The 113563-nt window shown below is 62.9% G+C and carries 111 protein-coding genes, 2 tRNA genes and 1 pseudogene (2 of these 114 running past the window's edge); 51 read left to right on the top strand and 63 right to left on the bottom strand.

Annotation, left to right across the window (positions count from 1 at the left end; all coding sequences use genetic code 11):
* The 8 genes from KY084_RS02395 to KY084_RS02430 form a co-directional block, all read right to left on the bottom strand.
* Positions 1-159, bottom strand: partial view of a UDP-N-acetylmuramoyl-tripeptide--D-alanyl-D-alanine ligase gene (locus KY084_RS02395; RefSeq protein WP_219236850.1) — the beginning only. It extends 1218 nt beyond the left edge of the window; 159 of the gene's 1377 nt are visible here — the first part of the coding sequence; the start codon lies at positions 157-159; the stop codon falls past the left edge of the window.
* A 66-nt stretch (positions 160-225) separates the two neighbouring features.
* Positions 226-1641, bottom strand: coding sequence for a UDP-N-acetylmuramoyl-L-alanyl-D-glutamate--2,6-diaminopimelate ligase (locus tag KY084_RS02400; RefSeq protein WP_219236851.1), 1416 nt, complete (start codon positions 1639-1641; stop codon positions 226-228).
* Positions 1638-3356, bottom strand: coding sequence for a peptidoglycan D,D-transpeptidase FtsI family protein (locus tag KY084_RS02405; protein ID WP_219236852.1), 1719 nt, complete (start codon positions 3354-3356; stop codon positions 1638-1640). The genes KY084_RS02400 and KY084_RS02405 overlap by 4 nt, the downstream gene beginning before the upstream one ends.
* Positions 3353-3955 (bottom strand): hypothetical protein, encoded by a 603-nt coding sequence (locus tag KY084_RS02410; RefSeq protein WP_246586814.1) that lies wholly within the window; start codon positions 3953-3955, stop codon positions 3353-3355. The genes KY084_RS02405 and KY084_RS02410 overlap by 4 nt, the downstream gene beginning before the upstream one ends.
* Complete coding sequence (gene rsmH / locus KY084_RS02415; RefSeq protein ID WP_219237078.1) at positions 3952-4896, bottom strand: 16S rRNA (cytosine(1402)-N(4))-methyltransferase RsmH; 945 nt, start codon at positions 4894-4896, stop codon at positions 3952-3954. The genes KY084_RS02410 and rsmH overlap by 4 nt, the downstream gene beginning before the upstream one ends.
* A gap of 5 nt (positions 4897-4901) precedes the next feature.
* Positions 4902-5408: a division/cell wall cluster transcriptional repressor MraZ gene (locus tag KY084_RS02420; protein ID WP_219236853.1), complete on the bottom strand. Its 507-nt coding sequence runs from the start codon at positions 5406-5408 to the stop codon at positions 4902-4904.
* 337 nt (positions 5409-5745) lie between these two features.
* Positions 5746-6090, bottom strand: a complete 345-nt coding sequence (locus KY084_RS02425) for a hypothetical protein (protein WP_219236854.1) — start codon at positions 6088-6090, stop codon at positions 5746-5748.
* A 58-nt stretch (positions 6091-6148) separates the two neighbouring features.
* Positions 6149-7141 (bottom strand): cysteine synthase A, encoded by a 993-nt coding sequence (locus tag KY084_RS02430; RefSeq protein ID WP_219237080.1) that lies wholly within the window; start codon positions 7139-7141, stop codon positions 6149-6151.
* Positions 7142-7544: 403 nt separating this feature from the next.
* Here KY084_RS02430 and KY084_RS02435 point away from each other — a divergent pair, with 403 nt between their 5' ends.
* Positions 7545-8447: an OmpA family protein gene (locus tag KY084_RS02435; protein WP_219236855.1), complete on the top strand. Its 903-nt coding sequence runs from the start codon at positions 7545-7547 to the stop codon at positions 8445-8447.
* 57 nt (positions 8448-8504) lie between these two features.
* On the opposite strand, the gene KY084_RS02440 is transcribed toward KY084_RS02435, so the two are convergent.
* Genes KY084_RS02440 through KY084_RS02455 form a run of 4 tightly spaced genes read right to left on the bottom strand, consistent with a single transcriptional unit; the run spans position 8505 to position 15926 of the window.
* Entirely contained in the window at positions 8505-10346 is a 1842-nt protein-coding gene (locus tag KY084_RS02440) for an acetyl-CoA hydrolase/transferase C-terminal domain-containing protein (RefSeq protein ID WP_219236856.1), read from the bottom strand.
* Positions 10346-12421 (bottom strand): 3-hydroxyacyl-CoA dehydrogenase NAD-binding domain-containing protein, encoded by a 2076-nt coding sequence (locus KY084_RS02445; protein WP_219236857.1) that lies wholly within the window; start codon positions 12419-12421, stop codon positions 10346-10348. Before KY084_RS02445 ends, KY084_RS02440 begins: the two co-directional genes overlap by 1 nt.
* Complete coding sequence (locus KY084_RS02450) at positions 12421-13683, bottom strand: acetyl-CoA C-acetyltransferase (protein WP_343227936.1); 1263 nt, start codon at positions 13681-13683, stop codon at positions 12421-12423. The genes KY084_RS02445 and KY084_RS02450 overlap by 1 nt, the downstream gene beginning before the upstream one ends.
* On the bottom strand, positions 13680-15926 hold the full coding sequence (locus KY084_RS02455; protein ID WP_219236858.1) for an acyl-CoA dehydrogenase: 2247 nt from the start codon (positions 15924-15926) through the stop codon (positions 13680-13682). Before KY084_RS02455 ends, KY084_RS02450 begins: the two co-directional genes overlap by 4 nt.
* 161 nt (positions 15927-16087) lie before the next feature.
* Between KY084_RS02455 and KY084_RS02460 the strand changes: the two genes are divergently transcribed.
* The 3 genes from KY084_RS02460 to aat all read left to right on the top strand — a co-directional run bounded on the left by KY084_RS02460 (position 16088) and on the right by aat (position 18904).
* Positions 16088-17416, top strand: a complete 1329-nt coding sequence (locus KY084_RS02460; RefSeq protein ID WP_246586815.1) for a Y-family DNA polymerase — start codon at positions 16088-16090, stop codon at positions 17414-17416.
* Positions 17417-17523: 107 nt separating this feature from the next.
* On the top strand, positions 17524-17904 hold the full coding sequence (locus KY084_RS02465; protein ID WP_246586816.1) for a hypothetical protein: 381 nt from the start codon (positions 17524-17526) through the stop codon (positions 17902-17904).
* A gap of 265 nt (positions 17905-18169) precedes the next feature.
* Complete coding sequence (gene aat / locus KY084_RS02470; RefSeq protein WP_219236860.1) at positions 18170-18904, top strand: leucyl/phenylalanyl-tRNA--protein transferase; 735 nt, start codon at positions 18170-18172, stop codon at positions 18902-18904.
* Between the two features lie 35 nt (positions 18905-18939).
* On the opposite strand, the pseudogene KY084_RS02475 reads toward aat, so the two are convergent.
* Both KY084_RS02475 and KY084_RS02480 read right to left on the bottom strand, forming a co-directional pair.
* Positions 18940-19173 (bottom strand): annotated as a pseudogene (locus tag KY084_RS02475) (DUF2155 domain-containing protein); the annotation flags it as partial.
* Positions 19174-19400: 227 nt separating this feature from the next.
* Positions 19401-19793 carry an NADH:ubiquinone oxidoreductase subunit NDUFA12 gene (locus tag KY084_RS02480; RefSeq protein WP_219236861.1) on the bottom strand — a complete coding sequence of 131 codons (393 nt, stop codon included), beginning with the start codon at positions 19791-19793 and terminating at the stop codon, positions 19401-19403.
* Between the two features lie 185 nt (positions 19794-19978).
* Between KY084_RS02480 and KY084_RS02485 the strand changes: the two genes are divergently transcribed.
* On the top strand, positions 19979-20947 hold the full coding sequence (locus KY084_RS02485) for an alpha/beta hydrolase (RefSeq protein ID WP_219236862.1): 969 nt from the start codon (positions 19979-19981) through the stop codon (positions 20945-20947).
* A gap of 24 nt (positions 20948-20971) precedes the next feature.
* On the opposite strand, the gene KY084_RS02490 is transcribed toward KY084_RS02485, so the two are convergent.
* From KY084_RS02490 to KY084_RS02500, 3 genes are read right to left on the bottom strand one after another with little or no spacing between them, the layout of a single operon-like run.
* Positions 20972-21487: a DUF192 domain-containing protein gene (locus KY084_RS02490; protein WP_219236863.1), complete on the bottom strand. Its 516-nt coding sequence runs from the start codon at positions 21485-21487 to the stop codon at positions 20972-20974.
* Between the two features lie 4 nt (positions 21488-21491).
* On the bottom strand, positions 21492-22061 hold the full coding sequence (locus KY084_RS02495; RefSeq protein ID WP_219236864.1) for a cold-shock protein: 570 nt from the start codon (positions 22059-22061) through the stop codon (positions 21492-21494).
* A 59-nt stretch (positions 22062-22120) separates the two neighbouring features.
* Positions 22121-22675, bottom strand: a complete 555-nt coding sequence (locus KY084_RS02500; RefSeq protein ID WP_425516712.1) for a regulatory protein RecX — start codon at positions 22673-22675, stop codon at positions 22121-22123.
* Positions 22676-22775: 100 nt separating this feature from the next.
* Here KY084_RS02500 and KY084_RS02505 point away from each other — a divergent pair, with 100 nt between their 5' ends.
* The 5 genes from KY084_RS02505 (at position 22776) to nusG (ending at position 28133) form a co-directional block, all read left to right on the top strand.
* Complete coding sequence (locus KY084_RS02505; RefSeq protein ID WP_425516713.1) at positions 22776-24548, top strand: fatty acyl-AMP ligase; 1773 nt, start codon at positions 22776-22778, stop codon at positions 24546-24548.
* A gap of 76 nt (positions 24549-24624) precedes the next feature.
* On the top strand, positions 24625-26982 hold the full coding sequence (locus tag KY084_RS02510; RefSeq protein ID WP_219236865.1) for a putative bifunctional diguanylate cyclase/phosphodiesterase: 2358 nt from the start codon (positions 24625-24627) through the stop codon (positions 26980-26982).
* A gap of 57 nt (positions 26983-27039) precedes the next feature.
* Positions 27040-27115, top strand: a tRNA-Trp gene (locus KY084_RS02515).
* A gap of 273 nt (positions 27116-27388) precedes the next feature.
* Positions 27389-27589 (top strand): preprotein translocase subunit SecE, encoded by a 201-nt coding sequence (secE, locus tag KY084_RS02520; RefSeq protein ID WP_219236866.1) that lies wholly within the window; start codon positions 27389-27391, stop codon positions 27587-27589.
* Positions 27590-27596: 7 nt separating this feature from the next.
* Positions 27597-28133 (top strand): transcription termination/antitermination protein NusG, encoded by a 537-nt coding sequence (gene nusG, locus KY084_RS02525; RefSeq protein ID WP_219236867.1) that lies wholly within the window; start codon positions 27597-27599, stop codon positions 28131-28133.
* 248 nt (positions 28134-28381) lie between these two features.
* On the opposite strand, the gene KY084_RS02530 is transcribed toward nusG, so the two are convergent.
* From KY084_RS02530 to KY084_RS02545, 4 genes are all read right to left on the bottom strand, one after another.
* Positions 28382-29911: a SulP family inorganic anion transporter gene (locus KY084_RS02530; RefSeq protein WP_219236868.1), complete on the bottom strand. Its 1530-nt coding sequence runs from the start codon at positions 29909-29911 to the stop codon at positions 28382-28384.
* A gap of 2 nt (positions 29912-29913) precedes the next feature.
* Positions 29914-30591 (bottom strand): carbonic anhydrase, encoded by a 678-nt coding sequence (locus KY084_RS02535; protein WP_219236869.1) that lies wholly within the window; start codon positions 30589-30591, stop codon positions 29914-29916.
* A 76-nt stretch (positions 30592-30667) separates the two neighbouring features.
* Positions 30668-32044 carry an ATP-binding protein gene (locus KY084_RS02540; RefSeq protein WP_219236870.1) on the bottom strand — a complete coding sequence of 459 codons (1377 nt, stop codon included), beginning with the start codon at positions 32042-32044 and terminating at the stop codon, positions 30668-30670.
* Positions 32041-32742 carry a response regulator gene (locus tag KY084_RS02545; protein WP_219236871.1) on the bottom strand — a complete coding sequence of 234 codons (702 nt, stop codon included), beginning with the start codon at positions 32740-32742 and terminating at the stop codon, positions 32041-32043. The genes KY084_RS02540 and KY084_RS02545 overlap by 4 nt, the downstream gene beginning before the upstream one ends.
* 282 nt (positions 32743-33024) lie before the next feature.
* Here KY084_RS02545 and rplK point away from each other — a divergent pair, with 282 nt between their 5' ends.
* Both rplK and rplA read left to right on the top strand, forming a co-directional pair.
* On the top strand, positions 33025-33456 hold the full coding sequence (gene rplK, locus KY084_RS02550) for a 50S ribosomal protein L11 (protein WP_219236872.1): 432 nt from the start codon (positions 33025-33027) through the stop codon (positions 33454-33456).
* A gap of 4 nt (positions 33457-33460) precedes the next feature.
* Positions 33461-34159 carry a 50S ribosomal protein L1 gene (gene rplA / locus KY084_RS02555; RefSeq protein ID WP_219236873.1) on the top strand — a complete coding sequence of 233 codons (699 nt, stop codon included), beginning with the start codon at positions 33461-33463 and terminating at the stop codon, positions 34157-34159.
* Between the two features lie 69 nt (positions 34160-34228).
* On the opposite strand, the gene KY084_RS16555 is transcribed toward rplA, so the two are convergent.
* Both KY084_RS16555 and KY084_RS02565 read right to left on the bottom strand, forming a co-directional pair.
* Complete coding sequence (locus KY084_RS16555) at positions 34229-34549, bottom strand: Hpt domain-containing protein (RefSeq protein ID WP_219236874.1); 321 nt, start codon at positions 34547-34549, stop codon at positions 34229-34231.
* Between the two features lie 109 nt (positions 34550-34658).
* Positions 34659-35054, bottom strand: a complete 396-nt coding sequence (locus tag KY084_RS02565; RefSeq protein WP_219236875.1) for a response regulator transcription factor — start codon at positions 35052-35054, stop codon at positions 34659-34661.
* A 189-nt stretch (positions 35055-35243) separates the two neighbouring features.
* Here KY084_RS02565 and KY084_RS02570 point away from each other — a divergent pair, with 189 nt between their 5' ends.
* Both KY084_RS02570 and KY084_RS02575 read left to right on the top strand, forming a co-directional pair.
* Complete coding sequence (locus KY084_RS02570; protein ID WP_219236876.1) at positions 35244-35699, top strand: response regulator transcription factor; 456 nt, start codon at positions 35244-35246, stop codon at positions 35697-35699.
* Positions 35700-35734: 35 nt separating this feature from the next.
* Positions 35735-37546: a diguanylate cyclase gene (locus KY084_RS02575; protein WP_219236877.1), complete on the top strand. Its 1812-nt coding sequence runs from the start codon at positions 35735-35737 to the stop codon at positions 37544-37546.
* A gap of 23 nt (positions 37547-37569) precedes the next feature.
* On the opposite strand, the gene KY084_RS02580 is transcribed toward KY084_RS02575, so the two are convergent.
* Positions 37570-38118 carry a L,D-transpeptidase family protein gene (locus tag KY084_RS02580; RefSeq protein WP_246586817.1) on the bottom strand — a complete coding sequence of 183 codons (549 nt, stop codon included), beginning with the start codon at positions 38116-38118 and terminating at the stop codon, positions 37570-37572.
* A gap of 463 nt (positions 38119-38581) precedes the next feature.
* Here KY084_RS02580 and rplJ point away from each other — a divergent pair, with 463 nt between their 5' ends.
* Together rplJ and rplL are read left to right on the top strand one after the other, a co-directional pair.
* Entirely contained in the window at positions 38582-39097 is a 516-nt protein-coding gene (gene rplJ / locus KY084_RS02585; RefSeq protein WP_219236879.1) for a 50S ribosomal protein L10, read from the top strand.
* A gap of 53 nt (positions 39098-39150) precedes the next feature.
* Positions 39151-39528 carry a 50S ribosomal protein L7/L12 gene (gene rplL / locus KY084_RS02590; RefSeq protein ID WP_133495025.1) on the top strand — a complete coding sequence of 126 codons (378 nt, stop codon included), beginning with the start codon at positions 39151-39153 and terminating at the stop codon, positions 39526-39528.
* 233 nt (positions 39529-39761) lie between these two features.
* On the opposite strand, the gene KY084_RS02595 is transcribed toward rplL, so the two are convergent.
* The 3 genes from KY084_RS02595 to KY084_RS02605 all read right to left on the bottom strand — a co-directional run bounded on the left by KY084_RS02595 (position 39762) and on the right by KY084_RS02605 (position 43041).
* Positions 39762-40388 (bottom strand): hypothetical protein, encoded by a 627-nt coding sequence (locus KY084_RS02595; protein WP_219236880.1) that lies wholly within the window; start codon positions 40386-40388, stop codon positions 39762-39764.
* Positions 40389-40507: 119 nt separating this feature from the next.
* Positions 40508-42130, bottom strand: coding sequence for an amidohydrolase (locus tag KY084_RS02600; RefSeq protein ID WP_219237085.1), 1623 nt, complete (start codon positions 42128-42130; stop codon positions 40508-40510).
* A 44-nt stretch (positions 42131-42174) separates the two neighbouring features.
* The gene (locus KY084_RS02605) at positions 42175-43041 is read right to left on the bottom strand and encodes an NAD(P)-dependent oxidoreductase (RefSeq protein ID WP_219236881.1); all 867 of its coding nucleotides are present in this window, start codon (positions 43039-43041) and stop codon (positions 42175-42177) included.
* Positions 43042-43269: 228 nt separating this feature from the next.
* On the opposite strand from KY084_RS02605, the gene KY084_RS02610 reads away from it, so the two are divergent.
* Both KY084_RS02610 and KY084_RS02615 read left to right on the top strand, forming a co-directional pair.
* The gene (locus KY084_RS02610) at positions 43270-44514 is read left to right on the top strand and encodes a threonine ammonia-lyase (protein ID WP_219236882.1); all 1245 of its coding nucleotides are present in this window, start codon (positions 43270-43272) and stop codon (positions 44512-44514) included.
* 224 nt (positions 44515-44738) lie between these two features.
* Entirely contained in the window at positions 44739-45521 is a 783-nt protein-coding gene (locus tag KY084_RS02615) for an arginyltransferase (RefSeq protein WP_219236883.1), read from the top strand.
* A 40-nt stretch (positions 45522-45561) separates the two neighbouring features.
* Here the strand turns inward: KY084_RS02615 and KY084_RS02620 are convergent, their stop codons facing one another.
* From KY084_RS02620 to KY084_RS02655, 8 genes are all read right to left on the bottom strand, one after another.
* Positions 45562-46371, bottom strand: coding sequence for a transglutaminase family protein (locus KY084_RS02620; RefSeq protein WP_219236884.1), 810 nt, complete (start codon positions 46369-46371; stop codon positions 45562-45564).
* Positions 46371-47306, bottom strand: coding sequence for an alpha-E domain-containing protein (locus KY084_RS02625; protein WP_219237086.1), 936 nt, complete (start codon positions 47304-47306; stop codon positions 46371-46373). The genes KY084_RS02620 and KY084_RS02625 overlap by 1 nt, the downstream gene beginning before the upstream one ends.
* Before the next feature lie 13 nt (positions 47307-47319).
* Positions 47320-48822 carry a circularly permuted type 2 ATP-grasp protein gene (locus tag KY084_RS02630; RefSeq protein WP_219236885.1) on the bottom strand — a complete coding sequence of 501 codons (1503 nt, stop codon included), beginning with the start codon at positions 48820-48822 and terminating at the stop codon, positions 47320-47322.
* An 83-nt stretch (positions 48823-48905) separates the two neighbouring features.
* Positions 48906-49523, bottom strand: coding sequence for a redoxin domain-containing protein (locus tag KY084_RS02635; RefSeq protein ID WP_219236886.1), 618 nt, complete (start codon positions 49521-49523; stop codon positions 48906-48908).
* A 15-nt stretch (positions 49524-49538) separates the two neighbouring features.
* Entirely contained in the window at positions 49539-51590 is a 2052-nt protein-coding gene (locus KY084_RS02640; protein WP_219236887.1) for a protein-disulfide reductase DsbD family protein, read from the bottom strand.
* Positions 51591-51823: 233 nt separating this feature from the next.
* Positions 51824-52699, bottom strand: coding sequence for a mechanosensitive ion channel family protein (locus tag KY084_RS02645; RefSeq protein WP_219236888.1), 876 nt, complete (start codon positions 52697-52699; stop codon positions 51824-51826).
* Between the two features lie 78 nt (positions 52700-52777).
* Entirely contained in the window at positions 52778-53731 is a 954-nt protein-coding gene (locus KY084_RS02650) for a right-handed parallel beta-helix repeat-containing protein (RefSeq protein WP_219236889.1), read from the bottom strand.
* Between the two features lie 66 nt (positions 53732-53797).
* Entirely contained in the window at positions 53798-55060 is a 1263-nt protein-coding gene (locus KY084_RS02655; RefSeq protein WP_246586818.1) for an alpha-hydroxy acid oxidase, read from the bottom strand.
* Positions 55061-55215: 155 nt separating this feature from the next.
* Here KY084_RS02655 and KY084_RS02660 point away from each other — a divergent pair, with 155 nt between their 5' ends.
* The 4 genes from KY084_RS02660 (at position 55216) to KY084_RS02675 (ending at position 61353) form a co-directional block, all read left to right on the top strand.
* Positions 55216-57468, top strand: coding sequence for a glycosyltransferase family 4 protein (locus KY084_RS02660; protein WP_219237087.1), 2253 nt, complete (start codon positions 55216-55218; stop codon positions 57466-57468).
* Positions 57469-57540: 72 nt separating this feature from the next.
* Positions 57541-58827, top strand: coding sequence for a glycoside hydrolase family 130 protein (locus KY084_RS02665; RefSeq protein WP_219236891.1), 1287 nt, complete (start codon positions 57541-57543; stop codon positions 58825-58827).
* Between the two features lie 170 nt (positions 58828-58997).
* Complete coding sequence (locus KY084_RS02670) at positions 58998-60527, top strand: FAD-dependent oxidoreductase (protein WP_219236892.1); 1530 nt, start codon at positions 58998-59000, stop codon at positions 60525-60527.
* A gap of 22 nt (positions 60528-60549) precedes the next feature.
* Entirely contained in the window at positions 60550-61353 is an 804-nt protein-coding gene (locus KY084_RS02675) for an SDR family NAD(P)-dependent oxidoreductase (protein ID WP_219236893.1), read from the top strand.
* A 154-nt stretch (positions 61354-61507) separates the two neighbouring features.
* Here the strand turns inward: KY084_RS02675 and KY084_RS02680 are convergent.
* Positions 61508-61582 (bottom strand) — tRNA-Val (locus tag KY084_RS02680).
* A 65-nt stretch (positions 61583-61647) separates the two neighbouring features.
* Positions 61648-62028 (bottom strand): cell cycle two-component system response regulator CpdR, encoded by a 381-nt coding sequence (cpdR, locus tag KY084_RS02685; protein ID WP_281421876.1) that lies wholly within the window; start codon positions 62026-62028, stop codon positions 61648-61650.
* 99 nt (positions 62029-62127) lie between these two features.
* Between cpdR and KY084_RS02690 the strand changes: the two genes are divergently transcribed.
* Entirely contained in the window at positions 62128-62979 is an 852-nt protein-coding gene (locus KY084_RS02690; RefSeq protein WP_343227937.1) for an N-formylglutamate amidohydrolase, read from the top strand.
* A 146-nt stretch (positions 62980-63125) separates the two neighbouring features.
* On the opposite strand, the gene KY084_RS02695 is transcribed toward KY084_RS02690, so the two are convergent.
* From KY084_RS02695 to KY084_RS02705, 3 genes are read right to left on the bottom strand one after another with little or no spacing between them, the layout of a single operon-like run.
* A complete protein-coding gene (locus KY084_RS02695; protein WP_219236895.1) occupies positions 63126-63689 on the bottom strand; it encodes a cytochrome b in 564 nt (187 codons plus the stop codon).
* 5 nt (positions 63690-63694) lie between these two features.
* On the bottom strand, positions 63695-64471 hold the full coding sequence (locus KY084_RS02700; protein ID WP_219236896.1) for a SapC family protein: 777 nt from the start codon (positions 64469-64471) through the stop codon (positions 63695-63697).
* 32 nt (positions 64472-64503) lie between these two features.
* Positions 64504-65955, bottom strand: coding sequence for an FAD-binding oxidoreductase (locus tag KY084_RS02705; protein WP_219236897.1), 1452 nt, complete (start codon positions 65953-65955; stop codon positions 64504-64506).
* Positions 65956-66031: 76 nt separating this feature from the next.
* On the opposite strand from KY084_RS02705, the gene KY084_RS02710 reads away from it, so the two are divergent.
* The 3 genes from KY084_RS02710 (at position 66032) to KY084_RS02720 (ending at position 68188) form a co-directional block, all read left to right on the top strand.
* Entirely contained in the window at positions 66032-66478 is a 447-nt protein-coding gene (locus tag KY084_RS02710; protein ID WP_246586819.1) for a hypothetical protein, read from the top strand.
* Between the two features lie 90 nt (positions 66479-66568).
* Positions 66569-67978, top strand: a complete 1410-nt coding sequence (locus tag KY084_RS02715) for a DEAD/DEAH box helicase (RefSeq protein ID WP_219236898.1) — start codon at positions 66569-66571, stop codon at positions 67976-67978.
* 6 nt (positions 67979-67984) lie between these two features.
* Positions 67985-68188: a DUF1289 domain-containing protein gene (locus tag KY084_RS02720; protein ID WP_219236899.1), complete on the top strand. Its 204-nt coding sequence runs from the start codon at positions 67985-67987 to the stop codon at positions 68186-68188.
* Positions 68189-68194: 6 nt separating this feature from the next.
* Here the strand turns inward: KY084_RS02720 and KY084_RS02725 are convergent, their stop codons facing one another.
* Together KY084_RS02725 and KY084_RS02730 are read right to left on the bottom strand one after the other, a co-directional pair.
* Positions 68195-68827: a glutathione S-transferase family protein gene (locus KY084_RS02725; RefSeq protein WP_219236900.1), complete on the bottom strand. Its 633-nt coding sequence runs from the start codon at positions 68825-68827 to the stop codon at positions 68195-68197.
* A 93-nt stretch (positions 68828-68920) separates the two neighbouring features.
* A complete protein-coding gene (locus tag KY084_RS02730; protein WP_425516714.1) occupies positions 68921-69772 on the bottom strand; it encodes a helix-turn-helix transcriptional regulator in 852 nt (283 codons plus the stop codon).
* 81 nt (positions 69773-69853) lie between these two features.
* Here KY084_RS02730 and KY084_RS02735 point away from each other — a divergent pair, with 81 nt between their 5' ends.
* On the top strand, positions 69854-70756 hold the full coding sequence (locus tag KY084_RS02735) for an SDR family oxidoreductase (RefSeq protein WP_219236902.1): 903 nt from the start codon (positions 69854-69856) through the stop codon (positions 70754-70756).
* 228 nt (positions 70757-70984) lie between these two features.
* Here KY084_RS02735 and KY084_RS02740 read toward each other — a convergent pair whose 3' ends face one another.
* The 4 genes from KY084_RS02740 to KY084_RS02755 form a co-directional block, all read right to left on the bottom strand.
* Positions 70985-71674 (bottom strand): DUF1013 domain-containing protein, encoded by a 690-nt coding sequence (locus KY084_RS02740; RefSeq protein ID WP_343227938.1) that lies wholly within the window; start codon positions 71672-71674, stop codon positions 70985-70987.
* A 105-nt stretch (positions 71675-71779) separates the two neighbouring features.
* Positions 71780-72802 (bottom strand): glycosyltransferase family 4 protein, encoded by a 1023-nt coding sequence (locus KY084_RS02745; protein WP_219236903.1) that lies wholly within the window; start codon positions 72800-72802, stop codon positions 71780-71782.
* A gap of 4 nt (positions 72803-72806) precedes the next feature.
* Complete coding sequence (locus tag KY084_RS02750; RefSeq protein WP_219236904.1) at positions 72807-73682, bottom strand: UDP-2,3-diacylglucosamine diphosphatase; 876 nt, start codon at positions 73680-73682, stop codon at positions 72807-72809.
* 133 nt (positions 73683-73815) lie between these two features.
* The gene (locus KY084_RS02755; protein WP_246586821.1) at positions 73816-74823 is read right to left on the bottom strand and encodes an NAD(P)H-quinone oxidoreductase; all 1008 of its coding nucleotides are present in this window, start codon (positions 74821-74823) and stop codon (positions 73816-73818) included.
* An 83-nt stretch (positions 74824-74906) separates the two neighbouring features.
* On the opposite strand from KY084_RS02755, the gene KY084_RS02760 reads away from it, so the two are divergent.
* The 6 genes from KY084_RS02760 to KY084_RS02785 all read left to right on the top strand — a co-directional run bounded on the left by KY084_RS02760 (position 74907) and on the right by KY084_RS02785 (position 82639).
* Complete coding sequence (locus tag KY084_RS02760; protein ID WP_219236905.1) at positions 74907-75104, top strand: DUF1192 domain-containing protein; 198 nt, start codon at positions 74907-74909, stop codon at positions 75102-75104.
* Between the two features lie 182 nt (positions 75105-75286).
* Positions 75287-77605 (top strand): ATP-dependent Clp protease ATP-binding subunit ClpA, encoded by a 2319-nt coding sequence (clpA, locus tag KY084_RS02765; protein ID WP_219236906.1) that lies wholly within the window; start codon positions 75287-75289, stop codon positions 77603-77605.
* A gap of 251 nt (positions 77606-77856) precedes the next feature.
* Positions 77857-79566: a sensor domain-containing diguanylate cyclase gene (locus KY084_RS02770; protein WP_246586822.1), complete on the top strand. Its 1710-nt coding sequence runs from the start codon at positions 77857-77859 to the stop codon at positions 79564-79566.
* Positions 79567-79626: 60 nt separating this feature from the next.
* Positions 79627-79830 carry a hypothetical protein gene (locus KY084_RS02775; RefSeq protein WP_219236907.1) on the top strand — a complete coding sequence of 68 codons (204 nt, stop codon included), beginning with the start codon at positions 79627-79629 and terminating at the stop codon, positions 79828-79830.
* Positions 79831-79868: 38 nt separating this feature from the next.
* A complete protein-coding gene (locus KY084_RS02780) occupies positions 79869-81572 on the top strand; it encodes a long-chain-fatty-acid--CoA ligase (protein ID WP_219236908.1) in 1704 nt (567 codons plus the stop codon).
* Between the two features lie 47 nt (positions 81573-81619).
* A complete protein-coding gene (locus tag KY084_RS02785) occupies positions 81620-82639 on the top strand; it encodes a serine hydrolase domain-containing protein (protein WP_219236909.1) in 1020 nt (339 codons plus the stop codon).
* Positions 82640-82643: 4 nt separating this feature from the next.
* Here the strand turns inward: KY084_RS02785 and KY084_RS02790 are convergent, their stop codons facing one another.
* The gene (locus KY084_RS02790) at positions 82644-84104 is read right to left on the bottom strand and encodes an MFS transporter (RefSeq protein ID WP_219236910.1); all 1461 of its coding nucleotides are present in this window, start codon (positions 84102-84104) and stop codon (positions 82644-82646) included.
* Positions 84101-85465: an NAD-dependent succinate-semialdehyde dehydrogenase gene (locus tag KY084_RS02795; protein WP_219236911.1), complete on the bottom strand. Its 1365-nt coding sequence runs from the start codon at positions 85463-85465 to the stop codon at positions 84101-84103. Before KY084_RS02795 ends, KY084_RS02790 begins: the two co-directional genes overlap by 4 nt.
* Positions 85466-85554: 89 nt before the next feature.
* Here KY084_RS02795 and KY084_RS02800 point away from each other — a divergent pair, with 89 nt between their 5' ends.
* From KY084_RS02800 to KY084_RS02840, 9 genes are all read left to right on the top strand, one after another.
* Positions 85555-85800 (top strand): exodeoxyribonuclease VII small subunit, encoded by a 246-nt coding sequence (locus KY084_RS02800; RefSeq protein WP_219236912.1) that lies wholly within the window; start codon positions 85555-85557, stop codon positions 85798-85800.
* A complete protein-coding gene (locus KY084_RS02805; RefSeq protein ID WP_219236913.1) occupies positions 85754-86704 on the top strand; it encodes a polyprenyl synthetase family protein in 951 nt (316 codons plus the stop codon). The genes KY084_RS02800 and KY084_RS02805 overlap by 47 nt, the downstream gene beginning before the upstream one ends.
* Positions 86705-86737: 33 nt before the next feature.
* The gene (gene coaD / locus KY084_RS02810; protein ID WP_219236914.1) at positions 86738-87244 is read left to right on the top strand and encodes a pantetheine-phosphate adenylyltransferase; all 507 of its coding nucleotides are present in this window, start codon (positions 86738-86740) and stop codon (positions 87242-87244) included.
* 89 nt (positions 87245-87333) lie between these two features.
* A complete protein-coding gene (locus KY084_RS02815) occupies positions 87334-88011 on the top strand; it encodes a peptidylprolyl isomerase (RefSeq protein WP_219236915.1) in 678 nt (225 codons plus the stop codon).
* A gap of 10 nt (positions 88012-88021) precedes the next feature.
* Positions 88022-89047 (top strand): tRNA preQ1(34) S-adenosylmethionine ribosyltransferase-isomerase QueA, encoded by a 1026-nt coding sequence (gene queA / locus KY084_RS02820; protein ID WP_219236916.1) that lies wholly within the window; start codon positions 88022-88024, stop codon positions 89045-89047.
* A gap of 97 nt (positions 89048-89144) precedes the next feature.
* Positions 89145-89384, top strand: a complete 240-nt coding sequence (locus KY084_RS02825; RefSeq protein WP_219236917.1) for a hypothetical protein — start codon at positions 89145-89147, stop codon at positions 89382-89384.
* A gap of 41 nt (positions 89385-89425) precedes the next feature.
* On the top strand, positions 89426-90397 hold the full coding sequence (locus KY084_RS02830; protein ID WP_219236918.1) for a cation diffusion facilitator family transporter: 972 nt from the start codon (positions 89426-89428) through the stop codon (positions 90395-90397).
* Positions 90398-90470: 73 nt separating this feature from the next.
* Positions 90471-91571 (top strand): redox-regulated ATPase YchF, encoded by a 1101-nt coding sequence (gene ychF / locus KY084_RS02835; protein WP_219236919.1) that lies wholly within the window; start codon positions 90471-90473, stop codon positions 91569-91571.
* Positions 91572-91641: 70 nt separating this feature from the next.
* A complete protein-coding gene (locus KY084_RS02840) occupies positions 91642-92088 on the top strand; it encodes a MaoC family dehydratase (RefSeq protein ID WP_219236920.1) in 447 nt (148 codons plus the stop codon).
* On the opposite strand, the gene KY084_RS02845 is transcribed toward KY084_RS02840, so the two are convergent.
* The 5 genes from KY084_RS02845 to petA all read right to left on the bottom strand — a co-directional run bounded on the left by KY084_RS02845 (position 92085) and on the right by petA (position 96136).
* Positions 92085-92687: a hypothetical protein gene (locus KY084_RS02845; RefSeq protein WP_219236921.1), complete on the bottom strand. Its 603-nt coding sequence runs from the start codon at positions 92685-92687 to the stop codon at positions 92085-92087. The genes KY084_RS02840 and KY084_RS02845 overlap by 4 nt on opposite strands.
* A gap of 113 nt (positions 92688-92800) precedes the next feature.
* Positions 92801-93349, bottom strand: coding sequence for an adenine phosphoribosyltransferase (locus tag KY084_RS02850; protein ID WP_246586823.1), 549 nt, complete (start codon positions 93347-93349; stop codon positions 92801-92803).
* Complete coding sequence (locus tag KY084_RS02855) at positions 93346-94218, bottom strand: cytochrome c1 (protein WP_246586824.1); 873 nt, start codon at positions 94216-94218, stop codon at positions 93346-93348. Before KY084_RS02855 ends, KY084_RS02850 begins: the two co-directional genes overlap by 4 nt.
* A gap of 17 nt (positions 94219-94235) precedes the next feature.
* Complete coding sequence (locus KY084_RS02860) at positions 94236-95540, bottom strand: cytochrome b (protein ID WP_219236922.1); 1305 nt, start codon at positions 95538-95540, stop codon at positions 94236-94238.
* Positions 95541-95551: 11 nt separating this feature from the next.
* The gene (petA, locus tag KY084_RS02865; RefSeq protein WP_219236923.1) at positions 95552-96136 is read right to left on the bottom strand and encodes a ubiquinol-cytochrome c reductase iron-sulfur subunit; all 585 of its coding nucleotides are present in this window, start codon (positions 96134-96136) and stop codon (positions 95552-95554) included.
* A gap of 178 nt (positions 96137-96314) precedes the next feature.
* Between petA and KY084_RS02870 the strand changes: the two genes are divergently transcribed.
* Genes KY084_RS02870 through KY084_RS02880 form a run of 3 tightly spaced genes read left to right on the top strand, consistent with a single transcriptional unit; the run spans position 96315 to position 98212 of the window.
* Positions 96315-96767, top strand: coding sequence for a tRNA (cytidine(34)-2'-O)-methyltransferase (locus tag KY084_RS02870; protein ID WP_219236924.1), 453 nt, complete (start codon positions 96315-96317; stop codon positions 96765-96767).
* A gap of 2 nt (positions 96768-96769) precedes the next feature.
* On the top strand, positions 96770-97606 hold the full coding sequence (gene hemF / locus KY084_RS02875; RefSeq protein ID WP_219237095.1) for an oxygen-dependent coproporphyrinogen oxidase: 837 nt from the start codon (positions 96770-96772) through the stop codon (positions 97604-97606).
* Positions 97607-97612: 6 nt separating this feature from the next.
* On the top strand, positions 97613-98212 hold the full coding sequence (locus KY084_RS02880) for a GNAT family N-acetyltransferase (protein ID WP_219236925.1): 600 nt from the start codon (positions 97613-97615) through the stop codon (positions 98210-98212).
* On the opposite strand, the gene KY084_RS02885 is transcribed toward KY084_RS02880, so the two are convergent.
* Both KY084_RS02885 and KY084_RS02890 read right to left on the bottom strand, forming a co-directional pair.
* Positions 98176-98907 (bottom strand): hypothetical protein, encoded by a 732-nt coding sequence (locus KY084_RS02885; protein ID WP_219236926.1) that lies wholly within the window; start codon positions 98905-98907, stop codon positions 98176-98178. The genes KY084_RS02880 and KY084_RS02885 overlap by 37 nt on opposite strands.
* On the bottom strand, positions 98904-99740 hold the full coding sequence (locus tag KY084_RS02890) for a hypothetical protein (RefSeq protein WP_219236927.1): 837 nt from the start codon (positions 99738-99740) through the stop codon (positions 98904-98906). The genes KY084_RS02885 and KY084_RS02890 overlap by 4 nt, the downstream gene beginning before the upstream one ends.
* Positions 99741-99795: 55 nt before the next feature.
* Here KY084_RS02890 and lipB point away from each other — a divergent pair, with 55 nt between their 5' ends.
* The 3 genes from lipB to KY084_RS02905 all read left to right on the top strand — a co-directional run bounded on the left by lipB (position 99796) and on the right by KY084_RS02905 (position 101683).
* Entirely contained in the window at positions 99796-100497 is a 702-nt protein-coding gene (gene lipB / locus KY084_RS02895; RefSeq protein ID WP_219236928.1) for a lipoyl(octanoyl) transferase LipB, read from the top strand.
* 84 nt (positions 100498-100581) lie between these two features.
* Positions 100582-100830 (top strand): hypothetical protein, encoded by a 249-nt coding sequence (locus KY084_RS02900; RefSeq protein WP_219236929.1) that lies wholly within the window; start codon positions 100582-100584, stop codon positions 100828-100830.
* A 163-nt stretch (positions 100831-100993) separates the two neighbouring features.
* Positions 100994-101683 carry a hypothetical protein gene (locus KY084_RS02905; protein WP_343227940.1) on the top strand — a complete coding sequence of 230 codons (690 nt, stop codon included), beginning with the start codon at positions 100994-100996 and terminating at the stop codon, positions 101681-101683.
* Here the strand turns inward: KY084_RS02905 and queE are convergent.
* The 7 genes from queE to KY084_RS02940 form a co-directional block, all read right to left on the bottom strand.
* Positions 101675-102310, bottom strand: coding sequence for a 7-carboxy-7-deazaguanine synthase (queE, locus tag KY084_RS02910; RefSeq protein WP_219236930.1), 636 nt, complete (start codon positions 102308-102310; stop codon positions 101675-101677). The two genes, KY084_RS02905 and queE, sit on opposite strands and share 9 nt — an antisense overlap.
* Entirely contained in the window at positions 102307-102996 is a 690-nt protein-coding gene (gene queC / locus KY084_RS02915) for a 7-cyano-7-deazaguanine synthase QueC (protein WP_219236931.1), read from the bottom strand. Before queC ends, queE begins: the two co-directional genes overlap by 4 nt.
* Positions 102997-103074: 78 nt before the next feature.
* Positions 103075-103485 carry a hypothetical protein gene (locus tag KY084_RS02920; RefSeq protein ID WP_219236932.1) on the bottom strand — a complete coding sequence of 137 codons (411 nt, stop codon included), beginning with the start codon at positions 103483-103485 and terminating at the stop codon, positions 103075-103077.
* Between the two features lie 67 nt (positions 103486-103552).
* Entirely contained in the window at positions 103553-104482 is a 930-nt protein-coding gene (hslO, locus tag KY084_RS02925) for an Hsp33 family molecular chaperone HslO (RefSeq protein WP_219236933.1), read from the bottom strand.
* 123 nt (positions 104483-104605) lie between these two features.
* Positions 104606-105544, bottom strand: coding sequence for an ornithine carbamoyltransferase (argF, locus tag KY084_RS02930; protein ID WP_219236934.1), 939 nt, complete (start codon positions 105542-105544; stop codon positions 104606-104608).
* Positions 105545-105679: 135 nt separating this feature from the next.
* Positions 105680-106870: an aspartate aminotransferase family protein gene (locus tag KY084_RS02935; protein WP_219236935.1), complete on the bottom strand. Its 1191-nt coding sequence runs from the start codon at positions 106868-106870 to the stop codon at positions 105680-105682.
* A 145-nt stretch (positions 106871-107015) separates the two neighbouring features.
* On the bottom strand, positions 107016-107849 hold the full coding sequence (locus KY084_RS02940) for an ABC transporter permease (protein ID WP_219236936.1): 834 nt from the start codon (positions 107847-107849) through the stop codon (positions 107016-107018).
* A gap of 71 nt (positions 107850-107920) precedes the next feature.
* Here KY084_RS02940 and KY084_RS02945 point away from each other — a divergent pair, with 71 nt between their 5' ends.
* Complete coding sequence (locus tag KY084_RS02945; protein ID WP_219236937.1) at positions 107921-108610, top strand: GcrA family cell cycle regulator; 690 nt, start codon at positions 107921-107923, stop codon at positions 108608-108610.
* A 93-nt stretch (positions 108611-108703) separates the two neighbouring features.
* Here the strand turns inward: KY084_RS02945 and KY084_RS02950 are convergent, their stop codons facing one another.
* Positions 108704-109087, bottom strand: coding sequence for a hypothetical protein (locus KY084_RS02950; RefSeq protein WP_219236938.1), 384 nt, complete (start codon positions 109085-109087; stop codon positions 108704-108706).
* 102 nt (positions 109088-109189) lie between these two features.
* Here KY084_RS02950 and parE point away from each other — a divergent pair, with 102 nt between their 5' ends.
* Positions 109190-111169, top strand: a complete 1980-nt coding sequence (gene parE / locus KY084_RS02955) for a DNA topoisomerase IV subunit B (RefSeq protein ID WP_219236939.1) — start codon at positions 109190-109192, stop codon at positions 111167-111169.
* A 595-nt stretch (positions 111170-111764) separates the two neighbouring features.
* Positions 111765-113563: the 5' end (the start) of a DNA-directed RNA polymerase subunit beta gene (gene rpoB, locus KY084_RS02960; RefSeq protein WP_219236940.1), read on the top strand. 2353 nt of this gene lie beyond the right edge of the window; only the first 1799 of its 4152 coding nucleotides appear in the window; the start codon lies at positions 111765-111767; the stop codon falls past the right edge of the window.

The following is a 113563-nucleotide window of genomic DNA, read 5'->3' on the forward strand; positions in this document are numbered from 1 at the left end:
GCGATGCCCGTCGGTCATTTCGCCCGACAGCGCGACGAACAGATCGCCCGGCCCAATCTCCCGACTGTCGAACGCGACGCCGGAGGCCGTGAAGTCGGCGGAAGCGGTGCCGTTCGTGGCGGAAGCGATTTCGGCGGCGGTCCAGAGCGGTTCAGCCATCACCACGCTCCCGCTGCATAAGACAGCATATTCCCGCTCCCGAACCGCTCAGCTTGCAGCGCGCGTTCACGACGCCACCTCGCGCGCGACGGTGACATCGTCGAACGGCAGCACCATGTCGCCGACAATCTGTCCCTGCTCATGCCCCTTGCCCGCGATCAGTACGATGTCCTGCGCCTCCGCTTCGGCGATGGCGGCGGCGATCGCGTCCCGCCGCCCTTCGACCTCACTTGCCCCGCGTGCACCTTTCAGGATCATCCGCCGGATTTCCGCCGGGTTCTCGCCGCGCGGATTGTCGTCGGTGACGATGATGCTGTCGGCATGTTGCGCCGCGACCTGCCCCATCGGCTCGCGCTTGCCGGTATCGCGGTCGCCGCCCGCGCCGAACACCACGATCAACCGTCCCGCCGCGTGCGGTTTCAGCGCCAGCATCGCGGCTTCCAGCGCGTCGGCGGTATGGGCATAGTCGATATAGACCGGCGCGCCCTGTTTCGTGATGACCGCGCGTTCCAGCCGCCCGCGAACCGGCTGAAGCCGCGCCAGATTGGCAAGCGTCGTCGCAACATCGCCACCGGTCGCAATCACCAATCCCGCCGCGATCAGCGCGTTCGCCGCCTGATACGCCCCGATCAGCGGCAGGGTGACGCGATGTTCGCGCCCCTCCGCCTCGATCACCAACCCCTGGCCGAGCAGGGTAGGATCGCGCGATACCAGACGCAGCGTATCGCCGTGCGTGCCGACGCTGACCAGCCGGTTGCCGCGCGCGCGCGCCAGATCGATCACCCGGTCCGACTGCGGATCATCGACCCAAACCACCGCCGTCCCTTCGGGCGAAAGCACTTCGGAAAACAGGCGCAGCTTGGCGGTGAAATACGCGGCCATGTCGCCGTGATAGTCGAGATGGTCGCGGCCCAGATTGGTAAACGCCGCCGCGCGAACCGGCACGCCTTCGGTGCGGTATTGCGATAGGCCGTGGCTCGACGCCTCGAACGCCAGATGGGTGACGCCCTCGCGCGCCAGTCCGGCGACGTTCGACAGGAAAGTGACGACGTCCGGCGTGGTCAGACCAGTGCGTGCATTGTCGCTGTCGGTGTTGACGCCCAGCGTGCCGATCGATGCGGCATGGTCGCCCGCCATGCGCCATAGCTGGCGCGTCATTTCCACCGTCGACGTCTTCCCGTTGGTTCCCGTCACCGCGACATTGGTTGCCGGAAAGGGCGCGAAGAATTGCGCGGCGAGGTTCGCGAAGCGTTCGCGCGGACGCTTGTCGGCGATATGCGCCGCACCCTCCACCCGCGCGCCAGGCCGCGCGACCACCGCGATCGCGCCGCTCGCCACCGCAGCGTCGATGAAATCCTCCCCGTTCACGCGCGCGCCTTCAAACGCGCCGAAGACGGTGCCGGGCGCGACCTTGCGATGGTCGATCGCGAACCCGGTAACGGTTTCGGCCTCGCCGCCGCCGGTAATAATTCCCAGTTTCATTGCGCGGCAGCCACCTCCTTCTCGCCCGGCGGATGCCACAGCAGCGGCGTGATGTCGGATACATCGATGTCGCGATGCTCGTCGGGCCGCACGCCCAGGATCGGCCCGGCGCGCTGGATGACGTTTTTCACCACCGGCGCGGCGGTCCATGCCGCGGTCGTGAAGCCATAGGTCTCCTTCGTCCCCACCGGCGAATCGAGCGTCGCGATCACCACATAGCGCGGATTGTCCATCGGGAAGGCGGCGGCGAAAGTGGACACGTTCTTGTGCCGCGAATAGCCGCCTCCGCGAGACACTTCGGCCGTCCCCGTCTTACCGCCGACGCGATATCCCGGCGCGGCGCCCTTGCGTCCCGTCCCGTCGAGCACCACCAGTCGCAAAAGCTGGCACAAGCGCGCGCTGGTCGCCGCCGAAAACACGCGCTTGCCCGGAACCTGACGCCCCGGCGCGACCTTCATCAGCGTTGCATGGCGAAGGATGCCGCCATTGACCAGCGCGGCATAGGCGGTGGCAAGGTGCAGCGGCGTCACCGCGATGCCATGGCCATAAGCGGTGGTCATCGTGGTCGTGCGCCCCCAATATCCTGGCCATAGCGGCGACATCTTTTCCTTGATCTCGACATGGCTTGGCTCGTCGAAATCCAGCTTGTGGAACAGATCCTTCATCATCTGTTGGCCCATCAGGTCGGCGATCCGCGCGGTCGCGATATTGGATGAATAGATCAGCGTTTCGGGGATGTTCAGCCAGCGTTCCTGTTCATCGCCCGGATCGTCATGGATGGTGAAGCGGCCGACCTTCAGCGGCTTGGTCGCATCGAACCGGCGCGCCATCGACGTCACCGTGCCGCTGTCGATCGCCTGCGCCATCGCCAGCGGCTTGAACGTCGACCCCAGCTCATACCGCGCCTGAGTCACATTGTTGTGCAATTCGTCCTGGGTCGCATGACGGATATTGTTAGGATTGAACGTCGGCAACGACGCCATGGCGAGCAGCTCACCGGTGCGCACGTCCATCACGATGCCGGCCGCGCCCTTTGCCTGAAACGTAGCCATTGCCTGGCTCAGTTCGCTTTCCATCGCCGCTTGCACGCGAATGTCGATCGACATCTGCACCGGCTTCGCGCGCTCGGCCGGATCGGTCAGTCGGCTGTCCAGTTCGCGCTCGATCCCGCGCATGCCGTGCCCGTCGAACCCGACAAAGCCAAGCGCATGCGCAGCAAGCGTGGTTTGCGGGTACAGGCGTTCGGGTTCGCGGGCGAACGCGATGCCCGGTTCGCCCAGCGCGTTCACCTTCTCCACCGTTTCGGGCAGCGCGCGCCGTTCCAGATAAGTGAAGGCAACATCCATGTTCAGCTTGCGCCAGTAATAGGCCGCATCATGTTCGGGCAGCGCGGTGGCCAGGCTTTGCGCCAGTTCGCGCTTGTCGCCGATAACCTTGCGCGGATGGACGCCGATCGACCAGCCGTCGATGGTGCGCGCAAGCGGTGCGCCGTTACGATCGACAATGTCCCCGCGCGACGGCACGAAGCCGCTACGCACCGCCCCCGCCGTTTCGGGCGTGGTGGAAAGCGCAAGCTGACCCAGCCGCGCGATGATCAAGGCCCCGCCCGCCAGGAACAGCAGCATCAGGATCATCAGACGCAGATGCGCGGCGGCCACCAGCGGCTGACGGCCGCCGGTGGCGCGATCACCGGGCTGGGCGACGACGACGATCAACGGGGCCGGGCCTCCGCTTTCGCGCCGCGCATCAGTTCGCCCAGCGTCGAATCGCTGAGCAGCCGTTCATCGAGCATCGCGACGGTACGCGCCTTGCTGTCGGACAGCGAAGCGGTGGCGACCGGCGCTGCGCGGGTCGGCGTCGTGATGCGCTGCGGCGTTTCGCGCGGCGCTTCCCCGGCCTCTGGCGCTTTCACCTCAAGCGCCGATTGCGGCGCTGCATCGGGCGTGCCGGGGCCGTCGGTCAGCACCGGCGCGTGCGGCACCACCAGCGAGGCATAGGCGACCGGCGCATCGGGCTGCCCGCCGTCCAGTTCGGCGACACCCTGCGCACCCGAATCGAGAAACTGATCGGGACGCGGCGCGGACAGTGCGAGAAGGTCGCCGTTCCAGCGTTCGAGCTGCGCCATGTTCGCGCGAGTCTTTATCTCGGTATCCAGGTCGCGAATGTCCTTGTGCGCGTCGACGATCGCGCGTTCGACGGATTCGACGCGGGCGCGTTCCGCCGCCACCTGCGAGGTCACCAGATAGCATCCCGGCGCGACGATCGCGACGCACAGAAACCATCCGAATCCCTTGAATCCAAAGGCAGCCATCATTCTCCTCCACTGGTCCATGGCGCGGCCGCGGTACGGCGCGCCACGCGCAACGTCGCCGAACGCGCGCGCGGATTGCGTGCCAGTTCGGCCTCGCCGGGGCGCACCGCGCGCGCCGGCGTTTCAAAAGTCGGATCGGCGGCCCGTTCGACCACCGGCATGTGCCGCGACCCGCCCGGCGTTGCGCCGCTGCGTTCGCGGAAGAACCGCTTCACCAGGCGGTCCTCCAGGCTGTGGAACGTCACCACCGCCAGCCGTCCGCCCGGTTTCAGCACCCGTTCCGCCGCGGCCAGCCCGTCGACCAGCTCGTCGAGTTCGCGGTTCAGGTGGATACGAATGGCCTGAAAGGTGCGCGTCGCCGGATCCTTCTTCTCGTGCGGGCGGTGATTTAACGCTTTCCTAACCACGTTCGCGAGTTCGGTAGTCCCCTTAAGGGGTCTTGCAGTAACGATGGCCTTCGCCACGCGGCGCGAACGCGGCTCCTCGCCATAGCGATACAGCACGTCGGCGATTTCCTCTTCACCCGCGGTGTTGACGAAATCCTCCGCGCTCTCGCCCGACCGGCTCATCCGCATGTCGAGCGGCCCGTCCGCCTGGAACGAAAAGCCGCGCTCCGCCTGATCGAGCTGCATCGAGGACACGCCGATATCCATCGTCACGCCATCGACGGGAAGTGCGCCCAGCCGGGAAAGCTCCGCTTCCATCGCGGAAAAGGGCGCTTCGACAAGGCGCAACCGCCCGTCATTCGCGGCGACGAGGGACTGGCCGCCCCCGATCGCGTCCGGATCGCGATCAAAGGCGACCACCTCGGCTCCCCGCTCGAGGATCGCTTCGGTGTATCCGCCCGCGCCGAAGGTCGCATCGACATGCCGCTCGCCCGGGTGAATGGCGAGCGCCGCGACGACTTCGTCCAGCAGCACGGGTATATGCGGGGCGGCGCGCATCTCGCTCACAGCGCAATCCCCTTCTGGTCAAGCAGATAGCGGCACAGCTTCACCATCATCGGCAGCGCATGATCATAGGAAAGCAGCGTCGCCGGGTCCCAGATTTCGATTTCCTCGCCCGCGCCATAGAACAGGGCATATTTGCCGATATTGGCGTGAAAGCGCGGAAAACCGCCGAGGATGAAGCGGCCCGAACTGTCATACTGGACGTAATCGCCGCCGCCGGCCATCGCGCGAATCTTGTTGTCGGCATCGACGGCACGCTCTTCGGGAAGCTGGGCGGCAAGCTGCTGCGCCTGGCGGATTCGCTGTTCACCGCGCACCTGATCATAGGCGAGCAGGCAGGGGGCACGTTCATGCGCGCTGATCAGGAATTGACGCGCACCCTTCGAACCGGGTTCGGCCGGGCAGTTCATCTCCAGGGTTCCGCGCAGGCTGGACGGCATGGCGACACGACCCTTGTCGTCCACCTGCTGCAAGCCATTGCCGAAATATACACCCCGTTCTGCCACGCCTCATCCTTTTGCGGCGTACGCGATCCCCATTCCGCCAACGACCCCCGCCGCCGACGAACCGCCTTGGTCCGAAAATGGGAATCCACCCTGTCCGCGCATTGTTAACCCAATGGCGTGGGGAGAGCAATGGGTCAGCCGGGGATTTTCGGGTAATCAGCCCCACTTTAGCGGGTGTTCATGGTATGTTCAAGGGCGAAGCCGGGGATACCTGGCGGAATCACGCACATGCCCACGTCTCGCCGTGGGGCGGCGAAACGTGCGAACAAATGACAAAAAAAGAGGAAAGAGGGACCGCGCCCGCCTGCAAACAGCATTAGGACGGAGGGAAATACGCTCAATGAACCTTTGAGCTGTCTTTCTGCTTTTCAGCGGCGATCTGCGCGGCGATCTTGTTCGCGCTCGATTCGACGGTGGTCGCGCTGGGCGCGACGCCAAGTTCGGCAAGCGGCTCGTCAGGCTGCTTTTCCACGACCGGATCGACAGTATTTTCGGGCACCGTCAGGTTGCTCAGCGCATCGGCCTGCGCTGCCGTCAGCGCCGGTCCCGCCGCCTCGTTATTGGCGGAGGCAAAGATCATGCTGCCGACACCGATCATGGCGAGCACGACCGCCAGCCCCGTCACCCCGACACGGACGCGCTGCATCGCTTGCGCGGAATCATGCTCAATTCGCTTCATCACCGTGTCGCCAATCTACGAAGCGCGTACGCGCTTGTCACGCGGGCAAACGCTGGCCGCGCTACCCGCCCGCCAGCGAATCGGGCACGGGCAGCCCCTTCATGCGCAGCCATTCGCGGTTATACAGCGTGGAGAGATACCGAAATCCGGTGTCGCAAAGGATCGTCGCGACGCGGCTTCCCGGCCCCAATTCCCTGGCCAGACGGACAGCGCCGGCGACGTTGATACCCGATGACAGTCCCAGGCACAGCCCTTCTTCGTCAAGCAGGCGGCGGACCCATTCCAGCCCCTCCTCGTCCGAAATGCGATACTGGGTATCGACCGGCGCACCTTCCAGATTGGCGGTGATCCGGCCCTGCCCGATGCCTTCGGCAACCGAGCTTCCTTCCGACTTCAATTCGCCATGCGCGTAATATTCGTACAGCGCCGCACCGTGCGGATCGGACAGCGCGATTTTGATGCGCTCATCCTTTTCCTTCAGGCCCAGCCCAACCCCGGCCAGCGTTCCGCCGGTTCCCACCGCGCAGGTAAAGCCGTCGATCCGACCATCCATCTGATCCCAGATTTCACTCGCGGTGCCGGCGATGTGCGCGCGGCGATTGGCGACATTGTCGAACTGGTTGGCCCAGATCGCGTTTTCGGTCTCCTCGGCGATTCTGCGGCTGGTGTGCACGAAATGCCCCGGATTCGAATAGGGCGCGGCCGGCACCAGCACCAGCTCGGCGCCCAGCGCGCGAAGCGTGTCCATCTTCTCGCGGCTCTGCGTCTCAGGCATGACGATGATCGTCCTGTACCCCTTGGCATTGGCGACCAGCGCAAGCCCGATGCCGGTATTGCCCGCCGTCCCCTCAACGATCGTGCCGCCAGGCTTAATAAGCCCCTTTTGCTCGGCATCCTCGACAATGAACAGCGCCGCGCGGTCCTTCACCGACGCGCCCGGATTGGCGAATTCGCACTTCGCCCAGATTTCGCCGCCACTCTCCGCGCTCGGCCCGTTCAGGCGCACGAGCGGAGTATTGCCGATCAGGGCGAGGCTGTTGCTGGTCACATGCATGGAGGACAGATAGGGTGCGGCCCCCGCCCGCGGCAAGCAATCGCTTTTGCAGCCACGCGAAGAAAGGCTACGCTCCGACCGGCCTTCCCCCTGCCGACCATGCTGATACCGGCCGCCGATACCGGGCGAAGGGCGCGAAATTGGCCGCCCTTCGAATCCCGTCCCCTGTCATCGATGGCCGAATTGCAGGCGCGCCGAAAGCGGGCGCGATAACCACGTCGGCCCGTTCCTGCGATGCAATCAGCATCGGTTCGCCCCGCGATCCGCTCAAATCAGCCGGACAACCATCGCGGGAAACGGGATGTTCATGCCCGCGAAAGGTGGAAAATGCCGGATCGCGGCAGCCGAGCGAAACGATGCGATCCCGCAGGCCCGGCAGATCAATTTTTAAAGGAGTCGCGCAATGAGTGTCATTTCCAAACACCCAACAGCTCTCTTGGCGCTTGCCATGCTTGCCGCCCCGGCAGCACCCGGCTTCGCCCAGGAACTGCCGCAGCCCCCCGAAACCGATAGTCCCATGACCGTATATGGCGAGCATCCTCCCGAAGCGGTCGAGATGACCGAAGGACCCGAGATAGAGGGCATCATTTCCGCGCGTAACGGCGACACAATACAGGTCACAACCGCCAAGGGCACCAACGCGACCATCGCCATCCAGGACGACACCCAGATCAGGGCCAGGGGCGGTTTTCTGGGTCTTGGCCGCAGCACGGTTGCCGCTAATGCGCTGCTCAACGGCCTGCCTGTCAGCGTCGAGACGCTGCAATCGGGCAATACCCTGGTGGCGAGCAAGATCGCCCTGAAGAGCAAGGATCTCAAGACCGCGTCGATGATCCGCAACGGCACGGAACAGCGTTTCGGCGAACAGGGCGCGGCCATCGCCCAGAATACTGCGGATACGAAAGCGCTACGCGGCCATGTCGGCGATATCGACCAGTATAATGTCAAAAGCACGACGAACGTGAATTTCGATACCGGCAAGGCTACTCTGTCCGCCGAGGCGAAGGACGCCCTGTGCGCCACCGCCACCAATGCCGAGGCAATGGACAATGCCTTGCTGCTGGTCGTGGGCTATACCGATTCGACGGGCAGTCAGGAATTCAACCAGCGGCTTAGCGAAAAGCGGGCCGGCAAGGTCGTCAACTATCTTCAGCAGGCCTGCGGTTGGAAACCCTATCGCATGCTGACCCCCACCGGGATGTCCGAAGCGGACCCGGCAGCGAGCAATGATACCGCCTCTGGCAAGGCGCAGAACCGCCGTGTCGCGGTGAATATCCTGGTGAGCAAGGGCATCGACGAATTGTAAGGTGCGCGGGGTGGGGTTTCCCACCCCGGTTTCTCGGCATGTACGCGGCGCGCTGGCTTACGCGCCGGCGAGTTTCCACGCGCCAAGCATCAGGCGGCGATAGAACAAATCCTTCGGCCCGTGCCCCGGCGCCATGCGCTCCAGCGCCGCCCGCTCGTCGTCATCGGGAAGCCGGGTCATCCCTGCAAACAATACCCGCGACAGCGCCTTTTTCGATGATCCGCACTGTTTCAGGTACAGCAGCGCGGTCATCGCCTTTGCCTCCGCGCGGGTAAAGTCGCTGCCGAAGGGAAATTGCGGGAAGAAACCCTCGGCGCGCGGCCCCGCCAGAATCTCCTCCAGAAAGCCGGGATGATTGCGCCTGACATCCATATCGGTATCGGCGACCTTCCCCGCCGCGCCCGCTTCTTTCAGCAGGTCGCCCGCGAAGCGTTCGTCCGCGATCGCGGCCATTCGCCGGATGCATGTCGCATCGCTCACGCCTTTCAGGCGCGCGACGCCATATTCGCTGATGACGATGTCGCGCATATGGCGGGGGATGGTGGTGCGGCCAAGCCGCCAGACGATGTTCGATTGCGCCTCGCCATCATGCGTGCGCGTCGCCTTGATCATCAGGATCGCGTTCGCATCGCGCAGCGCCAGCGCCTGTTCGACGAAATCATGCTGGCCGCCCACCCCGCTGATCACCCGGCCATCGTCCAGGGTATCGGACTGCGCCGCGCCAAGCAGGTCGACCATCATCGCATTGTTGATCAGCCGCGCATCGACCCGGTCGCGCCGTTTGGCCTCCTCCGCGCCGTACAAGGTGTTGGTGAACGACACGCCGGTCATGTCGAAATCGCGGCGTGTTTCCTCCGGCATCGCCTTTAGCCGGTCATAGAAATCGCGGCTGCCGACGAAGAACGCGCCGTGCAGCACATGGCCGCTTGCCGAACGGCGTTTCAGGATACCCGCATCGTACAGGTCCAGAAAGCCGTCGACGAACATCTCGCTCGCGCCGTACAGCCCGGCCTCGAACGGCTCGACCTCGCGCGGTTCGTCGGTCAGCCGCGCGATAAGATCGCGAAACAGCGCGTTGTGCCTGTGCCTCAGGATCAGCGCATAGGTGACGGCATCGCCCAGCGATCCGATGCCGATCTGGATCGTGCCGCCGTCCTTCACCAGGCTGGCCGCGTGCAGCCCCGCGACATATTCGGCAGCAGAAACCGGTCGGCGCGGCGCCGAAAAGATTGGAAATTCGCAAGCCGGATCGTCAAGGATCGCATCGAAATGCCCGGCATCGATTTCGGCGCTTCCCGGCATGAACGGTAGATCGCGATTGACCTGCCCGACCATCAGGAACGGCTGCCCGCGCGCGCGAAGTGCCTCCAGTTCGGGCAGGATGTCGAGCGTGACATCGGTGTTGGACGAAAGGCTGTAGCGCGGTTGCGGCCCGCTTTCGTCCACCGCGATCAGTTGCGCAAGCAGATTGATCGGGCGCGACAGCAACGCATCGGGCGCGGCCGCCGAATAATTGACGCTGATATACGCCTGCTGCATCGCCGCATTGCCCATCCACGCACCCGAATTGAAGAAGAATTCGGACACATGGACATTGTTGGGCAGGCCGTCGCCGCGCAGCGCGCGGGCATAGTCGAGGTCGACATAGCCCGCGAAATGCCGCTCGGCGAACGGCTCCATCAGCCGCGCTTCAAGCTCGGCCGAGGGTTGTGGGCGTTCCAGCGTCAGTGCGGTAAGGATTTCCAGTTGCAGCGCCGGATCGTGCCGCGCGCGCTGATACAGTGCGTTGGCGATATGTGTCGCCTTGCCGATCCCTAAGGGCAGACCGGCCCGGACATCACGCCCGAGCCGTTCCAATATCCATCCCGCCAATATATCGGCGTCGGCGAAGCGCTCCATCAGCCTTCGGCTTTCCTCCACCAGGCGCTCGGTTCGAACCGCTCGCCATGGCGTTCGGCGAGGCTGCTCAACGTCATACGCACATCGGTATAACCGCGATCGCGCGCATAGTGCATCGGCCCGCCACGGAACGGCGCAAAGCCAGTGCCAAAGATCATCGCCGCATCGGCGCTGTCGGCATCCTCGACCACGCCCGAATCAAGGCAGCGCGCGATCGCATCGAGCATCGGCAGCACCATCCGGTCCTGCATGGCTGCGGTCGGCGGCTGCTTCACCTTCGCCTTTTTGGGTTTGCCGTCCGAGTCATAGTCGTACAGCCCCTTGCCGGTCTTGCGGCCAAGTTCGCCCGCCGCGACCTTGTCGCGCAGCCATTGCGGAATTTCGGGCATCGGCCGGTCGAGGTCGCGTGCCAGCGATTCGGCAACCGCAAGGCAGATGTCGAGCCCCACCTGATCGGCAAGTTCGGCAGGCCCCATCGGCATGCCGAAATCTTCGGCCGCGGCGTCGATCCGCTCCTTCTGCTCGCCCTCGTCGATCATCAGCAGCGCTTCGCCCAGATACGGCATCAGCGCACGATTGACGAGGAAGCCCGGCGACGCCTTTACGGGCAGCGGCTGGCGCGAAATATCGCCGACGAATTTCAGCGCGGTTTCATAGGCCGCATCGCCCGACTTCGCCTGTTTCACCACCTCGACAAGTTCGAGCCGCGAGACGGGGTTGAAGAAGTGAATCCCGACGAACCGTTCGGGCTTTTTCAGCCCCCTTGCGAGTTCGTTCAGGTCGAGGCTGGACGTATTGGTGGCAAGCACCGCGTCCGGCTTCATCTTCGCTTCCAGCCCTTCGTAAATCTTGTGTTTCAGCGCCACCTTTTCGGGTGCCGCTTCCAGCACCAGATCGGCGCTCACCACGCCGTCGCCCTTCGGATCGGGAATGAAACGATCCTGCGCGGCCAGCAAATCCGGCCCGTCCAGCTTCCGTTTGAAAAGCTTGTTCGCCGATTTCACCGCTTTGCCCAGCGCCTCGGTAAAGGGATCGGAAATCGTTACCGTCATCCCCTGCAATGCGGCCCAGGCACCGATTTCCGCTCCCATCGTGCCAGCGCCAACGACATGGAGATGCTTGACGCCCGACTTGCCCTTGCCATTCGCCTTCAACCGTTCGCGAAGAAAGAATACGCGGATCAGGTTCTGCGTCGTCTGCGTCGGCAGCAGGTTGGCAAAGCTTTCGCGCTCCGCCTCCAGCATGTCGGAAAGCGATCCGCCATGATCTTCCCACAGGTCGATCAGCGCATAGGGGCTGTCATAATGGTCGCTCGGCGCCTGTTTCTCGGTCTCGGCACGCATTTGCCGCGCGATCGCGACGCGCGCGGGATACAGGTTCGTCGCACCCGCCATCGCGCCCGGCGTCTTGCGCTCGACCTTGCCCGACAGCACCGCATCAACCGCGTTCGCCACATCACGTTCGGGTACGACCAGATCGACGATGCCCAGCCGCTTTGCCTTTTTCGCCTTCTGCGTACGGCCGGTCAGCATCATCTTCATCGCTTCGACCGGCGCGATTCTGTGGGTCAGCCGCGCTGTGCCGCCCAAGCCGGGATGCAAGCCCACCAGCACTTCGGGAAAGCCGAAGCTGGCATCGTCGCGCGCGACGATGAAATCACACGCCAGCGCAAGTTCCAACCCGCCGCCCACGCAAATGCCGTGCGCGACGCATACCGTCGGCACGTCGAGCGCTGCGACCCGATCGACCACCGCATTTGCCTCATCGACCTTTGCCTTGATCTCGGCATTGCCTTTCAACCCTTTGAACTGGTTGAGATCGGCACCGGCGGCGAAACCCGATTGCTTGGCCGAACGGAAGATCACCGCTTCCCAATCGCCCGCCTCCACCTCGTCAAGCAGCGCGTCGAGCTCGCGAAACACCGGCTCGTTGAACGTGTTCACCGCGACGGCGGCGCGATCGAGTACCAGCCACAGTCGCTTGCCGTCCTCATGCTTGATCCAATGAATGCCGCGCGTGCCGGTGGTGCCGGTCAGCGGCGCGGGGCTCAAAAATTTCTTTGCACTCTTCGTCATTACAGCGCCTCCACCAGCATCGCTCCGCCCTGACCACCGCCGACGCATTCGGTGGCGATCCCCTTTTTGCCGCCGGTGCGGCGCATGGCGTTGATAAGGTGAAGTACGATCCGCGTACCACTGGTCCCAACAGGATGGCCAAGGCTGATCGCCCCGCCGTCAACGTTCAGCCTGTCGCGGGCGATCATACCCGCCTTGCCTTCCAGCCCAAGAACCTCGCGGCAGAAATCGGCATCGTCCCACGCGGCGAGGCATCCCAGCACCTGCGCGGCGAACGCCTCGTTCAATTCCCAGGTGTCGATATCGGACAGGTTCAGCCCCGCGCGATCCATCAGCGGCTGCGACGACAATACTGGCCCCAGCCCCATGATCTCAGGCGCAAGCGCGGCCCATTCGCTGTCGACGATCTTGGCGATCGGCTCCAGCCCATGTTCCTTCACCGCGTCTTCGGACGCGAGGATCATCCAGCACGCGCCATCGGTGATCTGACTCGAATTGCCCGCGGTTACATCGCCATAGCGTTCGAAAACCGGTTTCAGCTTGGCGAGCGATTCAATGCTGCTGTCGGGACGGACGCCATCGTCATGGTCATACACCGTGCCATCGGGCGCGAACATCAGTTCCACCTCGCCGTCCAGCCAACCCTCTTCCTGCGCTTTGGCAAGCCGGTGGTGGCTTTCCATCGCATAATTATCCATCTGCCAGCGGCTGATGCCGAAACGATGCGCCACGATTTCGGCCGTCTGCCCCATCATCAACCCGGAGACCGGATCGGTCAGCCCCTGCTTCAACCCGATTTCGGGGTTGAGATAGGCAGGGCTGAATGCCCGCAGCGCGGCAAGCTGCTGCCCCGTGGTTTTTGCCGACTGGAACTTGCCAAGCCATCCCGCCGCCTTGTCCGACAGGATCAGCGGCGCGCGGCTCAGCGCCTCGGTCCCGCCGGCCAGCACCAGGTTCATGTCGCCATGCGCGATGTTGCGGAACGCATCGTCGAGCGACTGCATCCCGGAACCGCAATTGCGATGCACCGTCCATGCGGGCATTTCGTCGCCGCATCCCATGCGCAGCGCCGCAACGCGCGCGACGTTCATTTCGCCCGCAATCTGGTTCGCGCACCCCAGGATCACCTGGTCGAATGCGGTTGCGGCAAATTTCTGACGCATCAGCAGCGGTCGGCCGCATTGCACGGCAAGGTCCGCGGGGCTGAACGGTCCGGGCTTGCCGCGCGCCTTGATGAACGGCGTGCGGCTGCCGTCGATCACATAGACCGGACGAGCTTCAGATCGGGCTGTTCGGGTGATGGTCCCTGCTCCTTCTTCTTGGCGAGCCCGGTAAGCTCGCTCGGATCGAAATCATCGGTGGCGACCACGGTTGCCACCGCTTCGCGCGCTTCGGCAACCGCCGCGCGCTCGGCATCGTTCAATGCGCCTTCACCCTGTTTGCGCAACCGGTCGCGCAGCGGCTGGGTGCGTTCGACCAGTTCCATCGCGCGCTCAAGCTGCGCGACCGGCTGGTCTTCGGGGCCGATATGCACGCCGCACGCGATCCGGTCACGCTGCGGCCCGGTTTTCAGGATCGCATCGGCACAGGCAAAAATGGTGTCGTCACTGGCTCCGCGCGGGTGACTGCGGAACGGCAGGCTGACGAGGCGCATAACCTTATCAAGCATTGGCATCGGGAAGTTGACGAAGATTGCGTCGAACCGTTCCTCGATCCGGGCAAAGCCGGTGGCGCAATTCCATTCGACCAGCGGCAGGTCCTCTTCCAGACAGCCCTCATCCTCCCAGCGTTTCAGCACCGCGCTCAACAGGTACAGTTCGGACAATATGTCGCCATAGCGCGCGGAAATCGATTCCTTGCGCTTCAAGGCACCACCCAGCGAGATCAGCGCGAAGTCCGCCGTCGCGGCTAGCGAGGCGGCATAGCGCGACATCTGTTTGTAATATCCCTTCAGCGGACCTGCGCCTTTGGGTGCGCTGGCCGATGCACCGCCCGACCATGCGGCGGCAAGCGAGCTGCCGGTGTTTTTGAAGATATGCCCGGCATGTTTCCAAACCGTGTCATCGAACCGGGCGAGCGCGGTTTCCCCCTCGCCGCCCAGCGCTTCCATCTCGTCGAGCAGATAGGGATGATCGCGCGTCGCGCCCTGACCAAAGATAATCAGGCTGCGCGTGACGATATTCGCACCTTCGACCGTGATCCCCACCGGCACCGAGCGATAGACATTGCCGAGATAATTCAGCGGCCCGTCGATGATCGCCTTGCCACCATGCACGTCCATTGCATCGTTGACCGCCTCGCGCATCCGATCAGTCGCATGATATTTCATGATCGCCGAAACGATCGCCGGATGATGCCCCTGATCGATCCCGGCGCAGGTGAAGCGGCGCGCGGCCTCCAACTGATAGGCAAGCCCCGCGATACGGCCCAGCCGCTCCTTCACGCCCTCGAACTTGCCGACCGGAATCCCGAACTGTTCGCGGATGCGCGCATAGGCACCGGTGGTGCGCGCGGCGAGTACTGCCGCCGCCGTCGATTGGGTGGGCAGCGAAATGCCGCGTCCGGCGGCAAGCGCCGCCATCAGCATCTTCCACCCCTGTCCGATCTGTTCCTTGCCGCCGATGATCGCGTCGAGCGGAACGAACACGTCCTTGCCGTGCACGGGACCGTTCTGGAACGCCTGAAAACACGGCAGATGGCGGCGACCATGCACCACCCCGTCGGTGTCGGTCGGAACCAGCGCGACCGTGATGCCCAGCTCTTCCGTACCGCCAAGCAAGTGGTCGGGGTCCGACAGCTTGAATGCCAGCCCCAATACCGTGGCGACGGGAGCAAGCGTGATATAGCGTTTTGAGAAGGTGATGCGCATTCCAAGCACCTCCTCCCCATCGATCATGCGTTTGCACACAACGCCGTGATCGACCATCGAAGAGGCATCCGATCCCGCCTCGTCACTGGTCAGTGCGAAGCATGGAATGTCGCGGCCATCGGCAAGCCGCGGCAACCAGTGGTCGCGCTGTTCCTGCGTTCCGAATTGCAGCAGTAATTCACCCGGCCCCAGTGAATTGGGCACCATCACCGTTACCGCGCCGGCGACCGAGCGCGTGGCGATCCGCTTGACCACCTCGCTATGCGCATAAGCGCCGAATCCCAGCCCGCCATATTGTTTCGGGATGATCATCCCGAAGAATTTTTCACGCTTGAAAAAATCCCAGATTTCGGGCGGCAGGTCCATGTCCTGTGCCGCAATCCGCCATTCGTTAAGCCGGTCGCACACCTCGGCGACCGGGCCGTCAAGAAAAGTCTGCTCCTCGTCCGACAGCGTGGCGGGCTTCATATCCCGCATCGCCTGCCAGTCGGGCGATCCGGAAAATAGCTCCGCATCCCACCAGGTGTCGCCGGCCTCCATCGCCTCGCGTTCCGTAGCGGAAAGCGATGGCAACGCCTGTTTCGCCATATGAAATATCGGCTTGGACAGCAGGTTAAGGCGGATTTTGTCGAACATGATAATCGTCCCTGGCTGAAGCGAAAACGCCGGTTTTTCGCCCCTGTTCCTTCATCAAAATGGCTCGGCCCGGCGGTTGGTTCCCGCGCTGTCCTACGCTTATTTGTTCTTCTATTGTTCTGTTTGCGGCGAATCACGCTACGGCATCGGGGTGTGCAACTTTGTTTCACGATCTGCGGGAAAAGTGTGAAGTTAAGGACGGCCCGGCGCTGCCGCCACGGCCGCTGCGCTGGCTGTTTCTCGATCTCAACAGCTATTTCGCCAGCGTCGAACAGCAATTGCAGCCCGACCTTCGTGGTCGCCCGGTCATCGTCGCGCCGGTCGACAGCGACACCACCGTCGCCATCGCCGCCAGTGTGGAGGCGAAGCGATACGGGATCACCACCGGCACGCCGGTATGGGAAGCGAAACGCAAATGCGCCGACCTTTGCATCACTCCGGCGCGCCACGAACGCTATGTCGAATTTCATGAAGCGATTATCGCCGAAATCTGGAACCACATTCCGGTGACGAAGGTCTGTTCGATCGACGAAGTCGCCTGCCGCCTGCTCGCCAATGAAAACGATGTCGAAACCGTCCTCGCGCTCGCCCGGCGGATCAAGGCGGGGATTCGCGCACGGGTCGGCGACTGCCTGACCAGTTCGGTCGGCATCGCGCCCAACCGGCTGCTCGCGAAACTCGCCAGCGACCTGCAAAAGCCCGATGGGCTGGTCGTCTTCACCGCCGACATGCTGCCGCATGCGCTGTTCGACCTCAAATTGCGCGACATTGCCGGGATCGGCGCGAAGATGGAGCGGCGGCTTGCGTCGCGCGGCGTACTCGACATCCGCCAGCTTTGCGATCGCCGCCCGCGCGATGCGGGCACCGCCTGGGGCGGCACCAACGGCGACCGGCTATGGTATCTGCTCCACGGCGTCGATCTGCCCGAAAAGCCGACGCAAAGCCGGTCGATTGGGCATAGCCACGTGCTTTCGCCGCAAAAACGTGGGTTCGCGCCCACCCGGCTGACCGCGCGCCGTCTGGCGCTGAAGGCCGCAAGCAGGTTGCGGCGCAAGGGGCATCGCTGCCGCCTCGTCGTGCTCCACGCCAAATTCGAGCGCGACAAAAGCCGCTGGCACGCAAGCTGTAAGGTCGCATCGACGCAAGACAGCTTTCCCATCCTTGCCGCGCTCGACCGGCTGCTCGTCCAGTTGCAGGCTGCGGGGAATGCCGCGGGCGGCGGGTTTCAGGTGCGCATGATCGGTGTGACGCTGTGCGAAATCGAACCGGTCGCAGGCGAACAGGGATCGCTTTTCGCAGCGCTGGACCCCGACGATCCGCTTGCGCGCGAAACCCGCACCCTCGCGCTCAGCCGCGCCATGGACCGGATCAACGAACGGTTCGGGCGAAACGCGGTATCGCTGGGTCCGATGGGCGGCGGAAGGATCGATCGCGTGGGAACCAAGATCGCTTTCGGGCGGATTCCCGAGTTGCAGGAATTCCATGAATAACCGCTTCGTATGCTAGCCTCTGTCCGATTGCGGTGCAGCATGTGGCGCGCCAAGGTTAACAGGGCGTCTTGACGTTAGCGTTCGCATACGCAAAGCATCGCATCGCTATGATGAATCGCATCCTCCCCCTCGCCGCCGCGGTGATCGCGCTTCCGCTCGCCGCCTGCAACCACAAGACCGAAGAGGTCGACAACACCGCCCCCGACCCGATGGCGTCGCAACTGGCCAACGCGCCGACGGCCGAACTTCCGCCCTCGATCGAAGCGACCAAGACCTTCCGCTGCACACAGGACAACAGCCTAGTCTATGTCGACTTCTTCAACGGCGGCAAGCAGGTCAATCTGCGTACCGAAGAAGACGGAACCCCCACCACGCTGACATCCGAAACCGAAGGCGGCCCCTGGACCAAGGGCGACACCAAGATTTCGGGCGATCAGGACAAGATCGAATATACTGCGGACGGTAAGACGCTCAGCTGCCACGTCTGATTGCGTGGGGCCGGTACTTTCACCGGCCGCAACCTTGCCAACCGAGAAAAAGGCCGGCGAGCCCCGTCGGCCTTTTTCTTGTCCGCACCTCTTGCGCCACCACATCTCCCGCGCCAGCTTCGGTTCCGTTTGCGAATAAGGGAGATGACGTGGCCACGACTTTCGCCGACTGCCGAACAAGGGGTACCTGGGGCAGCGGGCCGCAACCGGCAAATGACGCCGCGCCCGATCGAGGCGAGCGACCGGATCGGGTTACGCGCGCGAGATGAGCCCGCCCCTCCCCCGCCTCGACCCGCAACTCGTGCTGCGCGCCTATGCCATGGGCGTCTTCCCGATGGCCGACCATCGCGATGCGGCCAATGTCTATTGGGTCGAACCGAAGCTGCGCGGGATCATGCCGCTTGAGGGGTTTCATCTTTCGCGCTCGCTGCGAAAGACGATCAATTCGGACCGGTTTCGCGTCACCGCCGATACTGCCTTTGCTGATATCATCGCACTATGCGCCGAATCGGCCGATGACCGGCCGGACACCTGGATCAACCCTTCGATCGAACGGGTCTTCGGGGAATTGCACGATGCGGGCCTTGCCCATTCGGTGGAATGCTGGCTCGATGGCGAACTGGTCGGCGGGCTGTATGGACTGGCGCTGGGCAGGGCGTTTTTCGGCGAAAGCATGGTCAGCCGCGCGCGCGATGCATCGAAGGTCGCGATGGCATGGCTTGTCGCACGACTGAAGGTCGGCGGCTTCACCCTGCTCGATTGTCAGTTCCAGACCGATCATCTCGCATCGCTCGGCGCGATCGAGATACCACGCGACGATTATGTCGCGTTGCTCTCGGCCGCGGTCGGCGACGGCGTGGTTTCGGGTTCCGGTGCGGACGGCGCATCGTCAGGTGCTGATTTCGGCGCGCTCGACCGGCTCCTTGACGACGAATCGGACGAAATCGTCTCACCGCCTTCGGGAAAGCGCATTTCGCAGCTTTTGGGCCATACGTCGTAAATCGGGTCCTGCACCGCATTCAGCGCTGGACGTTCCTTGTACAGCCATCCCGAAAAAACCCGCTTCCAATGCTGGTCGCTGCCCTGCCGGTCGACCTGAACGAAAGCGCCTGTATATTCCTCCGGCTCCCACGGCGCGGTCCGCTCGCACGCCCGCAAGCGAACCACGAGGCCGCCCAGACGCGCAGCCTCGCCGGGCTTCAGCTTTATGTCGCGCGTCTGGCCGTTGCGCTTGTTCAACACGCCGAGCACCGCCACCCGCTGCTTCATCGGCGTCGCGCCCTTGTTGGGATCGTTCAGGCTGTCGACCTGCACAGTGACGATATCCGTATTGCCGCTGCCCCTGTCGAGCGCGGCAAGATCGTCCGCCTGCGGCGCTGCTTCGGTCGTTTCAGCCTGGCGGGCCGGACCGTACAGCCGAACCGCCTGCCAGACGCCGATGCCGATCAGCACGGCGGCAAGCAGACCGCCGCCCCAGATCAACAGCGAACGGCGGTTCACGCCTCCGGATTCCACGCCTCGTAATCGCCGGTGGCGCGCACCCGCTCACCGCCGGCATCCAGTGCGCCGGGCGGGCGATAGGCAAGCGCCGTGCCGGTAAGATTGGGCACCGCCGGCTTTTCCCAGCCGCGCAAGGGGGGCAGCGCCCGGTCGGGCACGTCATCGATCTGATGATGCAGCCAGCTGAACCATTCGGGCGGAACCCGGCTGGCGTCGTTGGAACCCTTGTAAATGACCCAACGGCGCGGGCGGCCATGCATGTCCTTCCCACCTTCGAAATAAAGGTTGCCGAGATCGTCCTCGCCCATGCGGGATTTTCCCGACAGTCCGAGACGCGTGCCGAAGGTGGCGCCGTCCCACCAGGTGAAGATCGTTTGCAGGATGCCCATGGCCTGCGCGATTACCGTGACAGCGGCGGCTGGGCAACTCTCCTTTGCGGCTTGCGACGATGTTTTCCCTCGCACACCGCGAATCGCCGTCGTTTTTCGCGCAAGGCCGCGTTGTCGCGGGATCGCTGTTGCAGGCGCCGCCCATCGCGAATAAAGATGATATCATATTTTCTGGGAGTCGAACGATGAAGGCGATTCGAACCGCCGCGCTTTGCATGGCGGCGCTGGCAACCAGCGGCACGGCAGCCAGAGCGGCCGCCATCAGCGAGGAACTGCACGCTACGGGACCTGAGGGACCGCTTGCCGGGACGGCGCTGATCGCCGGGTCGAAAGCGCCGGTGGTACTCATCATCCCCGGTTCGGGGCCGACGGATCGCGACGGCGACAATCCGATGGGAGTGAAGGCGGCCAGCCTGAAGCTGCTCGCCCAGGGACTGGCGGCAAACGGAATTTCGAGCGTTCGCATCGACAAGCGCGGCATGTTCGGAAGCAAGGGCGCGGTTGCGGATCCCGATGCGGTTACGATCGGCGCCTATGCCGACGATGTCGAAAGCTGGATCGGGGTGATTCGCGAACGCACTGGCGCGCCATGTATATGGGTGGCGGGGCACAGCGAGGGCGGGCTGGTCGCGCTTGCCGCCGGACAGCGCGACGCAGCGATCTGCGGACTGATACTGATCGACGCGCCGGGACGGCCGTTGGGGAAGATCATGCGCGAACAGCTGCGATCGAACGCTGCCGCTGCGCCGCTGCTGCCCGACGCGATGAAGGTTATCGATTCGCTGGAGGCCGGACAAAAGATCGACGTTTCGGGCATGCATCCCGGCGTCGCGCAAATCTTTCATCCCGGCGTGCAGAACTTTCTGATCGACCTGTTTGCACAGCGCCCGGCGAAACTGGCGCATGCATATGACGGACCGTTGATGATCGTGTGGGGGTCGCACGATATCCAGGTGACGAAGCCGGATTACGACGCGCTTGCCGCAGCCGCGCCCAATGCCACCACGCTGGTAGTGCCGGATATGAACCATGCGCTGAAAACGGTGAAAAGCGACGATCGCGCGGCGAATATTGCTGCCTATGGCGATCCCGACCTGCCGCTGGCGGACGGACTGGTTACCGCGATAGCCGCCTTTATCATAAAGGACCGCTAATCCCTATGCGTCTATCGCTGGGGATCAGCCGTCTGCTCCGGCCCCCGCGTCCCAGTTGATCGCATCGCCTTCCTCGATACCCAGTTCGGCGGTGCGGCCACCGCGCAGTTCGAGAACCGCGCTCACCGGCTCGCCCGACGAAACCGGCGTCTGACTGAACGGAACGGTGTTGTCGGCGATGCGCGCGATCGTGTGGTCGGGGCGAATGAAGATGATGTCGAGCGGCGACGGCGTATTCTTCATCCAGAAGCTCGCTTCGCGCGGGCCACCACCGCTTGCCGGATAGGGGGTGAAAAGCATGCCGCCATTTTCCGGAATGTCGGTGCGGAACATCAGGCCATGTTCCTGCTCGGCCGGGGTAGAGGCGATATCGACATCGAATTTGTGAACGCCGCTGCCGCTGTGGATGGTGACATGCGTGCTTTGCGTGGCCGTAGTCTCGCCGCCGCCGGCAGACGATCCGTTGCCGTCGCCGGTGCATCCGCCCAGCGCGAGCAGCGCCGCGCCCGTCGTGACAAATAAAGACCCGGCAATACGCATTACTTCAATCCACTTTTTCGACGACCACCGCGAGCGGGCCTTTTTCGCCATCCACCACGCGTGCGCGAAGCGGCTGGTCAGGCTCGACCTCGTCTATTTCGGCGCGGCGCAGCGTTTCCATATGGACGAATATATCGCGGCTGTCTTCGTACCGCACCAGGAAACCATATCCCTTCAGCCGATTGAACCATTTCACGAAGACCGTTTCGAACGGCCCTGCCGACGCGATCAGTTCCAGCCGGTCGCCCCTGTCCTCGCCCGAACGCTGACGCACCGGCTCCACGGCATCGCTCAGGTCGATGCTGACGATTTCGCTCGCCTGAAACCCGCGCTTGCGCTGCACCGCAACGCATTCGACCCGCGTCCCTTCGGGAAGACTGCGCCTGCCATGATCCTGAAGCACCGAAAAATGCACAAGAATATCGCCGATATCCGGATCGTCGCAGACAACGAATCCAAATCCCCGGGTCACGTCGAACCACTTTACTACACCGCGGCGAAGCACTCCGTCTTCCCGCATATCCTGCGCATCGTCCATATCGATGTTCGACGCACGCGATGATTCAGCACGCATGTTTCAAACTCCCCCTGCAACAGGATTATCACAGCATTACGCGAGGCGGCAACTGGCTGTTACATCATCTGTTCGTGCAGGAATTGCGTATCTTCTCCCGGCTCCATCCCGACGATTGCGCGCGCGATTGCGAAATCATGGCCTGCGCGAACCATTGCGCTGATTTGCTTTTCGCGAAGCGCACGGTCGGGCTGCGACCGGGCGAACGGACCGATTCGCTTTCGCTTTGCGAAGGCCAGCGCGGTTTCGACCCGCCGTTCGCCGATTTCCGGGGCGAGCGCGTCGGCATCGTCTTCCTCTATCCCCGCATGGCGCAGCGCCTGTGCCACCCGTCGCGCGCCCAGCCCCCGCCGCGCCATGGCGGCGGCGCGCATCTCACCGAATGCGCGATCGTCGACATAGCCAAGTTCAGCGAAACGCTCGACTAGCGCATCGATATCGGGCATGGCCCCCGCGCTTCCCCGCTCACGCAGCTTGCGCGCCAGATAGGCGGCCAGTCTGGCGCGGGTGGTGGCGTATCGTTCCACATAACGCAGGGCCAGCCGTTCAAGTGCGGCGGGGTCAAGCGGGGGCGGCGGATCGGAGCGGCGGCGCATACGCCATGATTGTGCCACACTGCCAACCGATTTTGAATGTTACTGCGTAGCAGTGCGACCGTCCCGCATAGCAGGCGGAGCATTGCAACATCGCGACGAGGGGCATGAGATTATTGTTATGACCGGTGAGATTGCAGAACTGAATACCATGCGGCAGGCGGCCGCGCAGGGTTTGCAGCCGACACCGACGGCGGATGCGATGCCGCGCCGGTTCGCGGATTTCGCGACGCTGGGCGAGGCGCTTGATTACGCGGCAAGCGGAAATCGCGGGCTGAATTTTCACGATGCGCGCGGCAATCTGGCGCGCGCCTATCCGTTTCGCGAGCTGCGCGAGGATGCGCTTGCACAAGCCTATCGCCTGATCGATGCGGGCGTGAAACCGGGCGAGCGGATTGCGCTGATCGCCGAAACCGGGCCTGAATTCGCCAGTCTGTTCTTCGGCGTCGTATATGCGGGGGCATGGCCGGTGCCGCTGCCGCTGCCCACTTCGTTCGGCGGAGCGCAATCCTATATCGATCAACTTCGCGTTCAGCTCGGCAGCTGCGACCCCAAAATGCTGATCTATCCCGCCGAACTGGCGGCAATGGCGGGCGAAGCAGCGTCGTTATGCGACGTCACTGGAACCGACTGGGACGAATTCGGCGCGCGTAAAGCGCCGCGCTGCGACCTTCCCCAGGCCAAGACCGATGACACCGCCTATCTGCAATATTCCAGCGGATCGACGCGCTTTCCCCATGGTGTCGCGATCACCCATGGCGCGCTGCTCAACAACCTTGCCGCGCACAGCCATGGGATGAAACTTCAGCCAGAGGATCGCTGCGTTTCCTGGCTGCCCTGGTATCATGATATGGGACTGGTCGGATGCTTCCTGTCGCCGATCGCCAATCAGGTTTCGACCGATTATCTGAAGACTGAGGATTTCGCGCGGCGGCCGCTCGCCTGGCTCGATCTGATCAGCCGCAATTCGGGCACCACCCTCTCCTATTCGCCGACCTTCGGCTACGATATCTGCGCGCGGCGAATGTCGAGCCAGACCAAGGCGTCCGAACGGTTCGATCTGTCGCGCTGGCGCGTGGCGGGCAACGGCGCCGACATGATCCGTCCCGACGTCATGCAGAATTTCGTCGACGCCTTTGCCGATGCAGGGTTTCAGGCCTCGGCCTTTCTGCCCAGCTATGGACTGGCCGAAGCCACGCTGGCAGTATCGATCATGCCGCCGGGCGAAGGCATTCAGGTGGAACTGGTCGAGGAAACCCAGCTTTCGGGGCAATCGGGCGAGGCCAACCGGCCGCAGCGGTTCCGCGCGATCGTCAATTGCGGCAAACCGGTGCGCGACATGACCGTCGAAATCCGTGAGGAGGATGGCACCCCGCTTCCCGAAAAGGCGATCGGCAAGGTCTGGTGCAAGGGTCCCAGCCTGATGACCGGCTATTTTCGCGATCCCGAATCGACCGCCGCCTGCATGGCCGATGGCTGGCTGGACACCGGCGACATGGGATATATGTCCGAAGGCTATGTCTATATCGTGGGCCGTGCCAAGGACATGATCATCGTCAACGGTCGCAACCACTGGCCGCAGGATATCGAATGGGCGGTCGAACAGCTTCCGGGGTTCAAGGCGGGCGATATCGCCGCTTTCGCGATCACCACCCCCGGCGGCGAGGAAACCCCCGCCGTGCTGGTTCAGTGCCGCACATCGGATGAAAGCGAACGGCTTCGCCTGCGCGGCGAGATCAGCGAACGGGTGCGTTCGGTCACCGGCATGAACTGCGTCATCGAACTGATCCCCCCACGCACCTTGCCGCGCACCAGTTCGGGCAAATTAAGCCGTGCGAAAGCGCGCAACCTGTACCTCGCCGGTGAGATCAAGCCGTATGACGTGGCGGCGTGACCCGGACGGAGAAGTTTTTGATCGAAAACGGCGCGCCCTAACCAGTCGCTAACTTCCGGGTCGCTATTGCGAACGGGTGAGTAAACAAGAAACATCCCAGTTCGCCGATGCCAGGATCGACGCGCGGGCGTTGCTTGGCCTGTACGACCCCGCCGATTCGGCCGATTGGGGACAGATACGCGCCGCCCAGTTGAACGCCGCGAGCCATCTTGCGCTGTTTTCGCTCGCCACCAATCTGGTCGGCGCAGCGATATTGACATTGATCTTCGCGCCGCTGCTGCCGCTATGGGAGCGTGCTGCGTGGGCCGTGCTGGTGGTGCTGGTTTCGACCACGGTGACCATCCGGCGATTGTCGGTGCGTCAGCACACGTCGTTCACCGCCACGCTGCGCAAGGTTCGCGACACGGTGATCGACGGGATGGCGCTCGCCGCGATCTGGTCGATACCGCCGCTGGTTTTCGCGCCGCATGCCGATGAAGGCGCGGCGCTGGGGCTGTGGCTGATCCTTTCGCTGCTGATGGCGGCGTCCGCCTTCGCCATGGCGGCGCTCCCGCTGGCCACGATCCTTTTCCTGACCATTATCGGCGTGGCGATGGCGATCGCGCTGTTCACCATGACCTCAGCCGTACTTTCCGCCATCGCGCTGGTCTTCACCGTCGTGCTGGTCGTTTCATGTTTCGAACGCGGCAAGGCGCTGGTGGTGATGCGCGCGAACGAGATCGCGCTGAGCGAACGCGACGAAACGGTCAGCCTTTTGCTGTGCGAGTTCGAAGAGGCGCAGTCCGACTGGCTGTGGGAAATCGATACGCAGCGCCGCGTCGTTCGCGCCAGTCCGCGCTTCGCGACGTCGCTGGGCCTCGATCCCGTGACGATCAACGGCCGGCCGTTGCTGGAGGTGCTGGCCGGTCCAACATGGGAAGCGGGCAATTTCTCCGCCGGGCTGCGGCAACTGGCCGAAAAGCTGAAACGACGTGAGAGTTTCCGCGAATTGCTGCTACCGGTTCATGTTGAGGGCGAAGAGCGCTGGTGGGAAATCACCGCCAGTCCGCGCCAGGACGAAGCGGGGCATTTTCTGGGCTTTCGCGGGGTAGCCTCCGACGTGACCGAACGCCGCCGTTCGGCCGACAAGATCAACCGCATGGCCCGCTATGACACGCTGACCGGGCTTCCCAACCGCCTGTTGATCAACGAAACGCTGGCCAAGGCGATGGCGGAAGCGGCCAAGTGGAACAGCCGCTGCGCCTTCATGATGATCGATCTCGACCGGTTCAAGGCCGTGAACGACACGCTTGGCCATCCGGTCGGCGACCGGTTGCTGAGCCGCGTGTCCGAGCGACTGAGCCAGTTGATGAGCGATAATGAGATGATCGGCCGGCTGGGCGGTGACGAATTCGCCGTGGTCGTGCGCGACGCCACCGATTCGGTGCGCGTCGAAGCGCTTGCGCTGGCGATCATCGAAACATTGTCGCGGCCATATGAAGTCGATCAGCACACGCTGTATATCGGCGCCAGCGTCGGCGTGGCGATCGGCCCGCGCGACGGCCGCACCGCCGAAATGCTGATCCGGTCGGCCGATCTCGCGCTGTACCGGTCAAAGGACGATGGCGGGGGCGCCGCGCATTCCTATGACCCACAGCTTCATGTGCAGGCGGAGGAGCGCCGCGTGCTGGAGATCGCGCTGCGCAGCGCGCTGGAAAACAACCAGTTGCACCTCAACTATCAGCCGGTGGTAAGCGCACAGAATGGCGGACTTGCGGGGTTCGAGGCGCTGTTGCGCTGGAACCATCCCGAATTCGGCAATATCTCTCCGGCGAAGTTCATTCCGCTGGCGGAGGATGCTCGGCTGATCGCCCCGATCGGCGAATGGGTGCTGCGCACCGCCTGTCACGAAGCCGCGAAATGGGACAGTGGCGCACGGGTCGCCGTCAATGTGTCGACCGAACAGCTTCACAGCCCCAATTTCGTCGAACTGGTCACGCAAACGCTTGCGCAGAGCGGCTTGCCCGCTGAGCGACTGGAACTGGAAGTTACTGAGAGCGTGTTTCTGCGCGAAGGAACCGGCGCGGTGAAGATGCTCGAAAGACTGCTTGCGCTGGGCATCAAACTGAGCCTGGACGATTTCGGCACCGGCTATTCGTCGCTCGGCTATCTTTCGCGCACCCGCTTTTCGACGATCAAGATCGATCGCAGCTTCGTTCAGGGCGCGTCGCAGGGCAAGCGGGAGGCAGTGGCGATCATTCGCGCCGTGGTCGCGCTGGCCGACAGCCTGGGCATGTCGACCACCGCCGAAGGCGTGGAGACCGAGGAAGAATATCACATGGTCTATCGCCTCGGCTGCACCAAGGTTCAGGGCTATTATTTCGGTCGCCCGCTGCCAGTCGAGGAAACCCGCGAGCTCGTCGCAAGGGCAAGCGCGGCAAGCGCAGCCGCCTGACATGTCGCCTGCCCCCTTGCGGGGGGCGCTGCTTGCGGCTACAGGCCGCAGCCGCACAGGAGTGTAGCTCAGTTGGTAGAGCATCGGTCTCCAAAACCGAGGGCCGGGGGTTCGAGTCCCTCCACTCCTGCCAGCATCGCCGATCGACAGCGTATGGCGACGCTTTTCCCAAAAAACACATCAGCGCGCTTTTTTAGGCCGGATCGACGGCCGTTTCGCGCCATGACCGTCGCTGATAGTCGCCCTTCCCCGGTCCCCCTTGCCCTTGCCCCGCCGACTCGCTAGATGCCGGGACCAATCCGACAGCGTGGATGCCCCCGCACCGGTCTCTTTTGAAAAGAGCCGGGCGGCGGACCTGTGTCCCGCGGCGCGGATTGATGGTTGAACAGTCAGCGAGTGAAGCGAAGTGGCGAAGACGTCCCCGGTCGAATTCATGCGGCAGGTTCGCGCGGAAACCGCGAAAGTGGTCTGGCCGACGCGGCGCGAAACGATCATGACCGCCGTGATGGTGGTTATCATGACCACGCTGCTCGGCCTTTTTTTCCTGGGCGTCGATTCGGTCTTCGACCAGATCGTTTCCCTCCTCCTCTCCCTGGCACAGAAGTAAGAGACACATGGCGCGCTGGTACATCATTCACGCCTATTCGGGTTTTGAGAACAAGGTCCGCGAGGCGATCATGGCGGAAGCCGAGCGACTGGGTCTTGAGGCCGGTGTCGAACAGGTCGAGGTGCCGACCGAAACGGTGACCGAGGTTCGTCGCGGCAAGAAGGTGCAGTCGGAGCGGAAATTCTTCCCCGGCTATGTCCTCGCCAAGCTGAACATGAACGACGATGTCTATCACCTGGTGAAGAACACGCCGAAGGTGACCGGATTTCTGGGTTCGAGCGGCAAGCCCCAGCCGATCACAGAAGCGGAGGCTGCCCGCATCCTCAACACCAAGGAGGAAGCGGCGAGCGCGCCCAAGCAGCAGGTCAAGGTCGATTACGAAATCGGCGACAGCGTCAAGGTGCTGGAAGGACCATTTGCCAGCTTCAACGGTGTTGTCGAGGAACTCGATTTCGACAAAGCGAAGGTCAAGGTGTCGGTTTCGATCTTCGGCCGCGCCACGCCGGTCGAACTCGATTTCGAACAGGTCGAACGCAGCAAGTAATCGGGTGGCGGGCCGCCGGTCCGCTCCCCTCCTCTCCCCTTTCCCGACGCATATCCGTATCGGGCGCTTGCGCACGGTGATGGAATAGTGCGTCGTCGATTCATGATAGGTACGCGGACTGATCACTAAGGCCGCACCCACCGGGCACAAAAAATGCCCGGTGAGGCGGGGGGAACCTCACCAGGCAGGAGCGAACCGGGTGCAGACGGGAAGCATGTGCTTTCCGCCCGCCCGCGATCCGCAGGGACCTATGTCATCGCGGAAGCCAGCCTGCGGTGATGCGGCGTGTCATCATGCTCAACCTCCACATCGACACCGCGATCGCGACGGCGCTTGACGGCATCCGCCATCAATTCGCTGACCGTGTGATCGGCGAAGCGCAGCCGGGTGAAATCCAGCCGCAAACGACCGTGATTGGGCAGGCGATCGATCAGCGCGGCAACCTTGCGGATAGCGACCGCGGTCGCCTTCCCTTCGAGCACCACTTCATGATCGTCTTCGCCATACCGCTGCTCCTCGACCGAGAGGCGCATGCCGCGCACCTGCGGCAGCAATTCAAGCGCGGTCAGCGCCAGACCGACGACCACGCCGGTCAACAGGTCGGTGGTCACCACCAGCACGAAGGTCACGGCCCAGATCAGCGCGGGGAACGGGCCATAGCGCGCGAACAGGCCCTGCACGTCCTTCACCTTGATCAGCTTCGCGCCGACCACCACCAGCACGCCCGCCAGCGATGCGGTGGGCACCAGCGACAGGACGAAGGGCAGCAGCGATACGAAGCCCAGGATCCAGAAACCGTGCATGATCGTGGAGGCGCGGGTCATTGCTCCTGCCTGCACATTGGCCGAACTGCGTACGATAACCCCCGTCATCGGCAACGCGCCGACCAGCCCGCAAAGGAAGTTGCCGACACCTTGCGCACTCAGTTCCTTGTCGAATTTCGACTGGACGCGATCCTGCATCTTGTCGACCGCCGCCGCCGACAGCAGTGTTTCGGCACTGGCAATGAAGGCAAAGGCGAGCGCAAGCCCGATCATCGCCGGGTCAGCGAGCAGCGACAGGCTCTGCGCCGTGGGGAACGAAATTTCGGCAGCCAGGTTGGAAGGCAGCGAAATCCGCTGGATCGACAGGCTCCCCGCCACCGCCACCAGCGTTCCCGCGACCACGCCGATCAGCGCGCCGGGCAACAGGCGAAGCGACCCCGGCTTGAACCGGTCCCAGGCCAGCGTCGCAGCGATGGTGACCAGCCCGACGATCAGCGCCTGAAGGCCGCTTCCGCCGAGATCGAGAAAGGCATCGGGGATAGCGACCAGATTGGCGATGCCGTCGCTGCGCGGCCTGTCGTCGACCAGCACGTGGATTTGCTGCAACAGGATCACCGCGCCGATACCGGCCAGCATGCCGTGCACCACCGCGGGCGAGACCCCACGGAAATAACGACCCAGCTTCAAAAGCCCGCCCGCGAACTGGATAATGCCGGCAAGCAGCACCACCGGTCCCAGCGCGGCAAGGCCGTGCCGCTGCACCAGATCGAACACCAGCACGGCAAGCCCGGCCGCCGGACCACTGACCTGTAGCGGTGCACCGGCAAAACTGCCCACGACGATACCGCCGATGATGCCGGTTACCAGACCCAGCGCGGGCGGCACGCCCGAAGCGATGGCGATGCCCAGGCACAGCGGCATCGCGACAAGGAAAACGACGAACGAAGCGGCGAAATCGCGCCCGAACGTGCCGGACAGGAAGCCGCCGCCGGCGGTTTTGGTGAAACCGGCCATGATCAGGCAGCCTCCGCCGAGCGCATAATGCGACGCGATGCAGGCACCGCGACCGGAAGCGGCCTGTCGCCCGAAACGGCGTGGAACACGCCGTCGGGACCGACCGCGCGCACTTCGCCCGATTCGATATCGAAGAACCAGCCATGCAGGCTCAGCTTGCCCTGCGCCATTCGCGCGGCGACCGAGGGATGGTTCTGAAGGTGCAGCAACTGGATCGAAACATTTTCGAGCACCAGCGCCTCAACCTGTTGGTCCTGCGGCAAATGACCGCAACAACTCTTCACCACTTCGAATGCGGGTTCGGAATGGGCGAGCCAGCTTTTGACGTTGGGCATGGTCTCCAGCGCTTCGGGCGCGAAGAAAGCCTTCATCGCGCCGCAATCCGAATGGCCGCACACCACGATGTCGCTGACTGCCAGCGCGACGACGGCATATTCGACCGCCGAAGATACGCCTCCATTCTTCATGGCGAAGGGCGGAACGATATTTCCCGCATTGCGGCAAACGAACAGTTCGCCGGGCGCCGACTGGGTGATGAGTTCGGGCACCACGCGCGAATCGGCGCAGCTGATCATCAACGTTCTGGGACGCTGCCCGTCCTGCGCCAATTTGCGGAAAAGCTCCTTTTGATCAGGAAAAACATTGCTTTGAAAGCGGGAGACGCCGCCGATGATATCCATAAGGTTGCTCCGTCGCTGTTTCCCCCTTGCCGGGGTGGCGGTGAAGCAAATGACGGCGGCGCATTGCCGCAATGCATCAAAAACGTATCAAAATATTTCCGGATTCTTTTTCGCAGCGTTGATCGGGACCGGCGATCGGCAGGTGCAGCACAACCAGCAGGCCGGGTTCCGCGTCTTCCAGACTCAGCGCACCATCATGGACGGTTGCCGCGCGCTGCGCGACGGCAAGCCCAAGCCCGAAACCGCGCGTGTTGCGCGCCCGCGCCTCATCGACACGATAAAATGGGCGCACCACCTTTTCCCGCAACCCGGTGGGGATACCGGGGCCGTGGTCGCGCACCATGATGTGCACCATCGCATCGTCGGCGGTCAGCCGGACCTCGGCATCGCCGCCATATTTCAACGCATTGTCGATCAGGTTCATTACCGCACGGCGAAGCAGCACCGGCCGCACTATGGCTTCCAGCGCATCGGGCGCATCGATCGCGATCGGCGCATCAGCGCGGCGCATACTGGTAACGAGCGAACGCAGCAGCGCGGCGATGTCGGTGGGTTGGGCCGGATCGGGCTCGCTGCCGTCACCGCCCGCCAGATAATCGAGCAGGGTATCGAGCATCGCCCCCATCTCCGCGACATCGTCCGCCATTGCTTCCCGGTCGCCGGGATGTTCGCGCCCGCCCAGCCGAAGCCGCATGCGCGCCAGCGGGGTGCGCAGATCATGGCTGACCGCAAGCAGCGAACGCGTCCGGCTTTCGACCAGTTCGGCGATGCGGTCCTGCATTTCGTTGAACGCCCGCGCCAGACGGCGAAGCTCCTGCGGTCCATGGGTTTCTACGGTCACACGGCGGTGCGAATGGCCGATGCGATCCGCCGCCTCGCTTAACGCGCGCAGCGGAGCAGCGAGCGTGCGAACGACATAGGTGGCGACAATCAGCACCGCGCCGACCAGGAACAGCAGCGAAAACAGCCAGTCCCATGATGGCGTCCACCCGGTCACCGCCTCACGCGAGCGGAACTGGATCCAGCGCCCGCTTTGCGTGCGCAGCGCGCCGACCAGCCGTTTCGGCTGCGCAGAACCGGGACCGGAAACCGCGATACGCAGGTCGCGGCCGCGAAGCGACGGTTCCCATTCGGTAACCGCATCGGCAGCGGCCCGGCTCAGCGCCCCGGCCCCGCGCACCGGTGGCGGCGCATCGGCGATGGCGAACGAAACATGGCGGGTCGACAGGCTGGGCGCGACTTCCCACCAGTGCGCCTGCGGGGTGCGCGACAGGACCCGCTCGGCCACCACCAACTGCTCCGCGACGCGATGCGCTTCGCTGGAACGCAGCAACACGCGTTCGGCCTGACTCACCAGAATGAAGGTGCCGAGCAGTTCGACCACGATCGCGCCAAGCAGTACCAGCGTGACCCGGCCGATCAGTCCGCGCGGCCACAGACCCAACCCGCTCACCGCCGCTCGACCGCCGGTACGAACATATACCCCGCGCCGCGGACCGTGCGGATCAGTTCCTCGCCCGCCCCGTGCGCGCCCAGCTTCGAGCGCAACCGGCTGACCAACACGTCGACGCTGCGGTCCGACGAGCCGGAAAACCGCTCGCGCGACTGTTCCAGCAGGAAGTCCCGGCTGACCACCCGCTGGGCCGTATTGGTCAGCGTCAGCAACAGATCATATTCGGCGCCCGAAAGCGGCACCATCGCGCCGTCGGCGGCGAACACCTCCCGCCGGTCAAGATCGATCCGCCAGTCGGCGAAATGCAACGAACGCGCGGGTTGCGCCGGCATCATCTGGTTATTCGCCCGGCGAAGCACGGCGCGCACCCGCGCCACCAACTCGTCCGGGCCAAAGGGTTTCGACAGATAATCGTCAGCGCCCAGTTCCAGCCCGACAATGCGATCGGTTTCCTGTCCGCGCGCGCTGACGATGATGATCGGCACGCTGCTTCGCGCACGAAGCCAGCGGCAGATGTCGAGGCCATTGGTGCCGGGCAACATGATATCGAGCACCACCAGCTGGAACGCGCCTTCTTCGTACAGCGCCTGCATTTCGGCCGCGGTGCCCACCCCGACCGCTTCGAACCCGTGGTCGCGCAATGTGCGGGCGATCAGCAGGCGGAGCGGAGAATCGTCTTCGACGATGAGAATCTTCATGCTGTCAGCGTGTTACCGGATATGAAGGAAGGGCGGATCGTCATTTGTGTTCTCGCGCCGCCACATGCAACGCCGGGGAAACAATTTGCAACATTGCACCGCCGCAGGGCGCGCCTGCCACATTGCCTTTCGTTGCCCGCTGCGCTATGGGCACGCGCTTTCCGACGAACATCGCCTGGAAAAACCATGCGGGAGGCCCCTTGCGGGCCGCACGTACCGCTAAACTTGAACCGGACGTACCGGCCGCATGGCCGGGTGCGTTCAGCAACAGAGTGAGGACATATGGCCAAGAAAATTACCGGCTATATCAAGCTGCAGGTGCCCGCCGGCGCCGCCAACCCGTCGCCCCCGATCGGCCCTGCACTGGGTCAGCGCGGCGTGAACATCATGGAATTCTGCAAGGCTTTCAATGCCGCCACCGGCGACATGGAAAAGAACATGCCGATTCCCACCATCATTACCGTCTATGCGGATCGCAGCTTCACTTTCGTGACGAAGACGCCGCCGGCGACCTTCCTCATCAAGAAGGCGGCGAATATCAAGTCGGGTTCCAAGGAACCGGGCAAGAGCACGATCGGCAAGATCCAGCGTTCGAAGCTGGCCGAGATCGCCGAGACGAAGATGAAGGATCTGAACGCCAACGATATCGAAGCGGCGACGAAGATCATCGAAGGCTCCGCCCGCGCGATGGGCCTCGAAGTGGTGGAGGGCTGAACCCATGGCGAAGCTGACCAAGAAGCAGAAAGCGCTTGCCGACGCCGTCGACGCGAACAAGCTGTACGACGTTGCCGAAGCGATCGACCTGATCAAGAAGAACGCCAATGCGAAGTTCGACGAGACGATCGAAGTCGCGATGAACCTGGGCGTCGATCCGCGTCACGCCGACCAGATGGTCCGCGGCGTGGTGAGCCTGCCCAAGGGCACCGGCAAGACCGTTCGCGTCGGCGTGTTCGCCAAGGGCGCGAAGGCGGATGAGGCAAGGGAAGCAGGCGCGGACGTCGTCGGCGCCGAAGACCTGATGGAACAGATTCAGGGCGGCACGATCGATTTCGACCGCTGCATCGCGACCCCGGACATGATGGGCGTTGTCGGCCGTCTGGGTAAGGTTCTGGGTCCCAAGGGCCTGATGCCGAACCCGAAGCTGGGCACCGTCACCATGGACGTGAAGAAGGCGGTAGAGGACGCCAAGGGCGGCCAGATCGAATATCGCGTCGAAAAGGCGGGCATCATTCATTCGGGCATCGGCAAGGCGAGCTTCCCGGCCGAAGACCTGCGCGCGAATTTCGATGCGCTGGTCGACGCCATCGTGAAGGCGAAGCCGTCGGGCGCGAAGGGCAAATATGTCCGCAAGATCGCGCTTTCCAGCTCGATGGGTCCGGGCGTGAAGGTCGACACCGCCGACGTCGCCGGCGCCTGATCCTGCACCCCTGAATGTAAAAAGGGCCGGGAGCGATTCCGGCCCTTTTTCACGTCACCAGATTACGTTTTAGCCGATATTGTCCAGCGTGCGGGCAAGCTGGTCCTGAAAATCGTGCAGCAGCGCCGCCAGCGTTACAGGCGTGGCCGGGTCGTCGCCACCCTCTCCTGTCAAACGCAGCGCTTCTTCCACGGCGCGCGCGGTATCGCCCAGGCGGCTTTCCCCGAACAGCGCCGCCGAGCCCGCAAGTTTGTGCATGTCCTCGCCCAGTTGTTCGGCAAGCGCGGGCGGCAATTCCGGCAATTGCGCGAGCATGGCTTCGGCGCTTTCGCCGCACGCTTCGCACCGCGTCCGGAATTTGGGAAGCAACGGCGCGAGTGCGGCGTTCACGCGGTTCGCGCCTTCGCGTCGCACAGCCTTTCCATGCCGGATGCAAGCGCGTGGACGCTGGCCCGGCATGATGCGCCGCGACGGACAACGCGCACGAACGCGTTGTGCATCATGCGCGCCGGTCGCGCGGATCGTTCTGGAAGCTTTCGATGAGATTTTCGGCGCGAAAGACGATCTCATCCGGATCGAACGGCTTGGTCGCATATTCGTCGGCGCCCGCATACATCGCGGCGGAAATATCGGTATCGCCGCGCCGCGCGGTTAGCATCAGTACCGGAATATTCCACAAATCGTCGGATTTGCGCATTTGCTGAACGACCTGAACCCCTGACATCCCCGGCATATTGCAATCGAGGATGACCAGATCGGGTCGCTTCGCATTGATTACCGCCAGCGCGTCCGTCCCGTTGTCGAGGACCCCGACCGCATGCCCCGCTTCCATGAACTTCAGCTGGAGCAATTCGGATACGATGTCGTCGTCTTCGGCGATGATGATTCTCGACATGACGAACTCCGTTGCGGAAATATAGTAAATCAGTTGCGCGTTGAGATTCTGTAAAAGCGCCTCTCCGCCGAAATCCTTATTCTATATTAGGCGACGGCTACGCCGGCAGGGCGTCGAAGCGACGTTTTTCGCGCTTATCGTCTATAATGGCGAGATGGCCCATATCGACCACCATGATCGGAAACGCTGATGGCGCGCATTATCTCGGTCGAGGATGACGAACTGATCGGCGCGGCGCTGGTCATGGCGCTGGGCGCAGAGGGGCATCTGGTCGGGGTGATCAACAACGGCGCGCTCGCGCTGGAAACCATTCGCTTCAAGCGCCCCGACCTGGTCATTCTCGACCGCGCGCTTCCCGGCATGCCGGGGATCGAAGTGCTGAAACGTCTTCGGCAGGACCCCCATACCTATATGCTGCCGGTCATCATGCTGACCGGCCATCGCCGCGAAAGCGATCTCGACAGCGCGTTCGAAGCGGGGGTGAACGAATATCTCACGAAGCCATTCGATGCGGCGCAGCTTGTCGCGACGGTCGATCGGGTATTACGGTTCAGCCCGTTGCGCCCCGCGCCGCTGCTTTCCACAGCTGAAGACGAGCCGCCTGTAGAAACGCCTGCCCCGTTATTTTCGGACGATGGCAGTTAACACCTTCTTCGGCAAACCAGATTAGGGTCGCAGCCATGCGGCTCGCGACAATCACCAACTGGGCCTATGGTATCACGGTTGCGCTCACCGCCGCCGCCGGTGCCGCCATGCTGGCCGCCGCATCGGCCGAAACGGCCGAACGCGTCGCAGTGGAACAGCGTTTCGAACTCGACCAGCTTACCCATCAGGTCGATGTCGAACTGTTCGCGCTCACCAACGATGCGCGCCAATATGTGCTGGGCGGCGATCGGGCGAACCTGATCGCCTATCATGATCGTGCGGCGCAGCTCGACCGTCAGGCGAAACAGCTTGCCGCGCTGCGCGATGCCGGCGCGCGCCCGGATGAACTGGAACTTTTGCAATCCGCGCTGGGATGGGAAGCGCTGCTGCGTGATGACCAGCAGGCCGCGGTGAAAGCATATCAGGCAGGTCGGGTAGAAGAAGCGCGCAAGATGCTGTTCGGCCCGGCCTATGAACGCGCGCTCGAACGCGTTCGCACCTCACTCGAATATTTCGACCGGCAACTGGCGGCGCGCACGACGCGCGAAGTGACCACGGCGCGCCGCACCGATCAGGTCTGGCGCACCATAACGCAGATTTTGCTTGCCGTGACCGCGCTGCTGTTTCTGGCGGTGTTGTACTTCGTATTCGTCAGGCGCGTTCTTCGCCCCGTCGTCACGCTTAGCGATGTGGTGACGCGAATGGCCGGGCAGGATTATTCGGTCGAACCGCCGGAATACGACCGAATCGACGAAATTGGCGACATGGCCCATGCGATCCAGACGTTTCGCGAAACCGGCCTCGCGCGACAGCGGCTGGAGCGCGAACGGCGCAACGACATCGCCATGCGCGACGTTATTTCCAGCATGATCCAGCGCATGCAGGCATGCGACGATATGTCCGAGATCGCCGAGGTGGTGCGCTGTTTCGCGCCGAAGGTCGCGCCCGACGTGGCGGGGCGGCTGTATCTGTATGAGCAGGAGCGCGACGACATGGTCGAACTATGCTCGTGGAACGATCCGACGCTCTCAGTCCCGCAATTCGCCCCGAACGAATGCTGGGCCTTGCGCCGCGGCACGATGAATCGCCCGGCGATGAACAGGAGCGATATTCCCTGCCCGCATCTGGGTTTGGCCAATGAGAACGAACGCCCGCCCACAATCTGTCTGCCGCTGACCGCGCAGCGGGAGATTGTCGGGCTGCTGTTCTTCGAACGGCTCGATAACATACATTCCCCTCCGCCACCGCCCGCTTATCTGGAAATGGTGGCGGAAAATGTCGCGCTGGCGCTCGCCAATCTGCGGCTTCGCGAAACGCTTCGCGCGCTGGCGATGACCGATCCGCTCACCGGTCTGCCGAACCGCCGCCATCTCGATGCCGTTATCGAAAGCCGTATTCGCGATCGCCAGTCGCCCGATCGGCCTACCAGCTGCATCATGATCGACATCGATCATTTCAAGGATTTCAACGACCGCTACGGGCACGAAACCGGCGACATGGTTTTGAAGCAGGTCGCCAGGGCGCTTGAAGGTGCTACCCGCGAAAACGGACAGGCATTTCGCTATGGCGGCGAGGAATTTCTGCTGCTGCTTCCTGGGTTCGGCGCGGATCAGGCAGGCGAACGCGCGGAAACGATCCGCGAACGCGTTGCTGCGCTTGATATCGTTTATGACGGCAAATCGATCGGCCCTGTCACGATCTCGCTTGGCGTGGCGACGACGCCGACCCATGTTCCTGCCGCCAAGCTTGTGCGCACATCCGACGCAGCGCTGTACCGCGCCAAGGGTCAGGGGCGCAATTGCGTGGTTGTCGCGACCGAGCGCAGGAAAGACGGCGACGCCGCCTGAACGCGGCTCGTCGAACCCGGCGGCTACATCGCGTTATAGATTGACGGCATCCAGTTGCGGGTGACCAGCACGGGATCGCCTTTGCGCGCCGCTCGGAACAGGATGCGGGCGAACTCCACCGGCACCCCGATGCAACCATGCGTTCCATATTTGGGGTCGACGTCCGAACCGTGGATCGACACCCCGCCCCAAGTCAGGCGAAGCGTATAGGGCATCGGCGCGTGATTATAGGTGCTTGAATAATGATCGGCATCCTTTTGCAGGATCGGAAACACGCCGGTCGGGGTCGGCTTGCTGTCTACGCCGTACAGGATGAACGTCCGGCCGATCTCCACCCCGCCGCGATAGACATACAGTTTTTCCTTCGCCAGATCGACGACGATGCGAACGGGCCCGGCGGGCGCTCCGGTTTCGTCCCAAGCATATTCGCCGGGCTGGATCGGCGAATCGAGTTCCATGACCATCGTGACGTCGACGGGCCGCATCGCCCTTCCCTTGGCGTCTGCGGCGGACGGCGCAAGCAAACCGATCGCAACGATCAGCGCAAGCGCGACGAGGGTCCGGTTAACCATGGAGGCAAGGATCGCTTTGGTTCTCATAGGCTGACTATGGGCGCGTCCGCGCGGCGTTCCAGAGGCAAAATCGCCGCTGTTCCGGGACGGGACGTGCAGGCGGACGTTAACTTTTGGCAAAAGCGATGCACCCGCGCACCGTTGACTTTACCGCCCAACCCGCTAAACGCGCTGGCTTCGCATGACCGGGCCTGCCCGCCATGCGTGCCGTCCGAGACAGCGGGTGGGCCGCAGCGCCCTTAATCTCCCGCCAAGACGGGGAAAGAATTTTACCGAAGCCATACGCCGGATCGGCGTATGTTCGGGTCCAGCCAGGGGAATGCTTCTGGCCGCGACGATTTTCAGCCCCTCGGACAATTGAAAGCGGGTTTCTGCCCGCGACGCGCGATGCCCGACCGGGCATTTCGTGAAAGTGAACCGGATGCGGGGCTTCCGCCCCATATCCATTGTTGAGGAGACCGGCATGGATCGTTCCCAGAAGACCGAGGCCGTCGCCGAGCTGAACCGCACCTTTTCCGAGGTTGGCGTGGTGGTCGTCACCCGCAATCTCGGCCTGACCGTCGCCCAGGCGACTGACCTCAGGAACAAGATGCGCGAAGCCGGTGCGACCTACAAGGTTGCGAAGAACCGCCTTGCCAAGATCGCGCTCGATGGCACCGAGTACACGTCCATTGCGGACCTGCTCGTCGGCCCCACGGCGCTTGCCACATCGGAAGACCCGGTCGCCGCCGCCAAGGTGGTGGTCGACTTCGCCAAGACCAACGACAAGCTCGAAGTGGTCGGCGGCGCGATGGGCAGCACCGTTCTCGACGCGGACGGCGTGAAGGCGCTTGCCTCGCTTCCGTCGCTTGATGAACTTCGTGCCAAGATCGTGGGCCTGGTACAGGCGCCCGCGACCAAGGTTGCGACGATCACCCAGGCACCGGCGGCACAGCTTGCGCGCGTGTTCGGCGCTTACGGTGCCTCGGAAGCCGCATAAGGCCTTCCAAGCAACCCTATCTATCCATCTGATTTGAATACTGGAGTATTATCATGGCTGACCTGAACGCGCTGGTTGACCAGCTGAGCGAACTGACCGTCCTCGAAGCTGCTGAGCTTTCGAAGATGCTTGAAGAAAAGTGGGGCGTTTCGGCTGCTGCGGCAGTTGCGGCTGCTCCCGCAGCCGGCGGTGGCGCCGGTGCGCCCGCCGAAGAAGCCAAGGACGAATTCGACGTTGTCCTGACCGGCGACGGCGGCAAGAAGATCAACGTCATCAAGGAAGTCCGCGCTATCACCGGCCTGGGCCTGACCGAAGCCAAGGCGCTCGTCGAAGGCGCGCCGAAGCCCGTCAAGGAAGGCGTTTCGAAGGACGAAGCCGAGAAGCTCAAGAAGCAACTCGAAGAAGCCGGTGCGACCGTCGAGCTCAAATAAGCTTGAACGGCTGCGACCAGCAGCTTTGCTATGGAAAGGGCGGTCCGGAAGCGGGCCGCCCTTTTCTTATGTGCGTCGTGCGAACCGCGTCGTGACGGCACAAAGCTGAAGGTGTTTCGACTTCGCTCGACACCAACGCGGACCTTTGGTCCAGGCCGATACGCCTTTCGACCGTTCGCTTCGAGCGCAGTCGAGAAGCGTGGCCTGTGCCCGGCCAACATCCCCCGCCCTCATCACATATGATATTCGACCTTTTTCAGCAGCGCGCGGCGGCGACGCATCTGGCGAATCTGGTCGGTCGCGAGGCTGAGCGGCTTTACCCGCGACCCCTTTGGCGCGGCATGATCGAAATGAAAGCTGCGCGTGGCCCCGACCGGCAGGTCTTCGCGCGAATAGAAGGCGACGACGGTCAGGTCGAACTGGTCGACATTTCTGGCATCAACCTCTATTTCCTCGTTCGCCGCCAGCATTACTTCGACGATTTCATGGAAATGGCCGATATCCAGATACTGGCCGGTATTCAGGCTGCCCTGCCCCATTTTCGATCGTGGATCGGACCCCAGATCGTCGGGCAGGTCGCGAAGATCGGTAAGCGGCAATTCGATCCGCCGGTCGCCGACATGCAGCGTTCCGATCAGGCTGGTGACGTACAGCGGCTGGCTGCTCATATTCGTCACCAGACACCGGCTGCGCAGACCGCGCCCCGCCGCGCGGGTGATCAGGATCGACGATCGCCGCGTGGCGCGAAACTGGACCAGCAGAAGCTGAAGATAGGTGACCCAAACGACCACCATCAGAAAGTTGAAGAAGATGCTGATCATCGTGGCGTTCGCGAACACCCACTGGCCCATGCCCGTCATCTTTCTTCGCCCAACCCTTTTCGTACCGAAACCAAGGCGGCGACCCGCTACGCGCGCCGCCCTTTCGGGTCAAATATATTCGGCAGGCAAGGTGTCAGGGAGCATGGTCGACAAAATGATCAGTCCTTGCCGCCGCCCTTGCGCTGCCACGTCAATCGGCCGCCGACCCAGGTTTCCAGCACCCTAAGCGTGCGAAGCTCGGTCGGGCTGGCGAGCATGGGATCGCGATCGACGATCAGGAAATCGGCCATCTCGCCCGGGGCAAGCGTGCCGAATTCATTCTCCGCGAACCCGGCATAGGCACCGCCCCGCGTAAAGGCCGACCATGCCTGTTCGCGCGTCACCGCCTGTTCGGGATGCCAGCCGCCAAAGGGCATGCCGTTTTCGTCCTGCCGGGTAAAGGCGGCAGCCCAGCCGGCGAACGGATCGGGGCCTTCCACCGGATAATCCGAACCAAAGGCAAGCGGCACGTCATGATCGAGCATCCAGCGCCAGGCATAGGCGCCCTGAAGCCGATCGTCGCCCAGCCGCGCCTCCGCCATATGCATGTCCGACGTCGCGTGCACCGGTTGCATCGACGCGATGATGCCGTGCTTTTCGAACATCGGCAGGTCGGCGGGGTCGACGATCTGCGCATGTTCGATCCGCCAGCGCCGATCGCCCTTATAGGTTTGCGCAAGTTCGTCGATCGCGTCGAGCACCTGCTTGTTCGCGGCATCGCCGATCGCGTGTACGGCAAGCTGGAAATGATCCATCGCGCCGCGGCTCATCAAATTGAGAAGCTGGTCGTCGGACAGCAATTGCAGGCCGCTCTGCTTCGGCGCGTCGCTATACGGCGCTTTCAGCCATGCCCCGCGCGATCCCAGCGCGCCGTCGGCATACAGTTTGATCCCGACGACCTTAAGCCGGTCATCATACAACCACGGCGTCGGCCCCGGCCCTGCGATGGTCGCCGCGACATCCGGGCCCCTGGCATAGCTCATGATCCGCACGCGCAGATCGCCCCGATCGCCCGCGCGGCGATACGCCATCCAGTCGTCCAGCGTCGTTCCCATGTCGCTGGTCGCCGTAATTCCCACCGACAGCAGTTTTTGCTGCGCACGGATCAATGCCGCGTCGTAATCGCGCGGATTGGGCTTTGGCACGACCTTTTCGATCAGGTCGGTCGCGGCATCGACGAACACCCCGCTCGGCGCGCCGCCTGCTCCGGTTTCGATCCGCCCGCCCTCTGGCGCTTTCGTCTTCGCGGTTACGTCGGCAGCCTTCATCGCGACGTCATTGGCCCAGCCGGCATGGCCGTCGGCGCGGGTAAGCCAGATCGGCTTGTCGGTCAGCCCGGCAAGATCGCCTGCATTCGGGAAGCGGCCAAGTCCCCATTTTTCCTGATTCCATCCGCCGCCCAGGATCCAGGGCCGATCCGGATTCGCTTTCGCGAAGGCGGCGATCTTCGCCTTGGCTTCGTCAAGCGAACTGGTGTCGCTCAGGTCGAGCGACATTTCGCGAAAGCCAAGCTCCATGACATGACCATGCGCGTCGATCATGCCGGGGATCAGCACCGCGCCATGCATGTCGTTGCGCCAGTCGAGCGTTTCGGGCCGCTTGTCCTTGCGGGTAAGCAGCTTCGTTACGCGGCCATCCTTGCCGATCAGCAGGCCGTTGAAATGGATGACGTCGCCATCCTTGTCCAGCGCCAGTCCATCGACATTGTCGACCAGCGCATCGGCATGCGCAACGCCCGTCATGAAGAGCGCCGCGGCACATGCCAGCGACGCCCGGATACGCGATTTCACTTGCGGATTCTCCTGACCAGCGCGCTGGTGTCCTGCCGCGCACCGCCCATTTTCTGTACTTCGGAATAAAATTGATCGACCAGCGCCGCGACCGGAAGCTGTGCGCCGTTGCGCTTCGCCTCATCCAGCGCAAGGCCCAGATCCTTGCGCATCCAGTCGATTGCGAAGCCGAAATCGAATTCGTCCTTCGCCATCGTTTCCCAGCGATTGACCATCTGCCAGCTTTGCGCCGCGCCGCCGGAGATCGCTTCGAACACCTTGTCGAGGTCAAGCGCGCTCGCCTGTGCGAAGCGAAGCGATTCGGCAACGCCCTGAATTGCCCCGGCAATCGCGATCTGGTTGCACATCTTGGTTGTCTGACCCGCCCCGGGGCCGCCGACATGGACGATCCGCGCTGCATATGCCTGCATCACCGGTTCGGCCACGGCCATGGCATCCGCAGCGCCGCCGCACATAATCGACAGCTTGCCGTTTTCGGCCCCGGCCTGCCCCCCCGAAACCGGCGCATCGATGCTGGCGAACCCGCGCCCCTGCGCCTCATCCGCCAGTCGCCGGGCGATCGCCGCCGAAACGGTGGTGTGATCGACGAAAACGCTGCCCGCCTTCATCGCGCCGAACGCGCCGTCCGTGCCCAGCGTCACCGCTTCCAGATCGTTGTCATTGCCGACGCAAGCGAAGACGATGTCGCAATCCTTCGCCGCTTCCGCCGGGGTCGCGGCGACGGTGCCGCCATGTTTGTCCGCCCAGTCGTCCGCCTTTGCACGTGTGCGGTTGAACACCGTGACGTCGTGTCCCGCCGTGACGAGGTGCCCCGCCATCGGTGCGCCCATCACGCCCATTCCGATAAATGCCAGCTTTGCCATGGCGCCCCTCATAGGCAGCCCGGTCGTCCGACACTAGGGGGGTGTGCGATGCACAAGCTGTGTTTCCCCGCCTCATGAGATGAGCTAGGGGGTTGCGCGAACCAACAGGTCCGTTCGGGCCGAACAAGCGTCGAAACCTTAGTTCTTCCCGGTTCGCGCGATGCGCACCGGACATGATCCTCTTTTCGACGCCGTTCGAAGGCGAGCGGCAGCAACAACGGAACCGGCATGGCGTCTCAGGCTGAAAACACGAACGACCCCCTTCCCGTCACGATCGACGATATCCGCATGGCGGCGAAGCGGATCGAGGGCGCGGTCGTACGCACCCCCACGCTGATCAGCCGCACACTGTCCGACATGATCGGCGCCGACATCTTCCTGAAATTCGAAAACCTGCAATTCACCGCTGCGTATAAGGAGCGCGGCGCGCTCAACACGCTGCTGCAACTGGATGACGAAGCGCGCCAAAAGGGCGTGATCGCCGCATCGGCGGGCAATCATGCGCAGGGACTTGCCTATCACGCGACGCGCCTCGGCATTCCTTCCACCATCGTCATGCCCGTGCCGACGCCCACGGTTAAGGTCACCCAGACCGAAGGCCATGGCGCGAATGTCGTGATGCACGGCGAAACCTTCGACGATGCCTATGCCCATGCACGCCAGCTTGAGGCGGAGCGCGGCTATACCTTTGTCCATCCGTTTGACGATCCGCGCATCATCGCCGGTCAGGGCACGATCGCGCTGGAAATGCTGGAGGACTGTCCCGACCTCGACACGCTGGTCGTGCCTATCGGCGGCGGCGGGCTGATTTCCGGCATATCCACCGTCGCCAAGGCGCAGGAACGCGGGATCGAGATCATCGGCGTGGAGGCCGAACTCTACCCGTCGATGTACAACCGCATCAACAAGGCGCAGCGCGTGTGCGCTGGCGATACGCTGGCCGAAGGCATCGCGGTGAAGGAACCCGGCGCGATCACATCGCGCTTCGTTGCGGAAAACGTCGATGAAATCCTGCTGGTTGGCGAACGCTCGCTTGAAGAGGCGGTCAGTCTGCTGCTTCAGATAGAGAAGACGGTCGTTGAGGGCGCGGGCGCGGCGGGGCTTGCCGCGATGATGACCTATCCCGAACGGTTCAAGGGCAAGAAGGTTGGAACCGTTCTTTGCGGCGGCAATATCGACACCCGCCTGCTCGCCAATGTGCTGCTTCGTGACCTTGCTCGGTCGGGCCGCCTCGCCCGGCTTCGCATTCGCCTGCAGGACCGCCCCGGCGCGCTGTTCAACGTCGCCAGGATTTTCCACGAACAGGGCGTCAACATTATCGAGGTGTATCACCAGCGGGTGTTCACATCGCTCCCCGCCAAGGGGCTGATCACCGACATCGAATGCGAAACGCGCGACGAAAAGCATCTTGAACGGTTGATCACCGCGCTGCGCGACAGCGGGTACGAAGTCAGCCCCGTCGAACTGGCGTGACGAAAGGAATCAGGGCTGCGACGAACCGAGTCGCAGCCCGATTCCCTTTGTTTTCGATTGCGATAGAATCGCGCTTCTATGCCGACGTGCACCGACACGGTCTGTCCACAAAATCATTAATCGTTAACTTTCTTTCATGGTGAATCGCCTTTTCATCATGCCCTCCGGCCTGCATACTCGCCTTCGCAACTGACCGGCCACAGGCGGCGAAAGGGACCAGAACCGTGAGCGCACCGTTTCGATTTCCACGCTTTTTCGTGACCAGTCCGTCGCCCTGCCCCTATCTTCCCGGTCGCCAGGAACGGAAGGTGTTCACCGAACTCACCGGCCCGCATGCCGGAGAGTTGAACGACGCGCTGGGCCGGATCGGATTTCGCCGCAGCCAGTCGGTCGCGTATCGACCCAGTTGCGCGGGATGCGCCGCATGCGTTTCGGTTCGCGTGGTTACCGATCAGTTCAAGTGCAACGCGACGCAGCGCAAGCTGATGCGCCGCAATTCCGATCTGGTAGCGACCGCCTGCAAGCCCTGGGCGACCGAGGAACAGTTCGAACTGCTCCGCCGCTATCTGAAGATGCGCCATCCCGGCGGCGGCATGGCGATGATGGATGAGGCCGACTATGCCGACATGGTCGAGCACAGCCCGGTCGATTCCTATGTCATCGAATATCGCGAACCCGCCGCCGAGGGTGAACGCGGCCGGCTGGTCGGCGCGTGCATTACCGATCGCCAGATCGACGGCCTCTCGATGATCTACAGCTTCTTCATGGCGGACGAGGACGCCCGGCCCGGACTGGGCAATTACATTATCCTCGATCACATTACTCGGGCGCGTGAGGCGGGCCTGCCCTATGTCTATCTCGGCTATTGGGTGAAAGGATCGGATCGGATGGAATATAAAACCCGCTACCGCCCAATGGAAATGCTGGGGCCGAACGGGTGGAGCGCGCTCGACGACACCCATGTCGCGAAACCGCTTCCCGCCCAGCAGACACCGCAATTCGCCTGAATCGGCGCAATCGTCCTCTGCCGGGTTGTGGCAGCGCGGATCAGTTCTGAGCCGCCCCCACCTGCACTTCAACATCCAGCGTCTCTTCGCCCGGCCCTGCGCGCGAACCCGAAAATGGCGCGGTATCGGCATCGTCCAGCCCCACGGCGACCCGGACATAGCATTGATCGGGCGAAATGCCCGCAGCGGGATCGAACCCGACCCAGCCGAGATCGGATAAGTAGATTTCCGCCCAGGCATGTAGGCTTTCGGCGGGTTCGTCGCTCTTGCTGGCACGATATCCGGATACGAAACGCGCGGGCAGATTGGCCGCGCGGGCGGCAGTGACCAGGACGTTGGCCATTTCGCGCACGGTTGCTTCGCCGGCTTCGAACACATCGCTGGCGACACGACTGTCTTCGGGCTTGCCGGGTTTTTCCGTCAACCGCTCGCCGACCGCGATATTGAGCTTGTGGAGAAGTTCAATTGTCGGTTCGCCGGACATGATGTCATGCGCGAATTTACCGATTGCCTTGGCCGGCGCCGTTCGCGGTGAACTGCGCAGGAAAAGTTCGGGCGGCAAGGGTTCGGCCGCCCCCTGCACGATTCCGTTCGCCGCACCGTCGGTTAGCACTTCCCCGGTCACCACCAGATCGACCGCCTTGACCGGACCGGGGACGTAAATCATCGTGACTTCGTTGCCGAATCCGTCCTCATGCTTTTTCAGCCGTGCATCGCAATCTACGTCGAAACGCCACGCGACAACCGTCTGGTGATCGGTCTCGCACGGGCGCATCCGCACCGCCTGAATAATGCGATCCTGCGCCTCGTCGAAGCGATAGCGGGTGACATGATTGACCGCGACGCGCATCAGACGAACCGGAACTGGCGAGCAATTGCCGCATCGAGCATGGCGTTTTCCCGAATAAAGGCCTGAAGATATTCGTGCAGGCCCGACACGATGACTTCGTCGCCGCGCGTCTTGTTCATACGCGCCAGCCGTGCGCGCGCCATCCGATCCGCCTCGCCCTGCAATCCCGTCCGCTTGCCCAGCATCGCGAGCACGTCAACCGTTTCGTCGACACAGGCGGCAAGCGATCGCGGCAGTTCCGGCCGCGTCATCAGCAATTCGATCACCGATCCGGGTTTCAACCCTTCGCGATACAGCCAGCGATAGGCGGTGACGGCCGACACGGTCTGAAGGATCGTCGTCCATTGGTCCCGATCGACAACGCCGCCGACCTTCTCACCCTCTGGCAGCAGCAGGTGATATTTCACGTCGATCAACCGGGCGGTATTGTCGGCGCGTTCGATCGCGCCGCCCAGCCGGATGAACCACGTCGCCTCATTCTTCATCATCCGGTGGATCGCGCCTTCAAATCCGCGCATTTCGGCTTTCACCGTTTCCACCAGATTCAACGTCGCGCTGGTCCCGCCGGGATTGTCGATCTTCTGAAATTCAAGCCATGCCCGGTTGATTGCCGTCCATGCCTCGCGGGTCAGCGCGGTGCGCACTGCCCGCGCATTGTTTCTCGCCATGCGCAGGCATTCCATGATCGAACCGGGATGCGCGGTATCCATGGTGAGGAAACGCGAAACATTCTGCTGATTTAGGTCTTCCCCCGTTTCGGCAAACGCTTCCTCGTTATAGGTGACGATCAGCGCGCTTTCCCAGGCATCCTCGCCAGCGGGACGGGCGGACAGCGCGTCCAGCCGCACCGTTGCCTCCACCAGACGCGCGATAAAATCCGCGCGTTCGGTGTAGCGGCCCAACCAATAAAGCGACGCCGCGGTTCGCGAGAGCATGACCGTCATTGCGTCAGCCCCCCTGCTGTTGTTGCTGCGAGCGACCGCCGCCCGATTGCCGCTGCGACCGGGTCGGCGTGCCCGGATCATCGAGGAGAACGAAACTGTCCTTCGTGCCGCCGCCTTGGCTGGAATTAACCACCAGCGACCCTTCCTTCAGCGCAACGCGAGTCAGCCCGCCCGACACCACTTGCGGCTTGCCCTTGCCGGTCAGGACAAAGGGGCGGAAATCGACATGGCGCGGCGCGATGCCGCTGTCGGTGAAAGTCGGGACGGTGGACAAGGCAAGCGTCGGCTGCGCGATATAGCGTTCGGGCTGGGCCTCAACCGCCTTGCGAAATTCGGCGACCTCCGCCTTGGTCGAAGCCGGTCCGACCAGCATTCCGTAACCGCCCGATCCGTCGACCAGCTTCACCACCAGCTCATGCATATGGTCGAGCACATATTGGTACGCGTCGGGCTCGCGGCAGCGATAGGTTTCGACATTGGGAAGCTTCGCGTCCTTGCCGGTATAAAAGCGCACGATTTCCGGCATATAGCTGTAAATCGCCTTGTCGTCGGCGATGCCGTTGCCCGGTGCGTTCATCAATGTGACATTGCCCGCGCGATACGCCGCCATAATCCCCGGCACGCCAAGCATCGAATCGGGGCGAAATACCAGCGGGTCCAGAAAGTCGTCATCGACCCGGCGATAAATGACGTCGACGCGAACATATCCGCCGATCGTGCGCATATAGACGATATCGTCATCGACCAGCAGATCGGCAGGCTCGACCAGTTCGATGCCCATCGCATCGGCCAGATAGCTGTGCTCGTAATAGGCCGAGTTATAATGGCCGGGCGTCAACACCACGCACAGCGGATCTTTCTCACGCCCTGCCGGAGCGACCGAGCGCATCGTGCCATGCAGCATGTCAGGATAGCCATCGACTGCCGCGACGCGGAATTCGCGGAAAAGCTCGGGACACAGCCGGAGCATCGCTTCGCGGTTTTCCAGCATGTACGATACACCCGACGGGGTGCGGGCATTGTCTTCCAGCACGAAAAATTCGTCCGGGCCGGTACGGATAAGATCGATGCCGCAGATATGCGCCCAGACCTGATGCGGAGGGCGGATACCCGCTACTTCGGTTCGGAACTGCGGGTTGCGGAAAATCAGTTCGGGCGGGATGATTCCCGCCTTTAATATTTCGCGCTTGCCATAAATATCGTTCAGAAAGGCGTTGATCGCCTCCACCCGCTGGATCAGGCCTTCGGAAAGGCTGCGCCATTCGTCGGGCAGGAAGATGCGCGGTACGAGATCGAACGGAATAATGCGTTCGGACGCTTCCTTTTCGCCATATACGGCAAAGGTGATGCCGAGCTGGCGAAAGGTCGCCTCTGCCGATTGCAGCCGCCGTTCAAGATCGGCGGAAGGCGTGTCATGGATCCATCGCGATAGCGCGGCGAATTCGGTTCGGGGGGCATCCGGCCCGCCGGTGCCCCATATCTCATCGAAAGCGCGCGTGTTTACCATTCCTTCTCCCAAGTCGCCGGGATGGGTTTCGGTTCCATGCTGCAATGTTTTTGTGCGCCGCACAAGGGCAGCACTGCGAGACTTCAGGAAGCGTATTTTACCGAACAGCCATAAGGGCGCGTTTCGCTGACCGAGACCGGTTGTCCTGCCGACAATTCCCGCAGCGCGGCGATGACATGGTTGCGCGCACCGTCGATATCCGCCGGATCAGCCGTCGGCCTGTCGTCCATCCCACCCTGATATACCAGCGTTCCGTCAGCGGCGATTATATACAGGTGCGGCGTCGTTTTCGCGTCATAGGCCTTGCCCACCACGCCTTTGGGATCAAGCAGATAGTCGGTCGGCTTCGCCTTTTGATCGGCGACAAAGCGTTGTGCCTGGGCACCGGTCATATTGCCCTGCTTGCCCGGAGCGCCCGAATTGATGGTGAGCCATACCGCGCCCATTTCGCGCGCCTTCACCTGAGTATTCTGCATATTGCCGCTGCGATAATGTTTCTGAACGAACGGGCAGCCGGGATTATTCCATTCGAGCACGACGATTTTGCCGCGATAATCGGCAAGTTCGACATTCTTTCCATGCATGTCGGTCAGGCGGAAATTGCGCGCCTGTTGACCCACAGTCTGTTGCGCGGCGATCGGACCTGCGACGAATGCAGCGACGGCGGCTGTCGCGGCGGCGAAAATACGGGTGCGATTCATGGCGATTTCTCCTCGTCATTCCCCGGCGCGCACGCTGTCGGGAAGCGCCGCCAGCAGCGACGGCGTCAGCACCTGCGGCAGCACGCGCGGCTCCCCGGCACCGGCAGCATACCATAAATATAGCGGAACGCCCGCACGATGATGCGCTTCGAGGAAGCGGCCCAGTTCGGGATCGCCGTCGGTCCAGTCGCCGACCAGCACGGCGACATTGTTCTTCGCAAAGGAATCCGCGACCGCATTTGTTTCGATCGCCGCCTTTTCGTTCACCTTGCAGGTAAGGCACCAATCGGCGGTGAAATAGGCAAAGACCGGACGCCCGTCGCTCCTCAGCGCCGCTAGCCGCGCCTCGCTGAACGGCTGCGCGCCCAGCCGCGTTTGCCCCGATGCGGCAGTGGCGGGCGCGCGGGTAATGGCGAAAAGCGCGGCTACCGCTCCCATCCCCAGCATCAGCGTGGGCACGAATGCGCGCACCTTGCCGCGCCGCTGGCGCCAACCGGTCCACCACAGGCCCAGCGCGAAGAACAGCGCCGCCCCCAGACCCAGCGCCATGCCGTCTGCCCCCGCCAGCCTACCCAATATCCATGCCAGCGCGAGCGCGGTCGCGAACATCGGCACCGAAAGTATGTGGCGAAGCGTCTCCATCCACGCGCCGGGCCTTGGCAGCCGCCGACGGATCGCGGGCACGAACCCGATGGCGAGGAACGGCAGCGCAAGGCCGATGCCCAGCCCGGCGAAAATAGCGAGCGCCGCATACCATGGCAGCACCAGCGCCGCGCCCAGCGCCGCACCCATGAACGGGCCGGTGCACGGCGTCGCCACAAACGCCGCAAGCGCCCCGGTGGCGAACGCGCCGCCTTTTCCGCCGCCGGGCGTTGCCGACGCGAAACGTCCGGCCAGCGCGGGCATTGAAAATTCGTACAATCCGGCAAGGTTCAATGCGATTGCGGTGACGAGCAACAGCAGAAACGCAATGACCTGCGGGTTTTGCAGCTGGAAGGCCCAGCCCGCCGCCAGCCCGCCCGCCCGAAGACCCAGCAACAGGCCGCCGAGCGCGAGACAGGTGAGCACTACCCCGCCGGCATAGGCCAGCGCTTCGCCGCGCGCCTTCGTTTCGCTCTCCCCTGCGCGCGCCAGACCAAGCGCCTTCAGACTAAGGATCGGAAACACGCAAGGCATGATGTTGAGGATCAGCCCACCCAGCACCGCGCCGCCCAGCGCAGCGAACAGCGTCGCCCAGTCGAATCCCGCCGGTTCATCTGACGAAATCGCCGCAACCGCGCCGGCGCGCGCTTCCAGCGTGAAACCGCTCCCCGCTCCGGTTTTCAGCACGCCGCGAAGCAGTTCGCCCGCCGCGCCCCCCGCCCTGGTCGCGATGATCAGGCGGTCGCCCTTGCGCATCAGTCTTTGCGGTGCAGAATAATCGATCACGCCATCGGTGAGCGGGAAGAAATAGGCGTCTTTGGCAAGCGTCGCTTCGGCCGGGAACGGCACAGAGAGGCGTAGCCCGTCGGCATCGGTGGCGAAGGTTGCTTCGGCCCCCAGCGGACGCGGCAGCGCACGGCGCCAGCGATCGAACCGTGCGCGACGACCGGGCGGAACGCTGCCATCGCCGATGGTAAGCCGGGTGCTCAGCGTCGCGCTTTCGGGCACGCAGATTTCGTGCGTGCACACCAGATAATCGAGCTTTACCGAAACCGGTAGTGCGCTGCCCGGCGACAATCCGTCCGGTATGTGCAAGGTGGTGAGCAGCGCAAACGGCCCTTCATAAACATAGTTCATGATGCCGGAGATCATCAGCCGCTGGGGCACCGGATATTCCAGCGGCGCGGCGCTCACCCCGTCGGGCAGCGTCCAGTCAGCGCGCGGCGGCACCCCCGCATCGCCGGGATTTTTCCAATAGCCGTGCCAGCCGGGCTGAGGCCGCGCGGCAAATGCGATCGTCACGTCGCCGCCCGGCGCAGGTCGATCGGTTTCGGCGATCAACCGCATCGCGATATGCCGTTCGCTTCCGCCGATCTGCGCCCTGGCAACCCCCGGTAGGAGCGCGAAAAGCGCCAGCATTGTCATGATTACGAACCGCAAGCCGCACACACCCCGCTTGTTCCGCCGCCATCCATCGCGGATCGCGGCACCGGCCCCGCACTCTAGCCTCCCTTGGAGGTGCCCGCCATGCGTTTCGCCGACCTCGCCCGCCTGAATTTATACGTGCGAAGTCGATAGCCGCGGCACCGATCTAATCGACGGCGCAGCGAGCGCCTGCCCGGAGGTTGGCGGTTACCTCAACCACCCGGGTGCAAGGATCACTCCGCCTCGCCGCGGTCGGTTTCCTGCACCAGCCGCAACGGCTCCTTGAAGGTATTGGTGACATAGGGGAAGGGAATCTCGATCCCCGCGGCGTTCAGTTCGCGGTTGATGCTGCGAACCACCGTGTCACGCGTCTGATGCATGTCGAGCGGCTTCGATCCCGCCCACCAGCGCACGGTGAAATCGATCGAACTGGAATTGAATTCGCGCGCGAACACGTCGATCCGTTTGTCGGTATCGACGCCTTCCGCCTTTTCGACCGCCATGCGTATCACCTTCTGCGCCTCATCCAGATCGGTATCGTACGACACGCCGCACACAATCTCGTGCCGCCGCTGATCGCCATCGGTCAGAATCTGCACCGGGTTCTTGAACAGCACCGAATTGGGCACGACCGTCAGTTCGTTGGACAGTTTGCGGACATGGGTTTCACGCAGCATGATGTGTTCGACCTTGCCCGCGATGCCTTCGCATTCGATCATGTCGCCGATGCGCATTTTCTTGCGCACCATGATCAGCACGCCGGCAAGGAAATTTTCAAATATATCCTGAAAGGCAAAGCCGATCGCCACCGTGCCGATTCCCAGCCCGGCGAGCAGGCTGGCGGGCGTCAGTCCGGGCAACAGGATCGTGACCGCGGTGAGCACGCCTACCACCCAGATCGCAATCCCCACCAGCGTCTCGACAAGCGATTGCAGGCTGGGCCGCATATGCGTCTTACCGGTCAGCCGGTCGGAAATCTTCTTGGCGAACCTGGCAATGATCCATGTGATCAGCAGCACGACGACGGCGATGGCGATGCTGGGCAGCAACGCGACGGCGGCCACCCACATCGAATTGAGCTGCCTGATCAGGATATTTACGGTTTCCATCGTTCGTCCGTTCGTTAAGGGCGCGTAGCGACTTCAACCGGGCGAAACGATGTCCGGTTCCCTCAGGCCTTAAACGGCCTAACGCTGTTCGAACCGGCGGATGCCCTGCCCCAAGTCGTTATCGGCCACGTCGATCCGCTGGCGGCTGGTCGTTGCGACAAAGGCGGGGCTGTGCGTCTGACCCGGCGCCAGCGCGGCGCGATTGTTAACGACGCGCAACCCGGCGGAGGAATAGGTCTGCGCTTCGGCCGCGACCACGATCATCCCGGTCCAGTTTTCCTTGTCCGGCCCCTGAACGAAGATGTTGCGCGCGATGGTGCCGCTTGCCCCTTCGGACAGGTCGATCATGTAATTGGTCTTGTGGCCCCGGCTGTCGTCAAAGCTGTTGTCGGTAATGGTTACTTCGGGCACGCGCAGCTTCACATAATGGCCGCCCGTTCCGCGTTCGAAGCGCGAATTGGTGATGGTCACGCTGCCTTGATTGGCGAGGTAGATCGAATGGCTGCAATCGGTCGTTTCGTCGCATTGCCCAAGCCCGGAAAAGGTCGAGTGGTCGATGCTGATCCGCTGATCGGTCGGCTGACCGCCCAATATCCCCTCCTGACTGTCGAGGAACATCGCGTTGGATACGGCAAGATCGCCCATCTCGGTACGAATCCCGGCCCCGTTGCCGTCGGCGACGCGAATATGGCGGAACACCAGCCCGTCCACCCGCGAGCCGCGCCCGCGAAGCACCAGTACCGCCTTCCCTTCGCAGGCGGTGCCGTCAAAGATCGCAGTGCCTGCCTGACGTGCGCGGAAGGTGATCCGCCCGCCCTGCTGAACCGCGCAGTCATGATAGGTTCCCGGCGCGATCAGGATCGTCGCATCCCCGTCGCGGATCGAAGTCACCGCCTCTTGCAGCCGCCAAAAGCCCTTCCCGCTGCTTTCGATCACAAAGGGCGCCTGCTCGCTGGACCGGGCATTCGGAATGGCCGCCGACACAATCCCGGCGGCAAGCGATATAATGGCGATGGCGATCGTTCGGCGCATGCGGGCATCACTCCTTCATCTCGCCACATGCAGGCAACGAGCCGGATCGGGAAGGCGAATAGAGGGTTAACCCTGCCCGCCGACCGCGCTCTTGGGCAGTTGGAGCGGCAGATCGCGGGCGCGAACCAGAATATCGGGATTGAGCGAATCCATCGACTTCGCTCCCATCTGACCAAGTTCGTTCATCATTTCGGCGCGGAGCAGGTCAAGCGCCTTGGCCACACCATCCGCCCCCGCGGCGCAAAGCCCGTAAAGCGGCGCGCGCCCGGCGAGCACGGCATCCGCGCCCAGTGCAACCGCCTTCAGAATATCGGTCCCCCGACGGATTCCGCCCGACATATACAGCGCCATGGAGTCGCCGACGATTTCGCGCGCCGTTGGCAGCATGTCGAGCGCGGACACCGTCCAGTCACCCTGCCGCCCACCATGACTGCCGAGGATCACCCCATCGACGCCGCTTTCCATCGCGCGGCGGATATCGTGCGGATGCAATAGCCCTTTCAGGAAAAAAGGGCGTTTCCACCGATCGCGGATGCGCGCGACATGATCCCAAGACAGTGTTTTGGGCATTTGCGAGCGTATCCAGAACGCGCTCTGGAAAAAACCGCGCTTGTCCTTTGGGATATAGTCGATGACGTTGGCGAAGTCGGGCATGCCGCGATTCAGCGTCGTGGCGATCCAGCGTGGATGGGCCGCGGCGTTCAGGACGGTCGGCACCGATGGCATCGTCTGGTTCATCCGCGTGCGCGCATACCATTCGCGTTGTCCGAAAATCTGCGAATTGGTGGTCAGCACCAGCGCCTCGCACCCCGCATCATGCGCACGATCGACAAGCGATTGCCAGATTTCGTTGCCGCCAAAGACATAAAGCTGCCACCAGTGGCGAAGTCCCTTTACCTTGGCGACATCCTCCATCCGTTCGTTCGACATCGTGCTCTGGACGAAGGGAACGCCGGCGCTTGCCGCACCCTGTGCCAGCGCGATGTCTGCGTGGCGGCGCATGATGCCGTTAAGCCCGGTCGGCGCGATGAGCAGCGGCATTGCCGCCTCACGCCCCAATATGTCGCGCGCTACCGATCGATCATGTTCGTCGACCAGCGTATGCGGAACGAAGCGCCAGTCGGCGAATGCGGCACGTTCGCGCGCAAGCGTCGCCTCTTCGCCAGACCCGCCTTCCAGATATTCAAGGACCAGCCGCGGCATCAATCGATGCGTTCGCGCGCGCAGATCTTCGATCGACTGGACGCGATCCAGATTGCCGCCCGAATAATAACGCCGCCGCGGATGATCGTCCAACTGGGCGGTGGAATGGTGCTGCGTAAAGGTCATGACGCGCCAACGCACGAAGAAGCGCGATGGACTCGCGAAAGCCGCAGGGCATTTGCAAAAGGAACTTTTGCGGTGCAACATCGTTAATGGTCATCGGGTTTTGCCGACCCTTCACTAAGGAATTTCAAGGCGTGCCGAACGACGTCGTTCCCACCATGCCGGGGAGCATGCCCGGCATCGATCATATCGCCATGATCGGTAACGCCTTGCCCCGCCGCTGTGGCCTCGCCACCTATACTTCGCATGTCGTGACCGCGCTAAACGCGCGCTTCCCCGATCTCACCGTCGACCATTACGCGATGGATGACGGCAGCGGCGTGGAATATCCTTCGAGCATTCATACGATCCCGGCGCGCGACCCGATGGCCTATCGCGAGGCTGCGGGCCTGATCGAAGCGAGCGGCGCGCAGGCGATATGGGTGCAGCATGAATTCGGCATTTTCGGCGGTGATGCCGGGGCGCATCTGATGCTGTTGCTCGAACGATCCACCCTGCCGGTGGTGGCGACTTTGCACACCGTGCTCGAATCCCCGTCGCCCGCTGAACGAACCGTTTTCGAACGGCTGTTGCAGCGTGCGGGTCACCTGATCGTGATGGCGCAGCGCGGCCGGGACATGCTTTGCGATCTGTACGATGTCGCGCCCGAACGGATATCGGTAATCGAACATGGCGTTCCCGATCGGCCCTATGTCGATCCCGACAAAGTGAAAGCGCGCTATGACCTGTCCGGGCGTCCGATCATTATGACGTTTGGCCTGCTCGCCCCCGACAAGGGCATCGATTACATGATCGAGGCGATGCCCGCGATTGTCGCCGAACAGCCCAACGCCTGTTATGTCGTCATCGGCGCGACCCACCCCAATCTGGTGCGCGAACAGGGCGAAGCCTATCGCGAATCGCTGGTCCGGCGCGTGCAGGCGCTGGGGATCGAACGCAATGTCCGCTTTATCGATTCCTTTCTGGAAGAGGATTCACTGCTCGACTGGCTGGAGGCGTGCGATGTGTACGTCACCCCCTATCTCAATCTGGCGCAGGTAACGTCGGGCACCCTGTCCTATGCGGTTGCGCTGGGAAAGCCGGTGGTTTCCACGCCATACATCCATGCGCGCGAAATTCTGGCCGACGATCATGGCGTCATCGTTTCCCGACGCGATTCCGCAGCGCTTGCCAAGGCGGTCGAACAGCTGCTTGGCGATGCCTCCCAGCGCGGCGCGATGGCGGCACGCGCCTATGCGCGCGGTCGCGAAATGATCTGGCCCAAATCGGCAGAGCGCGGCATCGCGGCGATCGCGAAGGCGCGGCGGGCGCGGGTTCGCTCGCTTGGCACGACAAGCAAGCCCGGCACCCCGCTAACGCCAAATCTGGAGGCGGTCGAGCGGATGACCGACGGTACGGGAATCCTTCAACATGGCATCTTTTCGATTCCCGATCGCAACCACGGTTATTGCGTCGACGATAATGCCCGCGCGCTCATCCTGACGAGCGTCATAGGAAGTGAAGAGAACAAGCGCGCTGCGCGTTTGTCGGCGGTCTATGCCGCCTTTCTGCAACATGCATGGAACCCCGATCTTCGCCGCTTCCGCAATTTCATGCGCTACGACCGCAGCTGGTGCGAGGATCAGGGGTCGCAGGACAGCAACGGGCGGGCGCTGTGGGCACTGGGCCATGTCGCGGCAAAGGCGAACGATCAGGCGCTTCGCGATTGGGCGATCCATCTGTTCGATCAGGCCGCGCCGCTGGTTCAGGGGCTGGAATCGCCACGCGCGATCGCCTTTGCAGCGCTTGGCGCGGCACAGATACTCACCCCCTTCCCCGCCCATGGCGAAGCGCGCGCCATATTGGAACGCGCCGGCGACTTGCTCGACCGCCTGCTCGCCGCCACGCGAAGGCCTGACTGGAGCTGGTTCGAAGCGGTGCTTGCCTATGACAATGCCCGGCTTTGCGAAGCGCTTATCCGCGCGGGAAGCGTCCTCAACCGCGACGACTTCGTCGCGACCGGCATCGAAACGCTCGACTGGATCCTCGATATTCAGACCAACGCGCACGGGCTGTTCCGGCCAGTCGGCACCGACAGTTTCAACCGCCCCTATTCACCGCCGCTTCCCTTCGATCAACAGCCGCTGGAAGCGCAGGCGACGATCGAGGCATGTCTCGCAGCGAGCGACGCGACCGGCGATTCCCGCTGGGCGAATGCCGCCCATACCGCCTATCGCTGGTATCTGGGGCATAACGACCTTGCCCAACCATTGGCATCGCGCGGCGATGGCGGCTGTTTCGACGGGCTGATGCCGCACGGCGTGAACCGCAATCAGGGCGCGGAATCGATCCTTGCCCTGCAGCTCGCCAATGTCGCGATCGCATCGTTGTCCGACCGGTCGGACAGTGAGGGCAATCGCAATGCCGCTTGACGGCGCTGCGCATATCGGCTGCTTCTAACGACACGCTGTTTCCAAGGGCTTTCGGGGGAAAACCGGCAAATCATGCTCAACGCCTATGTCTATCCGCTGCGACTGACCGCCGATGCTTCGCGCGTCGTCGTGCGGCCGTTCAATCTTGCCTGGCAGGCGAGCGGAACCGAACCGGGGCGCGCGCAACGCCTGGTGCAGGCTGTGCTCGATATGGACATGGCGGAAACCCGGTCGCAGCTCGCTTCGGTGCTTGCCGATTTCGAGGCGCGCCACTGGCAGACGCGGCGCGTCTTCATGAGCCGCTATGAAGAGATCGTCGGACTGCTCGGCCTCGACCTGCCGGATATCGGCGATGAAAAGCGACAGTTGATCGGTGCCTATTTCTGTCACGAATACAGCTATGCCGCCGCCGCGCTGATGAACCCCAGCGTGGTGCCGCATCCCGACCAGAGCGGGCTGGACGGAAGCGCGCTACGCATCCTGATGTCGGTACGCGCGGTGGGCGAAGGCCATATCAGTTCGGTCGTGTTTCGCGAAGGGTTGATCACCGACCGCAACGAATTGCTGCTGGCGGCCGAACCGCCCTTCGCCACCGCCGCCTATCTGCCCGATTCGAACGGGTTGAAAGCGCAAAGCGGACCGGTCACCATCTATCGCCATACCGACAGCACGATTTCGGGTACGGTCATCTTCCCCATCACCGAAGCACAGCATAACGGGCTGGAGGATGTCCGCCTGACGCTGTTCACGCATGACGATGGCACCAAGGAATATCTGGGGACGTACACGGCATATTCCGGCAGGGAAATTCAGTCGGAATTGCTGCGTACGCAGGATTTCCGCAAGATGGACCTGGTGCCGATGCGCGGCGCGGCGGCGCGCAACAAGGGCATGGCGTTGTTTCCGCGAAAGATCGGCGGAAAATACATGATGATAGGTCGGCAGGACGGCCAGAACCTGTTCCTGCTCACCTCTGACGAGATCGATCACTGGGAAGATGGCGAGTTGCTACTCGAACCGGTCTATCCCTGGGAGTTCGTACAAATCGGCAATTGCGGCCCGCCGATCGAACTGGACGAGGGATGGCTGCTGCTGACGCATGGCGTGGGCGCGATGCGCAAATATGCCATCGGCGCGGTTTTGCTCGACAAGGACGACCCTTCAAAGGTGCTGGCGCGGGCAAAACATCCGATCCTGTCGGCGCGTGACGAGGATCGCGAAGGCTATGTCCCCAATGTCGTCTATACCTGCGGGGCGCTGCGCCATGGCGACAGCCTGTTCTTGCCCTATGGCGTTGCCGACAGTTCGGTAGCATTCGCCTTTGTAAAGATCGGCGAAATGCTGGCGCAAATGGAATAGCGCCGAGAGCGCTGGCATCCACCAGGCGCGGGAACATTATCACGTCTGCGGCGCTGTCGGTTCGAACAATCAGCGATTGCGACCAGTCCAGTTTGCCGGAACGGCACTCGCAAGGCGACCTGCCTTGCGTAAAGCTGCAACGTGGCCGCTCGCCAGGAGACAAGCGCCCCATGACCGACCTGCCCGATCTCGCAACCGGAATACCCAGCGATCAATTGCGTGAGGACGATCCGGTCGCCGGCGACTATCACGGCACCCGGGTGGTGCTGGTTCGGCGAGGAGACGCCATTTTCGCCATGGGGGGAAGCTGTACGCATCTGGGCGCACCGCTGGAAACCGGCATGGTGATCGGCGACCAGTTGCGCTGTCCTTGGCACCACGCCCGGTTCGACCTTGCCAGCGGCGAGGCGGTGGGCGGTCCCGCAATCCCGTCGCTCGGCTGTTTCACGACCGAGGAGGCCGAGGGCACGGTTCGCGTAACCGGGCGCAGGGACACGAAACCACGCAAGGCGCAGCTGCAAGCGGATACCCCGATCGTCATCATCGGTACGGGGGCAGCCGGTCATGCGCTTGCCGACAAGCTGGCGCGCGCCGGTCAGGGCGATGCCGTAACCCTCATCACTGCCGAAGCAGCTCCGCCCTATGAGCGCACCATGCTGTCCAAACAATATCTGTCGGGCGCGCAGGATCGCGATTCCTGCTTTCTGCCCGGCCCCGGCGAAGACGGCGGCGCACGTCCGCAAATCCGTACCGGAACGAAGATCGTCGCAATCGACCGCGAAAAGCGCGTCGTGACAAGCGATACGGGCGAGCAAATCCCCTATGGCACACTGGTGCTCGCGACGGGCGCGGAGCCGGTTCTTCCCGATTTCGGGGGCAAGGCCGGCAAGTCAGTCTTTCGCCTGCGTTCGATCGAAGATGCCGACAACCTGATCGCTGCCGCCGAAAACGCCGAAAGCGCGGTCGTGCTGGGCGGCAGCTTCGTCGGACTGGAAGTCGCCGCATCATTGCGTCAGCGCGGACTTCGCGTGACGGTGATAGATCGCAATGCAATCCCGATGGAGTCCGTGCTCGGCGCGGAAGCGGGCGGTCTTGTCCGGCGCGTGCACGAGAATCAGGGCATTACCTTTCACCTGCAACGCCAGATCGCATCCTATGATGGCACGTCGGTTACGCTTGACGATGGCACGATGATCGCCGCCGACATGCTGGTGGTCGGTGCTGGCGTTGCGCCTCGCATTGATCTGGCGCACGAAGCCGGTCTGACACTGGCGAAGGATGCGGACGGGATACATGTCGACAAACACCTCACCACCAGCGACCCCGCCATCCGCGCGATCGGCGACATCGCTAGCTATCCCCACCCCCGGCTGGGCAGGCCGGTGCGCATCGAACACTGGGTTCATGCACAGCGGCAGGGCGAACATCTCGCGCGGCTGATGCTGGGCGAGACCGATCAGGGATTTACAGATACGCCGTTTTTCTGGTCGGGCCATTACGACACGAAACTTCGCTATGTCGGACATGCCGGAAAGCCGGTGAAAACTCGCGAGCAAGGCTCGATTCAGTCAGGCGACTTCGCCGTGTTTTTCGCCGACAGCTCAGATGGGAAAGGCGACCAGGCGATGCTGTCATGCGGCCGCGACCGCGAAGCGATCGAGGTGGAGGCCGAATGGTCGAACGATATCGCCCGGCTCTGATCCAGCGAAGGATGCAACACCAATGAACCTCAATATCGAAGGACGTATCGCTTTGGTCAGCGGGGCCGATAGCGGCATCGGTTTCGAAACCGCGCGAATGCTGTTGCAGGAGGGCGTTCGCGTCGCGATTACCGATCAGGACGAGGACAAGCTGGAGGAAGCGCGCGCGTCGCTGGAGCCACTGGGGTCAGTCATTGCGGTGCCCTGCGACGTCACCAGCACGGATGCGGTCACTGCATTATACGCCGCGGTTCGCGAAGCACTGGGCGACCCCGACATTCTGGTGAATTGCGCCGGCGTGACCGGTGCGACAGGCGACTTTCTCGATGTCAAAGATTCGGGTTGGGACGATACGCTATCGATCAACCTGATGGGCGCGGTGCGCATGGCGCGCGAAGCGATCCCGGCTATGCGCGCACGCAAATGGGGGCGTATCATCCTGATCGGTTCGGAAGATGCGGAGCAGCCCTATACCGAAGAATTGCCCTATTGCGCATCGAAAGCGGGCATCCTCAGCCTGACCAAGGGGTTGTCGAAAGCCTATGGCGGCGACAATGTGCTGGTGAATTCGGTGTCGCCCGCGTTCATCGCAACGCCGATGACCGACGCGATGATGCGGAAGCGCGCCGACGAAAAAGGCGTCAGCTTCGATGAGGCGGTCGAAACGTTCCTCGACGAAGAACGGCCGGGCATGGCGCTGAAACGGCGCGGTCGCCCCGAAGAAGTCGCCGCCATGATCGTATTTCTGGTTTCCGAACAGGCAAGGTTCGTCAATGGTGGCAATATGCGCGTCGATTCGGGATCGGTGATGACTATGGATGCGTAGCCAGCATATGAACCGAATGCTGCGCCGCTTGCATTTGGCGTCGCTCGCCGGCTTAGCGGAAACACCAGGTAACCAGTCGAACAGCAAAGCAGGAAGGAAGCAGTATTTGTTTTCCCCAGGACCCGCCCAAAGGGTCAGTTCCTGGGGATAAACATGGTGGGCGTGGCAAGGATTGAACTTGCGACCCCTGCGATGTCAACACAGTGCTCTACCACTGAGCTACACGCCCGAGGTCGCGCGCTGTAGCCGGGGTTTGCCCCCCTGACAACCCGTGCGCGCGACTTTATCGAAAATTTATCCGCGCCCCCCCGGCGCCACCTCCCGTTCGAACATGCGATCGACCTCCCGTACCAGTTCGCGCAGGTGAAACGGCTTTGACAGAACACGCGCATTGGGCAGCGATTCGCCCGCGCGCAGCGTCACCGCCGCGAAACCGGTGATGAACATCACGCGCAGGTCGGGCGCCATTTCGCCCGCGCGCTGGGCCAGTTCAATCCCGTCCATCTCCGGCATCACGATATCGGTCAGCAAAAGATCGAACCGTTCGTTTTCCAGTAATGGTATGGCAGCGGTCCCGCGATCCACCGCCGTTACGTCATAGCCCGAGCGTTCCAATGCCCGAGTCAGATATTCGCGCATTCCGCGCTCGTCTTCGGCCAGCAAAATTCTGAACATCATCACCCCGCCCGCGCCCTTCTATGCGCGAAGACCTTAAGATTTTCCAGACACAAGCGTCGCTTGTCAGCTTCCGTCCCGCGCCCTAGCGTGTCCCGCGTGAACGGCGACAACGCCCCCTCCTATCATATTCACGGGCCCGCGATACCGGTCTGTCCGGTCATTCTTTCGGTCCCGCATGCCGGGCGCGCCTATCCCGGCGCGTTGCTCGATGCGCTGAACGTGCCGCTGGCGGCGCTGCTGCCGCTTGAGGACCGGCTGATCGACGAAGTCACGCTTTCCGCCCGACGTCACGAAACCCTGCTCATCGCCCGGCGGCCGCGCGCGTGGATTGACCTCAACCGCGCCGAATGGGAGCGTGATCCGCAGGTCGAGGCGGACGTAAGCGCGCAAGGTCGCCCGCGCAGCAGCGCAAAGCTTCGCGCGGGACTAGGGCTGGTGCCGCGCCGCAGCAGCGGCTTCGACCATATCTGGAACCGCCGCTTCACGAATCAGGAGATTGATGAGCGGATCGGTATCGACCACCGCCCTTATCATGCTGCACTGGAAGAATTACTGCGCGCTGCCCGCGCCCGGTTCGGGATTGCGGTGCTGCTCGACATCCATTCGATGCCGGGTCTGCCGGGTGCCGATCCGCCCGACATCGTGATCGGCGACCGGTTCGGCAGAAGCGCGACCGGGCGCCTTTCCAGTGCTGCTGAAGCGGCAGCAACGCAAAGCGGGATGCGGGTGGCGACCAATTCCCCTTATGCAGGCGGGCATATTCTCGACACCCATGGTCGCCCCGAACGCGGCATCCACGCGATCCAGATCGAAATCGATCGCACCCGATATCTGGATGGCGCGATGGAATGGCTCAACGAAGAAGCGGGAGAGGTCGCTGCGATGTTGCGCCGCGTTATCGATGCGCTCGCCGAAGCGGCAATTCCCGGCGCTGTGGCAGCGGAATAAAAAAACCACCTCGCGACAGGCGCGAGGTGGCCAAGGTTCAGGGAGGAGACACGCCCGGGGGCGTGTCGCACGATCCCGCGAAAGGGGGGAACACGAGACCGTGTAAACAGGATATAGGCGGGCTGCCCCCCGCCTTCAAGAACGGTTTATCGCTTCCTGCCACTCGGTTCGACGCCCGGCATCATCCGGCCCAGCACACCGTCGCGCAAAATAAACTGATGACGCAGCGCAGCAGCGATATGCAGCACCACCAGCGCAGCCATGGCATAACCGAAAATCTCGTGAAATTCGTGGCCCGCACCGGCCATGCCGCCGCTGACCGGCAGCATGGGAACGTCGAACAGCCCGAACCAACTTACCGGATGCGGATGCCGGCCGCCCGACGTCATCGCCCATCCGCTGAGCGGCATCAGAATGATCAGGGCGTAGAATATCCAGTGGACAAGGTGCGAAAGCCCCTTTTCCCAACCCGGAAGCGAAGCGGGCAGTGGCGGCACGCGATGGGTCAGCCGCCAAGCGAGCCGAGCGATGCTGAGCACAAGAACAGTGATGCCGATCGCCATATGCACCGGCATCAGACCCGCCCCCTTGAAAAGCGATTCATGGAAGAGGCCGTAAATCAGATTGGCGATGACGAGGACCGCGATGATCCAGTGGAACGCGATCGCGCCACGGGAATAGCGCCTCTGGTTGAAAGCGGTCCTCGCCATCGCGATCAGACCTGCGCCTGGGGCTGCGGCATGCGCCCGGTGCGCATCTGCCGCCCGAACAGGTCGCGCATCAGGCTGAGCGACATGAGATGGGCATAGATCAGCGGCAGCATGCCGTTCTGCACGATCTTGCGAAGCTGATCGCCGCGAAGCTCGTTCAGCTTCTTTTCGTCGACCATCTGGAACCCGCGATAGATGAACGGCTGCGGAGCGCCTTCGGGCTGGATCGATACTTCGCCGTCCATCAACAGGCCCAGTTCCTTGATCTCGCGCATGAACTGGCCAGTGCGCTGGCCCGCTTGTTCGAAATTCTCGTTGAACTGAAGCACCTGCTTGGTGAATTCGGAAGGCTTGTCGTCATCGAACAGCGCCTCGCCCTCGTCAAATTCGCCAACGATGTCCGACGTCGGATCGAAGCAGAGCGAAAGCTCTTCGGCTTCGGGGCGCAGCTTGGCGAGAAGGAAGGGGTAGCGACGCACATAAGCGGGCACATAGGCGCCCTCCTCGGTCAGCTTGCCTTCATCGTCAAAGAAGAGGTTCACCCCTTCGTTCAGTCCCATCAGCGCCAGCGGAACGGGTTCGTCGCCCATTGAAAAGACGATCGGCATTCGCCGCTGCACCATCGGAAACTCCTCCACCGTCAGCGGAACCGCATGCGTATCCTTGACGAACGGGGCCTTTTCGGCGGCCCTCAACTTGAACCTGGCATGTTCCTGCGTCGAAAGCGGCTTCAAATCCTTGTAAAACAGCGGAAGCGATTGGGTCTGCGGCGCGCTGGCCATGAAAATCTCCTGATGTAATCTCGTTTCGCTTCCTATGTGTCGCGCGAAGCGGGCGCAAGCGCTACCAATTTGCCCGGATTGCAAATATTACGCGGATCGAGCGCCGATTTCACCGCGCGAAGCGTGGCCAGACGTGCAGGAGAGCCGAGCCGTTCGAGTTCGCGCAGCTTCATTTGCCCGATGCCGTGCTCCGCCGAAATCGATCCGCCGGCGGCGACCACCATATCATTGACGAAGCGGGAAATGGTCTCCGCTTCCTGTGCATACCATTGATCCCATTGCGATCCCTGTGGCGCGCGGACGTGGAAATGGACATTGCCGTCGCCCAGATGACCGAACGCGGTGGCATGGGTGCCGGGAAAGCGCGCTTCCGCCCGCTTCGCGGCATCCACCATGAAATCGGGCATGTCGGCCACGGGAACCGAAATATCATGCTGGACCGCCGGCCCCGCCGAACGTTCCGCTTCGGAAAGCGAATCGCGCAATTTCCAGAATGCCGTGGCCTGCGCCTCGCTCGCGGCGATCACCGCGTCGGCAATCGTGCCCGCCTCCAGCGCTTCGGCCAGCACCGATTCGAGCAGCGCGCGGGGGTCATTCGGATCGCCCTCCCCCCCAACCGCCTCGATCAGCACATGCCAGGGATATTCTCCGGCAAGCGGCGCGCGCGTATCGGGAATGGCCGACAGCACCAGCGCAAGCGAATCGCCCGGAATGATCTCGAAACTCTCCACCGCATCGCTGCGCGCTTCGATTTCGCGCAGCAGCTTCAGCGCGGTGCGCGGGTGATCGAGGCCGACCCAGGCAACCGCTCGTCTGGCGATGGCCGGCACCAGCCGAAGCGTCGCGGCTGTGATGAAGCCCAGCGTGCCCTCCGCACCGATCAGCAACTGGTTGAGGTCATATCCGCGATTGTCTTTCTTCAGCGCCGCCAGGCCGTCATGCACCGCGCCGTCGGGCAAAACCGCCTCAACGCCGGCGACCAACCCGCGCATCGTGCCATGGCGAAGCACCTGCGTGCCCCCCGCATTGGTCGATACCAGGCCGCCGATCGTGGCGCTGCCGCGCGCGCCCAGCGTCAACGGGAAGCGGCGCCCCGACGCTTCGGCCGTTTCGTGGAGCGTCTGCAAAATCACGCCCGCTTCGGCGATCGCCAGATTATCCTCGGCGGATAGCGAGCGGATCCGGTTCATCCGGCGCAGCGAGAGGATCACGGCGCTGCCGTCCGCGGGGGGCGTCGCGCCGCCCACCATCGACGTATTGCCCCCCTGTGGCACAAGCGGGACGCCAAGTTCGCCCGCCTTGCCAACGATCGTGGCGACCTGTTCGGTCGAATCGGGCTGGAGAATCGCAGGCGCGGCACCGTGATAACGGCCGCGCCAGTCAACCAGCCAGGGGGCGATGTCGTCGACGTTCGTGACGACCGGCCGTTCCCCAAACCGGTCGCGAACGAAATCGATAAGCGCTTTTTGCGATGCATTGGCCATGTATCGGCCGGTAGCATGACGCCGTGACCGAGGCCAATTCATCGGCGGTTAAATCGCCGTCGCTACCTTCGCCGTCGTGCGTCTCGTTCCCCTCACCATTCTCGCCGCCCTTGGCGTTCCCTGCGCCGGCGCGGCGACCCTTGTCGGGGCGGCGGCTACGGCGCAGGTGACCGTGCATCAACGGATCATCATCCGTATCCCGCGCGTCCGTGACCCGCGGGTCACGATGCTGCGCGAACGCCCGGTGCGCTGGCACGAAAAAAAGGCCGACCATTGTCAGCGGGCGGGCGAATTTGTCGGCGCGGCGATCACCGATGCCCATTCGGTCGACCTGATGCTGCGCGACGGCAGCCGCCTGCGCGCCAAGCTGGGATCGGATTGCCCCGCGCTCGACTTTTATTCGGGCTTCTATCTGGCGCCGGGAAGCGATGGAAAGATTTGCGCGGACCGCGACGCGATCCGGTCCCGCGCGGGCGGCAGTTGCGAGATCGAAAGCTTTCGCCGGCTGGTCGCGGCGCATTGATTCCATCGCGCAACGCTTGACAATCGGCCCGAAATCCGCGAGCGCGTTCCCGTTTTCCGGCGCCGTTGCCGCCGCTTTTCCGGTCATGATATGAAATTTGCCGATCTCGGCCTTTCCGACGAACTTCTGCACGCCGTCCGTGATGCCGGCTATGATGAGCCGACTCCGATTCAGGCGAGCGCGATTCCCAGCGTCCTGATGATGCGCGACGTCATCGGCGTGGCGCAGACGGGGACGGGCAAAACCGCGTCCTTCGTGCTGCCGATGATCGACATCCTCGCGCATGGCCGCAGCCGGGCGCGCATGCCGCGATCGCTGATCCTCGAACCGACGCGCGAACTGGCGCATCAGGTGGCGGAGAATTTCGAAAAATACGGGAAGCATCACAAGCTGGAAATGGCGCTGCTGATCGGCGGCGTTTCGATGGGCGACCAGATCAAGGCGCTGGAAAAGGGCGTCGACGTGCTGATCGCGACGCCGGGCCGGCTGATGGACCTGTTCGAACGCGGCAACATCCTGCTGACCGGCTGTTCGCTGCTGTGCATCGACGAAGCGGACCGGATGCTCGACATGGGGTTTATTCCCGATATCGAGAATATCTGCACCAAGCTGCCCAAGCAGCGCCAGACGCTGCTGTTTTCGGCGACCATGCCGCCGCCGATCAAGAAGCTGGCCGATAAATTCCTCGACAATCCCAAAACGATCGAGGTTGCGCGCCCTGCGACCACCAACACCAATATCCAGCAGTTCGCCGTGCCTGTCCGCCAGGACAGAAAACGCGATATGCTGCGCAAATTACTGGCGCAGGAAGAGGTTCGCACCGCGATCATCTTTTGCAACCGCAAGACAACGGTGCGCGAACTGAACAAGAGCCTGAAGCGATCGGGCTTTGCGTCGGGCGAAATCCACGGCGACATGGACCAGCCCGCGCGGCTTGCCGAGCTGGACCTGTTCAAGACCAACCAGGTCAATATCCTGGTCGCGTCCGACGTCGCCGCGCGCGGGCTGGACGTGAAGGGGGTTAGCCATGTCTTCAATTTCGACGCGCCGTGGCACCCGGACGATTATGTCCACCGCATCGGGCGTACCGGACGCGCGGGCGCGAAGGGCATTGCTTATACCTTCGTCACCAGCGACGATGCCGAAAATATCGACAATATCGAAAAGCTGATCGGCCAGAAAATCGAGCGGCTGGAGAGCCCCGCCGAAGCGCTGGACAAAGCGAAGGCGGATGATTCCGCGGACGAGAAAAAGCCCCGGCGTGGGCGCGGCGGCGCGAAGAAGGCGGATTCCGACACTGCGGACGCGCAGGCAAAACCGGCTCGTAAATCGCGCACCGCGACGAAGCAGAAGGCACAAGCGGAAAGGCCCGCCACCAGTCCGCGCAAAGGCCGCGCGGGGTCCGGACGGGAAGAGCGCGTATCCGACGCGGCACTCGCCACGCCCGACGACTGGAATGGCCCCATCCCCGCCTTTCTGGACGTCAAGCTGGGCGCCTGAAGGCCTTTGCCGAGGGACGAGGACGATTTTGTCGAAAGCGTCCCGCCGGCCCGCGTCGCCAGCCCCTGTATTGGCGTCTGTCGGATCGATCCCGATACCGACCGGTGCAAGGGATGCCGCCGCACGCTTGACGAAATCACCCGCTGGAGCACGTTGCGCGACGATCAGCGACAGGCGATTCTCGACCGGTTGAGCGAGCGCGGCGGCTAAAAACGATCAGCCGGGCGCCCCTGCCCCTTCCGGCATCAGCGCATCATCCATCTGCGACGCACGGATATAGGCGTCGCGCGAAAGGATTCGTTCGAGATATGCAGTAAATGCGGGCCGTTCGGGCAGGGTGCCGAAACGAACGCCCCAGTTGATCTGCGAGCCGAGATACACATCGGCGGCAGTGAAGGCGTCGCCGGTTACATAGGGTCCCGCCGCCACCACGCGTTCCAGCACATTGACGGTCAGGTCATAGCTGCCATAGCCCGCCATGCGCATCTGATCCGCGCCGGGAATAAAGCCAAGCGCCTTGTTGGTCACCGCCTGTTCCACCGGACCTGCTGCGAAAAACAGCCAGCGATAATAGTCGGCGCGGTGGGCGGGATCGGGGGCAAGGCCGGCCTGCGGAAAGGCATCGGCAAGATAGGCGCAAATCGCCGCGCATTCGCTGACGACATGATCGCCATGCCGGATCGCGGGAACCTTTCCCATCGGATTGATAGCGAGAAAGGCATCGCCCTTCATCGTCGATGCATAATCGAGCAGCTGCGTTTCATAAGGCTGCCCCACCTCTTCCAGCATCCAGCGGACAATCCGCCCGCGCGACATCGGATTGGTATAGAAAATCAAATTTTCGGCCATCGCGATTCCCCTTCGACGCAAACAGAACATAAAAAGAACAGTTTTGCATTTCGGTCAAGCCGCGATTTGCGACGCGCGCGGCCAATGCCCCCCTCAGCCGCTATCGCGTTCGAGAAATGCATCAATGCGCCGTGCTACCTCACTTGTTGCAGGCGTATAGACCATCATGGTCAGGTCCGATCGCCCCTCCACCCAAAAGGAGGAAAATTCGAGTTCCAGCGGCCCGAGTTCGGGATGGTGGATACGCTTGGTCCCCTCTCCACCGCCCAGCACCTCATTATCGCGCCACATCATTGCGAATTCGGGACTCATATCGGACAGTTCGGCAACCAGCCTTTCGATTTCCGCGCCCGCGCCCGCACGGACTGCATCGGCGCGAAACGCTCCCACGACAAACCGCGCCACACGCAGCCAATCCTCCTGCGCCGCTTTCATGCGCGAATCGCTGAACATGATTCGCAGGATGTTGCGCCGGTCCGGGGGAAGCTGCGAATAATCCATCAGCAGCGCCGTCGCCGCGCGGTTCCAGGCCAGAACGTCCCAGGTCGCCGACCTGATCATCGCCGGGCTGGCGGGAACGGCGTCCAGCACGCGTTGCAGGCGCGGCGTGATGATGTTTTCCGGCGCGCGGTAGCGTGCTTCGGGAGGATGGCCAAATGCCAGGATATGCAGATGCTGCCGCTCGGGTTCGGTCAGCATCAGCCCCGCCGCGATGCGTTCGAGCACATCCGCCGACGGCGCTCCGCCCCGCCCCTGTTCGAGCCAGGTATACCAGGTCGGACTGATATTGGCGCGTTGCGCCACCTCTTCCCGGCGCAGCCCCGGCGTTCGCCGCCGCCCCACCGGCAGGCCCAGACTGGCCGGGTCAAGCCGCATCCTGCGATCACGCAAAAAGATGCCGAGCGAATTTTCCCGTGGCTGCGGCGTGGTATTCCTGTTGTTCATCATACCATGATAACGTCACTACTTTAATAGGAAATTTGGTAGCGCATCTTGGCTGTCCGAACAATATCGGAGAGTTTGAAGATGCGTGTATTTGTCACTGGCGCGACCGGGTTCATCGGATCGCGGATTGTGCCCGAATTGATTGCGGGCGGTCATGAAGTCATCGGGATGACGCGATCCGACGCGGGCGAACGTTCGCTGGCACAGGCTGGCGCAACCGCGCACCGCGCGACTCTGGAGGATCCGGAAAGCGTAATGGCGGGGGTGGAAAAGGCCGATGCCGTGATCCACACCGCGTTCGACCATGATTTTTCCAATTTCGTGGAAAATTGCGAAAAGGACCGACGCGTAATCGCCGCGATGGGATCGGTGCTGAAGGGGTCCGACCGGCCGCTGATGATCACGTCGGGGACCGGCATGGGAGACTCCGGCGACGGCCGTCCTGCATCGGAAGACATCTGCAATACCACCCATCCGAATCCGCGCGTCGCATCGGAAATCGCGGCGCAGGCGCTGCTTGACGATGGCGTGCACATATTGGTGATGCGGCTACCGCAGGTTCACGACACAGTTCGTCAGGGCCTGATTACGCCCTATATCCAGATTTCGCGCGAAAAGGGATCGGTCGCCTATGTCGGCGAAGGAGCGAACCGCTGGCCCGCCGCGCATGTCAGCGACGTCGCGAAACTGTACGCGCTTTCCTTTAACAAGGGCGCACCGGGCACCCGCTATCATGCGGTGGCCGAAGAAGGGATCACGGCGCGCGCGATCGCACAAGTCGTCGGGGCCGGGCTGAACCTGCCGGTGGTGTCGCTATCGCAAGACGAAGCGCAGGCGCATTTCGGCTGGTTCGCGATGTTCGCCAGCCTTGACATGCCCGCCAGCAGCGCGATCACCCGCGAACGGATCGATTGGCAACCCACTGGGCCGGACCTGCTCACCGACCTGAAGAACATGGACTATCAGGCAGCCGCCGGGCACTGATAGCGGCCGGGGCTGCGCCGGATCGTCCGCCGCAGCCTTGCCCCTCTCCTTTCGATATCGCGAGCGGCAAAGGTTGTGCAGCAATCCGGCGGCAGTTCTTGCCACGCTGGATTGCTTCACCCGCGTCGCGGGTTCGCAATGACGAAGGGGCGGCCGGTTAAGAGCGGCACAGTTTGGAGGTCCGAGGCCGCAAGGGCGCGTCTGGCGGACGATGGTCCGCCCGGCGCGTCAATGTTTGAAGGGGTCTTCGAAGGCGGGCTTTTCGGGTTCTTCGCCGCGCGCTTCGGCAAGCGCCGCCGCTTCGGCGTCACGGGCGGCCTGTTCGCGTTCGGCGCGCAGTTCCTCGATCAATGCTTCACGGTCGCCTTCAAGCCGGGTATCGGTCGGCTGCTGATCGATGCCGGCGGCCTTTGCCGCCTTTGCCACGACCGCGTCGAGTTCGCGCTGCGAACACAGGCCCAGCGTCACGGGGTCCTTGGGTACGATATTGGCGATGTTCCAATGACTGCGATCGCGGATCGCGGCGATGGTCGTGCGCGTGGTGCCGATCAGCTTGCCGATCTGGCCGTCGGAGATTTCCGGATGATTGCGGATGATCCAGGCGATGCCGTCGGGCTTGTCCTGCCGCTTGGAAACCGGCGTGTAGCGCGGCCCCTTGGTCCGGCGAATCTGTTCCGGGCCCTTTTGCATCTTGAGGCGATAATCGGGGTCTTCCTGCCCCTTTTCGATCTCCTCCATCGTCACTTCATGCGCGCGAACGGGATCGCGCCCCGTCAATTTGGTCGCGGCGGTATCGTCCGCGATCGCCTGCACCTCCAAAATGTGCAGGCCGCAGAAATCTGCGATCTGTTCAAAGGAAAGCGCGGTGTTGTCGACCAGCCAGGAAGCGGTCGCGTGCGGCATCAGCGGCTGTGACACGGCGGAAATTCTCCACAAACAATAAGGGCCGCCCCTCGCGGAGCGGCCGACCTCTATTTCCCGATCTAGCCGTGCTTGCCGACAAGGGCAAGGGGCGGCGTTCAATCAGGCCGCGTGCCGCTTCGCCGCGATCGGGGCCAGCGCGCCCAAAAACTGCGCCGCGCTTGCTTCCCAGGTGAACCCCGCGCCGTAGCGAGCGCACGCCGCGCGATCTTTTTTCAGAGCTTCAGCTATGGAGTCTTCCAGCCGCTCGTCCATCGCGCCGACGCCGCGGGTGAGAATATCCATTGGACCAGTGACGGGAAAAGCCGCGACCGGCGTGCCGCAGGCGAGTGCTTCGATCATCACCAGCCCGAACGTGTCGGTGCGGCTGGGAAAGACGAAAACATCGGCGGCCGCATATATGCTCGCCAGTTCCTCCCCGAAGCGCGCGCCCAGAAAGATCGCGCGTGGGTGTTTCGCCTCCAACGCCGGCCGTGCCGGGCCATCGCCGACGACGATTTTCGTACCCGGATGCTGGTTTTGCAAAAACGCTTCGAGATTCTTCTCAATGGCCACGCGGCCGACATACAGTTGCAGCGGGCGCGGCAGATGCGCCAGCGTGGGATTGGGCGTCACGTCGCCATGGAAATGGTGCAGGTCCACCCCCCTGCCCCATTGCCGCACTTTGGCAAGGCCATGATCGTTCAGTGTCCGGCGGATCGACGCGGTGGAAGCGAGAACCGCCTCAGCAGGTGCATGGAACCAGCGAATATAGCGCCAGACCCAGTCGACCGGCACGCCCGATCGCGCCGAAATATAGTCGGGAAACTGCGTGTGATACGCGGTGGTGAAGGGGAAATGCCGCCGGATGCACCAGCGCCGGGCAGCAATGCATAACGGCCCTTCGGTCGCGAGATGGATGGCATCGGGCGCGAAATCGGCGAGCAGGTCACCCACCCTGCCCGTTCCCGCCATCGCCAGCCGGATTTCGGGATAGGTCGGACAGGGAAGCGAATGGAAGCGGTCAGGCGAGAGGACCAGGACGCGGTGCCCCTGCGCCTCAAGGACCGTGCGCACCGATTGCAGGGTGCGTACCACGCCGTTGACCTGTGGTTCCCAGGCGTCGGTGACGAGGGCGATGCGCATGGGGTCAGGCCGCTGCCCGTACCGCGCTTGCCCGCGCATCGGCGTCGCGCCGCGCGATCTCGTCCGCCCAGTGGAGGATTTCCATCCGCCCGTCAAAATGTTCGACCAGCGCCGTGCAGCCCTCCACCCAGTCGCCATCGTTATAATATTCGATGCCGCCGATCGTGCGCGCATCGGCGGTGTGGATATGACCGGCGATTACGCCGTCTACGCCGCGCGCGCCCGCTTCACGCGCCATGACGGTTTCAAAGTTCGAGATGAATTCTACGGCGTTCTTCACCTTTTTCTTGGCGTGTTTCGACAGCGACCAATATGGCAGCCTCATCGCCCGGCGATAGCCGTTCACCCAGCGGTTGAGCGTCATCATCATGGTGTATGCGGCATCGCCCAGATGCGCGAGCCAGCGATGCGACAGCGTGATCGCGTCGAATTCATCGCCGTGCAGGACCAGAAGCCGTCTGCCGTCGGCTGTTTCGTGCACCGCCTGACGCCGGATTTCTACGCCGCCGAAATTCAGCCCGGCGAACTGTCGAAACATCTCGTCATGATTGCCGGGGATAAAGACGATGCGGGTGCCGCGCTTCGCCCGTTTCAAAATCCGCCAGACGATGTCGTTATGCGTGGCGGGCCAGTAGAATTTCTTCTTAAGCCGCCATCCGTCGATGATGTCGCCGACCAGATACATGGTGTCGCTGTCGACATGGTCGAGAAAGTCGATCAGCATTTCGGCGTTGGAACCGCGCGTGCCCAGATGAATGTCCGAAATCCAGACGGTGCGATACTGGCGTCGCCGGGTTACCGGATCGTCCGATACCGCCGACCCCCCGGCCAGGAAATCGGCAAGATAGCCATCGATCGGTACTCTGGTGATTACAGCCATGTCCTGAACCGCCCCCATGCCCCGTTTTCGCGTATCCGCGACATGACGGACAATTGTTACAGTTCGCGCGACGGCGATTTAACCGGACTGTAACAGGGAAAGCGGCGCGGCGGCCTGCCGCTCCGCCATTGGTTCAGGGGGTATAGCCGGTCGTGAGAACGATCTTGCCCGCATGGTCGCCCGATTCCATCCGGGCATGCGCCTTTGCCGCGTCCTTGAGCGCGAAACTCTTGTCGATCAGGGGTTTCAGCCGCCCCGCCTCGACATGCGGCCATACGGTGCGGTGCAGTTCGTCGGCGACCAGCGCCTTGAACGCCGTGTCGCGCGCGCGCAGCGTCGATCCGGTCAGCGTCAGGCGGCGCTGCATGATGGCGAAGATGGGAATTTCCGCCTTCGCCCCGCGCTGGACCGCGATCGAAACATGGCGACCGTCCTCCGCCAGGCATTTCAGGTTGCGCGCGACATAATCGCCGCCGACCATGTCGAGCACTGCGGCGACGCCTTCACCGTTGGTTATGTCGGCGACGCGTTCGACAAAATCTTCCGTTTTGTAATTGATCGCATAGTCCGCACCATGGCGCTTTGCCGCCGCGCATTTATCGTCCGAACCGCAGGTAACGATGATGGTGAGCCCGAACAGGTTGGCAAGGCTGATCGCCATGGTGCCGATCCCGCTGGTTCCGCCATGAACCAGCACCGTGTCGCCGTCAGAGGCATAAGCGCGTTCGAACAGGTTGGTCCACACGGTGAACAGCGTTTCGGGCATCGCCGCTGCCTCTACCATCGACAGCGCGTCGGGGACCGGCAGGCACTGCCCGACCGGGGCCAGCGCATATTCGGCATAGCCGCCGCCCGCGACCAGCGCGCAGACCGGCTGGCCCAGATGTTCCTGCCCGACATCCTCGCCCAGCGCCGCGATAGTGCCGGCGATTTCAAGCCCGGGTATCGACGGCGCACCGGGCGGCGGGGGATAGTTGCCTTGGCGCTGCATGACGTCGGGACGGTTGACGCCCGCCGCAGCGACCCGGATCAGCACTTCGCCCGCGCGTGGGCGCGGCACCGGGCGTTCGCACGCCACAAGCACCTCCGGCCCGCCCGCCTGCGCCGGATCGATCGCCGTCATCGTATCGGGAAGCGTCATGATCGTCGTAATCCCCCAAAGTACGTGCCCCTTGCGCCCACCTTATTGACATCCGCCGGCCCACGGTCAACGCTGTGCGTGTCATGGAAGCCGACGAGTCCTTCCCGCCCCGCCGGGGCGACCTGCTCGCCGAACTGGCGAGGCAGGATCTCGACCCCCTATCGGTGGCCGAACTCGATGCGCGCATCGCCGCGCTGGAAAGCGAGATCGGGCGCACGCGGCGTCACAAGGATGCGTCGAGCGCACACCGCGCAAATGCCGAGGCGCTGTTCAAGCGATGATGCGCCGACCCCCGCAAGACCCGCCAATGCCACGCCCGACAGACCATGTCGCGGCCACGCAACGGCGGATTTTCGCGGCGGTGCAGCACGATACAAAGCCCGGCCTTGAGTCCGGACGACGTGCTTCCGACATATGATGAAAGGGTACGCACACTTCCTGCGTCCCGCTGGAGTATGATGTAATGCCAAGTTTCGCTTCCGCCCTGGAATCCACGCTGCACAAGGCGTTGGAGGCCGCATCGTCGCGTCGCCATGAATATGCGACGCTCGAACACCTGCTGCTCGCGCTTGTCGATGATGAGCATGCGTCCAAGGTGATGAACGCGTGCGGCGTCGATTTGGGTGAACTGAAGACCACGGTGGCGCATTATCTCGATACCGAGCTTGACGCCCTTAAAGTCGACAGCGTCACCGACCCCTCCCCCACCAGCGGTTTCCAGCGCGTGGTTCAGCGCGCGATCCTGCATGTCCAGTCGTCCGGTCGCGACGAGGTGACCGGCGCGAACGTGCTGGTCGCGCTGTTTTCCGAACGCGAAAGCTATGCCGTCTATTTTCTACAGCAGCAGGATATGAGCCGCCTCGATGCCGTGAGCTATATCAGCCATGGCGTGGGCAAGGGCGCATCGGCCGCCGAAGCGGCGACGCCCAAGGGCGCCGAGGACGAGAAATCGTCCAAGGCCGAGAAGAACAAGGGCGAAAGCGCGCTGAAGCAGTTCTGCGTCGACCTGAACGAAAAGGCCGAACAGGGTAAGGTCGATCCGCTGATCGGGCGCGGCCCGGAGGTCGATCGGACGGTGCAGATCCTGTGCCGCCGGTCGAAGAACAACCCGCTTTACGTGGGCGATCCGGGCGTAGGCAAAACCGCGATCGCCGAAGGGCTGGCGCGCAAGATCGTCGAGGGCGATGTTCCCGACGTGTTGAAGGAAGCGGTGATCTATTCGCTCGATATGGGCGCGCTGCTGGCCGGAACGCGCTATCGCGGCGATTTTGAAGAGCGGCTGAAACAGGTTGTCAACGAACTGGAAAAGCTGCCGCACGCGGTGCTCTTCATTGATGAAATCCACACCGTCATCGGCGCGGGCGCGACCAGCGGCGGCGCGATGGATGCGTCGAACCTGCTCAAACCCGCGCTGTCGGGCGGCACGATCCGTTGCATCGGATCGACCACGTACAAGGAATTCCGCAACCATTTCGAAAAGGACCGCGCGCTGCTTCGCCGGTTCCAGAAGATCGACGTCAACGAACCCAGCGTCGAGGATACGATCAAGATCCTGACCGGGCTGCGCGGCGCGTTCCAGGATCACCACGACGTCAAATACACCCCCGACGCGATCAAGTCGGCGGTCGAATTGTCGGCGCGTTACATCAACGACCGCAAGCTGCCCGACAAGGCAATCGACGTGATCGACGAAGTGGGCGCGATGCAGATGCTAGTGCCGGTCAGCCGCCGGAAAAAGACGATCACGCCCAAGGAGATCGAGGCGGTCATCGCGACGATGGCGCGCATCCCGCCCAAGAGCGTGTCGAACGACGATACCAAGGTTCTCGCCAGCCTCGAAACCGATCTGAAGCGGGTCGTATTCGGACAGAATGAAGCGATCGAGGTGCTGTCGAGCGCGATCAAGCTGTCCCGGGCGGGGCTTCGCGATCCCGACAAGCCGATCGGCAACTATCTGTTCTCCGGCCCCACCGGCGTCGGCAAGACTGAGGTTGCGCGCCAGCTTTCTGAGATTCTCGGCATCCCGCTCCAGCGTTTCGACATGAGCGAATATATGGAACGCCATTCGGTCAGCCGGCTGATCGGTGCACCTCCGGGCTATGTCGGCTATGATCAGGGCGGCCTGCTCACCGATGCGGTCGATCAGAACCCGCACAGCGTGCTGCTGCTCGACGAGATCGAGAAGGCGCATCCCGACCTGTTCAACATCCTGCTTCAGGTGATGGACAACGGGAAGCTGACCGATCACCACGGCAAAACGGTGGATTTCCGCAACATCATCCTGATCATGACGACCAATGCCGGCGCGTCCGACATGGCCAAGGAATCGATCGGCTTTGGCAATATCAGCCGCGACGATGTGCAGGAGGAGGCGGTGAAGAAGCTGTTCACCCCCGAATTCCGCAACCGTCTGGATGCCATCGTGCCGTTCGCTTATCTGCCGACCGACGTCGTTGCGCGGGTGGTGGAGAAATTCATCCTGCAGCTCGAACTGCAGCTTGCCGATCGCGATGTGCATATCCGGCTGGACGATGGTGCCAAGCAATGGCTGACCGAGCGCGGCTATGACAAGCTGTACGGCGCGCGTCCGATGGGACGGCTGATCCAGGAAAAGGTCAAGCAGCCGCTTGCCGAGGAATTGTTGTTCGGTAAGCTGGTCCATGGCGGCGAGGTCAATGTGACGCTGAAAGACGACGCACTGTCGTTCGAAATCACCCCGGCCGCGCCGAAAAAACCGCGTAAGAAGGGCGGCGGGAAAAAGACAAAGGCCGAGGCGAAATAAGCCGACGCGAAAGCGATAAAAGACCAAAGGGCCGGGGCAGCGATGCGCCGGCCCTTTTCGTTTGCCCGCAGCTTTTTTGCTGGTCGCATTGATCCCAACCCATGGCGCTATCGCCCTTGCGGTCCCCGCAGAGGCGCCGCAGTCCGGATTTCACCGCCATGAAGCGCCGGGGATCGCATCGCCCGGCGTCGCTCCAATCGTTACGAAAGCGTATTTACCGTTTGTTGGATAATGACCGGTAAAGCATCTTCATGAATCGGGGGCGGCTATTTCTTTCGGGCTTCTGCGTGCTGGTCCTGTGGCTGACCGCGGCGGCATTCGCGTTGCCCTCGCAGGCGCGCGCTAAGGTGTCGGGCGCGGTGGTGGGCGCGCCATTGCGGGTATGCACGCTTCGCACCGAAACCGACGACACGCCGCGCAAATTATTTGCGAAGGCCCGTCGGTTCGATTGCGCCACACCGCAACGAAGCTTCGGTCCGGGCGATTATTGGGTGATGAGCCAGCCGCTGGTGGGCATCGACCATGTCGAGCGCCGCAGCCGGGTTCGCATCGCCAGCGTCTGGCAGCGCGGCATCACGCTGCACGCGTTGTACCGCGACGGCACGATCCGCAGCTGGGCGCTGGACGATGCAGCGACATCCCGACATATCCAGATGGGCGCGATGATCGAATGGGAATTGCCAAGGGAATATGGCGCACCCGAACGGCTGCTCTGGCAAATCGACGATTCGGCCAATGTGCGCGGCATCCTTGTCTCCCCCCGGCTTGCTCGGCCCCGACAAAGCAGCGCTGCGAACCTGCAAATGGGCGCGATCTACGCCGCGTTCGGCGGGCTGTGCGCCGCGCTGCTCGCCTATAATCTGGCGATGTGGGCGGCGTTGCGCCACCGGTTCCAGCTTGCCTATTGCGCGATGGTCGTCGCGCTGGGCGCCTATACCTGCACCTCGTCGGGCGCGCTTGCATGGTGGCTGCCCGACATCGCCAATACCGACCGTATCCGGCTGAACTATCTGTTCATCGCCTGCGCTGCGGCGGCTGCGCTGTTCTTCGCGCGAAGCTTTTTCGAAACCGAACTGGCCGGAAGCCGGATACCGCGCGCCGCCAACCGGATGACGGGTCTTCTGGCTCTGGCGACCGCCGCTTTCGTGCTGCTCGCCCCTTGGCGGATCGCGTTGCTCGACACGCTTGTTTCGCTCAGCTTCGCGGCGATTCTTCCGCTGATTATTCCAATCGTCTGGCGAGCGAGGCAGCGGCGCAGTCCGCATCTGTGGCTGTTCGCGACCGCATGGGCGGTCCCCTTGCTGTTCGCCTGCCTTCGCATCGCGTCAGGGCTGGGCATTATCCGCCCCGATTTCTGGATCGACAATTCAACCATCTTGGCGATGAGTTTCGAAGCGGTGATGTCGACGGTCGCGATCGCCTATCGCATCCGCCTGCTCACCAAGGAGCGCGACGAAGCGCGCGCACAGGAACTTGCCGCGCGCCTGCTTGCCGATACCGACCCGCTGACTGGGCTGCTCAACCGGCGCGCCTTTTTGGTGAGAGCGATGGCGGTCAAGGGCGAACTGACATTGTTCCTGGCCGATCTCGACCATTTCAAACAGGTCAATGAAACGATCGGCCATGACGGCGGCGACGAAGTGCTTCGCGTATTCGCACGCACGCTGCGCACCACAGTCCCAGCAGATGCCCTGGTCGCGCGGATCGGCGGCGAGGAGTTCGCGATCGCGCAACCGTCGGGCGAAGCGCTGAACCCCGACGAATTGCTTGCCTGGATACGTGCCGCGCGGATGCCGTTCGACCTGTCGATCACCGCAAGCATCGGCAGTTGCACCGGGCCGCTAACCAGCGAAGGCGACTGGAAGCGATTGTACCATAATGCCGATCGGGCATTGTTCGCGGCGAAAAGCGCCGGACGAGACCGGGCGCGCCGTTCGGAAAGAATCGCGGCGGCGGCGTAACCCGTTGCCGTCACGGCAATTTGGCGGTAACGCATGGTGTTGCAACGAAAGGTGGATGCGATGACGCAACGACGCGCGGTGGCCCTGACGTTTCTGGTGGCATTGATCGCAACGCTGGCGATCCGTCATCCCAGTGCGGATATCAGCATCCTGACCCATGACCGCGCCGACCCGGCCCCGCACCGCATGCAGGCGGCGGTCGATCTGGGCATCGGCGCGTTTTCGATCCTCGTGACCTGGACGGCGGGCGAAAGCCGCATGTGAACTTGCGTCGGCCAAAGTCGCTGCTTACACATCTGTAAATGACCGATCCCGTTCAGCTCTGGCGCACTGCCTATCAGCATCCCGATCCATGGGACCGCGTGTTCGAACCGATGTCGATGGTGTCGCTGTTCGAAGCATCGGCGCGGGCCAAGCCCGCTGCCCCACTGCTCGACTTTCTGGGGCGCAAATACAGCTATGCCGAAACCATGGACGGGGCCAATCGGGTCGCGTGCGGACTAAAGACGATGGGATATGGGCCGGGCGACAGGATCGGCCTGTTCCTGCCCAATGTCCCGCACTATGTCGCCGCCTATTACGGCATCCTGAAACTCGGCGCGACGGTGGTGAACTTCTCGCCGCTCTATACGGTCGATGAACTGGCGCACCAGGTGGAGGACAGCGGAACCAGGCTGCTGTTCACCATTTCGGCCACCGCATTGCTGCCCACCGCGCTGGAGGTGCTGGACAAAAGCGGGCTGGAGCGGCTGGTCGTCGGATCGGTGGCCGGCGCGCTGCCCGCGACGAAATCGCTGTTCTATCGCCTGTTCCGCGGCCGCGAAGTCGCCAGCCATCCGGACGATCCGCGGGTCAGCGCGTTTTCGGCGCTGATCGACAATGGCGGCGAATGCATCGCGCCGACGATCGAACCCGATAACGACATCGCGCTGATCCAGTATACCGGCGGCACCACCGGCACGCCCAAGGGCGCAATGCTGACGCATCAGAATCTGTCGGCCAATGCGCGGCAGGTGGCGCTGCTCGACCCCGAACTGGGACAAGTTACCGACCGGATCGTGGGAGTCCTCCCCTTTTTCCACGTCTTCGCCAATACCTGTGTGCTCAACCGGACGGTGGTGGCGGGTGGCGAGATCGTGATGCTGCCGCGTTTCGATGCGGCGCAGACGTTGGCCGCGATCGAGCGGACGAAGGCGACATCGCTTCCCGGCGTGCCGACCATGTATCAGGCGCTGCTCGACCATCCCAAGACGGCGAGCACCAATTTCTCTTCGCTTCGCGTCTGTATCTCTGGCGGAGCGCCGCTGGCTTCGGAACTGAAGGCGCGGTTCGAACGCGTAACCGGGGCAACGCTGATCGAAGGCTATGGCTTGTCCGAAAGTTCAGGCGTGGTGTCGAGCAATCCGTACGAGGCACTGAACAAGCCCGGCACGATCGGGCAGCCGATCCCTGCCACGCGGGTGCGGCTGATCGACAAGGAAGACCCGTCGAAACCGGTCGCCGACGGTGAACCGGGCGAAATAGTGGTGTCGGGGCCGCAGATCATGCGCGGATACTGGAATCGCCCCGATGCCGATGCGCAGGTGTTCGTAGACGGGGTATTCGGCGGTCAGCAAAAGCGGCACTGGCTGCGCACCGGCGATGTCGGGATGATCGACGAGGACGGGTTCATCCGTATCGTCGACCGGCTGAAAGACATGATCGCGGTCGGCGGGTTCAAGGTATTTCCCAGCCAGATAGAGGAAATTCTCTACAAACATCCGGCGGTCAAGGAAGCGCTCGTGATCGGCGTACCCGACGATTATCGCGGCGAAAGCCCGCGCGCCTATATCACGCTGAACAGCGGCGCTGACGAAGACGGTCGGGCAATCGCCGAATGGCTGAACCCGCAACTGGGCAAGCATGAACGTGTCGACCGGGTGGTCGTGCGGCAGGAAATGCCCAAAACGATGATCGGCAAGCTCGACCGCAAGGCGTTGCGCGCGGAGGTTGCGGCGGAGGGCTGACGCACCGCGATTTGCAGGTCTGTGTTATCCATGCAATACAGTGTTGCATGAAGCATCTAGCCTCCGCAGCGCTGCTCGCCATATTCGCCGTTCCGACCATTGGAAACGCACGGCAATCGAGTGCGACCGACGCGTCCACCCCCGCCAGCTATGTCGAGACCGAGCTGCTTCCCGATGGCAGCTTCTCCACGCGGGTCGGCGGCGCGGGGCGCGAAGGCGCGCTGTATGAAGCTGGCAGCATTTCAAAATATGCCTGTTCGATCGCGGCGATGGCGCTGCAGCGTCAGGGTAGGTTGAAGCTCACCGACACGCTCGCCACGCTGCTGCCCGACTATCGCGGCGCAAAGGCGGGCGAAATCACGCTCGAACAGCTCCTCCAGAACCGTGCCGGGATCGCCGACGGCGCGATGATCGCGGTGCGCGAGGATGCCAAGGCGACGCTTGCGCTGAAGCTCAGCCCGACCGAGGCTGCAAACCGCTTTGCCACGCGCTATACCGACGATCCGCCGGGCACCGCGTTCGATTATGTCATCACCAATTGGATATTGGTGCAGGCGATCCTTGAACGCGCGAGCGGATCGTCAATCCATGATGTGCTCCGCGACACCGTCTACGTGCCGGCAGAGATGACGCACAGCACCAGCTTTACCGACACCCTGCCCGGCGACGATCCGGTCAAGCCTGTGGGGTTCACACTGCCCATGCCCAGCTATCTAGTGTGCGCAGGCGGCACCGCGGCAACGCCCGAGGATCTGATCCGGCTGCTGCGCTATCCCTATACGCCCGGCTATCCCGGGGCCGATCGCGAAGCGCTGGCGCGCGTGGCGAGCGCTGGGTCGCACTATGCGCTGGGCGGGCGAACGCGGGTGGTGACGGTGGACGGCGTCGCGCATCCGCTCAGTTGGAAGAGCGGCAGCAACGGTGCGTTTAAATCGCGCGCCGCCTATGACCCGATCAGCGACACCGGCTATGCCATCGTCACCAATGAGGGCGATCTCGAGCTGTTACAAGCGCGCACCAATGACTGGGCAAAGCGGACGCTGGGTGCGGCACCCGGCGGCGACTGACGCGCTATTCCCACGAAAGCGGGCGGGCGACTTCTTCGAGCGGCTTGCGTTCATTGGAAAGGCCGATGAAGCGGGTCAGGATCGCGGCTGCGGCCATCAGCGCGGCACCGATCAGATAGCCGATCAGCACCTGCCCGCGCGACCCGCTTTCGATCAGCAGCCCGAACAGCCAAGGCGCGGCGACGCCGCCAAGCCCCGTCCCGACAGCATAGAAAAACGCAATCGCCAGCGCGCGGATTTCAATCGGAAAGCTCTCAGCTACTGTCAGGTATGCGGCGGAAGCTGCTGCTGAAGCAAAGAAAAAGGTGACGCTCCAACACAGAGTCTGAGAAGTCGCGTTCAGCCAGCCGGCAGCGAAGGCAAGACCGGTCAACGTCAACAACAGCGCCGACATGCCATAGGTGAGCATAATCATCGGCCGTCGCCCGACGGTATCGAAAAAGCGACCAAGGATCAGCGGGCCGGCTACGTTTCCCGCAGCGAATGGAAGAATATACCAACCGACCAAACTGTTTGGAATCGCGTAGAAATCGGTCAGCATCATTGCATAGGTGAAGAAGATGGCGTTGTAGAAAAAGGCCTGCGCCGCCATCAGGGTGAGGCCGAACACGGTGCGCTTTGGATATGTATAGACAAGTGTGGTCACGACATCGCGCAGGCTGGTCGATCGGCGCGGCACGACCCGGTTTGCGCTCGCAGGGAGATCAGGCAGCGAATGGCCTGCCTCGACAATGCGGCGTTCGATGTCGCCCACCACGCGCTCCGCCGCCTCCTCACGACCGTGAATGGCGAGCCAGCGTGGGCTTTCGGGAATATAGCGGCGCAGCGCCAGAATCACCGCCCCGATCACCGCCCCGCCAAAAAAGGCGATGCGCCAGCCATGATCCGGCGCGAACCAGCGCGGATCGAGCAGGATGATCGACAGCGCGCTTGCCATTGCCGCACCAACCCAGAAGCTGCCGTTGATGGCAAGATCGGTCCAGCCGCGCCGCCGCGCGGGGATAAGTTCCTGTATCGCCGAATTGATCGCGCTGTATTCGCCGCCGATGCCCGCCCCTGTAAGAAAGCGGGCGATGGCATAGCTGGGTACGCTCCACGTGAAGGCGGTGGCGAGCGTAGCGATGAGGTACAGGCCCAGCGTCACTGAAAAAAGCCGCTTCCTGCCCCAGCGATCAGTCAGCCAGCCAAAGAACAGCGCGCCGATCACCGCGCCCGCCAGATACATCGAATTCGCGAACCCGACATCGCCCGCGCTGAACCCCATCGCCGGACTGTCGCGAAGCGCGCCCGCGACCGATCCGGCCAGCGTCACTTCCAACCCATCGAGGATCCAGGTGATGCCGAGCGCGATGACGATAAGCCAGTGAAACCGGCTCCATGGCAGCCGGTCGAGCCGGGCGGGAATGTCCACGCCCCCGCCCTGCCCCGCCGCGCCTGCCGCGAGACCGGCCCCGTGCCCGCTCATCCGGGCAGCATCACGGTCTTCATGTTCATGAATTCGTACATACCCCATGGGCCGAGTTCACGGCCATAGCCCGACAGCTTGACGCCACCGAACGGCGCTTCGGGAGCGGAAGCCAGCATCTGGTTCACCGCGGTCATCCCGGCGGCGATATCGCGTTCGAAGCGATCCTGTTCGCCGCTGTCGTTGGTCCAGACGCTGGAACCGAGGCCATAGGGAATATCGTTGGCGAGTGCGATCGCGTCGTCGATGTCAGTGACACGAAACAGCATCGCGACCGGGCCGAACACTTCCTCACGCGCAACATCGGCATTGCGCGGGACGCCGGTGAGCACGCCCGCGCTCATATAAGCGCCCGGCGAATCGAGTTTTTCGCCGCCGAATTCCAGCGTCGCTCCGGCCTTTTTCATGCGGCCCAACTGATCGAGCACGGTATCGCGCTGATCAAAGCTGGAAAGCGGTCCCATATCGCTTTCCTCATCCATCGGGTCGCCCGCCTTTACCGCTTTCATCGCTTCGAAAAACTTCGCGGCGAAGGCGTCGTAGACATCGGCATGGACAATCATCCGCTTGCCGCAGATGCACGACTGGCCCGTATTCTGGATGCGCGCGGTCACCGCCTGTTCGGCGGCCTTGTCGATATCGGCGGACGGCATGACGATGAACGGGTCGGAGCCGCCCAGTTCGAGCACGACTTTTTTAAGGTGCTTGCCCGCCGTTTCGGCAACCTTCGCCCCCGCGCCCTCACTGCCGGTAAGCGTGACGGCGACGACGCGCTTGTCGGCGATGACCTTTTCGACCGCGTCCGATTTGATCGCCAGATTCTGGAACAGGCCGTCCGGCCCGCCCGCCTTTTTCACCATCTCCTCCAGCGCGGCGGCAACGCCCTGCGTGATGGATGCGTGTTTGAGGAGGCCGACATTGCCCGCCATGATCGCGGGGGCCATGAAGCGCACGACCTGCCAATAAGGGAAGTTCCACGGCATCACCGCCAGCACCGGCCCCAGCGGCAGCCAGCGGGTTCGCGCCGATCCCTTTGACACCGCGACATCTTCGCCTTCCAGAAAAGAGGGGCCGTGTTCTGCATAATGGCGAAAGGCGGCGGCGCATTTTTCCACTTCCGCGATCGAGGATTTCAGCGTCTTTCCCATTTCCCGCGTGGCAATTTCGGCAAGCCGCCGCTTATCCGCCTCGAATGCATCGGCAAGGCGGCCGAGCAGCGCGGTGCGCGTGTCGAGCGAACTGACCCGCCATTCGCGAAACGTGCTCTGCGCGCGCGCCAGCGTCGCCTCCACGGCCGCGTCGTCCATTTCCGCAATTGCGTCCAGTTTCTCGCCGGTTGCCGGATTGACGCGTTCGAACATGATGAAATGCCTCCTGATATGTTGCCGGGTGAACGTGCCGGGGCAAGTGGGAGTTGCAATCTCATCGCGTGCCGGGCCATAGCGCTGGCATGGCTGAAGAGCGTGACATATCGGAACTGTCCTTCGAAGAGGCGCTGAAGGAGCTTGAGCGCATCGTCGGGCGGCTGGAAAGCGGCGAGGCGGCGCTTGAGGAAGCGATCAGGCTGTACGAACGCGGCGATGCGCTTCGCCGCCGCTGCGCCGACCGGCTGGACGCCGCGCAGGCGCGGATCGAGGCGATCCGGCTGGATGCCGAGGGCAGGCCCGCCGCAACCCAGCCGTTCGACGCGGAATAGGCGGGTGGCCGAGGCTTCGCTCCTGCTCGCATCGGCATTGCGGACGATCGCGGCGGATGTCGATGCGCAGTTCGACGCGCTGCTGCCGGTGCCCGCCGATCCGCGCGCGGGGCTGTACCGGGCGATGCGCCATGCGGCGATCGGCGGCGGCAAGCGGCTTCGCCCGCTGCTGGTCAACGCCACGGCGAGATTGTTCGATGCCGACCCGCTTCAGGCACTTCGCGTCGGCACCGCAATCGAATGCATCCATGTCTATTCGCTGATCCATGACGACCTGCCCGCGATGGACGACGACGATATGCGCCGGGGAAAGCCCACGGTGCACAAGGCGTTCGATGAAGCGACGGCGGTGCTGGCGGGCGATTGCCTTCATGCGCTGGCGTTCGAGGTGCTGTCGCATGAAGCAACGCATCGCGATTCCCATGTCCGTGCCGAACTGGTGTTCGAACTGGCCCGCGCCGCCGGCCCTGCCGGGATGGCGGGCGGACAGATGATGGACCTGAAGGCGGAGGGTGCGAGTTTCGACCTGCCCACCGTCACCCGGTTGCAGGCGATGAAGACCGGCGCGCTGATTTCCTGCGCGGTCGAATCGGGCGCGATACTGGGCCGGGTGCCGCCCGATGCGCGAACGGCGGTGCGCGGCTATGCCCATGATATCGGCCTCGCCTTTCAAATCGCGGACGACATACTGGATGTCGAGGGCGATGAGGAACTGGCGGGAAAGAAACTGCGCAAGGACGGCGATGCGGGCAAGGAAACCTTCCTGTCTCTGCTCGGGCTGGAACGTGCGCGCGAACAGGCGGCCATGCTGGTCGATCAGGCGATCGAGCATCTTCGCGATTTCGGGAACGAAGCGGACCTGCTGCGCGACATTGCGCGCTTTACGCTGGAACGCGACCGGTGACGCACCGCCCCGCATGATGGGAGAGACTTTCGAATGACCACTCGCACCGGCGTTTATCCCGGCACGTTCGATCCGATCACGCTGGGCCATATGGACATCATCGCGCGCGCCGCGCGGCTGGTCGACCGGCTGGTGATCGGCGTGACCACCAATCCGTCGAAAAACCCGATGTTCACGCTGGAAGAACGCATGGAGATGGTCCGGCGCGAGGTCGATCAACTGGAAGGCGATGTGCGCGTCGTCAGCTTCGATGCGTTGCTGATGGATTTCGCCGAGCGCGAGGGCGCATCGATGATCGTGCGCGGCCTGCGCGCCGTCGCCGATTTCGAATATGAATATCAGATGGCGGGGATGAACCAGCAGCTCAACGACCGGATCGAAACGGTTTTCCTGATGGCGGACGTGTCGTTGCAACCGATCGCCAGCCGTCTTGTAAAGGAAATCGCGATGTTCGGAGGCGATATTCACAAGTTCGTAAGCCCCGCGGTTCGCGACGAAGTGGAGGCGCGGGTGACGAAAATCGGTCGCAAGGGCAGTTGAGCCGCGAAAGGCCGCCCATTCACATTGGCGCAAGCGCGAATATGGTTTAAGCGCCGGGATACTGGTTTCAGCGGGTTTTTGGGGAAGTCATGCGTTTTATCGGGTTTCTGGTCGCGCTGATCGCGACGATGGTGGCGATTCCGGCGTTCGCGCAGCAACATACCATTGCGTCGACGCACAGCGAAAAGGCACCCGAAACAACGGACAAGGAAAATCTGTGGCTGCTCGACCTGTCGACCGGCGGGCGAGTGACGATCCTGCTTCGCCCCGATGTCGCGCCCAAGATGGTCGAACGGATCAAGACGCTGACCCGGCGGCATTTTTATGACGGCACGATCTTTCACCGTGTGACCGACCGGCCGCTGCCGATCGCGCAGGGCGGCGATCCGACCGGAACAGGAACGGGCGATTCGGACCTTCCCGACGTACCGGCGGAATTCAACTATCTACCGCATGCGCGCGGCGCGGTGGCGGCGGCGCGCACGGCGGACGAAAACAGCGCGAACAGCCAGTTCTACATCATGTTCCGCCCGGCCTTGTCGCTCGACAAGCGCTACACCGTTTTCGGCCGCGTCATCGACGGGATGGAATATGTCGATCAGATCCATCGCGGCGAACCGCCCAAGGACCCGTCGCGCGTGCTGCATGCCTATATCGCGTCGGACAATCCCCCGCCCTATCAGCCGGCACCGGCAACGGCACAGAGCGCACCGACGCTGGGCGATGGTGGTGACCTGACCCTGCCGCCGAAGAAACCGGCAGAGTGACGAACGCGCGATGCGCGTCGACGATTTCGATTTCGAGCTTCCCCCCGAACGGATCGCGCTGAGGCCGGCCACCCCGCGCGATGCCGCGCGGATGCTGGTGCTGGATGGCGATGCGACGCTGGACCGGGGGGTCGCCGACCTGCCCGATATGCTGCGCGCGGGCGATTGCCTGATTTTCAATGACACACGGGTCATCCCGGCGCAGCTTGAGGGCGTCCGGGGCGAGGCGAAGATCGGCGCGACGCTTCACAAGCGCGAAGGGCCGCGCCGCTGGCGCGCATTCATCCGCAACGCCAAAAGACTGCGCGACGGCGACACCATCGATTTCGGTCAAAAGGTATATGCGACCGCATCGGATCGTGGTGCGGACGGCAGCTTCGCGCTGGATTTCGCTGGCAACGAACCGGTCGAATGGCTGCTTCAGCGCGCCGGGCATATGCCGTTGCCGCCCTATATCGCGTCGAAGCGTCCGACCGACGAACGCGATGCGGATGATTATCAGACGATGTTCGCGCGCGAGGCGGGTGCCGTCGCCGCACCCACCGCCGCGCTGCATTTCACGCAAGCGCTGATCGAGCGGCTGAACGCAGCCGATATCGGCACTGCGACGTTGACCCTGCATGTCGGCGCGGGGACGTTCCTGCCGGTAAAGGCGGACGATACCGACGATCATGTCATGCACGCCGAATGGGGCCGGATCGACACCGCCACCGCCGATCGGCTGAACGCGGTACGCAAGCGCGGCGGACGGCTGATCGCGGTCGGCACGACGAGCCTTCGCCTGATCGAAAGCGCGGCGGGCGAGGACGGGGTCATCCGCCCGTTCGAAGGCGATACCGCGATCTTCATCACCCCCGGCTATCGCTTTCGCGGGATCGACGGGCTGATGACCAATTTCCACCTTCCGCGATCGACATTGTTCATGCTGGTGTCAGCGCTGATGGGATTGGAGCGGATGCAGGGCGCCTATGCCCATGCCATACGCGAAGGCTATCGCTTCTACAGCTATGGGGACGCATCGCTGCTGCTGCCCTGAATCGGGGCGGCAACAATTTGTTACCATTGCGTGAAAATCGCGAAACAAGCGTCGCTTAGCTGCCCCGTGCATAGATATTTGCACTGGAGCAGTCCGCATGATTTCGATTTTCGTCGCAATGGCGCTTCCCGCGCCCGCCGCGCTTTGCCACCCCGAACCGATGAAGGCGATCGCCTGCACCCGGAACCGCGATACGCCTGTGGTGCGCGCAGTCACGCCTGCATGCCATCCCGATCCCGCCAAAGCGCGCACCTGCGCCGCGGCGGGCCTGTTGGCGCGCGCCGATATGCCGGATCGCGATGCCGGCGGGCGCGTCCAGTCGCGCGGCGACGACTGATGCGCTAGTATCACCTGCCGCGCTCGCCTTATGTCAGGAACATGAGCGCGAATCACAGCCATGGTCATTCGCATGGTCATGCCCATCACCACGGGCATGACCATAATCACGCATTGGGCCATGCCCATGCGCACGTGCCCGCGGATTTCGGCCGCGCCTTCGCCATCGGTGCGATCCTGAACATCGGTTTCGTGGTGGTGGAGGGCGGCGCCGGGCTGATCTGGGGATCGATGGCGCTGCTCGCCGATGCCGGACACAATCTGTCCGACGTGCTGGGCCTGCTGATCGCCTGGGCGGGGGCCGAACTGACGAAGCGACCGCCGTCAAAGCGCTTCACCTATGGCTTGCGCGGGTCATCGATCCTCGCGGCGCTGGGCAATACGCTGCTGCTGATGATCGCGGTGGGGGCGATCCTGCTCGAAACCATCCAGAGGCTCGCAGATCCGCCGCCGGTCGCCGGCGGCATGGTGATGATCGTCGCGGCGGTCGGCATCGTCATCAACGGGGTGACCGCGTGGCTGTTCGCAAGCGGACGAAAGGGCGACGTCAATATTCGCGGCGCATTCGTTCACATGGCAGCCGATGCGATGGTGTCGGCGGGCGTGGTGATCGGCGGCGCGCTGATCCTGTGGACCGGGGCCGCATGGATCGACCCGGTGGTGAGCCTGATCATCGTCGCGGTGATCGTGTGGAGCAGCTGGGGCCTGTTCCGCACCTCGATCGGAATGGCGCTGCAGGCGGTGCCGCCGGGCATCGACCATGACGCGGTGATGGAGACGCTGCACATGCTGCCGGGGGTCGCGCACATCCATGACCTGCATATCTGGCCGATGAGCACCACCGAATCGGCGCTGACCGCACATCTGTACATGCCTGCCGGGCATCCGGGGGATGCGTTCCTGATCGCGCTTCAGGAACGGTTGCTGCACGATTTCGGCATCGATCATATCACGATCCAGATCGAGGTGAGCGAAAATGCCGGGTGCCGGATGCACGGCGAACAGACGGTTTAAGGGTGCGCCCCACTGGCGTCATCGACGCGCATCGCCTAGGGGGACGGCTTCCAATCGAACTACGGGATGACCCATGGGTTTTCGTTGCGGCATCGTCGGCCTGCCCAATGTCGGCAAATCGACGCTTTTCAACGCGCTGACCGAAACGGCGGCGGCGCAGGCGGCCAATTATCCGTTCTGCACGATCGAACCGAATGTCGGACAGGTCGCGGTTCCCGACCCCCGGCTGGACAAGCTGGCGGAAGCGGCGGGATCGGCGAAGAAGATCGAAACGCAGCTTGCTTTCGTCGACATTGCCGGGCTGGTGCGCGGCGCAAGCAAGGGCGAAGGGCTGGGTAACCAGTTCCTCGGCAATATTCGCGAGGTGGACGCGATCGTCCATGTGCTTCGCTGTTTCGAAAATGACGATATCCAGCATGTCGACAATCATGTCGATCCGATCGCCGATGCCGAGACGGTCGAGACCGAGTTGATGCTTTCCGATCTGGAAAGTCTGGAAAAGCGCGTGCCGAACCTTCAGAAAAAGGGCCAGGGCGGCGACAAGGAAGCGAAAGCCGCCGCCACCGTGCTCGGCCGCGCGCTCGACCTGCTGCGCGATGGAAAGCCTGCCCGGCTTACGGAAGCGAACGATCCGGAAGAGGCGCGCATCCTGGAACAGGCGCAACTGCTGACCGCCAAGCCGGTGCTGTATGTATGCAACGTCAATGAGGATGAAGCCGCCAACGGCAATGCCTATTCGGCGAAAGTGTTTGAAAAGGCAAAGGCCGAAGGCGCCGAGGCCGTGGTCGTATCCGCCGCGATCGAGGCGGAGATCGCGACGATGGAGCCGGACGAGCGCGGCGAGTTCCTGAACGAGCTGGGGCTGGAGGAAACCGGCCTGGCCCGTGTGATCCGGGCAGGATATAAACTCCTGAACCTCCTTACTTTTTTCACCGCCGGGCCAAAGGAAGCGCGCGCCTGGACCGTGGAAGCGGGATCGAAGGCGCCGCAGGCGGCCGGTGTCATCCATACCGATTTCGAACGCGGTTTCATCCGTGCCGAAACCATCGCGTTCGACGATTATGTCACGCTGGGCGGCGAAGCGGGCGCGCGCGATGCGGGCAAGCTGCGCGCCGAGGGCAAGGAATATGTCGTGCAGGACGGCGACGTACTGCTGTTCCGCTTCAACGTCTGAGCGTTGCCGGGGGCGGCGGGTTGACGCCGTCGCCCTTGCCAAACGGCGCGGATACGCCGACACCCCTGCCATGAAGTATTTTGAAGACTTCGCGGTGGGCGAGCGTGAACAATTCGGCAGCTATTCGGTCACCGCCGAGGAAGTGGCCGAGTTCGCCGGCAAATATGATCCGCAGCCGTTTCACCTGTCCGACGAGGCGGCGGCGAAGACGCATTTCGGGCGGATTGCTGCCAGCGGCTGGCACACCTGTTCGATGACCATGGCGATGCTTGTCGCGCACATGAAGGATGACGCCCTTGCGAGCCGGGGCGCGGCGGGTATCGACGAGCTTCGCTGGCTGAAACCCGTTTATCCCGGCGATACGCTGCGCTGCGAAACCGCCGTGCTGGAACTTCGCCCGTCCCGTAGTCGCCCTGATATCGGCAGCGTGCGCAGTGAAATGAAGGTGTACAATCAGAACGACGAGGCGGTGATGCGCTTCGTATCGATCGCGCTTATCGCCCGGCGCACTGATTAGCGCGGGTCTGCCCGGCGATAGCGCCTGCGATTGCCGTCACTTTGCCTGCGATCGCCATCTACCCGGCTCCAGTCGCGCGCGTCTCCGTTTCTCCACTCGCGGCGAATATCGGAATCGTTGCGATCCCGGCGACTATCGGGCCGATCGGATCGGCTGCGATCGGGGTCGCGTCGTTGATAGTGATCATCGCGGTCACCACGATCATGTCGGCTGCCCGGATAATCGCGATTGCCGCGATAGCCGTCCCAGCGATCGCGCATATCGCGGCGCGGCCCGTGCCATGCCTGGCGGCGCTGCGTCCAATAACTGCGTTGACGATCGTTCCAGCGATAACGGCGATTGTAATTGTCGTACACGTAATAGCCGGTGCCGGGATAATAATAGCCGCCATAATATCCCCAATAGGGATCGCCATAGCCGTCATAATAGCCCGAGTAACCGGACCCGTAGCCATCATAATATCCGTCGTAATATCCGCCCGAACCATAGCCGACCGACACGCCCGAATAGCCGTACCCGTCCTCATAACAGCCTGTGAGCACCGTGGCCGCGCCCAGCGCGCAGGCGATGGCGAGGATGCGTTTGGGTCGTGCGTTCATCGAAAGTCTCCAGGTGCCGGCTTCGGCAGGTCGCGCGAAACGCGCGCGCCAACGCCTTTGTCAGTAAACGAGATGTAAACGCGAGCGGTTCCCATGCCGCGCGGCGCGGGGGATCAATCGCCTTCGAACGCGACCAGCGAAGAGACGCGGATGCTTTCCGCACGCAGCGCATCGGCGCCACCGAGATCGGGAAGGTCGATGACGAACGCGGCCTGTTCGACAATCGCACCCGCCTTGCGCAGCAGGCGAACCGCAGCGCGCGCCGTGCCGCCCGTCGCGATCAGATCGTCGACCAGCAGCACCTTCGCCCCCGGTGCGCAGGCATCGGCATGGATCGTAATCCGGTCGGATCCGTATTCCAGCGTATAATCCTCTGCAATCGTTGCTCCGGGCAGTTTGCCGTCCTTGCGGATCAACAGCACCCCCGCCCCCAGTGCGAGAGCAAGCGCGGGTGCGAAGACGAAACCGCGCGCCTCTATCCCCGCCACAAGGTCGATTTCGCCCTCTACCGTTTCCAGCAGTCGTTCGACCGACAAGGCAAGGCCCTGCGGGTCGAGCAGCAGCGTCGTGATATCGCGAAACTGAATGCCCGGCTTCGGGAAGTCCGGAATGGTGCGGATGCGCCGACGGATATCCTCATTGGCGCGATCAAGTACGGTCAATGTTTTATCCCACGCCAGACATTGCGATACGCACCGAACGTCAGGCCGATGAAGATCAGGAGGAAGAGAACCACGCCGACGCCCGTCGCATGCCGTTTCGTCAGGTTCGGTTCGGCCGCCCACATCAGGAAGGCGGAGACATCCTTTGCCATCTGGTTGATCGTCGGCCGCGTGCCGTCCTGATACTGAACCTGACCTTCCTGGGTCAGCGGCGGCGGCATGGCGATGTTCAGGTTCGCGAAATAGGGATTGAAATGAAGCCCTGTCGGCACGCTGAAGTCGGGAAATTCCTTCATCAGCGCCTTGCCGTCATGGGTATAGGTTTTGGGATCGGTATAGCCGACCAGCAGCGAATGGATATAGGCGGGGCCGCCCTCGCGCGCCTTGGCCATCAGCGACAGGTCGGGCGGGATCGCGTTGTTGTTCGCCGCGCGCGCCGCGACGTCGTTGGCAAAGGGCAGCGGGAAACGATCGGCGGGAACGTTCGGCCGCGTGGCGGCTTCGCCGGTATCCTTGTTCACGCCGGGCTGTTCGATCTGCCAGTCGGCAGCGATCGCCTTTACCTGGGCTTCGGAATAGCCGATCTTCTGAAGATCGCGGAACGCCACCTGCTTGAGCGAATGGCAGGCGGAGCACACCTCCTTGTACACCTGAAATCCGCGCTGAACCTGACGCAGGTCATAGGTGCCGAACGGACCGTCCGATTGCAGGTGCAGCGCCATGGGTTCGAGGTGGAAGACCTCCTCCGCCGTTTCTTCGGGCGGATTGCTTATCAGTTCGGAAGCTGTGCCCCACAATGCGAGCAGGAGGACGAACGCGAAGGCCGCGCCGATGATGTAGTTGAGATATCGCAGGATCAGCGAGACCATGATGTTTCTGCCCCTCCCTATTCGGCCGGTGCGACGTGGCCGTCGACCGCCGTTTCTTTCATGCGCGCGCCGCTTTTTCCCTGCAGCACCGCCTCGGTGATCGAATTGGGCAGCGGGCGCGTGCGCTCCAGCGACGAAACGATCGGAATGATGATCAGGAAGTGCACGAAATAATAGGCTGCCGTCACCTGCCCCAACAGCAGATAGGCCGGCGTCGCTTCCGAACCGCCGACATAGCCGAGCAGCAGCACGTCGACGATCAACACCCAGGAAAATATGCGGTACACCGGGCGATAATTGGCCGAACGAACCGGCGAGCGATCGAGCCAGGGCAGGAAGAACAACAACAGGATCGAACCGAACATCGCCAGCACACCCCACAGCTTCGCCGGCAGGATGAAGTCCGCCGTGAACGACCGCAGAATCGCGTAGAACGGCCAGAAATACCATTCGGGCACGATATGCGCGGGCGTGGAGAGCGGGTTGGCTTCGATATAATTGTCGGGATGGCCCAGATAGTTGGGCGCGAAGAAGACCAGCAGCGCGAAGACCAGCAGGAACACGCCGACGCCGACGCCGTCCTTCGCCGTGTAATAGGGATGGAAGGGAACCGTATCCTGTTCGCCCTTCACCTCAACGCCAGTGGGGTTGTTCGATCCGGGGATATGCAGCGCCCAGATATGCAGGATGATGACGCCCGCAATCACGAAGGGCAGCAGATAGTGCAGCGAGAAGAAGCGGTTGAGCGCCGCCTGATCGGGGGCATAGCCACCCAGCAGCCAGATGCGGATATTTTCGCCGACGACCGGAATGGCGGAGAAGAATCCGGTGATGACCTGAGCGCCCCAGAAACTCATCTGACCCCAGGGAAGCACATAGCCCATGAACGCGGTCGCCATCATGAGCAGGAAGATCACCACGCCCAAAAGCCAGACCATTTCGCGCGGCGGCTTGTACGAACCGTAATACAGCCCGCGAAAGATGTGGATATAGACAACGATGAAGAACATCGACGCGCCCGTCGCATGGCAATAGCGCAGCAGCCAGCCGGCATTGATGTCGCGCATGATATGTTCGACCGAACCGAAAGCGGTCGCCGCATTGGGCGCGTAATGCATCGCCAGCACGATGCCGGTGACGATCTGAATGGCGAGCGCCGCGCCCGCAAGCACGCCGAAATTCCAGAAATAATTAAGATTGCGCGGCACCGGATAGCCCGCCCCGATGGCGTTATACACCAGTCGCGGCAGCGGCAGGCGCTGGTCCACCCACTGCATAGCGGGATGTTTGGGTTTATATTCTTCTGCCCACGGAAAGCTCATCCTCTACCCCCTCAACCGACCTTTACGTGCGTATCCGATGTGAATTCATATTCGGGAACGAACAGGTTTCTGGGCGCCGGCCCCTGACGGATTCGCGCTGCGGTATCATAGGCCGATCCATGGCACGGGCAGAAATAGCCGCCGAACGGCCCCCTGTTCTCCCCCTCGCCCGCGCCCAGCGGGACGCAGCCCAGATGGGTGCATACGCCAAGCGTGATCAGCCAGTTCTTGTGCCCCGTTTTCGTGCGCTGTTCCAGCGTTTCGGGATCACGAAGTTTGGAAAGCGGCACCGCCTCCGCCTCGGCAATTTCCTGCGGCGTCAGGTTGCGCACGAACAGCGGCTGTTTGCGAAAGCTGGTTTTTATCGCCTGCCCGGCCTCGATCGAGGAAAGGTCAACTTCCGTCGTGGAAAGCGCGAGCACGTCCGCGGAAGGATTCATCTGGTTGATCAGCGGCAGCGCGACGACGCCAGCGCCGATCCCGGCGAAAGAAACCGCGGCGATCGAAAGAAAATCGCGGCGGCGTACATCCGATGCATCGCCATCCTTTGCAAGAAGCGGGTCGGGATTTTCTACCGTTTCATCGACCGATGCCATTCAAAGTCCCTTGCGGTTCGTTCTTTGCGCGAGCACTGGCCCGCGACCAGAATAGCTGGAATTAACACGGACATGCCCCCCAGCCGGCCATCATCGTGATAAACGGGCGGCGGACAATTTGCCAATAGCGATTTGCGTAACTTGCATCCCATGTTGTTGTGATAGTAATGCCGCCGCGATGCGGATTGCCCTGTTCGAGCCCGATATTGCGGGTAATGTCGGAACGATAATCCGGCTTTCGGCCTGTTTTGAAATTGCTCTCGATCTTATCGAACCGATGGGTTTCGCCTATTCGGATCGCGCGCTTGCCCGCGCCGGAATGGACTATGTCGATGCCGCGCGGGTTTCGCGCCACGCCGACTGGGCGGCCTTTCGCGCCGCCACCGCCGGGCAGCGGCTGGTGCTGTTCACCACCGGCGCAACGACGCCGCTTGCCCGTGCGCGCTTCGAACCCGACGATATCCTGCTGTTCGGTTCGGAAAGCGTTGGCGTGCCCGACCATGTCCGCGATACCGCCGATCTGCGCGTGCGCATTCCGATCGCTTCGTCCATGCGCAGCTTGAATGTCGCGATCGCAACGGGCATCGGCCTTGCCGAAGCGTTGCGACAAACAGGAGGATGGCCGGCGTGAAGATGCTGGATGACGAGCAGCAGGCGGCACGCGACTGGTTTGAGACGCTGCGCGATTCGATCTGTGCGGAATTCGTGAAAATCGAGCGCGAGGCGGAATCGGACGCCGGTTTCACCTATACCGGCTGGCAGCGTGAGGACCCGTCCGGCGAACCGGGCGGCGGCGGCGTTCGCGGCGTGATGAAGGGCAAGATATTCGAAAAGGTGGGGGTGAACGTCTCCACGGTGGGCGGCACGTTCGAAGGCGAATTCGCCAAGTCGATCCATGGCGCGCAGGACGATCCCGGTTTCTTTGCCACCGGCATCAGCCTGGTCGCGCATATGGCCAATCCGCATGTCCCGGCCGTGCATATGAACACCCGGTTCCTGGTGACGACGAAGCGCTGGTTCGGCGGCGGGGCCGACCTTAATCCGCCAATCCCCTATCGCGAGGATACGGATGAGTTTCACGCGCAGCTTAAGGCGGCGTGCGACGCGCACGACCCCGATCACTATCCGCGGTTCAAGGCATGGGCCGACGATTATTTCTATATCCCGCATCGCAAGGTGCATCGCGGCGTCGGCGGAATTTTCTACGATCACCTCGAAGGCGATTTTGCCGATAATTTCGCGTTTACGCAGGATATCGGCCGCGCTTTTCTGGACATTTTCCCGGCGCTTGTGCGGCGACGAATGACCATGCCGTTCGACGATGCAGACAAGGCGCGCCAGCTCGAATGGCGCGGGCGCTATGCCGAATTCAACCTTGTCTATGATCGCGGCACCGCGTTCGGGTTGAAGACCGGCGGCAATGTCGACGCCATCCTGATGAGCCTGCCGCCGCTGGCGAGCTGGGACTGAGGCGCTATGGCGCTTCACCCCGTGCTGCCGGGCGAGGTTGCGACCATCGTCACCACGCTGGAAATGCGCGAGCGGCCCATGCCCCGCCCGATTCCCGATTCACCGCTGCGGCTGGTGCGCTGGCCCGCGCCGCGCCTCGATGCCTATCGCACGCTGTTTCGCCGCATGGGCGCGCCCTGGCTGTGGTTTTCGCGGCTGGTGATGGGCGATGAAGACCTGGCGGCGGTTCTGGAAGATGCGGACGTCGAGATATTCGCGGTCGCGGATCGGCAGGGAATCGAGGTCGGGATGCTCGAACTCGATTTCCGGCAGGCGGGCAATTGCGAACTTTCCTTCGTCGCGCTGATCCCCGAACTGACCGGTCAGGGGCACGGCCGCTGGCTGATGGCGAATGCCTTGTCGCTCGGCTGGCGAAGCGGGGTGGAGCGGCTGTGGGTGCATACCTGCACGCTCGATCATCCACGCGCGCTTGGTTTTTACCGGGCAAGCGGCTTCGTGCCGTTCAAACGGACGATTGAAACTTTCGCCGATCCGCGTCTGTCGGGGCATCTGCCGCGCGATGCGGCGCCTCATATCCCCCTGATCGGGGCGCCCAGCCGGCGATAGCTTGCCACGCGCAATAGAATTTCCGCGATCGTCCCGAACATGCTGACCGCCGCCGCAGCAGCATACAGCACTGCGGTGACGAGCGATCCGTCCCCGGCCAGCGCGCGCAGATCGCCGATGACCAACACCAGCGCGTTCGCGCCGAACAGGATGCCGATCCCGGCAAAGGCGAGCGTCCAGCCATTGCCGCGGGTCAGCGCGAAACTACGCGTGATCGCTTCCACCGGATTGTTGACATTTTCGGCGATCAGCACCGGCCCGGTGACGAAACTGCGTCCGTAAAAATAGACGCCCGGCACGATCAACAAAATCAGTCCGATGAAGAAACCGAACTGCACCGCCAGCATCGCGAGAAACAGGAAAAAGGCGCGCGGCAGGGCAATCCGCAGCGTCTGCCCCACCGTCGCGTCGGGACGCAGCAGCAGGCGGTAGAGCGCTGCGGTGCCGATCGCGCCGATGGCGAGCGTAATGAGATAGACCGGAATGGCGGAAACCAGCACATCGATCATCGCCGCCTGCGCCGCCGCTGGATCGGCCGCCGCATCGACCTGCACCTGCGCGGGTTCGGGAGAGAGCAGCGCGCCGGCAAAGGGCGGCAGGAACAGGAAGGGCGGCGCAATCCGCAGGATCAGGTCGCGGCGCGCGCGCCACAGCGCACCGGCATCGGCAAAAATCGCGGCAATATCCATTTTCATGCAGGGACGGCCGCGTTCAGTTCGGCGGGATCGGCCAGCGCCACGTACAGCTTCGCCAGAAACGCCGCCTGCAATACGGTGAAGATCATGATGACAAGCCCCACTCCGATCGCGGTCAGCACGGTGGCGACGTTGATCACGCCGTCACCGCCAAAGATGAGCAACAGCACCGAGCCGAGAACCGTTTTCGCCGCAAGCTGCGCCACGATGACGATGACGGCATAGAGCAGGATCAGCCCGACCATGGCGGCGGTGCGCCCGCGCGTAAGCCGCCAGGAACGCCGGATCGCGCCGATTCCGCGCCGTTCGGCAACGATCACCGGCGTAATCAGTACCAGCCGCGCGAACGCGATCACCAATATGACGATCAGCACGATCGCGTACAGCACGATCGCCGCCATCGCGGCAGGCGATGGTTTGGCATTGCCCGACGCAAGGGTCCACGCCCCCGCTCCGTCGGGCGCAAGAACAAGGTAGATTGGTAGCAGGAGCACGAGCAGCGCGAGAAGGAGAAGCAAGCCTGTACCGATGATTGCCGGCATGCGGCGTGCGCCGGTTCGCGCGGCCGACCGGCCGATTGTCGGATCGATCGCCAGCGCCATGATCGCGGCCTGCCCCCATATGCTGAGCAGCGTGAAGATGAGGGTCAGTATCGCCAGCACCACCTGAAGCGCCTGCCCCGAATCCGCATGCAGCGGCTGCACCGCCTGGCTGATCGTCGTGGGCACGAAAATCGCCGCAATCGCGATAGGCAGCACCACCGTGACATTGTCGCTCAAAAATTCGGCGGTCCGTTGCCAGACGCTTTCCATCTTGACCATCGCTTGGCGCATCCTCAACTTGCTGCGACACCTTTTCCCGCTCTAGCCAAGCCCCCAGCGATTGCCAATGCCGGCCCCTGCCCCCCCGATAGACGACACCGCCCCAATCGACCAACACGTCCAATGGGACGTCACCCCCGGTTTCACCGACTATGAAACGGCGGTGGAGGAGATGGAGGCGCGCGCCGCCGCGATCCGTGCGGGGGAAGCGAAGGAGCGCATATGGCTGGTCGAACATGCACCGCTTTACACCGCTGGCACCAGCGCCGATCCGACCGAACTGCTCGATCCGCGCTTTCCGGTGCACAATACCGGCCGCGGCGGGCGTTTCACCTATCACGGGCCGGGACAGCGGGTGGGCTATCTGATGCTCGACCTTGCCGCGCGCGGACGCGATGTGCGCCATTTCGTCCATAGCCTGGAAAACTGGATCATCGCCGCGCTGGCGCAATTCGACATCGCGGCGCGCGCCGAACCGGGGCGGGTCGGCATCTGGACCGGCACGGGCGCGAACGAAGCAAAGATCGGGGCGATCGGCATTCGCGTTCGCCGCTGGGTCACGCTGCACGGCTTTGCAGTGAACGTGGCCCCCGACCTGTCGCATTTTGGCGGGATCGTGCCGTGCGGACTGGGCGAATATCCGGTCACCAGCATGGCCGCACTGGGCAAAACAGCATCGATCGAGGATTTCGATACCGCACTGCACGCATGTTTTCCCGCGTTTTTACAGTCACTTGACCAAGAGACGAAAACGGCTCTTGAGGGCTGATGGGTTAGCGTTTAATGTCTAGCGCGGTTTGGGTATTATAACGGCTGCATCAGCCGCGGACCACTATTTTCTAGGGAGCTTTAAATGCGTGCAATCATCTCCAAGGTCGTGACGGGTTCGATGGTCGCCGGAGCGGCGCTGATGGTTTCGGCCTGTGGCGGTTCCGACGAAACAACCGTCGACAACACCGTAATCACCGACATGAACTCGACCGACCCCATGATGGACGGCACCATGAGCGACAACATGTCGATGGTCGACGGCACGATGGGCAACGACGCGATGCTCATGAACGACACCATGGGCAACGACATGATGGGCAACGACATGTAATCCTGCCCCGCTTTCGGGCAAAAATCGACGGGCCGTCCGGGAAACCGGGCGGCCCTTTCGATTCCGGAATGATTCCAATGCGAAAACATCGTTAAAAAGCGCTTGGGAGCGGCCGCGAAATTTCCTATTCGAACCGATAACGATCTCCCGCATGGGGCAGAGGATGAATATGCGCGTACTTCGTATCTTAGCGGTGGCCGTTGCCGCCATCACCGCCCTGGGGGCAACGCCCGCATCGGCGCAATTCTTCCTCAAGCCCGTCGATCTTTCCGGACCGCGGGTGACCGGGGCGGAACCGGGTATGGTGGGGCAGATCCTGCCACAGGCGACACAGGCGGAACTCGACGCCGCGCTGGTCTGGAACCTGCGGGCCGCGCTGAACGTCGCGGCGCTGCAATGCAATTTCGAACCGACGCTGCTGACGCTCGATTATTACAATTCGATGCTGAAGGATCATGACGAGGAACTGGACCGGGCGTACAAAACGCTTGGCGACTATTTTATTCGCACCAGCGAGAACAAGAAGAAGGGGATTACCGCGTTCGACCAGTATGGAACGCGCATCTATTCGGGTTTCTCCACCGTGGGCGGCCAGTTGAGCTTTTGCCAGACGGCGGCCGATATCGGGCGGCAGGTGCTGTTTTCGCCGCGCGGATCGCTCGACAAAATCGCGCATGACCGCATGTACGAACTTCGCCGCAGCCTGCTAGCCTGGGGAGATCAGGCCTATCGCGGCTATTTCGCGCTCGCCCTTCCGCGCCTTCCGAATTTCAACGAGGATTGCTGGGATGACGGCGAATATCGCAGTCGGCGATGCGGCGATTTCTTCGCCAGTACCGGCAAATCAGGGTAATCCCAGCATCTTGTGAGTCTGGAGCGTCAGCCGCCAGCGCGGGCGCTCCATGGCAAAGGCGATCGCGCTTGTAAGATTTTCCTCACGCGCATCGCTGTCCATCGGCTGTACCAGGAAATTGGCGAAATCCCATGCTTCGAGCGCGGCGATGTCCATCCCATCCTGCGGCCATACCAGCTTCAATTCATCGCCGCGACGCTGAACGACTTCGCTGCCCGCCTTGGGGCTGATGCATATCCAGTCGATGCCGGGATGCGCGGCAATCGTTCCGTTGGATTCGATTGCGATCGTAAAGCCCTGAGCATGCAGCGCGTCTACCGCCCCATCATCGACCTGTAGCATTGGCTCACCGCCGGTAAGCACCGCAAAGCGTTCCTCGCGCGGCGCATCGCCCCAAATCCTTGCCGCTGTTTCAGCCAGCGCCGCACCATCGGGGAAGCGACCGCCGCCGGGTCCATCCATACCGACGAAATCGGTATCGCAGAAACGGCAGATCGCGCTTGTCCTATCCTGCTCGCGCCCCGACCACAGATTGCAGCCGGCAAAGCGGATGAACACCGCGCGCCGGCCGGCATGAATGCCCTCCCCCTGCAGGGTGAGGAACATTTCCTTTACCGCATAGCTCACGGAGTTGCGGCGTAGCGGGTTGGGTCGGCTATGCCCGCTTCCTGAAATCCCTTCGCGCGCAGGCGGCAACTGTCGCACAGTCCGCAATGCAGCCCACCGGGGGCCGGGTCGTAGCAGGACCAGCTAAGCCCCATGTCGAGGCCCAGCCGAGCGCCCTCGCGCACGATATCGGCCTTGGTCATGTGCTGAAGCGGGGCGTGGATGCGGAACCGCTCGCCCTCGCTCCCTGCCTTGGTGGCGAGTTCGGCAAGTTGTTCGAACCCGGCGATGAATTCGGGGCGGCAATCGGGATAGCCTGAATAATCAAACGCATTGACCCCGATGAACAGGTCGCGTCCGCCCATCGCCTCCGCCCAGCCGAGCGCGAGGCTGAGAAAGATGGTGTTGCGCGCAGGCACATAGGTGACGGGAATGTCTTCGCCCACACCGTCCTTTGGCACGTCGATATCGTCGGTAAGCGCCGAACCGCCGAACCCGCGCAGGTCGAGCGGAAGGATGATGTGCCGCTCCGCGCCCAGATCGGCAGCGATGCGCTTTGCCGCTTCGAGTTCGACCTGATGGCGCTGATTGTAATCGACCGACAGCGCGAGGAGGCGATAGCCCTCCTCCTTCGCGCGGGCGGCGGCGGTCATCGAATCAAGGCCGCCCGAAAGCAGCGCAACGGCATAGCGCGGTTGGTCAGTCATGCCGTCCCGCTAAAAGCGAAACGCGCCGACCGCAATGGCAAGAGCGCGCAAAGACGATGGCCGCCGCGGGATATTCGCTTACCTCGCGCGGCATGTCCCGACCTTCCGCGCATCGACAAGTGTCTTGAACGGCAGGCCGTCCCACATGCCCTGCGTGTCGATCTCCACCCGCCGCGGCGTTTCAAGGCGAAGCGTCGTGCGCCCGTGCCCGTCGCCGGGGCAGGTGTAGTGAACGGTCCCAGTGCGAGGCTGATTATCGATTACAAAGCGCGAACATTGCGCGCCGGGATGCACCACCTGAATCAGCGAAACCTTGTCGGGAAGGCACACCGTTCGATGGAATCCATCGGGCTTGCCCTGTTCGGTCAGCTGCCATTTTCCCGCCTCCAGCGCATCGATAACCGCCAGGCCGGATTTTGGCGTTCCCGCCGCCGCCATCAGCGGCAACAGCGCGGCGATCGACAGGCGCGACCATAATCGGATGCTCATCGATGATACTCCCAAGGCGACAAGCCGGACCGTCGCGATTCCACCGGCAAGCGCGGACGGTGCCCGCTCATGCTTTCAATTCTTCCAGCGCGACCGGGAAGGTTTTTGCGCAAAAGGCGCAGTCGACGCCGATAACGCCATTGTCGTCGGCCATCTCAACGCGTTCGGATTCGGGGAATTTGGCCAGTACCTGACCGATATAATCGGCATCGCAGCGGCAACCGCGACTGAGCGCAACCGCGCTGAGCGTGCGCACCTCTCGCTCTTCGTTATACAGACGCCAGACCAGCGTTTCCATCGGAAGCGAAGGATCGGCCAGTTCGTCGGCCCCCATCGTCGTACCCAGCGCCTCGACATGCTCCCATTCGGGATGGTCGAGCCGGGTATGAATCCGCTCGCGCCCCTCCTCGCCCTCGGGCAGATGCTGAAGGAACATCCCCGCAGCCACCATATGCCCTGCGTCATCGCGCCCGGCGTTCAGGCGGACCAGGCTGGGAATCTGCTCCGATTGCAGGAAATAATTCTGCGCCGCTTCGGAAAGCGTCGCCCCGTCGAGCGGGACGATGCCCTGATACCGCTCGCCGGTCGCCGCCTGATCGAAGGTGATACCCAGAAAGCCGTTGCCGAACAGCGCGAACAGGCTGGGTTCGTCCGGCCCCTCGCCCAGCTTTTCGGCATCGAACTGCACATAACCGCGAAGTTCGCCGCCCTTGTAATCGCACACCATCAGATCGACGATGCCGTTCTGGGTCTGCGCCTGCAGGGTAAGCTGGCCGCCGACATCCTTCAGCGTGGAGCCGAGCAGCGCGGTAAGCGCCAGCGCCTCGCCCAGCAGCCGTTCGATGACCGGCGGATAGGCGTGTGCGGACAATATTTCATCGACCACGGGGCCAAGACGCGCGATCCGGCCGCGCGCATGCTTGTCGGGAAGTGTGAAACCGATCGCGCGATCGATGTCGGGGGTAGGGGTTTCGCTGGTCACAACAATCCTCGTCATCCCCGCGACCGGGCAGGGACTGGTGATTACAATACGCTTCGCGAGCGCCCGGTGAAATACTGGACACTCGCGTTCACGCTTAAAATAGGATCGCGTAGCGGCGTTACAATGCGCCGCAGTCAATCATCCGATCTGGCCGAAGCACCAGCGAAGAACCGACTTTTGCGCGTGCAGTCGATTTTCCGCCTCCGGCCAGATCAGCGATTGCGGGCCGTCGATGACCTTAGCGACCACCTCCTCGCCGCGATGCGCGGGGAGGCAGTGGAGGAAAACGGCATCGGATTTTGCGCGTTGCATCAGCGCTTCGGTCACCTGATAGGGCATCATCGCGGCGAGTTTTTCGCCAGCATGCGCCTGCCCCATCGAAATCCAGGTGTCGGTGACGACGACATCGGCATCGGCAATGACGCCGTTCGCCTCCCGCTCGACCGTGATGCGCGCATTGGTGTCGCCAAGCCGGGTATTGGCTTCATCGATCCAGCGTCTTTCAGGATCATAGCCTTCGGGACAACCGATGCGCAGCGAAAATTTGAAAAGCCCCGCCGCCTCGATAATCGAATGGAGGACGTTGTTGCCATCGCCCAGCCATGCCCATTCAAGCCCCGGCAGTGGCTTTCCCGCCTCCATCACAGTCATCAGGTCGGCGACGATCTGACACGGATGCGATGCGTCGGTCAGGCCGTTTATGACGGGAACACTAGCATAATGCGCCATTTCCTCGACCTTGGCATGGTCGTCGGTGCGCACCATGATCGCGTCGCAATAGCCCGACAGGACGCGCGCTGTGTCCGCCACCGTTTCGCCGCGGCCAAGTTGGGTGGAGGCAGCGTCGAGCACCAGCGCGCTGCCGCCCAGTTGCCGCATCGCCATATCGAAACTGACGCGGGTACGGGTCGAGCTTTTTTCGAACACCATGGCAAGCGTATGCCCTGCGAGCGGAGCGTCGCTGTCCACCGCGCCCTTGGGCAAGCTCGCGCGCGCGACCTTGCGATCGAGCGCATCGGCAAGAATCGCGGCAACGCCATCGCCGCCGGCATCGGATAGGTTCAGGAAATTCCGCATTCAGTTCCTCCCCGCTAGCTGGGAGGGAGACTGGCAAAGCCGATGGAGGAGCGCCTCCCCCATATGGCTCGCTTGCCGAACTTCCCCCTCCACCACGCTACGCATGGCCCCCTCCCCGTCCAGGGGAGGAACAAATCAATCCTCGGCGGGCGGAGCATAGGCGCGGGCGCCCGCGCTCAGCTTTTCGACCGCTTCGGCGATATGGTCTTCGCCGATAATCAGCGGCGGCAGCATACGGACCGTGTTGTCCGCCGCCGCAACCGTCAACAGGCCATGATTGTCGCGCAGATGCGCTACGAAATCGCGGCTGGGATGTTTCAGCTTCAGCCCCAGCATCAGCCCGGCGCCGCGAACGCTTTCGAACAAATCGTCATGATTCGGAATCAGCTGTTCAAGCGCAGAGCGGAGCCGGTTGCCCATCTTTTCGACATGTTCGAAAAAGCCGTCTTCCAGCATCACGTCGAGCACCGCCTCGCCCGCCGCCATGGCGAGCGGGTTGCCGCCATAGGTGGAGCCGTGCGTACCGAACACCATGCCCTTGGCCGCTTCCTCGGTAGCAAGGCAGGCACCGAGCGGGAAGCCGCCGCCGATCCCCTTCGCTGCCGCCGCGATATCGGGGGTGATCCCATAGAGTTCGTGCGCAAAGAATTTACCGGTGCGGCCGTAACCCGCCTGCACTTCATCGAGCACCAGCAACAGGCCGTGTTCGTCGCACGCCTTGCGCAGCCCGGTAAGGAACTCCGGCGTGGCAGCGCGAATGCCGCCTTCCCCCTGAATCGGTTCGACCAGGAACCCGGCGGTATTGTCGTCGATCAGTGCCAATGCGCCTTCAAGATCGTTGAACTCGGCATATTTGAAGCCGGGCGCGAGCGGTTCGAACCCGTCGCGCATCTTGGGCTGGTTGGTTGCCGAAATCGCACCGATCGTGCGGCCGTGAAACGCGCTGGAAAAGGTGATCAGGTCGTGACGCTGCGCATTGCCGTCCGCATAGTGATAACGACGCGCGGTCTTGATCGCGCATTCGACCGCCTCGGCCCCCGAATTGGTGAAGAAAACCGTGTCGGCAAAGCTGTTGTCGACCAACCGCTGGGCAAGATGTTCGCCCTGCGGCGAACCGTACATGTTCGACACATGCATCAGCGTCGCGGCCTGTTCCTGAATCTTTTTCGTCAGGTGCGGATGCCCGTGACCAAGGCAGTTCACCGCGATGCCCGCGGCGAAATCCAGATAGCGTTCGCCCTTCTCCCCAATCAGATAGCAGCCCTCGCCTCGCACCGGACGCACATCGCACCGTGGATAGACGGGCATGAGCGCTGGGATCGACATGAGTGGACTCCTTGAACGGTTGGTTGAAAAACATCCTGAGCGAAAAACAAAAGGCGGCCCGTTTTTCCGGACCGCCCCGGGCGGCGCTTGTACGAGCGGCGCGGGCGCTGCGTCAACACGCCCGCGCGAAGCGATTACGCCCCGCTCAGTTCTTGATCTTCCACCCACGCTTCAGCGCCGTGTAGCAAATCAGGCCCATCACGATGTCGAGGCCAAGAATAACAAGGCTGCCCCACCAGGGCGAATCGGTCACGCCAAGAAATCCGTACCGGAAGCCTGAGATAATGTAGAAGAACGGATTGAAATGGCTGATCGTCTGGAACGCCGGCGCGAGCCGTTCGATCGAATAGAAGGTGCCCGACAGCAGCGTCAGCGGCGCGACGACGAAATTGGTCACCGCCGCGGCATGATCGAACTTTTCCGCCCAGATCGATGTAAGCACCCCGATAAGGGCAAGGAAAAGCGCGCCGAGAAAGCCGAACCACAAAATCGCCCAGAGATGCATCGGCGCAACGTGAACGCCGGGCCACAGCGCCATCGCGGCCCACACCGCCGCCCCGACGCAGAAAGCGCGCGTGACCGCCCCGCCCGCAAGTCCGGCAAGCAGTTCGGCGGTCGACAGCGGGGGCATCAGATAATCGACGATCGTGCCCTGCATCTTCCCCGCGAGCAGCGAGAAGCTGGCGTTCTGGAACGCGTTGTTGAGCATTCCCATGACGATAAGCCCCGGCGCGATGAAATCGGCGAAGGGCACGCCCATCACATCGCCGCGGCCGCGCCCGCCCAGCGCCAGGGTAAAGATCACCAGATACAGCAGCGTGGTGACGGCCGGCGCCCATACCGTTTGCAACTGCACCTTGAAGAAACGGCGGACCTCCTTGATATAGAGGGTCTTCAGCCCGCCCCAATTGACGTTTCGGAAAATCGGAACGCCGGGGCTGGCCAATCGGTTTTCACCGGAAACGGGCTGGTCGGTCATAGCCGCATCGCGTAGTCGCTGCGCGATCGGCCCGCAAGCCGGAGCGGAATTTAGTGTTTGAGGAAGAATGAATGAGTTGGACCGAAGAACGCATCGCCACGCTGAAAAAGATGTGGGAATCGGGCATGACGGCGAGCCAGATTGCCGAGGAGCTGGGCGGGATCAGTCGTAACGCCGTTATCGGCAAGGCGCACCGCCTGGGCCTGCAATCGCGCCCCTCGCCCGTGAAGGGCGCGGATGGCGACGCCAAGAAGCGGTCTGCAACCAAGACGAAAGCTGCGCCAGCTCCGGTGCCGGAACCGACACCCGCTCCTGTAGCGGCAGCGCCGGCTCCGGCACCCGCGCCTGCCCCCGCACCGGCTCCCACGCCATCGGCAAAACAGGATGCAGGCGAAGCCGATTCGGCTGGCGAGGAAAAGCCGAGGCCGGTGGTCCGTTCGGTCGGACCGGGCGGCTTTGTGCGCCAGAACCCGGCCGATCAGGGCCCGCCCGCAACGCCCGCCCCGCCACGGCGGCTGGTTCCGGCGAAACCGTCGGACGAGATCGCTGGCAAGACAAGCCTGCTCGACCTTAATGAACGCATCTGCAAATGGCCGATCGGCCATCCGGGCGAACCCGATTTCCACTTTTGCGGGGAAAAGGTGAATCCGGGCTTCCCCTATTGCGTCGAACATTGCGGCCATGCCTATCAGGCGCAGATGCCGCGCCGCGACCGGCGTCCGCCCCCGCCGCTTCCCTATGGCGGGCCGCGGGTTCGCTGATTCGCCTGAAAGTCGTATCAAGAACCAAGTCGTATCAAGAACAAGGCCGCCAAATCGCTACGATGCGGGCGGCCTTTTTTCCTTCGCGGCGGATCAGGCGTTGGGAGTGAAAAGCCCCTGCAGACCGACCAGGATCGCGATGATCCCGAATATGGCGAGGACAAGCCCCGATCCGGTCGTGCCGCTGCGTTGTATGGCGCGGTCGACCGACCTGCCCTTCAGCCGGTCCCAGAGCAGCGCGACGCCGACCAGGATGCCGACGACTTCGTAATGGAGAAGCGCCGGGCCGGTGGTGAGGTGCACAATCACGAAATATCCGCCCGCCACCAGCGCGACGATGCCGATGATCCAGCCGAAGGGCGCGAGTTTTCCTGCGCCACGCGCCAAATCGTCACCGACCTTCGGGCTTTGTTCGAGCAGCGCGATGGCGAGCAGAAAGCCGCCCAATATATTGGCCAGATCGAGCAGCAGCGACATGAACAGCGTCCTCCTGATAGGTTGCACCGCCTGCGTAACGTACGGGCGACGGCGATGTTCACCGCTTGCGCACCGATCGCGCCGCCCCCTATAGCCGACACCATGTCCGAAGACCTGTTCGCTTCCGGTTCCGCTCCCAAGGAAGACTATGACGCCTCCTCGATCGAGGTGCTCGAAGGGCTGGAACCCGTCCGCCGCCGCCCAGGCATGTATATCGGCGGCACCGACGAGCGCGCGCTGCATCACCTTGCCGCCGAGGTGATCGACAATGCGATGGACGAAGCGGTGGCGGGCCACGCCAACCGGATCGAGGTGACGCTGGAGGCGGGCAATCGCCTGACCGTCACCGATAACGGACGCGGAATCCCGATCGATCCGCACCCCAAATTTCCGGGCAAGTCCGCGCTGGAGGTCATCCTTTCCACGCTTCATTCGGGCGGCAAGTTTCAGGGCAAGGCCTATGCGACCTCAGGCGGCCTGCATGGCGTTGGGGTGAGCGTCGTCAACGCGCTGTCGTCCGACACGGTGGTGGAGGTGGCGCGCGACCGCAAATTATACCGCCAGCATTTTTCGCGTGGGATAACGCTCGGCCCGCTGGAAAATGCGGGCGCGGCCCCCAACCGACGCGGAACTACAGTGCGCTTCACCCCGGATACCGAGATTTTCGGCCGGGAAATGCAGTTCAAACCGGCGCGCCTGTACAAGCTCGCCCGGTCCAAGGCCTATCTTTTCGCGGGGGTGGAGATACGCTGGAGGTGCGATGCCGCGCTGATTTCGGACGATACGCCGTCCGAAGCGGTGTTCCAGTTCCCCGGCGGGCTTGCCGACCATTTGAAGGAACAGGTGGGCGCGCGAGAATGCGCGACCGCGGACTTCTTTACCGGGCAGCAGGATTTTCCCGACCAGCAGGGCAAGGTCGAATGGGCCGTCGCCTGGCCGCTATGGAGCGAGGGAAGCTATAGCTGGTATTGCAACACCATCCCCACCCCCGACGGCGGCACGCACGAACAGGGGCTTCGCGCCGCGCTGGTGAAGGGATTGCGCGCATTCGGCGACCTGACGGGGCAGAAAAAGGCGAAGGACCTGACCGCCGATGACGTGATGACGGGCAGCGAGTTGATGCTGTCGGTCTTCATCCGCGATCCGCAGTTTCAAAGCCAGACCAAGGACCGGCTGACCAGCCCCGAAGCGGCCGGGCTGGTCGAGCGCGCGGTGCGCGATCATTTCGACCATTTCCTGTCGCTCAACATGGACCGGGGAAAGGCGCTTCTCGGCTATGTGCTCGAACGCATGGACGAACGGCTGCGGCGCAAGCAGGAGCGCGAGGTCAAGCGCAAGACCGCGACCAGCAGCCGCAAGCTGCGCCTGCCCGGCAAGCTGACCGACTGTTCGGCGGATGCGTCCGAAGGCACTGAACTTTTCATCGTCGAGGGCGACAGCGCAGGCGGCAGCGCGAAACAGGCGCGCGACCGCAAGACTCAAGCGATATTGCCCATTCGCGGCAAGATCCTGAACGTCGCATCGGCGACAAGCGCGAAGATCCTCGCCAATCAGGAGATCGCCGATCTGATCCAGGCGATGGGATGCGGCACGCGCAAGGAGTGCCGCCCCGGCGACCTGCGCTATGACCGGATCATCATCATGACCGATGCCGATGTCGACGGCGCGCATATCGCGACGCTGCTGATGACGTTCTTCTTTCAGGAAATGCCGGAAGTCGTGCGGCGCGGGCATCTGTACCTCGCCCAGCCGCCGCTCTATCGCCTGACATCGGGCACCAAGAGCCTGTATGCGCGCGACGATGCGCACCGCGCCGAATTGGAAGCCGAGGCGTTCAAGGGCAAGAAGGTGGAAGTGGCGCGCTTCAAGGGGCTTGGCGAGATGAATCCCGGCCAGCTTCGCGAAACGACGATGGATCCGAAGAGCCGCAATCTGATCCGCATCACCTTGCCGCAGGAATATGAAGAGCGCGCTGAGGTGAAGGACCTTGTCGATCGGCTGATGGGCAACAATCCCGCCCATCGCTTCGCATTCATTCAGGAAAATGCCGGTCGGCTGGACGAAGACGTTATCGACGCCTGAAACCACGGCAAGCGGCGGTTGCTGCGATCGCCAGGCCAACATGCTTTTTCTCTGAAGGATGATGGCCGGGAAGCCCTCGCCCCCCGGCCATCACCGTCCCGGCAATACGCTACTGGCCAAGACCGTTCCCGTTCCCGTCCGGAAGCAATGCTGTCCGCACCGGACGGATCGTCGTTGCCGAATTCGAAAAAGGCGGCGATGACTGCGGGAAGGAGAAGCGTTACCGGGCGACGCGCGTTCCCTGATGCTTGGCCCAATTACGATGAACCGAGCCTTGGAAGCGACGGAATTCCGCCGTTTATCGCAGGTTCAGCTTTCGCGACACCGGTGTTTATCGCGCGTTCATCTTCGCACCAGCGATTTGACTTGTCGCATTTGTGATCCTATATCACCGTCATCCTACCGATCGGGAAAGGAAGCGCCGTAGCGCAGCGTTTCACAGGAATGGATCGGGCCAGGATTTCAGAGACGCTGAGAAGCTGCGGTTTCCGAATATCGGAGGCTTGCGGCCTTTTCGCGTTTCTTCGCGTGCCCGCCCCGGAGGGATTCCGGGGGCGAGACGTTCGACGCACAAGATAAAAGGCTGACAAGCGACATGGCGACCAAGGCAATCGAGGGTGGCGCGATGAAGCGCCGCATCCGCAAGGTATTCGGCGACATTCACGAAGTGGTGCAGATGCCGAACCTGATCGAGGTTCAGCGCGAATCCTACGAACAATTCCTGCGTTCCGACCCTTCGATCGATTATGTATCGGGGCTGGAAAAGACGCTGCGCAGCGTTTTCCCGATCCGCGATTTCGCCGGCACGGCCGAACTGGATTTCGTCAATTACGAATTGGAAGATCCCAAGTTCGATACCGAGGAATGCCGTCAGCGCGGCATCACTTATGCAGCGCCGATGCGCGTCACGCTGCGCCTGATCGTGTTCGAGGTCGATCCCGATACCGAGGCCAAGTCGGTCCTCGATATCAAGGAACAGGACGTCTATATGGGCGACATGCCGCTGATGACGTCGAACGGCACGTTCATCATCAACGGCACCGAGCGTGTGATCGTCAGCCAGATGCACCGGTCGCCGGGCGTGTTGTTCGACCATGATCGCGGCAAGACGCATGCCAGCGGCAAATATCTGTTCGCCGCGCGCGTCATCCCCTATCGCGGTTCGTGGCTCGATTTCGAATTCGATGCCAAGGACATCGTCAACGTCCGCATCGACCGCAAGCGCAAGCTGCCGGTGACCAGCCTGCTCTATGCGCTGGGGCTCAATTCCGAAGAAATCCTCAACTATTTCTACAACCGCATCAGCTGGGTGCGCGGCGAAGGCGGCTGGCAGATTCCGTTCGCGGTGGAAAACTGGCGCGGTCAGAAGCCGGCGTTCGACATTGTCGATGCCGCGTCGGGCGAAGTCGTTTTCCCGGCGGGGCAGAAGATTTCGCCCCGCGCCGCCAACAAGGCGAAGAAGGACGGGCTGGAATCCCTGCTCATTCCCACCGAGGAAATCTATGGCCGCTATTCGGCCTATGACCTGATCAACGAAAAGACCGGCGAGATTTATGTCGAGGCGGGCGATGAGGTCAGCCCCGAAAATCTGGAAAAGCTGGACAAGGCCGGAATCGATCGGATCGACCTGCTCGATATCGATCACGTCGCGACCGGTCCGTGGATCCGCAACACGCTGAAGGCCGACAAGGCCGAGGAGCGCCAGCAGGCACTTTCCGACATTTATCGCGTGATGCGCCCCGGCGAGCCGCCGACCCTGGAAACCGCCGAAGCGCTATTCGGCGGGCTGTTTTTCGATCCTGACCGCTACGACCTGTCGGCGGTCGGCCGGGTGAAGCTGAACATGCGCCTCGACCTCGATGCCGAGGATACGGTAACGACGCTTCGCACCGAGGATATCTTGGCGGTGGTCAAGACGCTGGTCGACCTGAAGGACGGCAAGGGCGAAGTCGACGATATCGACAATCTCGGCAATCGCCGTGTGCGTTCGGTGGGCGAACTGCTGGAAAACCAGTATCGTGTCGGCCTGCTGCGCATGGAGCGCGCGGTGAAGGAGCGCATGTCGAGCGTCGATGTGTCGACCGTCATGCCGAACGACCTGATCAACGCGAAGCCGGCGGTCGCCGCGGTGCGTGAATTCTTCGGTTCGTCGCAGCTTTCGCAGTTCATGGATCAGACCAACCCGCTGTCAGAAGTCACCCATAAGCGCCGCGTTTCGGCGCTTGGGCCGGGCGGGCTTACCCGCGAGCGTGCGGGCTTCGAAGTTCGCGACGTTCACCCCACGCATTATGGCCGTATCTGCCCGATCGAAACGCCTGAAGGCCCGAATATCGGTCTGATCAACAGCCTTGCGACGTTCAGCCGGGTCAACAAATACGGCTTTATCGAAACGCC

Source organism: Stakelama flava, from assembly GCF_019351405.1.
GTDB classification, from domain to species: Bacteria; Pseudomonadota; Alphaproteobacteria; order Sphingomonadales; family Sphingomonadaceae; genus Sphingomonas; species Sphingomonas flava_A.

What these genes read in the sequence shown, in the direction of transcription:
- KY084_RS02750 (WP_219236904.1), bottom strand. Translation starts at nt 73,682, where the DNA reads ATGGCTGTAATCACCAGAGTACCGATCGATGGCTATCTTGCCGATTTC.
- KY084_RS02490 (WP_219236863.1), bottom strand. Translation starts at nt 21,487, where the DNA reads ATGCGTATTGCCGGGTCTTTATTTGTCACGACGGGCGCGGCGCTGCTC.
- KY084_RS02935 (WP_219236935.1), bottom strand. Translation starts at nt 106,870, where the DNA reads ATGTCGATCCCAGCGCTCATGCCCGTCTATCCACGGTGCGATGTGCGT.
- KY084_RS02665 (WP_219236891.1), top strand. Translation starts at nt 57,541, where the DNA reads ATGCTCAACGCCTATGTCTATCCGCTGCGACTGACCGCCGATGCTTCG.
- rsmH (WP_219237078.1), bottom strand. Translation starts at nt 4,896, where the DNA reads ATGCGCGCCGCCCCGCATATACCCGTGCTGCTGGACGAAGTCGTCGCG.
- KY084_RS02890 (WP_219236927.1), bottom strand. Translation starts at nt 99,740, where the DNA reads ATGCGCCAAGCGATGGTCAAGATGGAAAGCGTCTGGCAACGGACCGCC.
- KY084_RS02595 (WP_219236880.1), bottom strand. Translation starts at nt 40,388, where the DNA reads ATGACGGGCATGGGCCAGTGGGTGTTCGCGAACGCCACGATGATCAGC.
- KY084_RS02445 (WP_219236857.1), bottom strand. Translation starts at nt 12,421, where the DNA reads ATGACGAAGAGTGCAAAGAAATTTTTGAGCCCCGCGCCGCTGACCGGC.
- KY084_RS02575 (WP_219236877.1), top strand. Translation starts at nt 35,735, where the DNA reads ATGCGGCTCGCGACAATCACCAACTGGGCCTATGGTATCACGGTTGCG.
- KY084_RS02785 (WP_219236909.1), top strand. Translation starts at nt 81,620, where the DNA reads ATGAAGCATCTAGCCTCCGCAGCGCTGCTCGCCATATTCGCCGTTCCG.
- KY084_RS02795 (WP_219236911.1), bottom strand. Translation starts at nt 85,465, where the DNA reads ATGTTCGAACGCGTCAATCCGGCAACCGGCGAGAAACTGGACGCAATT.
- rplA (WP_219236873.1), top strand. Translation starts at nt 33,461, where the DNA reads ATGGCGAAGCTGACCAAGAAGCAGAAAGCGCTTGCCGACGCCGTCGAC.
- KY084_RS02495 (WP_219236864.1), bottom strand. Translation starts at nt 22,061, where the DNA reads ATGCGTGCTGAATCATCGCGTGCGTCGAACATCGATATGGACGATGCG.
- KY084_RS02920 (WP_219236932.1), bottom strand. Translation starts at nt 103,485, where the DNA reads ATGAGCATCCGATTATGGTCGCGCCTGTCGATCGCCGCGCTGTTGCCG.
- KY084_RS02900 (WP_219236929.1), top strand. Translation starts at nt 100,582, where the DNA reads ATGCGTGCAATCATCTCCAAGGTCGTGACGGGTTCGATGGTCGCCGGA.
- KY084_RS02635 (WP_219236886.1), bottom strand. Translation starts at nt 49,523, where the DNA reads ATGAATCGCACCCGTATTTTCGCCGCCGCGACAGCCGCCGTCGCTGCA.
- KY084_RS02630 (WP_219236885.1), bottom strand. Translation starts at nt 48,822, where the DNA reads ATGGTAAACACGCGCGCTTTCGATGAGATATGGGGCACCGGCGGGCCG.
- KY084_RS02465 (WP_246586816.1), top strand. Translation starts at nt 17,524, where the DNA reads ATGATGAATCGCATCCTCCCCCTCGCCGCCGCGGTGATCGCGCTTCCG.
- KY084_RS02670 (WP_219236892.1), top strand. Translation starts at nt 58,998, where the DNA reads ATGACCGACCTGCCCGATCTCGCAACCGGAATACCCAGCGATCAATTG.
- KY084_RS02760 (WP_219236905.1), top strand. Translation starts at nt 74,907, where the DNA reads ATGGAAGCCGACGAGTCCTTCCCGCCCCGCCGGGGCGACCTGCTCGCC.
- KY084_RS02455 (WP_219236858.1), bottom strand. Translation starts at nt 15,926, where the DNA reads ATGTTCGACAAAATCCGCCTTAACCTGCTGTCCAAGCCGATATTTCAT.
- KY084_RS02655 (WP_246586818.1), bottom strand. Translation starts at nt 55,060, where the DNA reads ATGACCTTTACGCAGCACCATTCCACCGCCCAGTTGGACGATCATCCG.
- KY084_RS02755 (WP_246586821.1), bottom strand. Translation starts at nt 74,823, where the DNA reads ATGACGCTTCCCGATACGATGACGGCGATCGATCCGGCGCAGGCGGGC.
- KY084_RS02725 (WP_219236900.1), bottom strand. Translation starts at nt 68,827, where the DNA reads ATGGCCGAAAATTTGATTTTCTATACCAATCCGATGTCGCGCGGGCGG.
- KY084_RS02505 (WP_425516713.1), top strand. Translation starts at nt 22,776, where the DNA reads ATGACCGGTGAGATTGCAGAACTGAATACCATGCGGCAGGCGGCCGCG.
- KY084_RS02845 (WP_219236921.1), bottom strand. Translation starts at nt 92,687, where the DNA reads ATGAACGCACGACCCAAACGCATCCTCGCCATCGCCTGCGCGCTGGGC.
- KY084_RS02430 (WP_219237080.1), bottom strand. Translation starts at nt 7,141, where the DNA reads ATGCATGTGACCAGCAACAGCCTCGCCCTGATCGGCAATACTCCGCTC.
- KY084_RS02870 (WP_219236924.1), top strand. Translation starts at nt 96,315, where the DNA reads ATGCGGATTGCCCTGTTCGAGCCCGATATTGCGGGTAATGTCGGAACG.
- hslO (WP_219236933.1), bottom strand. Translation starts at nt 104,482, where the DNA reads ATGACGAGGATTGTTGTGACCAGCGAAACCCCTACCCCCGACATCGAT.
- KY084_RS02700 (WP_219236896.1), bottom strand. Translation starts at nt 64,471, where the DNA reads ATGGCCAGCGCGCCGCAGACCCAATCGCTTCCGCTGTTTTACAAGGAT.
- KY084_RS02625 (WP_219237086.1), bottom strand. Translation starts at nt 47,306, where the DNA reads ATGCTCTCGCGAACCGCGGCGTCGCTTTATTGGTTGGGCCGCTACACC.
- parE (WP_219236939.1), top strand. Translation starts at nt 109,190, where the DNA reads ATGTCCGAAGACCTGTTCGCTTCCGGTTCCGCTCCCAAGGAAGACTAT.
- KY084_RS02530 (WP_219236868.1), bottom strand. Translation starts at nt 29,911, where the DNA reads ATGGCCGGTTTCACCAAAACCGCCGGCGGCGGCTTCCTGTCCGGCACG.
- clpA (WP_219236906.1), top strand. Translation starts at nt 75,287, where the DNA reads ATGCCAAGTTTCGCTTCCGCCCTGGAATCCACGCTGCACAAGGCGTTG.
- KY084_RS02730 (WP_425516714.1), bottom strand. Translation starts at nt 69,772, where the DNA reads ATGAACAACAGGAATACCACGCCGCAGCCACGGGAAAATTCGCTCGGC.
- KY084_RS02885 (WP_219236926.1), bottom strand. Translation starts at nt 98,907, where the DNA reads ATGAAAATGGATATTGCCGCGATTTTTGCCGATGCCGGTGCGCTGTGG.
- KY084_RS02840 (WP_219236920.1), top strand. Translation starts at nt 91,642, where the DNA reads ATGAAGTATTTTGAAGACTTCGCGGTGGGCGAGCGTGAACAATTCGGC.
- KY084_RS02675 (WP_219236893.1), top strand. Translation starts at nt 60,550, where the DNA reads ATGAACCTCAATATCGAAGGACGTATCGCTTTGGTCAGCGGGGCCGAT.
- petA (WP_219236923.1), bottom strand. Translation starts at nt 96,136, where the DNA reads ATGGCATCGGTCGATGAAACGGTAGAAAATCCCGACCCGCTTCTTGCA.
- KY084_RS02650 (WP_219236889.1), bottom strand. Translation starts at nt 53,731, where the DNA reads ATGCGCCGAACGATCGCCATCGCCATTATATCGCTTGCCGCCGGGATT.
- KY084_RS02855 (WP_246586824.1), bottom strand. Translation starts at nt 94,218, where the DNA reads ATGGTCTCGCTGATCCTGCGATATCTCAACTACATCATCGGCGCGGCC.
- KY084_RS02805 (WP_219236913.1), top strand. Translation starts at nt 85,754, where the DNA reads ATGCCGAGGGCAGGCCCGCCGCAACCCAGCCGTTCGACGCGGAATAGG.
- KY084_RS02620 (WP_219236884.1), bottom strand. Translation starts at nt 46,371, where the DNA reads ATGCGCGTCGCGGTCAATCATGTCACCCGCTATCGCTTCGACGAGGCG.
- KY084_RS02410 (WP_246586814.1), bottom strand. Translation starts at nt 3,955, where the DNA reads ATGATGGCTGCCTTTGGATTCAAGGGATTCGGATGGTTTCTGTGCGTC.
- KY084_RS02600 (WP_219237085.1), bottom strand. Translation starts at nt 42,130, where the DNA reads ATGACGGGCGTTGCGCATGCCGATGCGCTGGTCGACAATGTCGATGGA.
- KY084_RS02735 (WP_219236902.1), top strand. Translation starts at nt 69,854, where the DNA reads ATGCGTGTATTTGTCACTGGCGCGACCGGGTTCATCGGATCGCGGATT.
- aat (WP_219236860.1), top strand. Translation starts at nt 18,170, where the DNA reads ATGAGCCCGCCCCTCCCCCGCCTCGACCCGCAACTCGTGCTGCGCGCC.
- KY084_RS02570 (WP_219236876.1), top strand. Translation starts at nt 35,244, where the DNA reads ATGGCGCGCATTATCTCGGTCGAGGATGACGAACTGATCGGCGCGGCG.
- KY084_RS02435 (WP_219236855.1), top strand. Translation starts at nt 7,545, where the DNA reads ATGAGTGTCATTTCCAAACACCCAACAGCTCTCTTGGCGCTTGCCATG.
- lipB (WP_219236928.1), top strand. Translation starts at nt 99,796, where the DNA reads ATGCCGGCCCCTGCCCCCCCGATAGACGACACCGCCCCAATCGACCAA.
- rplK (WP_219236872.1), top strand. Translation starts at nt 33,025, where the DNA reads ATGGCCAAGAAAATTACCGGCTATATCAAGCTGCAGGTGCCCGCCGGC.
- KY084_RS02815 (WP_219236915.1), top strand. Translation starts at nt 87,334, where the DNA reads ATGCGTTTTATCGGGTTTCTGGTCGCGCTGATCGCGACGATGGTGGCG.
- KY084_RS02940 (WP_219236936.1), bottom strand. Translation starts at nt 107,849, where the DNA reads ATGACCGACCAGCCCGTTTCCGGTGAAAACCGATTGGCCAGCCCCGGC.
- KY084_RS02535 (WP_219236869.1), bottom strand. Translation starts at nt 30,591, where the DNA reads ATGGATATCATCGGCGGCGTCTCCCGCTTTCAAAGCAATGTTTTTCCT.
- KY084_RS02715 (WP_219236898.1), top strand. Translation starts at nt 66,569, where the DNA reads ATGAAATTTGCCGATCTCGGCCTTTCCGACGAACTTCTGCACGCCGTC.
- KY084_RS02610 (WP_219236882.1), top strand. Translation starts at nt 43,270, where the DNA reads ATGGCGTCTCAGGCTGAAAACACGAACGACCCCCTTCCCGTCACGATC.
- rplL (WP_133495025.1), top strand. Translation starts at nt 39,151, where the DNA reads ATGGCTGACCTGAACGCGCTGGTTGACCAGCTGAGCGAACTGACCGTC.
- KY084_RS02745 (WP_219236903.1), bottom strand. Translation starts at nt 72,802, where the DNA reads ATGCGCATCGCCCTCGTCACCGACGCCTGGGAACCACAGGTCAACGGC.
- KY084_RS02780 (WP_219236908.1), top strand. Translation starts at nt 79,869, where the DNA reads ATGACCGATCCCGTTCAGCTCTGGCGCACTGCCTATCAGCATCCCGAT.
- KY084_RS02695 (WP_219236895.1), bottom strand. Translation starts at nt 63,689, where the DNA reads ATGGCGAGGACCGCTTTCAACCAGAGGCGCTATTCCCGTGGCGCGATC.
- KY084_RS02825 (WP_219236917.1), top strand. Translation starts at nt 89,145, where the DNA reads ATGATTTCGATTTTCGTCGCAATGGCGCTTCCCGCGCCCGCCGCGCTT.
- KY084_RS02950 (WP_219236938.1), bottom strand. Translation starts at nt 109,087, where the DNA reads ATGTCGCTGCTGCTCGATCTGGCCAATATATTGGGCGGCTTTCTGCTC.
- queC (WP_219236931.1), bottom strand. Translation starts at nt 102,996, where the DNA reads ATGACTGACCAACCGCGCTATGCCGTTGCGCTGCTTTCGGGCGGCCTT.
- KY084_RS02775 (WP_219236907.1), top strand. Translation starts at nt 79,627, where the DNA reads ATGACGCAACGACGCGCGGTGGCCCTGACGTTTCTGGTGGCATTGATC.
- queA (WP_219236916.1), top strand. Translation starts at nt 88,022, where the DNA reads ATGCGCGTCGACGATTTCGATTTCGAGCTTCCCCCCGAACGGATCGCG.
- coaD (WP_219236914.1), top strand. Translation starts at nt 86,738, where the DNA reads ATGACCACTCGCACCGGCGTTTATCCCGGCACGTTCGATCCGATCACG.
- KY084_RS02485 (WP_219236862.1), top strand. Translation starts at nt 19,979, where the DNA reads ATGAAGGCGATTCGAACCGCCGCGCTTTGCATGGCGGCGCTGGCAACC.
- KY084_RS02640 (WP_219236887.1), bottom strand. Translation starts at nt 51,590, where the DNA reads ATGACAATGCTGGCGCTTTTCGCGCTCCTACCGGGGGTTGCCAGGGCG.
- argF (WP_219236934.1), bottom strand. Translation starts at nt 105,544, where the DNA reads ATGCGGAATTTCCTGAACCTATCCGATGCCGGCGGCGATGGCGTTGCC.
- KY084_RS02645 (WP_219236888.1), bottom strand. Translation starts at nt 52,699, where the DNA reads ATGGAAACCGTAAATATCCTGATCAGGCAGCTCAATTCGATGTGGGTG.
- KY084_RS02580 (WP_246586817.1), bottom strand. Translation starts at nt 38,118, where the DNA reads ATGGTTAACCGGACCCTCGTCGCGCTTGCGCTGATCGTTGCGATCGGT.
- KY084_RS02480 (WP_219236861.1), bottom strand. Translation starts at nt 19,793, where the DNA reads ATGGGCATCCTGCAAACGATCTTCACCTGGTGGGACGGCGCCACCTTC.
- ychF (WP_219236919.1), top strand. Translation starts at nt 90,471, where the DNA reads ATGGGTTTTCGTTGCGGCATCGTCGGCCTGCCCAATGTCGGCAAATCG.
- KY084_RS02770 (WP_246586822.1), top strand. Translation starts at nt 77,857, where the DNA reads ATGAATCGGGGGCGGCTATTTCTTTCGGGCTTCTGCGTGCTGGTCCTG.
- KY084_RS02880 (WP_219236925.1), top strand. Translation starts at nt 97,613, where the DNA reads ATGGCGCTTCACCCCGTGCTGCCGGGCGAGGTTGCGACCATCGTCACC.
- KY084_RS02565 (WP_219236875.1), bottom strand. Translation starts at nt 35,054, where the DNA reads ATGTCGAGAATCATCATCGCCGAAGACGACGACATCGTATCCGAATTG.
- KY084_RS02905 (WP_343227940.1), top strand. Translation starts at nt 100,994, where the DNA reads ATGAATATGCGCGTACTTCGTATCTTAGCGGTGGCCGTTGCCGCCATC.
- cpdR (WP_281421876.1), bottom strand. Translation starts at nt 62,028, where the DNA reads ATGTTCAGAATTTTGCTGGCCGAAGACGAGCGCGGAATGCGCGAATAT.
- KY084_RS02945 (WP_219236937.1), top strand. Translation starts at nt 107,921, where the DNA reads ATGAGTTGGACCGAAGAACGCATCGCCACGCTGAAAAAGATGTGGGAA.
- KY084_RS02440 (WP_219236856.1), bottom strand. Translation starts at nt 10,346, where the DNA reads ATGGAGCGCTTCGCCGACGCCGATATATTGGCGGGATGGATATTGGAA.
- hemF (WP_219237095.1), top strand. Translation starts at nt 96,770, where the DNA reads ATGCTGGATGACGAGCAGCAGGCGGCACGCGACTGGTTTGAGACGCTG.
- KY084_RS02660 (WP_219237087.1), top strand. Translation starts at nt 55,216, where the DNA reads ATGCCGGGGAGCATGCCCGGCATCGATCATATCGCCATGATCGGTAAC.
- rplJ (WP_219236879.1), top strand. Translation starts at nt 38,582, where the DNA reads ATGGATCGTTCCCAGAAGACCGAGGCCGTCGCCGAGCTGAACCGCACC.
- KY084_RS02605 (WP_219236881.1), bottom strand. Translation starts at nt 43,041, where the DNA reads ATGGCAAAGCTGGCATTTATCGGAATGGGCGTGATGGGCGCACCGATG.
- KY084_RS02705 (WP_219236897.1), bottom strand. Translation starts at nt 65,955, where the DNA reads ATGGCCAATGCATCGCAAAAAGCGCTTATCGATTTCGTTCGCGACCGG.
- KY084_RS02545 (WP_219236871.1), bottom strand. Translation starts at nt 32,742, where the DNA reads ATGAAGATTCTCATCGTCGAAGACGATTCTCCGCTCCGCCTGCTGATC.
- nusG (WP_219236867.1), top strand. Translation starts at nt 27,597, where the DNA reads ATGGCGCGCTGGTACATCATTCACGCCTATTCGGGTTTTGAGAACAAG.
- KY084_RS02800 (WP_219236912.1), top strand. Translation starts at nt 85,555, where the DNA reads ATGGCTGAAGAGCGTGACATATCGGAACTGTCCTTCGAAGAGGCGCTG.
- KY084_RS02830 (WP_219236918.1), top strand. Translation starts at nt 89,426, where the DNA reads ATGAGCGCGAATCACAGCCATGGTCATTCGCATGGTCATGCCCATCAC.
- KY084_RS02860 (WP_219236922.1), bottom strand. Translation starts at nt 95,540, where the DNA reads ATGAGCTTTCCGTGGGCAGAAGAATATAAACCCAAACATCCCGCTATG.
- KY084_RS02400 (WP_219236851.1), bottom strand. Translation starts at nt 1,641, where the DNA reads ATGAAACTGGGAATTATTACCGGCGGCGGCGAGGCCGAAACCGTTACC.
- KY084_RS02790 (WP_219236910.1), bottom strand. Translation starts at nt 84,104, where the DNA reads ATGAGCGGGCACGGGGCCGGTCTCGCGGCAGGCGCGGCGGGGCAGGGC.